85 protein-coding genes, 2 tRNA genes, 1 pseudogene and 1 riboswitch are annotated in these 99466 nt (G+C 40.6%); of the genes and pseudogenes, 39 read left to right on the top strand and 49 right to left on the bottom strand.

Going from position 1 to position 99466, the window contains the following annotated elements; all coding sequences use genetic code 11:
* Positions 1–111: 111 nt before the first annotated feature.
* On the bottom strand, positions 112–1305 hold the full coding sequence (locus BVH04_RS16980; RefSeq protein ID WP_086542669.1) for a 6-bladed beta-propeller: 1194 nt from the start codon (positions 1303–1305) through the stop codon (positions 112–114).
* 596 nt (positions 1306–1901) lie between these two features.
* Between BVH04_RS16980 and rlmN the strand changes: the two genes are divergently transcribed.
* Together rlmN and BVH04_RS16990 are read left to right on the top strand one after the other, a co-directional pair.
* The gene (gene rlmN / locus BVH04_RS16985) at positions 1902–2969 is read left to right on the top strand and encodes a 23S rRNA (adenine(2503)-C(2))-methyltransferase RlmN (protein ID WP_086542749.1); all 1068 of its coding nucleotides are present in this window, start codon (positions 1902–1904) and stop codon (positions 2967–2969) included.
* Positions 2970–3028: 59 nt separating this feature from the next.
* Positions 3029–3505 carry an outer membrane beta-barrel protein gene (locus BVH04_RS16990; protein WP_086542670.1) on the top strand — a complete coding sequence of 159 codons (477 nt, stop codon included), beginning with the start codon at positions 3029–3031 and terminating at the stop codon, positions 3503–3505.
* 170 nt (positions 3506–3675) lie between these two features.
* On the opposite strand, the gene BVH04_RS16995 is transcribed toward BVH04_RS16990, so the two are convergent.
* Genes BVH04_RS16995 through BVH04_RS17010 form a run of 4 tightly spaced genes read right to left on the bottom strand, consistent with a single transcriptional unit; the run spans position 3676 to position 7663 of the window.
* Complete coding sequence (locus tag BVH04_RS16995; protein ID WP_086542671.1) at positions 3676–4614, bottom strand: rhomboid family protein; 939 nt, start codon at positions 4612–4614, stop codon at positions 3676–3678.
* 2 nt (positions 4615–4616) lie between these two features.
* The gene (locus tag BVH04_RS17000; protein ID WP_086542672.1) at positions 4617–5408 is read right to left on the bottom strand and encodes a rhomboid family intramembrane serine protease; all 792 of its coding nucleotides are present in this window, start codon (positions 5406–5408) and stop codon (positions 4617–4619) included.
* Position 5409: 1 nt separating this feature from the next.
* A complete protein-coding gene (gene mutL, locus BVH04_RS17005) occupies positions 5410–7257 on the bottom strand; it encodes a DNA mismatch repair endonuclease MutL (protein ID WP_086542673.1) in 1848 nt (615 codons plus the stop codon).
* Positions 7250–7663: a hypothetical protein gene (locus BVH04_RS17010; RefSeq protein ID WP_086542674.1), complete on the bottom strand. Its 414-nt coding sequence runs from the start codon at positions 7661–7663 to the stop codon at positions 7250–7252. The genes mutL and BVH04_RS17010 overlap by 8 nt, the downstream gene beginning before the upstream one ends.
* Before the next feature lie 275 nt (positions 7664–7938).
* On the opposite strand from BVH04_RS17010, the gene BVH04_RS17015 reads away from it, so the two are divergent.
* The gene (locus tag BVH04_RS17015; protein WP_086542675.1) at positions 7939–10899 is read left to right on the top strand and encodes a glycoside hydrolase family 3 N-terminal domain-containing protein; all 2961 of its coding nucleotides are present in this window, start codon (positions 7939–7941) and stop codon (positions 10897–10899) included.
* A 6-nt stretch (positions 10900–10905) separates the two neighbouring features.
* On the opposite strand, the gene BVH04_RS17020 is transcribed toward BVH04_RS17015, so the two are convergent.
* Positions 10906–11856, bottom strand: a complete 951-nt coding sequence (locus tag BVH04_RS17020; RefSeq protein WP_086542676.1) for a pyridoxal-phosphate dependent enzyme — start codon at positions 11854–11856, stop codon at positions 10906–10908.
* A gap of 88 nt (positions 11857–11944) precedes the next feature.
* Here BVH04_RS17020 and BVH04_RS17025 point away from each other — a divergent pair, with 88 nt between their 5' ends.
* On the top strand, positions 11945–12613 hold the full coding sequence (locus tag BVH04_RS17025) for a peptidoglycan DD-metalloendopeptidase family protein (protein WP_086542677.1): 669 nt from the start codon (positions 11945–11947) through the stop codon (positions 12611–12613).
* 50 nt (positions 12614–12663) lie between these two features.
* Here BVH04_RS17025 and BVH04_RS17030 read toward each other — a convergent pair whose 3' ends face one another.
* Positions 12664–13434, bottom strand: coding sequence for a type III pantothenate kinase (locus BVH04_RS17030; protein WP_086542678.1), 771 nt, complete (start codon positions 13432–13434; stop codon positions 12664–12666).
* A gap of 62 nt (positions 13435–13496) precedes the next feature.
* On the opposite strand from BVH04_RS17030, the gene BVH04_RS17035 reads away from it, so the two are divergent.
* The 3 genes from BVH04_RS17035 to BVH04_RS17045 all read left to right on the top strand — a co-directional run bounded on the left by BVH04_RS17035 (position 13497) and on the right by BVH04_RS17045 (position 14990).
* The gene (locus tag BVH04_RS17035; RefSeq protein WP_086542679.1) at positions 13497–13973 is read left to right on the top strand and encodes a GNAT family N-acetyltransferase; all 477 of its coding nucleotides are present in this window, start codon (positions 13497–13499) and stop codon (positions 13971–13973) included.
* An 87-nt stretch (positions 13974–14060) separates the two neighbouring features.
* Positions 14061–14528 carry an MbcA/ParS/Xre antitoxin family protein gene (locus tag BVH04_RS17040; RefSeq protein ID WP_086542680.1) on the top strand — a complete coding sequence of 156 codons (468 nt, stop codon included), beginning with the start codon at positions 14061–14063 and terminating at the stop codon, positions 14526–14528.
* 3 nt (positions 14529–14531) lie between these two features.
* Positions 14532–14990 (top strand): RES family NAD+ phosphorylase, encoded by a 459-nt coding sequence (locus BVH04_RS17045; RefSeq protein ID WP_086542681.1) that lies wholly within the window; start codon positions 14532–14534, stop codon positions 14988–14990.
* A 103-nt stretch (positions 14991–15093) separates the two neighbouring features.
* Here the strand turns inward: BVH04_RS17045 and guaB are convergent, their stop codons facing one another.
* The 4 genes from guaB to BVH04_RS17065 all read right to left on the bottom strand — a co-directional run bounded on the left by guaB (position 15094) and on the right by BVH04_RS17065 (position 19486).
* Entirely contained in the window at positions 15094–16572 is a 1479-nt protein-coding gene (gene guaB, locus BVH04_RS17050) for an IMP dehydrogenase (protein WP_086542682.1), read from the bottom strand.
* A gap of 131 nt (positions 16573–16703) precedes the next feature.
* The gene (locus BVH04_RS17055; protein ID WP_086542683.1) at positions 16704–17819 is read right to left on the bottom strand and encodes a DUF4221 family protein; all 1116 of its coding nucleotides are present in this window, start codon (positions 17817–17819) and stop codon (positions 16704–16706) included.
* A gap of 53 nt (positions 17820–17872) precedes the next feature.
* Complete coding sequence (locus BVH04_RS17060; protein ID WP_086542684.1) at positions 17873–18106, bottom strand: hypothetical protein; 234 nt, start codon at positions 18104–18106, stop codon at positions 17873–17875.
* Between the two features lie 192 nt (positions 18107–18298).
* Complete coding sequence (locus tag BVH04_RS17065) at positions 18299–19486, bottom strand: methyltransferase domain-containing protein (protein ID WP_086542685.1); 1188 nt, start codon at positions 19484–19486, stop codon at positions 18299–18301.
* A 162-nt stretch (positions 19487–19648) separates the two neighbouring features.
* On the opposite strand from BVH04_RS17065, the gene prmC reads away from it, so the two are divergent.
* From prmC to BVH04_RS17085, 4 genes are all read left to right on the top strand, one after another.
* Positions 19649–20482 carry a peptide chain release factor N(5)-glutamine methyltransferase gene (prmC, locus tag BVH04_RS17070; RefSeq protein WP_086542686.1) on the top strand — a complete coding sequence of 278 codons (834 nt, stop codon included), beginning with the start codon at positions 19649–19651 and terminating at the stop codon, positions 20480–20482.
* A gap of 41 nt (positions 20483–20523) precedes the next feature.
* The gene (locus tag BVH04_RS17075; RefSeq protein WP_240510971.1) at positions 20524–20775 is read left to right on the top strand and encodes a helix-turn-helix domain-containing protein; all 252 of its coding nucleotides are present in this window, start codon (positions 20524–20526) and stop codon (positions 20773–20775) included.
* A gap of 123 nt (positions 20776–20898) precedes the next feature.
* The gene (locus BVH04_RS17080; RefSeq protein WP_086542687.1) at positions 20899–21183 is read left to right on the top strand and encodes a class I tRNA ligase family protein; all 285 of its coding nucleotides are present in this window, start codon (positions 20899–20901) and stop codon (positions 21181–21183) included.
* Positions 21180–21566: a magnesium citrate secondary transporter gene (locus tag BVH04_RS17085; RefSeq protein WP_086542688.1), complete on the top strand. Its 387-nt coding sequence runs from the start codon at positions 21180–21182 to the stop codon at positions 21564–21566. Before BVH04_RS17080 ends, BVH04_RS17085 begins: the two co-directional genes overlap by 4 nt.
* On the opposite strand, the gene BVH04_RS17090 is transcribed toward BVH04_RS17085, so the two are convergent.
* Both BVH04_RS17090 and BVH04_RS17095 read right to left on the bottom strand, forming a co-directional pair.
* Positions 21520–22134, bottom strand: a complete 615-nt coding sequence (locus BVH04_RS17090; protein WP_086542689.1) for a thiamine pyrophosphokinase — start codon at positions 22132–22134, stop codon at positions 21520–21522. The genes BVH04_RS17085 and BVH04_RS17090 overlap by 47 nt on opposite strands.
* Entirely contained in the window at positions 22134–23123 is a 990-nt protein-coding gene (locus BVH04_RS17095; RefSeq protein ID WP_086542690.1) for a dipeptidase, read from the bottom strand. Before BVH04_RS17095 ends, BVH04_RS17090 begins: the two co-directional genes overlap by 1 nt.
* 301 nt (positions 23124–23424) lie before the next feature.
* On the opposite strand from BVH04_RS17095, the gene BVH04_RS17100 reads away from it, so the two are divergent.
* The 3 genes from BVH04_RS17100 to BVH04_RS17110 all read left to right on the top strand — a co-directional run bounded on the left by BVH04_RS17100 (position 23425) and on the right by BVH04_RS17110 (position 26752).
* Positions 23425–23937, top strand: coding sequence for a 3-hydroxyanthranilate 3,4-dioxygenase (locus BVH04_RS17100; protein WP_086542691.1), 513 nt, complete (start codon positions 23425–23427; stop codon positions 23935–23937).
* A 159-nt stretch (positions 23938–24096) separates the two neighbouring features.
* Positions 24097–25374, top strand: coding sequence for a kynureninase (gene kynU, locus BVH04_RS17105; RefSeq protein WP_205635879.1), 1278 nt, complete (start codon positions 24097–24099; stop codon positions 25372–25374).
* Between the two features lie 25 nt (positions 25375–25399).
* Entirely contained in the window at positions 25400–26752 is a 1353-nt protein-coding gene (locus BVH04_RS17110) for an FAD-dependent oxidoreductase (RefSeq protein ID WP_086542750.1), read from the top strand.
* A gap of 205 nt (positions 26753–26957) precedes the next feature.
* On the opposite strand, the gene pheS is transcribed toward BVH04_RS17110, so the two are convergent.
* Entirely contained in the window at positions 26958–27986 is a 1029-nt protein-coding gene (pheS, locus tag BVH04_RS17115) for a phenylalanine--tRNA ligase subunit alpha (RefSeq protein ID WP_086542693.1), read from the bottom strand.
* Positions 27987–28197: 211 nt separating this feature from the next.
* On the opposite strand from pheS, the gene BVH04_RS17120 reads away from it, so the two are divergent.
* Positions 28198–28764, top strand: a complete 567-nt coding sequence (locus BVH04_RS17120) for a fasciclin domain-containing protein (RefSeq protein WP_086542694.1) — start codon at positions 28198–28200, stop codon at positions 28762–28764.
* A 274-nt stretch (positions 28765–29038) separates the two neighbouring features.
* Here BVH04_RS17120 and BVH04_RS17125 read toward each other — a convergent pair whose 3' ends face one another.
* From BVH04_RS17125 to ytxJ, 3 genes are all read right to left on the bottom strand, one after another.
* Positions 29039–30109, bottom strand: coding sequence for a BF3164 family lipoprotein (locus tag BVH04_RS17125; protein ID WP_086542695.1), 1071 nt, complete (start codon positions 30107–30109; stop codon positions 29039–29041).
* Between the two features lie 270 nt (positions 30110–30379).
* A complete protein-coding gene (locus BVH04_RS17130; protein ID WP_086542696.1) occupies positions 30380–33238 on the bottom strand; it encodes an outer membrane beta-barrel protein in 2859 nt (952 codons plus the stop codon).
* 126 nt (positions 33239–33364) lie between these two features.
* Positions 33365–33700 (bottom strand): bacillithiol system redox-active protein YtxJ, encoded by a 336-nt coding sequence (gene ytxJ / locus BVH04_RS17135; protein ID WP_086542697.1) that lies wholly within the window; start codon positions 33698–33700, stop codon positions 33365–33367.
* Between the two features lie 71 nt (positions 33701–33771).
* Between ytxJ and BVH04_RS17140 the strand changes: the two genes are divergently transcribed.
* Positions 33772–35175 carry a DUF4403 family protein gene (locus BVH04_RS17140; RefSeq protein WP_086542698.1) on the top strand — a complete coding sequence of 468 codons (1404 nt, stop codon included), beginning with the start codon at positions 33772–33774 and terminating at the stop codon, positions 35173–35175.
* A gap of 150 nt (positions 35176–35325) precedes the next feature.
* On the opposite strand, the gene BVH04_RS17145 is transcribed toward BVH04_RS17140, so the two are convergent.
* The 11 genes from BVH04_RS17145 to BVH04_RS17200 all read right to left on the bottom strand — a co-directional run bounded on the left by BVH04_RS17145 (position 35326) and on the right by BVH04_RS17200 (position 49354).
* Complete coding sequence (locus BVH04_RS17145) at positions 35326–35997, bottom strand: 3'-5' exonuclease (protein WP_086542699.1); 672 nt, start codon at positions 35995–35997, stop codon at positions 35326–35328.
* Positions 35994–37940, bottom strand: a complete 1947-nt coding sequence (locus tag BVH04_RS17150; protein WP_086542751.1) for a DUF294 nucleotidyltransferase-like domain-containing protein — start codon at positions 37938–37940, stop codon at positions 35994–35996. Before BVH04_RS17150 ends, BVH04_RS17145 begins: the two co-directional genes overlap by 4 nt.
* A gap of 63 nt (positions 37941–38003) precedes the next feature.
* Positions 38004–39896: an acetate--CoA ligase gene (acs, locus tag BVH04_RS17155; RefSeq protein WP_086542700.1), complete on the bottom strand. Its 1893-nt coding sequence runs from the start codon at positions 39894–39896 to the stop codon at positions 38004–38006.
* A 22-nt stretch (positions 39897–39918) separates the two neighbouring features.
* Positions 39919–40275: a response regulator transcription factor gene (locus BVH04_RS17160; RefSeq protein ID WP_086542701.1), complete on the bottom strand. Its 357-nt coding sequence runs from the start codon at positions 40273–40275 to the stop codon at positions 39919–39921.
* A complete protein-coding gene (locus BVH04_RS17165; protein WP_086542702.1) occupies positions 40272–43004 on the bottom strand; it encodes a sensor histidine kinase in 2733 nt (910 codons plus the stop codon). The genes BVH04_RS17160 and BVH04_RS17165 overlap by 4 nt, the downstream gene beginning before the upstream one ends.
* Before the next feature lie 287 nt (positions 43005–43291).
* The gene (locus BVH04_RS17175; protein WP_086542704.1) at positions 43292–44977 is read right to left on the bottom strand and encodes a sodium:solute symporter family protein; all 1686 of its coding nucleotides are present in this window, start codon (positions 44975–44977) and stop codon (positions 43292–43294) included.
* A gap of 24 nt (positions 44978–45001) precedes the next feature.
* Entirely contained in the window at positions 45002–45265 is a 264-nt protein-coding gene (locus BVH04_RS17180; protein WP_086542705.1) for a DUF4212 domain-containing protein, read from the bottom strand.
* 11 nt (positions 45266–45276) lie between these two features.
* Positions 45277–46701: a porin gene (locus BVH04_RS17185; protein WP_086542706.1), complete on the bottom strand. Its 1425-nt coding sequence runs from the start codon at positions 46699–46701 to the stop codon at positions 45277–45279.
* Positions 46702–46835: 134 nt separating this feature from the next.
* Positions 46836–47258 carry an IS1/IS1595 family N-terminal zinc-binding domain-containing protein gene (locus tag BVH04_RS17190; RefSeq protein WP_086542707.1) on the bottom strand — a complete coding sequence of 141 codons (423 nt, stop codon included), beginning with the start codon at positions 47256–47258 and terminating at the stop codon, positions 46836–46838.
* A 188-nt stretch (positions 47259–47446) separates the two neighbouring features.
* Positions 47447–48193 carry a ZIP family metal transporter gene (locus BVH04_RS17195; protein WP_086542708.1) on the bottom strand — a complete coding sequence of 249 codons (747 nt, stop codon included), beginning with the start codon at positions 48191–48193 and terminating at the stop codon, positions 47447–47449.
* Between the two features lie 90 nt (positions 48194–48283).
* Positions 48284–49354: an FAD:protein FMN transferase gene (locus BVH04_RS17200; RefSeq protein ID WP_086542709.1), complete on the bottom strand. Its 1071-nt coding sequence runs from the start codon at positions 49352–49354 to the stop codon at positions 48284–48286.
* 122 nt (positions 49355–49476) lie between these two features.
* Between BVH04_RS17200 and ruvB the strand changes: the two genes are divergently transcribed.
* Entirely contained in the window at positions 49477–50511 is a 1035-nt protein-coding gene (gene ruvB / locus BVH04_RS17205; protein ID WP_086542710.1) for a Holliday junction branch migration DNA helicase RuvB, read from the top strand.
* An 878-nt stretch (positions 50512–51389) separates the two neighbouring features.
* Here ruvB and BVH04_RS17215 read toward each other — a convergent pair.
* From BVH04_RS17215 to dapF, 5 genes are all read right to left on the bottom strand, one after another.
* A complete protein-coding gene (locus BVH04_RS17215; RefSeq protein ID WP_086542712.1) occupies positions 51390–52157 on the bottom strand; it encodes a S1/P1 nuclease in 768 nt (255 codons plus the stop codon).
* A gap of 63 nt (positions 52158–52220) precedes the next feature.
* The gene (locus BVH04_RS17220; protein ID WP_086542752.1) at positions 52221–53411 is read right to left on the bottom strand and encodes a M20 metallopeptidase family protein; all 1191 of its coding nucleotides are present in this window, start codon (positions 53409–53411) and stop codon (positions 52221–52223) included.
* Positions 53392–53937 (bottom strand): hypothetical protein, encoded by a 546-nt coding sequence (locus tag BVH04_RS17225; RefSeq protein WP_086542713.1) that lies wholly within the window; start codon positions 53935–53937, stop codon positions 53392–53394. Before BVH04_RS17225 ends, BVH04_RS17220 begins: the two co-directional genes overlap by 20 nt.
* A 7-nt stretch (positions 53938–53944) precedes the next feature.
* Positions 53945–57328 carry a preprotein translocase subunit SecA gene (gene secA, locus BVH04_RS17230; RefSeq protein ID WP_086542714.1) on the bottom strand — a complete coding sequence of 1128 codons (3384 nt, stop codon included), beginning with the start codon at positions 57326–57328 and terminating at the stop codon, positions 53945–53947.
* A 100-nt stretch (positions 57329–57428) separates the two neighbouring features.
* The gene (dapF, locus tag BVH04_RS17235) at positions 57429–58202 is read right to left on the bottom strand and encodes a diaminopimelate epimerase (protein WP_086542715.1); all 774 of its coding nucleotides are present in this window, start codon (positions 58200–58202) and stop codon (positions 57429–57431) included.
* A 369-nt stretch (positions 58203–58571) separates the two neighbouring features.
* Between dapF and BVH04_RS17240 the strand changes: the two genes are divergently transcribed.
* Positions 58572–59039 (top strand): pyrophosphohydrolase domain-containing protein, encoded by a 468-nt coding sequence (locus BVH04_RS17240; protein WP_086542716.1) that lies wholly within the window; start codon positions 58572–58574, stop codon positions 59037–59039.
* 1 nt (position 59040) lies between these two features.
* Here the strand turns inward: BVH04_RS17240 and BVH04_RS17245 are convergent, their stop codons facing one another.
* The 10 genes from BVH04_RS17245 to mutS form a co-directional block, all read right to left on the bottom strand.
* On the bottom strand, positions 59041–59892 hold the full coding sequence (locus BVH04_RS17245) for a mechanosensitive ion channel family protein (protein WP_086542717.1): 852 nt from the start codon (positions 59890–59892) through the stop codon (positions 59041–59043).
* A gap of 76 nt (positions 59893–59968) precedes the next feature.
* On the bottom strand, positions 59969–62500 hold the full coding sequence (locus tag BVH04_RS17250) for a hypothetical protein (protein WP_086542718.1): 2532 nt from the start codon (positions 62498–62500) through the stop codon (positions 59969–59971).
* 105 nt (positions 62501–62605) lie between these two features.
* A complete protein-coding gene (locus tag BVH04_RS17255; protein ID WP_086542719.1) occupies positions 62606–63352 on the bottom strand; it encodes a tetratricopeptide repeat protein in 747 nt (248 codons plus the stop codon).
* Between the two features lie 4 nt (positions 63353–63356).
* Positions 63357–63920, bottom strand: a complete 564-nt coding sequence (locus BVH04_RS17260; RefSeq protein ID WP_086542720.1) for an RNA polymerase sigma factor — start codon at positions 63918–63920, stop codon at positions 63357–63359.
* A 90-nt stretch (positions 63921–64010) separates the two neighbouring features.
* Entirely contained in the window at positions 64011–65207 is a 1197-nt protein-coding gene (locus BVH04_RS17265) for a serine hydrolase domain-containing protein (protein ID WP_240510972.1), read from the bottom strand.
* 56 nt (positions 65208–65263) lie between these two features.
* The gene (locus BVH04_RS17270) at positions 65264–68470 is read right to left on the bottom strand and encodes a CHAT domain-containing protein (protein WP_086542721.1); all 3207 of its coding nucleotides are present in this window, start codon (positions 68468–68470) and stop codon (positions 65264–65266) included.
* A 179-nt stretch (positions 68471–68649) separates the two neighbouring features.
* A tRNA-Leu gene (locus tag BVH04_RS17275) sits at positions 68650–68733 on the bottom strand.
* Positions 68734–68875: 142 nt separating this feature from the next.
* Positions 68876–68948 (bottom strand) — tRNA-Gly (locus tag BVH04_RS17280).
* Between the two features lie 140 nt (positions 68949–69088).
* Positions 69089–69886, bottom strand: a complete 798-nt coding sequence (locus tag BVH04_RS26495; protein ID WP_086542722.1) for a LuxR C-terminal-related transcriptional regulator — start codon at positions 69884–69886, stop codon at positions 69089–69091.
* Positions 69887–69939: 53 nt separating this feature from the next.
* Positions 69940–72543, bottom strand: a complete 2604-nt coding sequence (gene mutS / locus BVH04_RS17290; protein WP_086542723.1) for a DNA mismatch repair protein MutS — start codon at positions 72541–72543, stop codon at positions 69940–69942.
* Positions 72544–72632: 89 nt separating this feature from the next.
* Here mutS and BVH04_RS17295 point away from each other — a divergent pair, with 89 nt between their 5' ends.
* Positions 72633–73166 (top strand): RNA methyltransferase, encoded by a 534-nt coding sequence (locus BVH04_RS17295; protein WP_086542724.1) that lies wholly within the window; start codon positions 72633–72635, stop codon positions 73164–73166.
* Here BVH04_RS17295 and BVH04_RS17300 read toward each other — a convergent pair.
* The 6 genes from BVH04_RS17300 to BVH04_RS17325 form a co-directional block, all read right to left on the bottom strand.
* Positions 73163–73570 carry a hypothetical protein gene (locus BVH04_RS17300; protein ID WP_086542725.1) on the bottom strand — a complete coding sequence of 136 codons (408 nt, stop codon included), beginning with the start codon at positions 73568–73570 and terminating at the stop codon, positions 73163–73165. The genes BVH04_RS17295 and BVH04_RS17300 overlap by 4 nt on opposite strands.
* A 27-nt stretch (positions 73571–73597) precedes the next feature.
* Entirely contained in the window at positions 73598–74053 is a 456-nt protein-coding gene (locus tag BVH04_RS17305) for a PaaI family thioesterase (protein ID WP_086542726.1), read from the bottom strand.
* Between the two features lie 5 nt (positions 74054–74058).
* A complete protein-coding gene (locus BVH04_RS17310) occupies positions 74059–74652 on the bottom strand; it encodes a hypothetical protein (protein WP_086542727.1) in 594 nt (197 codons plus the stop codon).
* Positions 74653–74682: 30 nt separating this feature from the next.
* A complete protein-coding gene (locus BVH04_RS17315; RefSeq protein WP_086542728.1) occupies positions 74683–75441 on the bottom strand; it encodes an SDR family NAD(P)-dependent oxidoreductase in 759 nt (252 codons plus the stop codon).
* A gap of 63 nt (positions 75442–75504) precedes the next feature.
* Positions 75505–76038, bottom strand: coding sequence for a YfiT family bacillithiol transferase (locus tag BVH04_RS17320; RefSeq protein WP_086542729.1), 534 nt, complete (start codon positions 76036–76038; stop codon positions 75505–75507).
* A 5-nt stretch (positions 76039–76043) separates the two neighbouring features.
* Positions 76044–76736 (bottom strand): ComF family protein, encoded by a 693-nt coding sequence (locus BVH04_RS17325; RefSeq protein WP_086542730.1) that lies wholly within the window; start codon positions 76734–76736, stop codon positions 76044–76046.
* An 80-nt stretch (positions 76737–76816) separates the two neighbouring features.
* Between BVH04_RS17325 and BVH04_RS17330 the strand changes: the two are divergent.
* The 20 genes and pseudogenes from BVH04_RS17330 (at position 76817) to BVH04_RS17430 (ending at position 99429) form a co-directional block, all read left to right on the top strand.
* A pseudogene (locus BVH04_RS17330) lies at positions 76817–77131 on the top strand (carboxymuconolactone decarboxylase family protein).
* 27 nt (positions 77132–77158) lie between these two features.
* On the top strand, positions 77159–77521 hold the full coding sequence (locus BVH04_RS17335) for a hypothetical protein (RefSeq protein ID WP_086542731.1): 363 nt from the start codon (positions 77159–77161) through the stop codon (positions 77519–77521).
* Between the two features lie 3 nt (positions 77522–77524).
* On the top strand, positions 77525–78286 hold the full coding sequence (locus tag BVH04_RS17340; RefSeq protein ID WP_086542732.1) for an exodeoxyribonuclease III: 762 nt from the start codon (positions 77525–77527) through the stop codon (positions 78284–78286).
* 33 nt (positions 78287–78319) lie between these two features.
* Positions 78320–78721: an ATP-binding protein gene (locus BVH04_RS17345; RefSeq protein WP_086542754.1), complete on the top strand. Its 402-nt coding sequence runs from the start codon at positions 78320–78322 to the stop codon at positions 78719–78721.
* Positions 78722–78724: 3 nt separating this feature from the next.
* Positions 78725–79150: an rRNA maturation RNase YbeY gene (ybeY, locus tag BVH04_RS17350; protein ID WP_086542733.1), complete on the top strand. Its 426-nt coding sequence runs from the start codon at positions 78725–78727 to the stop codon at positions 79148–79150.
* An 81-nt stretch (positions 79151–79231) separates the two neighbouring features.
* Positions 79232–81097: a tRNA uridine-5-carboxymethylaminomethyl(34) synthesis enzyme MnmG gene (gene mnmG, locus BVH04_RS17355; protein ID WP_086542734.1), complete on the top strand. Its 1866-nt coding sequence runs from the start codon at positions 79232–79234 to the stop codon at positions 81095–81097.
* 1 nt (position 81098) lies between these two features.
* A complete protein-coding gene (locus BVH04_RS17360; RefSeq protein ID WP_086542735.1) occupies positions 81099–81998 on the top strand; it encodes a class I SAM-dependent methyltransferase in 900 nt (299 codons plus the stop codon).
* Between the two features lie 71 nt (positions 81999–82069).
* A complete protein-coding gene (locus BVH04_RS17365; RefSeq protein WP_086542736.1) occupies positions 82070–83668 on the top strand; it encodes an Ig-like domain-containing domain in 1599 nt (532 codons plus the stop codon).
* A 463-nt stretch (positions 83669–84131) separates the two neighbouring features.
* Positions 84132–85880 (top strand): AMP-dependent synthetase/ligase, encoded by a 1749-nt coding sequence (locus tag BVH04_RS17370; RefSeq protein WP_086542737.1) that lies wholly within the window; start codon positions 84132–84134, stop codon positions 85878–85880.
* Positions 85881–86229: 349 nt separating this feature from the next.
* Entirely contained in the window at positions 86230–86700 is a 471-nt protein-coding gene (locus BVH04_RS17375) for a MarR family winged helix-turn-helix transcriptional regulator (protein WP_086542755.1), read from the top strand.
* Positions 86701–86744: 44 nt separating this feature from the next.
* Entirely contained in the window at positions 86745–89150 is a 2406-nt protein-coding gene (locus BVH04_RS17380) for a 3-hydroxyacyl-CoA dehydrogenase/enoyl-CoA hydratase family protein (protein WP_086542738.1), read from the top strand.
* Between the two features lie 53 nt (positions 89151–89203).
* On the top strand, positions 89204–90379 hold the full coding sequence (locus BVH04_RS17385; protein WP_086542739.1) for a thiolase family protein: 1176 nt from the start codon (positions 89204–89206) through the stop codon (positions 90377–90379).
* Between the two features lie 142 nt (positions 90380–90521).
* Positions 90522–92309 carry an acyl-CoA dehydrogenase family protein gene (locus BVH04_RS17390; protein ID WP_086542740.1) on the top strand — a complete coding sequence of 596 codons (1788 nt, stop codon included), beginning with the start codon at positions 90522–90524 and terminating at the stop codon, positions 92307–92309.
* Positions 92310–92447: 138 nt separating this feature from the next.
* Positions 92448–93455, top strand: coding sequence for a DUF3500 domain-containing protein (locus BVH04_RS17395; protein WP_086542741.1), 1008 nt, complete (start codon positions 92448–92450; stop codon positions 93453–93455).
* Positions 93456–94240: 785 nt separating this feature from the next.
* Positions 94241–94696, top strand: coding sequence for a GyrI-like domain-containing protein (locus BVH04_RS17405; protein ID WP_086542743.1), 456 nt, complete (start codon positions 94241–94243; stop codon positions 94694–94696).
* Positions 94697–95195: 499 nt separating this feature from the next.
* Positions 95196–96503, top strand: coding sequence for an APC family permease (locus BVH04_RS17410; RefSeq protein ID WP_086542744.1), 1308 nt, complete (start codon positions 95196–95198; stop codon positions 96501–96503).
* A 61-nt stretch (positions 96504–96564) separates the two neighbouring features.
* Positions 96565–96663: riboswitch (TPP riboswitch) on the top strand.
* Between the two features lie 69 nt (positions 96664–96732).
* Positions 96733–97455: a class I SAM-dependent methyltransferase gene (locus tag BVH04_RS17415; RefSeq protein ID WP_086542745.1), complete on the top strand. Its 723-nt coding sequence runs from the start codon at positions 96733–96735 to the stop codon at positions 97453–97455.
* Entirely contained in the window at positions 97455–98510 is a 1056-nt protein-coding gene (locus BVH04_RS17420; protein WP_086542746.1) for an AIR synthase-related protein, read from the top strand. Before BVH04_RS17415 ends, BVH04_RS17420 begins: the two co-directional genes overlap by 1 nt.
* Positions 98507–99151 (top strand): thiamine phosphate synthase, encoded by a 645-nt coding sequence (locus tag BVH04_RS17425; RefSeq protein WP_169714455.1) that lies wholly within the window; start codon positions 98507–98509, stop codon positions 99149–99151. The genes BVH04_RS17420 and BVH04_RS17425 overlap by 4 nt, the downstream gene beginning before the upstream one ends.
* Positions 99148–99429, top strand: coding sequence for a Trm112 family protein (locus BVH04_RS17430; RefSeq protein WP_086542748.1), 282 nt, complete (start codon positions 99148–99150; stop codon positions 99427–99429). The genes BVH04_RS17425 and BVH04_RS17430 overlap by 4 nt, the downstream gene beginning before the upstream one ends.
* Positions 99430–99466: the final 37 nt, after the last annotated feature.

A 99466-nucleotide genomic window follows, 5' to 3' on the forward strand; every position in this document is an offset into this window, starting at 1 on the left:
CACTTTTTTGAGCCGTATTCTTTACTGAGACTTTTAGCAGATAGTTAAATCATGGGACAGAAGTAGAAAAAGTCATCGAAGACCTGTAGTGTTTATATGGCCTATTAATGTTTATCGCACTTTTAGTTTTAAGATATAAGGGTTTTCGTAGGTATCAAATTGATCTATGATGTTCTTAATCAGAAGATTTTCTAGCATAAATTGATCATAACTGGGGTTATCCTTCAATTTTTCCGCTTCAGATTTAATGCCATAAGGATCAACGCTGACATATAAAAACTCACCGTCAGAATCAATTGGCATGTTAATCAAAAATGAGGAAAGTTTACCAAATCCTGCACCGAACTCATCTTTCCAGTTTGTAATGATCTTAGTGGATTTATCTTTTATGCTGTACACCGCTGAGATCGGCTTCCCTTCATAAAAAAATCTAAAGAAAATTTTGTCCTCTGAAAAGTAGATGCTACCAAGAAGATCTATGTATCCATTTTTTTCTAATTCTTGACCAAACTCCATAATATCCTTGAAATCCTTGGAAAATAATTCAGAAGGAATCTTATTTGGACCAAAATCAAGTAGGTAGGTTGGGTTTAAATTATCATTTTCGATGGAATAGATCGTATCATTATAGGAATGAAAGAATAACATATCTTGATTGTAAGCAATAAAGTTATTTGGCTCGATTACATTAAGGTAATTTCTTTCATCGCCAAGTGGAAAGAACGTATTCAGTTTCTTATCATTTTGATTGTCAACCACCACTAGTCGTGCGCCCTCACCATCAAAAAATGTCCCCCCATAAATCCAGTAGTTGTTTTCTTGGGGATAAAAAGAGGAAGCTAATCTTAGAAATTTATTTTTCCATTCATTCTTAGGAACTCCATTTTTATCATAACGGATTATTTTGCCTTGATCAGAATCTAAAATCTCCACCAAAGACAAATATGGGTTCCAATGAATATCACTGAGTTTTTGGTATTCCAAAGGGCCATAGCCTTGGGATTGGATTACTTTTTCTAGATTCCCTTCCAGGTCAGCAATCAGCACTAGTTTAGAAGTTAATATCCAAAATTTATCTTCAATTATTTTAATATTTTTGATTCTTGCAATTGGAAAATTTTGTGAATTTTTGATTGGAATTACATCCACAACTTCAAAAATTTCTTGGAATGAGTAAGCTTTTTTACTTTCTACTTGAACTGATATCTTTTGAAGTAGTTGATCTGTAGTTTGACTTTTTTTTTCTACGCAAGAAAAAAGGATTGGTATAAATAAGAAGAAGAGGGTCTTTTTTGATGGTTTCATATTATTACGTTAATAAGTTGGAGAGGATTACCCTCTCCAACTATTTAGATTAGACAGGGCACTCTACACCAGTACAAGAGTTTAACGAATTAGTTGTTTCGAGGCAACAATACTCTCCTGTATCTATATTTCTAGCCATTGCATAGAATTTTTCGTTCTTGACAATTTCCATTTGGACATGTGTCTTCTGTCGCCATTACATTCTGAAGTCCAAAGAAGGCAAAGCTTAGAGCAAACACCCCAAGTCCTAAAATTATTTTTTTCATAATCGTTTAATTTATGGTTAAAATAAATTTACCCCTTGGCCAAGAGCGACAAATCAACTGATTCGCTAGTCGCAACATATTATTATTATTATTATTATTATTATCCAAATATCTGAAAGAATTAAATAGGTAATTGACTAAAAATTATCTTTTGTAGGCAATCAAAAGCGGCCACTTTCTGGATTTTGTAACTCTCTAGAAATTACTCCACAATGGTTTTCCCGAGTTCTAATCTCAAAACAGATTTTCTTGATTCTAAAATCTTGGCTGCCCTATCTTGATACTTACATCTACCTACTTGCTACTCCAGAAATTCTTACCTTTGTCTCTATGGAAGCAATTCAGAAAAAAGACATCCGTAAGCTATCTCTAGCGCAGTTGGAAGAATTCTTTTTGGCGCAAGGGGATAAGAAATTTCGTGCCAAGCAGGTATATGAATGGCTGTGGAATAAGTCTCTGAAGAACTTTGATGAGATGAGCAATATTTCGCTGAGTACACGGGAGATGCTTAAAACGTATTTTGAAATCAACCATATTCAGGTGGATCTGATGCAGCATTCCTCTGATGGCACCATCAAGAATGCGGTCAAGCTTTACGATAATATGGTCGTGGAGTCGGTTTTGATTCCCACCACGAAGCGGATTACGGCTTGTGTTTCTTCCCAAGTTGGCTGCAGTCTGAGCTGTAACTTTTGTGCCACGGGAAAACTGAAGCGCATGCGGAACCTGAATCCTGATGAGATTTACGACCAGGTGGTGGCCATCAAAGATGAAGCGGAAACTTACTTTCAGCGTCCGCTGACCAATATTGTTTTTATGGGCATGGGTGAGCCGCTGCTAAACTATGCGAATGTGCTGGAAGCAATCGACAAAATCACTTCCCCTGAAGGGCTTGGTATGGCGCCTAGGAGAATCACGGTTTCAACTGTTGGAGTCACCAAAATGATCCGAAAGCTAGCCGATGATCAAGTGCGCTTCAATCTGGCTGTTTCGCTCCACTCTGCGATCAACGAGACCCGCTCGCGCCTGATGCCTATCAATGACACCAATCCTGTGGAGGAATTGGCTGATTCGTTGAAGTACTGGTATGAAAAGACAAAGCGGATAGTCACGTACGAATATGTGATTTGGGATGGAATCAACGACGATGAGCGACATGCCAGCGCCTTGGCAAAATTCTGTAAAATCATCCCATCCAAAGTCAATCTCATACAATACAATCCTATCGACGAAGGAGATTTTCGTCAGGCAAAACAAGAAGCAGTGGATATGTACGTGAAGATTTTGGAATCTCAAGGCATCATTGCCAAAGTAAGAAAATCCCGTGGTCAGGACATCGATGCAGCCTGTGGCCAACTGGCCAATAAGAACGAAGTGGGTGAATTAACTGAGAATTAAGATTTGCTTTCTACCCTAAAGCCATTTAATTTCTTGTCGAATAGTAACAAACCCATTATATGAAAAAGGCTTTATTGATTTTTTGCGCCACTTTTATGCTCTCTTTTATCGCTTTGGCACAAACCCAAGAACAGGGAAATGCACGTTTTCATGGTTATGGAACCTACGGCCTGCAGTACCATAACTTCGGAGTGGGTGCAGGAATAGAATATTTCTTTGTGGACAAATTCGCCTTGATGCCAAGTTTTACCTTTGTTTTTCCGCAGGTGGGAAAAGAGAGTAATTTCAGCGCTGACTTACGCTATTATGTGTCAGAAGGGCCTTCTCAGTTATATTTCATGGCAGGGTATAGTCAAACTTGGGTAAATAGCCAACCTGACGGAGCTGGTACAAAAAGAAATCAAAATGGAGCGAATGTAGGAGTTGGAGCCTATATCCGATTAACTGATGCGATCGGGCTAAGTACAGAGTTCCGCTTCCAAAGTCCATATCCTAGAGAAGTTGGATTCAGAGTTGGGTTAGCGATTCCATTGTAATTGATAGTAGCAAGTATTAGGTAGCAAGTATCAAGACATTAGATTTTAGAAGCTAGAGCGTAGTTAAAAGTATAACTGATAGGCTATCTTCAGAATGAAACCCTTTGCACTTTCTTCGCGATCTTCGTGGCTAAATTACTTCGGTCTCCTGTCACCAGTCTTCCTGCTTCTTACTTTTTCGAAAACTCAAACAATTTCCGCTTCTCTTCTTTGTTCAACGCTTCGTAGCCACGATCAGCGATTTTGTCCAGGATCTTATCGATTTCCTCCTGAGTTGCATCGTCCGAACCAACAGCTTTAGGAGTGGATTTGGTGCCTTTATTGAAAGAAGAGAAGCCTCCACTATTGGATGTTTTGGCTTTGCGATAAGAGACTTTTACATTGCTTTTTCTCCCAGAAAAAAGATCTTCAAAGAAAATCCCTACTTTCTGGACAGGCATTCCCCAATCGGTTCCTTTGCGCAGCTGCACGATATACAAGTAGCCTAACAATGCGCCTCCTAAATGCGCCAATTCTCCGCCTGCATTTGCGCCGGCAGAGTTGGCAAAAGAAAGGATGACGTAGAATATCGCAATGTATTTGATCTTTACTGGACCAAGCAAAATCAAAGAGAATGTGGTGTTGGGTGAAAGTGTGGCTGCTCCCACTACAATAGCGAAGATTCCCGCACTTGCTCCTAGCATAAGGGAGGAGTTTAAAGTAGTATTAAAATAGGGAGAAAGATTATAAATCAATACATAAAAGAGTGCACCAGCAAGACCTCCCAGAATATAGAGGTTGGCTAGTTTTCGACTCCCCAAAAACTGATGTATCAGCTGTCCAAACCAATAGAGAAAAAGCATATTGAAGAGGATGTGAAATATCCCTTCGTGCAAAAACATATAGGTGAAAATACTCCAGGGCTGGGTAGCTAACCTAGGCAAATATGCTGGCATCATCAAGTATGAAAGAGCTGCGGTATACAAATCTCCCAATCCGCCAATGGTCATAAAAACCCGAAACACCAGCACTACGAAAAACACCAGAATATTAATGGCAATCAGCTTGTAAAGGCTATTGTCGCTGTGCTTAAAAGCGTTTCTCAGATTATCCCAAAAGTTACCGTACATAATTAATAAAAACTTTTTCTATCTTTTTTCCAGAAGTAAATCAAAACACCACCAATCACCAATCCGCTAAGATGGGCAAAGTGTGCTACGTTATCCAGCGGATTATTCACAAATACGTTATATATGGTGTAAAGACTGTAGAAAAGCACCATATATTTTGCCTTGATAGGAATCGGCGGGAAGAGTAAAAATAATTGCGTGTTGGGGAAAAGCATCGCAAATGCGATCAGAACCCCGAAAAGAGCACCTGATGCACCGACCATTGGAACATTCCCCTGAATATCCAAAATTGCATCCAGTGTTTGTTTGGCTTGACTGATTTTATTTGGATCATTAGGATTACGGCTGTAATCATCCACAAAATCAAATACTGAGCGCTGGAAAAACCCACGGTTCTCCAATACCAATTTATTAAAGGAATCTGGATCAGGATTGTTTTGGAACATCGCCACTTTTTCTTCCAGACTATTCATTCGGTAAGCAGTATATCCCGAGTAGAGAACTCCTGAACCTACACCACAAACCATCCATAGAATCAGCAATTTCTTTGGCCCCAAAAACTGCTCTAGCAATGGCCCAAAAATCAAAAGTCCAAACATATTGCCGAACAAATGCCAGAAGTCAGCATGCATAAACATGTAAGTCAGAAACTGAAACGGCTGGAAATAAGGGCTATGAATGTAATAAAGTGCAAACCACTGGTTTAGTTGCGGAAATATAAACTTGGCCACAATAAGCAGTCCCACATTGATTATTAGTAGATTTTTAACTACCGGTGTAATATTTCTAAACATGCTATTTGCCGAAGAAAGAATGAATACTGCTTAAATCTAATTTCACGAAGGTTTTGTTCCCTCCCATTCCATAATTCGGAGTTTGACAGGCAAAAAGCTGTCCTACCAGCGTTTCCATTTCTTGTGAATTCATTTTTTGTCCTTTTTTCAAAGACGATTTGCGAGCCAAAGAACGCGCTAAATTTTCTCTTGTGTCAAGTGAAAGCTCACTTTTAAAATGTTTGTATTGCTCCAGAAGTCCTTCGAAAAGCTCCTTTTCATTTTTGACTTGGATATCAGCAGGCACGCCCTGAATGAGCACTGTGTCTTTTCCAAACTCCGAGACCATAAAGCCCAAGCTGTGCAGCTCTGGCATGATATCCATCACCAAAGCAAAATCAGATGGGCCGAGATTGATCGTCGGCGGGAATAGACATTGCTGAGAAGTACCCTGGGCAAGCTTGAGCTGGCGCAAATACCGCTCGTACAATATCCGCTCATGTGCCGTCTGCTGATCGATGATCAGAAATCCTGCAGACATCTGGGCGACCACATAGCTCAACTCCACCTGAAAGGTAGCACCAGTGGATTCTGTTTCAGTTGGCCTGGGGATGAATTCGGTAGCTTCATCTGGATTTGCCCTACTTTCAAAAGTTAAAACCTCAGTCTCATCTGATGGTGTAGCTCGATTAATATTTCGGGTTCCTTGTTGGGTTCCTTCAAATAATTTTTCCCAGCCTGATGTGCTGGCCTGCTTGAATTCTGGGGTATTGAATGATTTGTAGCTGTATTCACGATCCACTTGCGCTTTTTTCTCAGGATCCTTATCCCATTTTTCATTGAAATTCACATCCAGACTAAAGTCTAACGATGGAACTACATGATGAGCTCCCAAAGCCTGCTTTACAGCCGATCGAATCACTGCATAGATCGTCCGCTCATCATCAAACTTGATTTCAGTTTTGGTAGGATGGACATTGATATCGATATGAGAGGGATCGATTTCGAGGAAAAGCACATAAAATGGATGCTGATCCGGCTGCAGTAATCCTTCGAAAGCAGAGCTTACCGCGTGATTCAGGTAACTGCTTTTGATAAAGCGATTGTTTACAAAGAAAAACTGCTCTCCACGGGTTTTTTTGGCATTTTCAGGTTTCCCTATGTAGCCTTTCACATTCACATGTGGAGTCAGTTCCTCACAGGGCACGAGTTGACCTTGATAGTTTTTTCCAAAAATCCCGACAATTCTGTGGCTAAGCTTGCCTGGTGTGAGGCTATAAACTTCCAGATCTTGCTGAAATAGAGTAAACCCGATTTCAGAATAAGAAAGTGCTACCCGCTGAAATTCATCCACAATGTGGCGCATTTCGACAGGATTGGACTTTAGGAAATTTCTACGGGCAGGTACATTAAAAAACAGGTTTTTCATGGAAACGGAGGTTCCTATATTACCTGCGAATGGCTCCTGCTTTTTCACTTCCGAGCCTTCGATTTGTATCAAAGTTCCCAGCTCAGATTCAGCTTGGCGAGTTTTCAATTCTACTTGAGCCACCGCAGCGATAGAAGCCAAAGCTTCCCCACGAAACCCGAAAGTCCGGATAGAGAAAAGGTCGGCTGAACTTCTAATTTTGGATGTGGCATGGCGCTCAAAACTCATTCGAGCATCAGTTGCCGACATGCCTTTACCATTGTCTATTACTTGGATAAGCTGTTTTCCTGATTCTTTTACCACCACTTGCACTTGGGTAGCGCCAGCATCCACCGCATTTTCGAGGAGTTCTTTCAGTGCAGAAGCAGGTCTTTGAACTACTTCTCCTGCTGCGATTTGATTGGCTATCGCGTCAGGAAGGAGTTGGATGATATCACTCATATTTCTTCTTGGGTTTTAGCCTGAAGAAAAAATAAATCGCTGCTAAAAAAGCCGCAACGTATGCCATGTATTCGAAGATCACTGAGCCTAAATAGATATAGCCAAATATTGACCCAAGAAGTAATAAAAAAATCAAAGTTCGGATCATGGCTGTAGAGGCAAACATATTTACTCCATCGCGCTCTTTTATTCCCTTGTGCTGCGCAAAAGAACCACGAATACCTGCTCCATAGGAACCAATGTCATGTGAAGTCCCATCACTTTTTTCTAAAAGCCCCTGAGCTTCCAAGTCCTTTTTGATCTGGGAGGTTCTTTGCTCGATTTCTTCTCTCACTGGATCATAATATCTAGGTTTGATATCAAATCGCATTGGAGCGGCGGTACGAAATATGGATGGGAATTTCATGACTTTGTAATTTTTAATGCGTGCTTCACGTTAGGTAAAAGCACAAAGACTGAATAAGTTCCAGCACAATAGACCAGACATCAAATTTATGACCTTTTTAACCTGATTTAGGGCAGAATGTTACCTTATCTTTCAGTATCTTCAACTATATGAGTTCCAAACTCCGTAGATGGAGTAGCCACGGGTCTCGGTGTGTTTGCAAAAGCCAAAGGGCAATCGAATCGGTCGATATACAAATTTATTTAGAAAGTTAAGGATTAAAAATTTACTCAAGCATGAGCAATAAGCTTTGGAGAGTTTTCGCAGTTGGTATTATAGGTCTTATTTTTTCCTCAGGGAAAATCGATGAATCATTAAAAATAGCGGATCCGCTTTCTACCACTGACTCAATGGCACAGCTCAATTGGGTGGACTCAGTATTTAGCAGCCTGACTTTTGATGAGCGTTTGGGTCAGCTTTTTATGGTGGCAGCGTATTCTAACAAGGATCAAAAGCACGTAGATGAAATCAGTAATCTTGTAAAAACAGAGAATCTTGGCGGTTTGATTTTCTTTCAAGGCGGCCCTGATAGACAGGCTCGCTTGACTAATTATTACCAAGCTCAATCCAAAACTCCTCTTTTCATAGCCATGGATGCTGAATGGGGCATAAGTATGCGCTTGGATTCTGTGCCTGATTTTCCAAAGGCGATGACTTTGGGAGCGGTGCAAGATGAAAAGTTGGTGTATGCCATGGGCAAAGAAATGGCTCGTCAGTTCAAGGAATTGGGCATGCATATCAATTTTGCTCCTGTAGTAGATGTGAATTCCAATCCTAAAAATCCGGTGATTGGATATAGAGCATTTGGAGGAGATAGAGAAGTGGTGACCACGCATGCCATTTCGTACATGAAGGGTCTTCAGGAAAATGGTGTGATTGCGAATGCAAAGCATTTTCCTGGCCATGGAGATACAGAAGCAGACAGTCATTACTCTTTGCCTGTGATCAAGAATCCAGAGCAGAGGATTTGGGATGTGGATTTGTATCCATATCAGGAGCTTTTCAAGGAAAATCTAATGTCAGTGATGGTAGCGCATTTAAACGTGCCCAGCTTGGATGATGCTAGAAATATTCCTACCAGCCTTTCCAAAAAAGTGGTGACAGACTTACTGCAAAATCGAATGAATTTTCAGGGCCTGATTTTTACAGATGCCCTTAACATGAAAGGCGTGGCGATAGCAAATTCCCCGGGAGAAGTGGATTTGAAAGCGTTATTGGCAGGGAATGATGTGCTTCTCTATTCTCAGGATGTGTCAAAAGCTAAAATGCTGATCAAGGCGGCAGTGGCGGATGGAAGGATATCTGAACAGGAAATAGATCGCAGGGTAAAGAAGATTCTACGTGCAAAATACTGGGCGGGGTTGAATGAGTACAGACCAATCAACACTTACAAACTGGTGGAAAGGCTCGATACCCCAGAGACCAAGACGATCATCGAGGAGCTTTATGCAGACGCGATCACCGTGGCAGTGAACAAAGGAAATCTCTTGCCATTCAAGAATCTGGATTTAAAAAGTTTTGCTAGTCTAAGCATAGGTGATGAGGGAAAAGATTTCAAAAAGTACTTGAGCAAATACACGAAGTTTGAGCACTTCAATATTGAGAAAGCAGCAAATGAGACGACTCACTACAATACCATGAAGCAACTTGAAGATTATGATGTTTTGGTAGTGGGCCTGATGGGGGTGACAAATAGTCCAAAAAGGAATTTCGGGGTATCGCCAAGTGACGTGCAGTTCATCAAAGATTTGGCAAAGCGACATAAGGTGGTGACTGTTCTTTTTGGAAATTCTTATGCAGCAGAACAATTAGATGGAATCGGAAATGTCGTTTTTGCCTACGAAAATAATCCTGTAACCCAAGAACTGGCACCGCAGATACTTTTTGGAGCGAGAGCTGCAAAAGGCATTTTGCCAGTCACTGTGAGTGGAGAGTTTTCGTATGGTGTAGGCGGATATATGGCTCCGGCAAATAGACTTTCTTATGGTACACCAGAAAGCGTCGGTCTGGATGGGAAGATCTTGGATAAAATCGATGCAGTAGCAGAAAAAGCGATCAAAATTCAGGCTACGCCTGGGGCAAATGTATTGGTCGTGAAAGACGGAAAGGTCGTTTTCGAAAGATCTTATGGGAGCTTAGAATACAAATCCAGTCCTGCTATGAATTCTGAAACTGTTTTTGATTTGGCATCAATTACGAAGGTTTTGGCAACTACCCAGGCTGTGATGTTTCTGGAGAGCCGGGGGGAATTGGATATGAAAAATTCTTTGCAAGATTATTTGCCAGAATTAAAAGGCACGAATAAAGGAAAAATGGAGCTTGCCGACGTGATGGCGCATGAAGCAGGACTAATTGCATTTATCCCTTATTATGCTAGAACAGTAGAAGCAGGTCAATGGCGAGGAGACTATTACAAGCCCATATCTTCGCCTGGCTTTACCAGACCTGTTTCCAACGACATGTATGGAATGAATGCACTTCGCGATAGTATCTGGCATTGGACAGTGGATTCGAAGATTACCCCAATTCCTAGAGGAGCCAATAAGCATTCATACGTATACTCGGATCTTACTATGTACTTGATGCAGGCAGTGGTAGAGCGGGTAGTGAATCAACCATTGGAATCCTTCTTGGATCAAAATTTCTACGCTCCTCTAGGGCTTAGTACATTGACCTTCAATCCGGCTTTGAAAATGCCTATTGACAATATAGCTCCTACTGAGAATGATATTACTTTTAGAAAAAGGCAAGTTCAGGGATATGTTCACGATCAAGGAGCAGCTATGTTTGGTGGAGTAGCGGGCCATGCAGGTCTCTTTGGCAAGGCAAATGACCTAGCGGTGATGATGCAAATGATGCTCAACGAAGGTAGCTATGGTGGAGTAAATCTAATTCGCCCAGAGACTGTGAAGAAATTTACCAAAAACCAATCCCGCCAAAGTCGCAGAGGATGGGGCTGGGATAAACCCAATACGGAAATTGGAAGTGGAGGGTCGGCAGGTGACTTGGCTCCAAAATCTACTTTTGGGCATACAGGATTTACTGGTACCTGCGTATGGGCAGATCCGGAGAATAATCTAATTTATATTTTTCTTTCAAATCGTGTCTATCCAGATGCTACGAATACGAAATTGCTAAAAGAAGGAATCCGAACCGATATCCATGATATTATCTATGAGGCGATGGGGAAGAAATAAGCTTCGTTAGAAAGGCAATTTCCCTAAATCCACATTTCCTCCTGAAAGAATAATTCCAACTTTTTTGCCTCTGAATCGATCTTGATTTGCCAGCAAAGCTGCTAAAGGAACTGCACAGGAAGGTTCGATCACAATTTTCATCCGCTCATAAATCAGACGCATCGCTTCAATGATCTGTGGGTCGGTAGCCAGCAAAATGTCAGAAACGTATTCCTTGATCAACTCGAAATTCAAAACTCCCAAGGAAGTTAATAAGCCATCTGCAATCGTGTTTGGGCCAGATTGCGGAATTATCTTTCCTGCATGAAAAGATTGGAATGCATCGTCCGCACCTTGTGGTTCAGCAGCGATTACTTCTATGTTTGAATTTAGGTAATGTGCTGCCAGGGCAGTGCCGCCAAGTAAGCCACCTCCACCCACAGGAGCCATAATAATGTCTAGGTTTTGTTGATCTTCAATAAGCTCCAGCGCGCAGGTTGCCTGGCCTTCGATCACATCCATAAAGTCATATGGAGGAATAAAAGTCGCCCCAGTTTTTGCTACGACTTCTTCCAAAGTCGTTTCTCTGGCTTTAAGATTGGGTTCGCATTCGATGATCTCTCCACCATAGCCTTTCACTGCTTTCTTTTTGATTTCGGGTGCATTGGACGGCATCACGATGTATGCAGGGATTCCAGCTACTCTTGCTGCTCTAGCCAATGCCGCTGCATGGTTACCACTGCTGTGAGTAGCTACTCCTTTTGATTTCTGTGTAGCGGTGAGTTTCATCACTGCATTTGCCGCCCCTCTTGCTTTGAATGCTCCTACTTTCTGGAAGTTTTCACATTTGAAAAAAATCTCACAGCCGGCGATTTCATTAATTGCTGAGGAAGTCAGAATAGGCGTGCGGTAAATAAAGGGTTGGATGCGATCGTGAGCAGCTTGAATGTCTACGAGAGAAGGGAAAGCGGTTTTCATGTGTTGAAATTAGTGAGAATATGAGAAAAGAGATTTAGAGATTTGAGAAAAATATCCGCCTCTTTGAGATGATTATTTATCTTCAGGCATGAATTGGAATATGACTGATTTTTTCCCGGTCATGGGTGAAAAGTTAAGTAGTGAGAATACCTTCAAAATGGATTTTAGTCCCACAAATCGAGATTTGGAGAGTTTGGATTTGGCAGATACGAACATATTTGATGCGTACGTGACTCAGCAGATTAAAAACTCTGGAAGTAAATATGGCATTGGAGGCTATCTGGAGCATCGGGCGATCTACAGGAGAAGTTTAGTCTTTGCGACAGCAGCCGCTGATTTCCGAAATATTCATCTCGGCATAGATATCTGGACGGATGCAGGAGCGCCAATCTTCGTTCCTTTGGATGGACGAATTCACAGCTTTCAGGATAATGCAGGATTTGGGAATTATGGTGCTACCATCATTTTGGAGCATGAGTTGGGAGAAAAAAAGCTCTACTCATTGTATGGACATCTTTTCTTGTCTGATTTAGAAGGAATAGAAATAGGACAAGAAGTAAGGTCTGGCGATTTGCTAGCTCATGTGGGTCCATTTCCAGAAAATGGTGATTGGCCTCCACATTTGCATTTTCAGTTGATGTGGGATTTGATGGGAAATTTTGGGGATTTTCCTGGTGTTTGCTCTAAAAGAGAAGTTGAGAAATACGTGGCCATCTGTCCAGACCCCAATTTGATGTTGCGAAGCGAAGTACTATAAATACTTCACAAAAAAGGTCAGGACTGGCTACCATGAATTTAAAATCTGGTTTAAAGATTGGCTTCAGTGATCAATCGCAATCCTTCCAGCGTCAGATTTCTGTCTATTTCATGAAAGACTTTTTCCAATGGAGTCAAAATTTCAGCTAATCCCCCAGTTGCAATGACCGTGAACTCCATTTTTGTTTCCAGCGAAATCGTCTCAATCATGCCTTTGACCAAACTTGTATAGCCATAAAGCACTCCTGCCTGAATCGCATGGATAGTGTCTTTTCCAATCGCAGATTGTGGAAGCTTTAGAGCCACGTCAGGAAGTTTGGAAGTGTTGGTAAATAGGGATGTAATGGCCGTTTTTAATCCCGGGACGATATTCACCCCTATGATTTCTCCTTTAGCATCCACCACAGTAAAAGTGAGTGCAGTACCGAAATCAACTACGATTAATTCTTTTCTGTACTTCGAATAACCCGCCATTACATTACACATCAGGTCTGATCCGATTTCATTGGGACGCAGGCTTTTTATAAGAAGTTTTTCGAAACTAGCGGGCGTGATAAGGTAGGGTAGGGTACCGAAGTAATTTTCGCAAAAATGAAGAATCTGCTCATTTATCTCAGGAACTACAGAGCTGAAACCGATTCGTTTGATTTCCGCGGGAATAATGCCGTGCTCTAAAAAATAGAGCGGGACTTTTTTGTGGAGTTGCGCCGCGAATTTGGAGGATTGAGTCTCAATACGAAAGTGATTCTTCCAGCTTTCATTCACTTCATCATACAGTGCAAAAACCACATTTGAATTTCCCGCATCTATTGCTAAAAACATTGTTTCTCAGATTTTATTAAATTAGCCTTTCCCAAAATTAAACGGTTTTATAAACTTTAGACATGTACACGCTAAGAGAAGGAAAAATAGAGGATCTTCCTCGGGTATTGGAATTGATAAACGAATTGGCGCTTTATGAGAAAGCCCCTGAGCAAGTGACGAATACACTTGCAATGATGGAAGCCGATGGATTTGGTGAAAATCCTGTTTTCGGGACATTTCTTTGTGTAAAAGATGAGACCTCAGAGATTGTAGGTCTTGCTATTTACTATTACCGCTATAGTACGTGGAAAGGAAGGAGAATTTACCTGGAAGACTTGGTGGTGACCCAATCCGAACGAGGAAATGGTGCAGGCAAATTGCTTTTTGATCGAATCATGAAGAAAGGACTGGAGGAAAATTGTACTGGTATGATGTGGCAAGTACTTGATTGGAACGAACCAGCAATCAACTTTTATAGAAAATACGGCGCAACCTTAGAAGCAGGATGGCTAAACGCACACTTACAAGACTATGAAATCAAACAGCTTCTTGATTAGGAGTCGATTAAAATATTGCAAATACAATATTTAGGTATTGTATTTGCAATAAATGTTTGTAAATTTAGGAGGGTTAAATGAATAGCTATGACACACACTTGGAAGATATCGTTTGGTGAGGCGGGAGCTGAGGCCATTCGCACAGGCAATGATTCTTATTATTTTTTTCAAGAAGTTATTTCTATGGTTAGTGAGCCCGCTGCTGTTTATGATGTTGCTGTTTCGTTTCAGGATACTGGTGAGATTTTTGATTTTTTGGAGTTTACTCAGCAGGACGTTTCGGAGATGCTAGAGGTAGATCCGAGTACATTGTCCCGCTGGCGCAAAGAGGACAGAAAGCTTACGAAGATGCTTTCAAAGAATATTTTGGAGATGGATCAGGTTATTGCCAAAGGCATTAGGATTTTTGGATCGGAGGAGTTGCTCTCGCTATGGCTTCAATCTGAGAATACATCCTTAGGTAATCAAAAGCCCTCTACGCTTATGAAGAATCCCTATGGTATTGATCGTGTGGATGAAGCGATGGAAGCTATGTCTTGGGGAGCTATTTTGTAGGTTGTGAGGTATTTTCGTCTAATTGAAAATCTTGAGGGAAGAAGTCCACTTGGCTTTGGTCTGGGAGCGGGAAGATGGAATCAATTCGGAACACCCATAATCTACGGGTGCAGTGTTTCTTCACTGAATTTTCTGGAGCTTCTGAGCATCAAAGGAGCCGTGGTCACACAAAGTAAGTGGAAACTGGTCGTACTTGAAATTAATGAGCTACTACCAGAATTAGATGCTTCACTATTGCCGACTGATTGGAAAAATAGACCTCATCCTCGATCGACTCAGGAGTTTGGGACTGCTTGGGCAAAAGGGATGATCTCTCCAGTTCTTAAAATCCCATCTTGTCGAATTCCTATCAGCAGCTATCCTAGTGAACATAATATATTGATTAATCCTCTACATCCTGATCTTCCAAATTCAGTAAAACTTGTGGAGGAGTGGGATGTGAGTTTCGAGGTTAATTCTTAGGATTTTAAAATTGAAAAAAATTCATTCTCTCGTAAACCAAAAAAGACAGGAAATCTCCGGTCTCTTTTGGTATTACTCAGTAGAATAAAAATCCTAGTTACTTTTATGATTTGATGCTATAATTTGGCGCTTCTCTAGTTACACTTACATCGTGTGGATGTGACTCTTTCGCGCCAGCAGCAGTGATTTTAACAAATTTACCATTTTTCTGAAGATCCGCGATCGTCTTAGTACCGCAATAACCCATTCCTGCTTGTAGTCCTCCGACAAGTTGGTATAGAACTTCGGAGACCAAACCTTTGAAAGGAACTCGACCTACAATTCCTTCTGGAACTAGCTTTTTAACATTTTCTTCCGCGTCTTGGAAATAGCGGTCTTTGGAACCGGACTCCATAGCTTCCAATGAACCCATACCTCTGTATGACTTGAATTTTCTTCCTTGGAAAATGATCATTTCACCTGGCGCCTCCTCCGTACCTGCAAGTAAGGATCCTATCATAATTGAGCTACCACCAGCAGCAATTGCTTTGACCAAGTCACCAGAATAGCGAACTCCACCATCTGCGATGACAGGTACACCACGACCTTTCAAAGCCTCTGCGCATTCATACACAGCAGATAATTGTGGGACACCTACTCCAGCAATGATTCGAGTTGTACAGATAGATCCTGGGCCTACACCGACTTTTACAGCATCTGCACCAGCATCTGCTAATGCTATAGCTGCTTCTGGTGTAGCAATATTTCCTACGATGACTTCCAGATCAGGGAATGCATCTTTGATTCTTCTACAAGTTTCGATTACCCCTTTGGAGTGTCCATGCGCAGTATCAATAGAAACTACATCGACACCTGCATTTTTCAATGCTTCTACTCGCTCCACAATATCCGCTGTCACACCCACTGCTGCACCTACACGAAGTCTTCCGTATTCATCTTTACAAGCGTTTGGCTTATCTTTTCTCTTGAGAATATCCTTGTAGGTGATCAAGCCAGATAGCTTGTATTCATCATCTACAATTGGAAGCTTTTCGATTTTGTATTCCTGTAGAATTTCCTCTGCCTGCTCCAATGAAACTCCTGATTTAGCTGTAATCAGATTGTTAATTGTCATGATCTCCCGAATAGGGCGATCCTGATCTTTGATAAAGCGAAGATCACGATTGGTGATGATGCCTTTCAAAATTTTATTTTCATCGATTACAGGAATCCCTCCAATGTTAAATTCACGCATGATTTGCTCGGCATCGCGAACTTTTGAATCTATGTGAAGCGTGATGGGGTCTAGTATCATTCCAGCCTGAGACCGCTTTACTTTGCGTACTTGCGCCGCCTGCTGCTCGATAGACATGTTCTTGTGAATAAATCCAAGACCGCCTTCTAAGGCAATAGCAATAGCCAATTCAGCTTCAGTCACCGTGTCCATAGCAGCGGAAACCAATGGAATGTTTAGCCTGATTTTCTTGGTGAGTTGGGTAGAAGTATTTGTGTCGCGTGGAAGGACTTCTGAATAACCTGGGACTAAAAGCACGTCGTCGTAAGTGAGCGCTTCGTAAAGGAATTTATCTGAATTTGTATTCATGGCAAATATTGGTATGTAGGAACCCTATTTGCACGTCAAAGTTAAAAACAAATTCTTATGCGAAACCAGTTAAGCACAAAAAAACATGCAATAGTTTTTAACTATGTTTTATTTCACTGGACAGATTTCCACTAATCAAAAGGCAAACCTCCTTCGAAAAAAGTGAATCGAACCTCAGATTCATTCTCTTGATTTGAACGGTGGAAATAGATTCCTTCTTTCGCAACCATTGGTTTGGCAAAGCAATCCGCAGGAATTTTGAAATGCCCCAAGAGTTCGAAGTCTTCGGAAATCACATTAATCCAGTGGTATCCTCTTCTAAAATTAATTCTTTCACCAGCTTCTGGAAAGCGCTCTTCCTTTTCTATCCGATAATAAAGCTTCCTGTAGGGATCCCATGTCAGATCCCAGAATTGAGCTGAAAACCTTATTGCTTTAACATTGTATTTCCCCTCCTCGAATGATGCAGGATTTATTTTTGTACTGATGAATTTACCTGGAATGCTTTTTTTCTTTTCTGTACCTGTCTTCGGATCATAAAGTATCAGCTCAGAAGTAAATGGAAATTGGATTAATACATTCTCTGATGAAGTGGTTATAAATGGGATGTTTAATCCTTGATACAGTTTAAGGTCGGATTGAAAAGCTTCGGTAAACTGAAATTCGTGATGATCCTCAAGTTCTAAGTCCTGATCCAGAAAGTAGATGCCAACTATAGTACTGGCTTTTGACAAATCGAAATAGGGCGACACCAACCTATTATCTATTATGGGTGTGAATGGTATATCATTTAAGATAGCAGTATATCCTCTTGATGAATTCGCGTAATTAACTCCATCAAAACTTAAAGTTCTTCCAAATGGAAACACTAAAGACTCAGAAAGGAAATTTGGATTTTCTTTGAAAGGAATCCTGTGTAGGCTAGTTGAAGATTTATAAAATAGGTGCTCTCCAATCTTAGATATTCCTCCGCCTATACCGAAGGGTATGGGATCTTGAGAAGGAAGTTCTATTTGAAATAGCGGAGTTTTCTCAGCTAAACTGAAAATATCGATCGAATGATTGTTGAAAAAGTATCCAATGAAATAGTCGTCGTCCAAAGTGTTGGCAAATTCATAAGTAGAGGAATAATTAGACTCAATAGGGATCACTAACTGCTCTAAGCTTGCAAATTCAGTAATAACCTCCTTTTTCTGCGAGCAAAAACATAATAAAATGAAGGAAAGAATTATAAATTTATTTTTCATAAAGAGAAAGATTAGTTGATATTAAAAATATCAACTAATCAGTAATATAATTATTAAGGAAGAACAGGAAGATCACAAGATTCAGGATAAATTATGTAAATCGGAGTTGAAGGGCCACCTCCATCACAAGCTTCTAAAACCGCATTAATAATCTCGAACTCTTCCTCAACATCACATACTAAATATGTGCCACCAAAACTTTCACAATCTGGTAATCTAGCATACACAGATTGAGAAACAAAGATTGCAGTCAACGCAATAACGGTAGAAATAAAGAATTTTTTCATGTTATCAAACTAAAAAATAATCACATGATTAAAGTTAAACTTTATTTGATCGGCTAGGGGGGGGATAGGTGGTTTTATTAAAATATATGCTTCTAATTTCTTTTAAACTTTACCTGTTTTAGAAGTTAATTCTCTAGTACAGCTGCCTTTTTCATAGGATCACGTTTTTAACTAATCCAATTTGGTGAAAATCTACTTCTTCTGTAGTCTAGCGATATAGAAACCATCAAAGCCACTTTCCTGCGCTAGCACTTTCTGATCTTCGATTAAGGTAAAGTCTTTTCCGGCTTCACTGGCAAGAAATATAGCGATTTGATCCTGATTTTCTGAGGGTAAAATACTGCAGGTAGCATAGACCATTTGTCCGCCTGGCTTCACCATAGAAGGGTAACTTTGGAGGATTTCCTGCTGCGTCTTTTGCACTTTGGCGATGGACTCTTCGGTGAGTTTCCACTTGGTGTCAGGGTTTCTGCGAAGAACTCCCAAACCAGAACAAGGAACGTCCAATAGTAACCTATCAGCCGTTTCCTTCATTCTTTTGATGGTCTTGGAACCTTCAATCACTTTGCGCTCAATGATAGAAACGCCATCCCGACGAGCTCTAAGTTTGGTCTGCTGAAGTTTCCATTCCTCCACATCCATGGATAAAACCTTCCCTTTGTTTTGCATCAAAGCGGCCAGGTGAAGGGACTTCCCTCCAGCACCAGCACATGCATCAATCACCCGCATTCCTGGCTCTACGGCCAGTGCCGCCGCAACTAATTGAGAAGAAGCATCCTGAACTTCAAACATTCCTTCTTTGAAAGCTGCGTTACGGAAAACGTTGGTTCGCTCATCCAAAATCAATGCATCTGGATAGCCTTTGATGATATGCGTATGGATATTATCCTCAGCCAATCTGTTTTTCAGCTGCTCACGGGTGATTTTCAGCGTATTTACTCGCAATACTACCTGTGCCTCCTGATTCAAACTGTGGATTTCAGCCTCCCATTTGTCTCCCAATTCTTTTTGACCTCTTTCAAAAAGCCAATCTGGAACAGACTCTAGCTTAGCAGGATCTTCAAGTTTCTCGTACTTTTCTTTGATTTTGTCAGGGTTGATTTTTGCAAATTCTTCCCAAGGAGGAAGGCTATTACCCTGCATCAGCCAATAAGTACCGAATAGATCGTAAGGCTCCTTGCTCGGGCTCAAAAAATTAATCAGACGCCACCAACGAACCATTTCATAGGTAGTCTCTGCGATAAATGAACGATCACGAGCTCCCCATTTCGGGTTTGATTTCAGTGTTCTTTCGATCACTTTATCAGCGTATTGTCCTTCTTCAAAAATTGCTGCAAGTGCGGTATGAACTCCGCGGATGGTATTGTTGTGTAGTTTCATGGGAAATAAATTCTGCACAAAGGTAGTTTTTCTTTCTGAGTCTGTCAGAATGAGATTTTAAAAGGCCCCATGAAACGTGGTTTGAGATTCTGAGCTGGGTTTCCAAAATAGAAATTTTGGTTTTGGTACCTTTACATTTTAAACCTCCATATCCATAGAACAATGCCAACCTTTCAAGAACTCCTTACTTCTTGGGCTTCCAAACTTACCGATTACGAAAGTCAAGAGGCTGAATCTTTGGTGAGCTGGCTGCTCGAGCATCATCTAGGATGGAAAAGAACTGATATTTTGAATAAAGCGGACGAAGCCTCTTTTCCTCAAAAGATTTTTGAAGACTTTGAGCGATTGAAAACGGGTGAGCCTATTCAGTACATTTTTGGAAAAGGCCCTTTTTACGGAAGAAATTTTTTCGTCTCTCCAGCCACTTTGATCCCAAGAAATGAAACCGAGGAATTGGTGCATCTTATAATTAATGAGAACAAAAGAGCTGGGTTGAAGATTCTGGACATTGGGACGGGGACGGGTTGTATTCCGATTTCCTTAGCGCTAGAGATGAATAGCCCTGAAGTTTATGGGATGGATATTTCTGAAGAAGCTTTGCGGATCGCCAAACAAAATGCAGATGAGCTTGATGCAAAAGTGATTTTCTCCAAATGTGATATTCTCACAGAGATCCCTGAAGTGGCTGAAATTGATATCTTGGTAAGTAATCCTCCATACATTCCAGAGCAGGAAAAATCGGGCATGCACAAAAATGTGTTGGATTTTGAACCTTCGTTGGCACTCTTCGTGAGTATTGATGATCCATTGATTTTTTATAGAAGGATCGCCGAAATAGGCAAGCAACTCTTGAAGCCAAACGGTAAGTTATATTTTGAAATCAATGAGAAATATGGAAATGCTGTGGCCAGCTTGATGCACTATCTGGGGTATGCAGATGTGAGAGTTCTGAAGGATTTGAATGAGAAAGAAAGAATGGTTGTTGGAAGAATTTAAATAAGACGCTAGACATAAGTATCAAGTAATTAAATTGTGCTATGATAAAAGTGATTCGGACAACTGAAATGTATCAAGACTATCTAGCTGGAATAGATGAAATTTTTGATGCTAAGAAAGGAACACAGGAAGGTGATGAGTTAGAATTGTTGGTAACTCTAGTCAGACTCTATGAACAAGAAAATTTTCATTTGCCCTTTCTAGATCCAATCGAAGCTATAAAAAATAGGATGGAGGATTTAAATCTCAAAAACAAAGATTGCTGGCAATATTTCAAAGATTTTGAAGGGTAAAAGAAGTCTGACCGTAGAGATGATTCGTGGATTAAGTGAAAAGCTTGGATTGCCAGTTGAGATTCTTGTAGGTAAATCAAATAAAGAGCCAGCCTAGAACTTTGAGAAGAAAGTATAAACAATATGAGTCAGAAAAAATGCCCAAACTGCGGAAAATGGTCAACTTGGACTAATAACTATGAGGATCGATGTGAGCATTGTGGTGAACCGTTGGCACCAATAGAACTCGACCGCAAAGCAAAAAAAGAAGAGGAAAAAGAAAAAAACGAGAAGGAATGGATGTTTTACATCAACCCTGAGGATAGTGGACTCAAAAAATTCTTTAAGAAATCAGGCAATCTTTTTTATACTGTCTTCATGGCTATCATGACTTTCATCATGTGGCTTATAGCTGCCTTGCCAGGATGATCGATATCGTCAAACACCCTATATTTATTATCACCTCAATGGCATTCTGGATCAATCAATATCTTGAAAAATCGCTTGGAATTTTCTTGCCATTATACCATGCTTATGGAGATGATCTGATGGCCATGCCAGTGGTTTTTGGGATTTGTCTACAGATGATGAGATGGATTCATCCTATGAAATCAGAACTTATTTTCAGCAAAAAGCAAGTTTTTATTGGTTTGATCTATTTTTCAATAGTATTTGAATTAGTGCTTCCAAAGCTTTCTGCGGCTCATACTGCAGATCCCCTAGATGTGCTATGCTATATGATCGGAGCTTGGGTATTCCATAGGTTTATGAACAAACCTGCTCTCCAATCCAAAAAATCTCCGGGGCTTTGATCTCTGTAATTCCCTCCGGCACTTCCACCATGGTCGCGTAGATAATAGGCAAGATCAATTCGCCATTTTGATTTTGGATTTGAACAGGCATACCTTCTTGTCCATGAATGTGGATATTGCTTTCTGCAAACCATTTTTTGAACACTCCCGATTTCACTGGGTAATATTTCCAATCACCATCTAAAATGGTAAGATCTAAAAGATCAAGTTTATCCTGTAGATCAAGTGCTTTCACATGGGAAAAGCCTACTAGATGCACAGCCTTATGATCACTGCCCAGTAGATAATCAATCCCCGTTTGCAAATATGTTTCCCCTGAAACCGTAATAAATTTCACAGGATATTGCTCTTCGAGTAGCTGTTGGTTTGATCGCTGAAAATCCTCAGAAGCAAGTATCGCATCTATTTTTATTCCCCAACTTAAAACCTGATCAAGCGCCTTTTCGCTTACAAGCACAGTTGGAACCCATTCTAAAAGAGGAGAAACTTGATCAAAACGAGTCTGGTCGGCGTCTAAAATCAATACTGCCGGCTCTTGCTGCTCTTTGACAAAGTGGTGAGACGACATTAGGTCTGGATTTTTCGGTAGAATTCCAGGGAATTTCTATAAGCCAACCCTTCCAAGTCAACGGGGCTTAATTTGTCTTCCATACTTTCTATTAGCGATGGATATTTCCCGGCATTTTCGACCAGAGGAAAATAGAAAGGAATGCGTGAAGGATCTCCAAAGTCTTTGGTATAAAAATAATCCGCTCCAAAACAGATGGCCTTTTCTCCTCCCAAATCAAAACCATGCAAAATATGCTCAAACAGCTTTTCTGGCACTTCTGGATCTAGGAAAGCTCTCAGGAAATTTACTCCAATAATTCCTCCACGGTGTATAATTTCCTTCGCAAACTCATCTGTAAGATTCCTTGGATGCTTCCATATTTCTCGGAAATTGGAATGACTTGCAATCACGGGGATGTCCAGCTTATTGCTGTCGATATGGTTCAAAATCCCTTCTGCAAGTAAATCCGAAGTGTGTGATAGATCAATTGGAATGCTTTTGCCAGCCATATAGTCCAGCAATTTTTTTCCATCGTCTTTCAAGCCAATTCCCTTGGTGTAATTTCCGCCGCCAAAGCGATTTTCGGTGTGATGTGTGAGACTTATGTAAGCGAGAGATTTTACTTTTTCTAGAATAAAATCAAATTGGCGGTAGATCGCTTCCCAATCCGAATGTTCATTACCAATGCCAGCAGCATTTTCAACAGACGCCATGATTCCGACACGATTTTGTCTGTCCCAATTCTGTAAAAAATCTGAATCTATGAAAGCCAAGTCAATGGTATATTTCTGATGAAGTTCCTCAAAAATCACAGCTTGTCTAGCTGCCAGTTCCATGCTTTGAGGCTTCACGTCTGTGTAAATCGCCAAAATTTGCATGCGTACACCTCCGGAAATCAGCCAGGGAACGGCACAGGCAATGTCATCTTTTGCAAAGGGATCGGCACCAGGTATTTTTGCCAGATAGGATAGCAAGTCACAGTGCATGTCGATAATCGGGAATTTCATCTGAATATAATTTGTCTTATAACGGCCATATGGAATCTCGCAGGGCTATAATAATCCCAGTGTGTGACAGTTGAATCATGCTCGATTTCATCTGTTTATATTTTTTTTTCTAAGGTCAGATGGAATCTCGCAGAATTTATGTTGCCTCTTTGTGTGACACTTGAGTCATGCTCGATTTCATCGTTTTTTGGGGCTAAGGCAAAGTAAGCCAAAAAAGCGTACGTTTTTTAATACTTTTAGGTAGGATTGCAGTTAGTTAATCTTAGGATAGATTTTCAATTTCACCAGAATAATAAGCAATATGGCCTTAGCTCAACCTTTCAATTTCAAAAAATGGATAGACGAAAATAGACATCTACTCAAGCCGCCAATAGGAAACCAGCAGGTATATAAAGGAAATGATGATTTCATCGTAATGGTGGTCGGCGGGCCAAATTCTCGAAAAGATTATCATTCGAATGAAGGAGAAGAGTTTTTCTATCAGTTGGAAGGTGATATCGTGCTCAAAGTAATTGAAGACGACAAGCCAAAAGACATTGCTATCCGAGAAGGTGAAATTTTCCTATTGCCAGCCAAGGTGCCCCATTCTCCTCGTCGTCCTGCCAATACGATTGGATTGGTAATAGAGCGCTACAGAAGAGATGGAGAGATGGACGGATTTATCTGGCACTGTGAAAATTGCGGGGAAAAGCTTTACGAGGAATTCGCCGAAGTGACTGATATCGTCAATCAATTACCTCCGATTATGGAGAGATTTTGGAGCAACCCAGAAAACACTACTTGTAAAAATTGCGGAACAGTAATGGAGAAATAGAGTTATGATAATGATGCTATAGGTTATCCGCATTCGATACCCATTGTTTGATGTCCGAAGTCGGATGACCGGTGCTACCTAAGCGATATCAGTAACCACAACTTATGATGCTTTTGCCTGTTAAAAGTTAGAAGTTTAAATACCCCAACTATTTCAAAAATGAACTACGAATATTCAGTCCAATTCGCACGGGAGATGGATGAGAATGATTCTCTGACCCACTTTCGGGATCGTTTCCTTTTCCCCAAAGTAAATGGAAAAGATGCGATTTATTTCTGTGGAAACTCTCTGGGCTTACAACCCAAATCAGTGAAGGATTATATAGCAAAGGAATTGTCAAACTGGGCAGAAATGGCAGTAGATGGTCATTTCCATGGAGAGGACGCATGGATGTTTGTGAAGCAAAAGTCTAAGCCAGCTCTGGCTGAGATCGTAGGCGCACACGAGCATGAAGTGGTCGCTATGAATAATCTATCAGTGAATCTTCATCTCTTAATGGTTTCTTTTTATCAGCCTACTAAGGATCGGTATAAGATCATCGTTGAGGCCGGGGCTTTTCCCTCAGATCAATACATGCTGGAAAGTCAGGTGAAGTTTCATGGGCTAGATCCTGCAGAAGTAATAGTGGAACTTATGCCACTAGAAGGGGAGCATACGCTTCGTACCGAGGATATTTTGGCAGAAATAAAAAAGCAGGGAGATTCACTTGCTATGGTCAATATGGCCGGTCTGCAATACTATACTGGGCAGGTTTTTGATATGAAAGCTATCACGGCGGCAGCACATGAAGTGGGTGCTTATGCTGGGTTTGACTTGGCACATGCTGCGGGAAATGCCCCGTTGAGTTTGCATGATTGGGATGTTGATTTCGCAACTTGGTGCAGTTATAAGTATATGAATTCAGGCCCTGGGAATGTTTCTGGGGTATTTATCCATGAGCGCTTTGCAGAGCGAGCGGACTTGAATCGCTTTGCTGGTTGGTGGGGACATGATCAGGAACAGCGCTTTAAAATGGAAAAAGGCTTTGTGCCAATGCATGGCGCTGACGGCTGGCAATTGTCCAATTCAGATATCCTTGGATTGGCAGTTCACCAGGCTTCTTTGGATATTTTTCAAGAAGCAGGAATCACAAGTTTGAGACAGAAATCTGAGCAACTCACAGGATATTTAGCTTATCTAATTGAGGAAATCGGTGGAAAATCGGGGGTTTTGGAAATTATTACTCCTAAAAATCCTGCGGAAAGGGGCTGTCAGTTATCTTTACACATTCATCGCGGAGGCAAGGATGTATTCGATGAATGGTATAAACAAGGAGTCGTGGGCGACTGGCGCAATCCGAATGTGATCCGTCTGGCACCTACACCGCTCTACAACAGCTTCCAAGACGTGTTCCGATTTGCACAGATTTTGGAACAATCTCTGAAGAAATTCGCTTAAAGAAAGCGTGGATAAAACAATCCAAATGGAAAAAAATCAAGTGACCGTATTAGGAGCCGGATTAATAGGTTCTCTAATGGCTATATATCTTAAGCGTCAGGGCTTAGCAGTAGAAGTCTATGATAAGAGACCTGATAAGCGCAAGTCTACCTTTGATGAGGGCAAAAGATCCATCAACATGGCGCTTAGTCATCGCGGATGGAAGGCGCTGGAAGAAGTTGGACTAACGGAAAAAGTGATGCCTTTGGCTATTCCTATGTATGGCCGAAGGGTTCACGATGAGCATGGGGGCACTACTTTTATTTCCTACGGAAAAGAGAATCAGGCTATTTATTCCCTTTCCAGAGGAAAATTTAATCAGTTACTTGTAGAAGAAGGAGAACGCTTGGGCATCAAATTCAATTTTGATCACAAGTGTACTGATGTAGATTTCCGCAATCAGGAGATCAATTTTCAGACGCCAGAGGGCGAAAAGAAAGTCATTGCGCCTGTTTTATTTGGATCTGACGGAGCTTATTCCTCACTTAGATTGGCGATGCAAAAGCAAATCCGATTCAATTATAAGCAGGAATACATCACGCATGAATACAAGGAGCTGACCATCCCGGCAACTGCAGATGGTAAGTTTGCAATGGATCCAAATGCATTGCATATCTGGCCAAGAGGCAAGTTTATGCTGATCGCACTTCCAAATCCTGATAAAACATTTACTTGTACACTATTTTTGCCCCACAGCGGATCCAAAATTTGCTTTGATAAAATCAATGATGAGAAAGATCTTGTGATTTTATTCTCTAACTATTTTGATGATGCATACCAATTGATGCCAGATCTGAAGACTGAGTTTTTTGCTAATCCAACTTCAGCTTTGATCAATGTGGAATGTTTTCCATGGGTACAGGGCACGAGTTTGCTGATGGGAGACGCCAGTCATGCAATGGTTCCCTTTTATGGGCAAGGCATGAACTGCGGATTTGAAGATTGCTCGATTTTAAATGGCTTGATTGATAAGTTCGGGACAAATTCCTGGGATTTGGTCTTTGAAAAATTCCAGAAAAAGAGAAAAATAGATACCGATGCGATCTGTCAATTGGCGATGGAGAATTTTGAAGAAATGAGAGATTCTGTGGCCGATCCTAAGTTTGTCCTTCGCAAGAAAATCGAAGCAAAACTTTACGAATTGTATCCAAATGATTGGATTCCATTGTATTCTATGGTGACGTTTACGGATATGAGGTATTCGGAAGCTTATACTCAAGGAAAGCTTCAACAAGCAATCATGGATCGTGTAATGGCTGATCCGCTGATCACTGAAAACTGGAATAAACTGGATTACGAGGATATTATCTATAAAATGGAAACAGCAAAAGCGGTTTGATGCTTTTTTAAACCGCAAAGGACTCGAAGATTTTACAGAGAAGGAACAGATAAAATTTACGCTGTTCCCCTTCTGGAGAAGCAGGACAACAAAAAACTCCACTTGCCCCCTCCGCGCATCCCGATAATTATCGGAACTCTGTGACCTCTGCGGTAAAAAAAATACATTCACAAAAAAGGCGCTGAGTTCTCAACGCCATTGCTTTTTATAAAACTGTCCTAAACTGCCTCAGGAATCTCACATCATTTTCAGTGAATAACCTCAAATCTTTGATCTGATATTTCAGCATCGCGATTCGCTCGATACCCATTCCGAAGGCAAAGCCTGTATATTTTTTAGAATCAATTCCACAGTTCTCCAATACATTTGGATCCACCATTCCTGATCCGCCGATCTCTACCCAGCCACTGCCTTTACAGACATTGCAGCCTTTGCCTCCACAGATCAGACATGTGATATCGATCTCAGCACTTGGCTCGGTAAATGGGAAATAAGATGGCCTAAATCGTACTTTGGTTTCTTTGCCAAACATCTCTTTCGCAAAGTGATAAAGCGTATTCTTTAAATCAGCAAAGCCTACATTCTCGTCAACATACAGCCCTTCCACTTGGTGGAAAATGCAATGTGCTCTCGCAGAGATTGCTTCATTCCTATAAACTCTGCCTGGAGAAAGCGTACGAATCGGAGGTTTTTGATTTTCCATCACTCGTACCTGCACAGAGGAAGTATGCGTTCTGAGTGCGATATCAGGGTTTTTCTCAATGAAAAATGTATCCTGCATCTCACGAGCAGGGTGATTTTCAGGGAAATTCAGCGCGGTGAAGTTATGCCAATCATCTTCGATTTCAGGTCCCTCGGAAAGGTTGAAACCAATCCTCTCGAAGATCTCAATGATACGCTGACGAGTAGCTGTCAGAGGATGAATCCCTCCAAGACTTTGATTGGAAGGAGGTAGAGTCAGATCAATATCTACAGATTTAGACTTCTTGTTAGCTTGATTTACTTTTTCGATCAGCTCTTGGAACTTCGCTTCAGCAAGCTGCTTTACACCATTTACCAGCTGACCATAGGATTTTTTCTCCTCATTGGGGATTTTCCCCATGCCGGCAAAAAGCTCCCCCACCACACTTCTCTTGGAGATATACTCCATTCTGTAGGCTTCCAATTCCTCTGGGCTGTTGGCATCTGCTGCTGCAATAGCTGCTGTAATCGATTCGATTTTCTCCTGATACATCACTTACTAGTTAATCAAGCCACAAAGCTAATGCTTTTGGGGTTTTTTGGATATAAAAGGCAAAGGGAATGCAATAAAGTACTCAGTGAAAAGCTTGCTTAATGATCAAGAATAGAAATCTTTTTTGAAGGGCACTAAATCCACTGAAATAGAAGTGCTCGTATCTCATCCCAAATAAAGAAACCAAAAAAATCATCAAACTAACAAGATCATGAAAATTCAAAATTTCTTCAAAGTGGCTTTCGCAGCATTTATTTTTCTTTCTGCAAACATGGCCTTTGCTCAAATGGAAAAAACAAAAATGGTAGGTGGCGCAGAGATGTATCCTTCTAAAAATATCATCGAAAATGCAGTGAATTCTGCCGATCACACGACGTTGGTTGCCGCTGTAAAAGCTGCTGGATTGGTGGAAACTCTTCAGGGAGCTGGACCATTTACAGTATTTGCTCCAGATAATATGGCCTTTGATAAACTTCCAGCTGGAACAGTAGAAACACTTTTGAAGCCTGAAAACAAAGCACAACTACAGGCGGTACTGACTTATCACGTTGTAGCTGGTAAAATGGGATCCAAAGAAATCGCTGCTGCAATCAAAAAAGGAGATGGTAAAGCTGTTCTTACGACAGTTCAGGGTGGCAAACTAACTGCTTGGATGAAAGGTACAGATCTTTATATCTCTGACGAAAATGGTGGAGAATCAAAGGTAACAATTGCGGATGTATGGCAATCAAATGGTGTGATCCACTCAGTAGATACGGTGGTTCTTCCTAAAATGTAAAGTTGCTTGTTACCCGATTGCCAAGCCGGCTCCTGATGGAGTCGGCTTTTTTGCTTGCTTTTTCTTTAACCGCAGAGCTGACAGAGTTTTTCGCGGAGGGCGCTAAACTTTTGTTAGCCTGCTTCTCCACAAGCTGGCCCATTTGATTCAATTCTCATGACTTGGATCGATGACATTGCAGTCTCATGACTGCCTTTAAGACTCTCAACTTCCTACAATTTACATGTATCGATATCTCCTCCCAGATTTACTTAAATCCCCGTTTGCGGTTTTTTCACAAAAGCTCCCCAGGAATCTGAAATAATGCAATCCCCGGATCTTCATCGGTAGTGAGTCCGTAGATTTCGTTGGTCTGTTCATTAATTACAATTTGAATAATTGATCTATCCAATTTTAGATTCCAAAGTGGTTTTCCTTTGTGGTCAAAAACTAATATTTCTTCGGCAACTATTCCAGTTTGATTATACTCTATCTGACTACGCCCGGCGTAAAGAGCAAATATGTATTTTGAAGAAATAGCTACATCCCTATATCTATACTTCGTGTCTGGTCTAAAAAATATAGATGGGCCCGAAGTCTCGTGAATATCAAAAAGTGGCAATTCTAAATTTGGACCACTTAATGTGATAAATTCCTTCTCATTATAGTCAAATATTGTAATGAGATCTCGGTACAAGCTTGATTTGACAAAAATTCCGGTATTAGGATTTCCGTCCAACCAGCCAGTGCTCATTTCCGAAACCTGCTTCAATTCGAGATCTGGCCTCTCAGGAATTTTTTCCCATTCTCCATACTTGCCTATTAATTCTCCTTCTCGATTGAACTCCAATAGTTTCTCCAGACCATCCCAAGGCGATGCGAGGTAAGTACTGTCGGAACCTATCTCCACAAAATGAATCATTGCCATTGGTTCAGACAATTTCCAGTCTTTCACTCCCAGAAGAGTACTGTCTGTTGTTGAAAATTGAACTAGCTTTCTCCGATTCATATTGTAAATCCAAAATGTGTCTGGATCGGGCGAAAACAAAAACTGGGCTGCATCAGTAATTTCGAGTGGCCCTTGTCCGTGCTTACCTTTTGGTTTGTCATAAGTCCAGTTGGAAGTATTGACCAAATGCATGCGTGGGTGTTCTTCAGGTACACGCCAAGCTTCAGAGATTAGAATTTTGTCATGGGAAAGCCCAATACCAGATGGGTTTATTATTTCCTCAAAAAAGTGCTTTTCTGAGCTGATCGAAATCTCTTTGAAATCCTCCTTTTTTATGATTCGTTGGCTTTCTACTTCAACTTCTTTTTCACAAGAAACTAGTACAAAAAGTAATATGAATAGAATGAATTTGTTCATAGCTAAAAGTCAATGTGTTCATGGTCGAGTTAAACTACTAATTCAATTTATGTTGTCAAAGCTATTTTTTATATGTAGGCATATTCGCCTTTTCAACTAGCCTAATCAATTTATCTAGGAGGAGCTTAATCGTTTAGCTGTGCAATATGCGCTAAACTCAGTGTCCTTCGCGGTCAATTTTCCCCTCACAAAAAACCGACTGAAATCATCCAGTCGGTTTCAAGATCTTTTAATCTCGTAACTCTTAATTCAAATTTCGTAAGTCAGTTTCTACCAAGTTCTGCCACCACTTGGTCTGCCACGCTCCCAAGGGTTATTAGAAGGCTCTGGCTGCTTGAAGTTACCTAAGATATAAGTGAATGTCAGCATGCCATAGCGAGTCAAAACATTGGTATAAACATCTGATACGGATACATCTGAGATGGTACGTAAGATACTGTTATTCTGCTTGAGCAAATCGAAGATGACTAATTTCATCTCGGCTTTGTTATTTTTCGCGAATCTATATCCAGCCTCGATATTCCAAAGCCAAACCGACTGATCAAATCCTTCGGAAAGTCCACGGTAAAGGTTATTGTTGATCGTATTTCCCATGAATAGCTTTCCACCATTTGGCGAGTAATACAAGCGTAGGTTTGATTCTTGGATGTAATAATTGTTGTTTAGATTCTCTTGCAAGCTTGAATTAACAATGGTATAAGTACCGGTAGTACTTATGGTAAAGTCAAAATCCTTGCTGATGTTGGAAGTAAAAGTGATTCCCTGACCAAGATTAATGTTGTCATTGATATTTTTCTCACCATTGATTATCCCAGGAGTTCGGTTGAATCCTACTCTAGTATTTAGGTTGATATTGGTTTTGATTCCCTTGATAGGTGCGCCGTAGGTAAAGAAAAAGCGGCTGCTGAAGTTCCCATTCAAGTTGACTGGCTGACTAATCTGTCCTCCCGGACGCAGCAATATCTCATTATTAATCAGGGTATCCTGAGAGGCGATGAAGGTACTGCTTCCAATATAATTGTTCGTGGTTGAGATATTTACAAACATGAACATACTGCGGTTATTCTTCACGTCGAATTTACCAATGTTAGCAAATATGTTGTTCTGAAAACTCTGAGCCAACGTAGGGTTACCTACACTCAAACTAAGTGGATTTTGATTATTTACCACATTCTGAAGCTGACTTACAGAAGGCTCATCAGTGCTTGTTCTATATCTTATACGGAAGTTTATTCCAGTTTCTCTATTTCTGAAGCTGACATTTGCGCTAGGCAAGATGTTATTGAAATCACGAGTGAAGACGCCTTCTGTAGGAAAGAAAGCCTCATTATCCATTTTAGCATATTGGTAATCAAGATTGAAATTCAAATTCCATCCTTGATTGGTGTATGCATAGCCCGTTCGTAGTCTATGTGTGATGAACTTGTTATTAAACTCATTACTCAGGGCTGTATCCAGAACAGCAATGCTTTCATCGTTGAGCACTCTGGTCTTTTGATTTGAATCTGTCTTGTTATTACCAACCTGATAGCCGATAGTAGCTATTGATTTTTCGTTTAGTGGCTCTGTTAAAGTTGCATTTACTCGATAGTTGAAGCCTTGAGAGAGTAAATACGTGTCCTGTAGTGTAGTGTCAATTTGATCTCTTCGATAATCTATACTTGCTGCCAACAGTTCAGAGGTCTGGTCTCTATTGTTCCAAGAAGTATTTATATCCGTAGAAAAAGTCCTTCCTTTCTTATCAAACTTATAGCGGTATGTCAGGTTGTTTCCGATATTATAAGAACTAGTCTCAGCATTTGTGATAGAGCGAAGTGAGGAAAGAGAATCCGTATTATTTGCCAAAGTCAAGGCATCTCTATCGCTGAACGTTTTATTTGTTTGGAATGAAATACTTGGGGTAATAATTAAAGAATTTTTTTCATTCAGATCAGCTTCGATTCGTGCATTTGCTCTGTGATTGAAATTTTCCAGTGAATTGATCAGGTTTTCTTGATAATTCTGGGTGGTACTTTCATTAATTACAGTTTGGCGATTGGTGATTTGTCTAAGGTTATTCTGCGTATTATTGAAAAAATAACTTCCTGTAAAATTGACTTTGGAGCCCCACTTGTCGCTGTAGTTAAGTCCCATCGCATTGGTAGTAATAGTTCCTATATCATTTCCTCCATAGAAGTTGTTATTGCCGCCACCAAATCCTCCACGACCTCTTCCACCACCGCCACCGCCCGATGCGTTTGCATTCACTCCTGCAAGATCATCGCTTGAGAAGTTTTGTTGATTGATATTGTTGAACAGTCCAAGTATAGACATTCGCCTGTCTCCGCTAAACAAATTTAAACTTCCTCCAGCATTATATCTATCGTCCGTTCCGTAGCCAGCATATGCTCTACCGAACTGACCATTTTTACTGTCAGCTCTCAAAATAATATTGATAGTCTTTGTATAGGTCCCATCATCAAAGCCGGTCAATCTACTTTGATCAGATTTTTGATCAAGGACTTCTACACGATCTATGGCATTGGCAGGAAGATTTCTCAGAGCGATATTTGGGTCAGAACCAAAAAATTCACGTCCATCTACCAAGATCTTTTGTACTGCTTCTCCCTGTGCTTCGACTTGTCCATTTGTAATGGTGATTCCCGGTAGTTTCCTTACCAGATCTTCAGCCATACCATTTTCCTTGGTTTTGAATGCACTGGCATTGAATGAAGTAGTATCACCTCTCATTTCTCCCAATGGACTTTGACCTTCTATCACTACCTCTCCTAGCACTTGTGAGTCTTCTACAAGTGTCAATACTCCCAGATCAATTGGATCTCTGAATGAATGCGTCTTGGTGATTGTTTGATAACCTATAAATTTGATTTCGATTTTTACAGAAGGAATGTTTGGTCTTACAATTTCAAATTGTCCTTTACCATCTGTCACAGTTCCAGACAAAAGTGAATCTGTCACTGTTTTGATTAGCACATTTGCACCGACCATTGGTGTTTTCGCAGTTCCGTCCATGACGGTTCCTGTGAATTTTCTTTCCGGACGATCTTGACCCGTAGGCCGCTGTCCGAAAGCTGAAGTGCCAATTAATAGGCTAAAAATCAGGATAATAAAAGAGTAGTTTTTCTTCATGTGGCTGCAATTTTCTACTACTTTGACCAGTAGATTAGGCCAAAGGTTTAGTCTGCATCTGAATAAAAACAAGAATGGATATTGGGACGGATAAATGGCGCAAAAACCATTTAAATATCAGAACAACTATATTTTCCCCATGAGATCTGCATAGGAGATCTCAAAGTGGCTGTTATCATACACAACCTCACCGTTCTTTATCAGCAATAATTGCGGTGACTCATGAGGGATTCGGAATTCTTTAGCCACCAAATCTGACAAATCACGGCTTGCTATCAAATCCAAAAAATAAGGCGTCACTTTCTCGGCATCCGAGTCTTTCCATTTGCGAAGTAATCGATCTAAAGACATACTGCTGATCGAACATCTGGAACTATGCTTGAAAATAAAGACGGGCTTCTCTTCGCTTAGTGCTTTGATTTCCTGTATTTGGCCGGGTTGAGTGAGTTTATTCCAATTCATTTCTTACGTTTTATATTTTTGGGGCAATAGTTGTAGAAGAAAGATCACCCATTGAAAACCAAACTTCATTTATGAAAATACAGTTCCACCGGCGATTTATAAACTTTCCGATACCTATCGTTTTAATAGGTCTTGTCTTATTTTCCTGCAAAAGTATAAACCCTGCTGTCAATCCAGGGAGAAGCACTCCACCGCCCATTGCTACAACTGATGTGAATGTGCCTTTAAAAATCCCTAAAGAAACATTGAGTAAACTCCTGAATGGTCAGATCCCAACCCTACTACTTCAGGAAAAAGGACTGGATATGGGCAGTGGAATTACAGGTGATTTTCAACTGATGAGAAATGGAAAAATCAGTTGGACAGCGCTGGATAGTCAGCGAATTCAGCTGACTGTACCTATAAATGTCGTGGGGGAAGTAGGCTTAAAGCCTAAAGGGCTGGGAAGTTTATTTCAATCCAAATTGCCTTTGAACGAGGATTTTGCGCCTGTCTTTGTGATAGACCCAGTCATCAATCCAGATTGGAGTTTAGGCGCCGAAAGTTTTGAATTGATGGATTTGGGGGGAAATCTAGCGGTGGAAGTACTGGGAATGCAAGTGGATCTGAGTGGTCTGTTGAGCAAAGAATTAAGGAAATGGGGAAATGAAAATCTAACAGGAGGAAAAGAGATTGCAAGTTTAAAAACCATGGTAGATCTCGCTTGGGCGCAAGTTGGCAAACCTTTTTCTATTGAGTGGTTGGGAGGGAATACCGCATTTTCCATCCAGCCACAGCAATTGAAAATCAAAGAGTTCTTTGATGATGATCAGAATTACAATCTCTGGCTTGGCATGAATGGAAAGATTAATTCTCACCCTGCAGAGGCTGCACCTTCACGGGCTTTCCCGCTTCCAGGACTCAGTCAAAATGATAATTCTAAGAATGAATTAGAGATTACCATCCCTTTATCAGTAAGCTATGCTAAGCTTGACGAGCTTTTAAAGCAGAATTTGGAGGGGAAGGCATTTCGCGTGGACAAGAAAACTACCCTGATTCCATCCAATATCAAGACCCAAGCTTTTGGGGATTTATTGGCTATAAATATGGATTTCACTGCTGAACAGACTAATGGTAAAACTCTTAGCGGAACTCTATTTGTAGTGGGCCAGCCGGAATATAATGCTGCTACTCAAAGCCTGGTTTTCGAGGATATTAATTTCAAAATGGAAAGTGGAAACTTCGGGGCACAGACAGGAGTTGGTCTGAAAAAACGCAAAATTATCCGCAGTATTGAAAGAAGGGCAGTACTCCCCATTGGAGATTTAATCGACGAAAGCATGGGAAGCATTCAGAATCGATTAGGGCTTTCGACTCCAATAGCCAATTTGAAAATCCAAAACTTGGAAATTATTCCTGCCGGCTTCCATCCTTTGAAAAATGAATTGCTAATCCAATTCAAAGCAGCTGGCAGTGTAGGGGTGGAATGGAAGTAATTGAGCAATTTTTTGGTCGGTTCCCGTCAAGTTTATAAGAATAATTACTTCATCTTTTTGACAAGATTCAAGGCATAAACCTTGAAAATAGTTGTTATACTAACTCTATGTGAAGTAGTGGTTTCATTTATTATTTGACAGTAAAACTCCTTAACGAATCAACTGCCCGAAGTTTTCAATTCCTCTGGCTTGAGCCTTTTTTAAAAGTTTCAATAAAAGCTGTGCAGTCAGAAATGCATCTCCGGCTGCAGTATGACGATCTTCTGTTGGGATCAGGTATCGATGACAAAGGGCGTCTAATCCATAATCCTCCGGTTTGACTTGGCTTTGATCCGCATGAGGTCCCAGTTCTAGCCGGATTGCAAAAGACATGGTATCTATCATGGGATTCGGTAGCTTCTCCAAGCCAAAAGGCCTACAAGCCTTTTGCATCATTTCTGAATCAAAGCCAATGTGTTGAGCTACCAAAATTGAATTCCCGAAGTATTCTAAGCTTTGCTCCGCAAAATCCCGAATCTGAATTTGATTCTCGCGTTCGATCAATCCGTGGATTGCGGCGGTTTTTTTCCCGGATTTTGAAGAATTAGGATAGAGCTCCAATACTGTTTCGATCAAAATTCGTTGATCCCGGATTTTTACTGCTCCTAATGAAAGGATATAATCGTCTTTTATCGAAAGCCCTGTAGTCTCCGTATCAAAGACGGTAAATTCAAGTTGGTCAAGACTCCGGATAGCCGGGATTTGCTTTTGATTCTTGAGAAGAAAAGCTTCCACAAAATCAGCTTTTTTCACTTTTTTTTGACCAAAATTCCACCAGCTCATGATGGAAAATAGTCTAATTGAAAGCGGACTTTTACGATAGTTTGAAGTTCGTTGATCGGCGAAAAGGTGTTTTTCAGCAATTGCCGCTCTAATTTCCCGAGACTTTCAGGCTGAATAAATCGTCCACTAGATTGATTTTTGAGCCCTTCCAATGCACGGGTACGCATTAGGATTTCATAAGCTTTTGCCGCCTGCTTAAAAAGAGCCTCGTAATTTGGCTCCAACTCTGCCAGACGATCAAATCGCTTAAAGGTATTATTCACCCCAATCACCCCATGACTTAGCACCAGAAGTCTCGCCAAGTCAGCCAAAGGCATCATCGCTCTTGATTTGATATCAAATTCATTTTTGTGCTCGCCTGACTTTTCCACTACAAAATCCTTGAAAAACCCAAGTGGCGGAGGATTCATTAACGCATTTTTTGCCAGAAAATTCAAGAAGATTTTCTTTTTCTGAATCTCCTCGTAGATATGTAAACTCAGCGTTTCGCCCAATCCAAGATTTCCAGCCACAGCTCTGAAATCAAAGAAAATGGTGGAGCTCAAGATTGCCTCTTCAGTCGGTCTGATGATCCATTCGGTGAAAAAACTTTTCCATTTGCTCATGGGCTGCACCCATTTCGGATTACTTGCCATGATATCTCCAGGGCAGGAGGCAAAGCCGCAGGCAAGGAGTACTTCGACCATTGCCGTTCCAAGCTTTAGAAAGTATGCATGGGCCTCTTCGTCCAAAGCTTCTGGCACGTCTTCGTAGACCAAGGCATTGTCTTGGTCAGTACGAAGAAGTTGTTCCTCTCGACCTTCAGATCCTAGTGAAAGGAAACAATACGGAATTTTCCGAAGTACCTCATCCTCATTTGCCAATGAATTTTCTGCGATTCGGAGCGCTTGCTTGATGATGATATCATTGACTTCGGTCATCACCGATGCCACAAAATCCATGGTCAGTTCATTTTCAAGATAGTAGCGGAGCATTTGCTCTGCCTGATCCCGGATAAGTCTCATTTCTTTCAGATCCAGCGTATTCATCAGGCCGTGAATCAATACGGCAGGGCTATTTCCCATTGAGAGCAGCACGTCATGATCAGAGATAATCCCGCAAACCGGGCTTTGGTCAGTTCCATCTTCGGTCAGGACTAAATGATGCAAGCGATTCTTAATCATGGTTAGATACAGATCTGAAAAAGAAGTATCCTTTCTTCGGGTCAAAATAGGTGCGCTCATGATTTTGGAAGCTGCTGTCTCCAGTGAAATTCCTTTTGAAACTACTTTGTTGCGAAGGTCCTTATCGGTAATTATCCCAAGTGGTTTCAAATCCGATCTGCATACGACGATACTGCCGACATGCTTCTCGCTCATAAGTTCGGCAGCCTCTTGGATCGTATGTTCTGGGCTACAAATCAATACTTTTTCCGAAAATTTAATTTCTGATTGATCCGAAAAAATCATCAGCGAATGATCGCGGGATTCATTCTTAAATGCTCCACGGGCTTTTTGCCCAGTAGAAAGATCCTGTCTTATCACGACTTGGCCTGAAGCAAAGCCTGCCGCAAAATACAGGGCAACTCTACTATTTTGCTCCAGAACTTCTTCAAAGACAGAAACAGGAATCGCATAGACAAGACTGTTTTCCTGCACTTTTGCAGAGAGTACATAGGGCCGCTTTCCCAATAAGGCTAAAACTCCAAAGACATCACCTTCATCGCATTCATCTCGAATTTCCTCTTGATTTTGGATGGATTCCGTCAGAATAATTACCCCTTCTTTTAGAATATAAAAATGGGTTTCGGCAGCTTGTCCTTGTCTAAAAAGGATCTCGCCCTTTTCCAAATAGCGGATTTCCACGGAGCCAGCCACTTTTTCCAAAACTTCTTTTGAAAGAAAAGAAAAAGGAGGAAACCGCTTGAGAAATTCTGCTACCCGGTGGACGATAACATTCATGATAAGTATCAATTATAAAGTGAGAAGTCTAAAATTTTTTAGATTTCTCACTTTTGCTTTCTGATTTTACTTCCTGCCTTCGATAATTTTCTCCACCACCTCTGGATCGAGCAAGGTACTGGTGTCTCCCATGCTGTCAAGACTCCCTTCGGCTACTTTCCGCAGGATTCTACGCATGATCTTACCTGAGCGGGTTTTTGGAAGCCCGGCTACGATTTGAATTTTGTCTGGCTTGGCTATCGGGCCAATCATCTTAGAAACCATCTCTTTGATCTCATTGACAAGATTATCCTCGGTTCGGTTGGTCATATCGCAGATCACATAGGCATAGATTCCCTGACCTTTAACTTCATGCGGATAGCCTACTACAGCCGATTCGATGACCAACGGATGTTCGTTGATCGCATTTTCAACTTCGGCGGTTCCCATTCGGTGACCTGAGACATTCATCACATCATCCACTCGACCGAGGATTCGGTAGTAGCCGTCATGATCTCGCTTGACCCCGTCTCCGGTGAAATACATGCCAGGATAGGTAGAGAAATAAGTTTGCTTGCAGCGCTCATGATCGCCATAAGTCGTTCGAACCATGGAAGGCCAAGGGAATTTGATGCAGAGATTTCCTTCTACTGAGTTTCCGGTCAGTTCATTTCCTTCAGGATCTACGATGCAAAGTTGAATCCCCGGAAGTGGAAGCGTAGCAAAAGCTGGTTTGGTAGGTGTGATTCCTGCAATTGGTGAAATCAAAATTCCACCAGTTTCGGTTTGCCACCAAGTATCAACGATTGGACATTTGTTTTTACCAATGTGCGTATGATACCAATGCCAAGCCTCCTCATTAATCGGTTCACCGACAGAGCCGAGCACTTTTAACGAACTCAAATCATAGCCCTCGATTGGTTCGGTTCCATAAGCTTGTAATGCTCGGATGGCCGTTGGGGCGGTGTAAAAGATGTTTACTTTATGTTTTTCGCAGACTGCCCAGAATCTTCCGGCATCAGGGTAGGTTGGAACCCCCTCAAACATTAAAGTTGTAGCTCCTGCCAGTAATGGCCCGTAAACAATATAGGAGTGACCGGTAATCCAACCGATATCAGCAGTACACCAATAGACATCGCCTGGCGAATACTGAAATACATTCTCAAAGGAATATTGGGTATAAACCATATAGCCGCCGGTAGTATGAACCACGCCTTTTGGCTTGCCTGTCGAACCTGAAGTATAGAGAATGAAGAGCATGTCTTCACTGTCCATTTCTTCGGCTACATTTTGATCAGACTCGCCAGCAATTACTTCATGCCACCAATGGTCTCGCCCAGATTTCATGGTTACCTCCTGATTGGTTCGCTGGTACACAATCACAGTTTCAACGGAACTCTTTTCCAAGGCTTCATCAACTAGGGATTTCACACCGATTGTCTTGTTTCCACGGAAATTCCCATCCGATGTTAAGACCGCTTTTGCACCGCAGTCAGTGATCCGATCTGCCAATGCGTTACTAGAAAATCCTGCAAATACGACCGAGTGTATTGCCCCGATTCGGGCACAGGCCAGCATTGCGATAGCGGCTTCCGGAATCATCGGCATATAGATGATGACTTTGTCACCTTTGCCAATTCCCTTAGATTTCAATGCATTCGTAAAGCGATTCACTTCATGAAAAAGCTCTCGATAGGTAAGCGTTCTCCCAGCTTCATTAGGATCATTAGCCTCCCAAATGATCGCTGGTCGATCGCCAATAGTATAAAGATGACGCTCAAAAATATTTTCAGTGATATTCAGCTTTCCATCCACAAACCACTTCACATCCGGATCTTTAAAATTCCACTTTAAAACATTTTTCCAGCGTTTTCGCCAGTGAAATGAATCGGCTATTCTCGCCCAAAACTCTTCGGGCTGCGTGACACTCTTTTGGTATTCGTAAAGATATCCGCTCAGGGTATGAATTCGATCACTCATGGGTTTTGTGTTTTATTGTTATTCAGTTTAATAATTTTTTTACTTCAGCGACTATTTCTTTGGTAGAAAAAGGCTTTGTTAGATATTTATCAGCCCCAAGGGCTAATCCTTTTTGGAGGTCCTTTTCTTTACTTTTTGCAGAAAGAAAGACCACTTTGGTTTTTAGGTAGTTTTCCTTGACAAAGGCACAAACCTCATAGCCATCGACTTTTGGCATCATGATATCCAAAATAATCAAATCAGGAATCTCATCTCGTATAAGCGCCATAGCTTCCTCACCATCTCGTGCGATAAGCACTTGGTATCCCTCCTTCTTGAAGAGAAAGTCCAAGGAAAGTAAAATATTAGGTTCATCATCTACAAGGAGGATTTTATTCATGATCTTAAAGGGTGGGGGGTTAATGCTTCTTGCTGCAGAGGAATACAAATTTGAAAAACTGTTTTTCCAGGCTCGGTACTTACATCTATTGTTCCTGAATGATATTCCATGATTTTCTTAGAAATAGCCAAGCCCAGACCTGTTCCAATTGGTTTTTTTTGAGTCTGATTTTTTGCCTGGAAAAACTTTTCAAATAGATATGGAAGATCTTCCTCTGGAATCCCAACTCCATCATCCGCAACTGCTATGGACAGCATTTGATCCTCTTCAACTGCAATGAGTTGGACGGAGGATTTGGCAAATTTTGAGGCATTGCTTAGCAAATTGAGCAAAACTTGCTTGATCCGATCCTGATCCACAAGTAAATAAAGTTTTTCAAATCTGCAATCGATTTGAAAGTCAAGACTTTTTTCCAGAAACACCTTTTCCATACTTTCTGCGCTTTCTAAAATCAAGTTTTTCAAGTCTGTTTTTTCCCAATTTAAGGTTTGTCTCCCGGAATCAAATCGCTCTAAATCCAAGACTTGGTCAATTAGTCGCGTCATCCGGCCTGTTTCGTCTATGATAATCTGGAGAAATCGTCTTTTCTCGTCTTCATTTAGATTTTCATCTTGAAGAATTTCTGAAAATGCCCTAATCGATGTGATGGGAGTTTTCATTTCATGCGTCACAGTAGAGATAAATTCGTCTTTCAGCATGTCGTTTAGTTTTAAGGCCTTATTAACTTCACTCAGTTTTTCAGAAGCTTTTTTCAGAGCTTTGGTTTTTGATTTTAGCTCTAGATTCAGACTTTTAATTCCCTGCGTTTCTTTCAAAATATTGAGCACTTCGTCCATACTGATCTCTTCTTCCTTCACTACTGAGGCTACTAATATTCTTGCTGAGGCTACGCCGATCACTCCGGAAAGGATTCGCTGTGCAAAGCTGACAAACTCGGGATCTGCCATTCCCTCATTTTGAAATGGTTTCCCATAGTTCAATTTGAAATCACTGAGTGATTTGGTAGATTTTTCTTCCCCGAGAAAAGTATTGAGTAGACTCTGTAGCGCAGAAAATTGGGCCTGACCTTTCCAGAAAATGTTGGTGTCCAGTTTTTGGTCATACTTGAATATATCCACAAAAAGCACTGCTTGATTCAGTTCTTTTGAGCTTTGCTTCGCAAAAAAAGAAATGGCTACAAAGCATAAAATATTAGCAAAAAGACTAAAAAACAATGCGTGAGAAACGATGCTCATCCCTTCCATTCCAAAGAGGCTATTTGGCCTTAGCCAAGAATAGCCAAATAATCCGTCAGTTAAGATTTCCTTAGGCACCAATCCGATACTTGCGAAAGTGGGTAAAATCAAGGTAAATCCCCAAATCCCCATTCCAAGGATAAGTCCTACTGTTGCTCCCGATTTGGAGGCTTTTTTCCAAAAAATTCCACCGATAATCGACGGGCTCAATTGTGCGATTGCGACAAAGGAAATTAGACCAGTTGAGACCAAAGAGCTACCCGTGTCTAGAATTCTGAAATAAAAATAGGAAAGTAGAATGATCGCCAGAATTGTAAGGCGTCTTCCCCAGATTAAAATACCTGGGAGATTAGATTGAAATCGCTTCGAAAAATTACCATTAGCTACCAAAATCGGCATCAGCAAATTATTACTGACCATAGTACTGAGTGAGATAGTAGAGACGATAATCATACTGGTGGCAGCAGCAAACCCACCTAAATATCCTAAAACAGCCAATCCTTCTTGTCCAAATTTCAAAGGGATTGCCAAAACAAAGGTATCGGCAAGCACAGGCTGATTTTGGAAAATCATCAGTCCAGAAAGAGCGATCGGTAATACAAATACATTGATCAACACTAAATAGAGCGGGAACAGCCACATGGCGGTGTCAAGATGCTTTTCGGAAGTGTTTTCGATGATTCCCATCTGAAACTGACGGGGTAAAAACATCACCGCCATCATGGAAAGTAAACCCATCCAGAACCAATCGGAGACTCCATTTTCTCCTGACAGCACGAAAAGATGGGACAGATCAGCTACTTTGGCCTGAGCAAAAATATCCGTGAGCCCATCAAAAAGGAAAAAACTAACGAATATTCCAATTGCCAAAAAAGCAAAAAGCTTTACGATCGATTCAAAGACCACAGCAATCACTAATCCCTCGTGTCTGGCAGTGGCCTCAATCGCTCGTGTGCCAAAGAAAATCGTGAAAAGTGCAAGGCCTAATGCAAGGTAAAATCCAGAATCACTAAAAACGGAGAATGAACCAGCAGCCAAGGGAGTCTCAGTCAGCTGCATAATATCTAACGAATTGGAAATTCCTTTGATCTGAATAGAGATGTAAGGTAAAATCCCGAAAAGGCAGAAAATCGTAACCAAAGCACCTAAATTGGCGGATTTGCCATAGCGTGAACTGATGAAATCTGCGATGGAAGAGATGTTCATTGCCTTTGAGATGCGAATGATTTTCCGCATCACCAGCCACCACAGTGGAGCAACCAGGCAAGGACCTACATATATCGCCAAAAAGTCGAGGCCATTTTCTGCCGCTCTGCCTACCGAGCCATAAAATGTCCAAGCAGTACAATAAACGGCCAATGATAAGGCATACACCCAAGGATGATTCGCCCATTTTTTTAATGGCGAGCCTTTCCGCTCTGTGTACCAGGCAATAGCAAATAGGAGGATTAAATATCCAAAAGTGACCGATATGATGACCTCCCGGCTAAGCATCCGTTTCGTTTTTCGATTTTTTGATTACGAATCGTGACAGGAGGATCATTCCAAAAAGAAATAGGAAAATATAAAAGTAGAGTACAGGAATATCCAAGATCATCAAATCCTTGTTGTACAGCATTAGGAAAGGATAATTCAAAAGAAAAAATCCCAGCAGAAATACTCCCCATAGACGTTGACTTTTCAAGGTGTTTTCGATTTTAGATCCAATTGAATTTACCAGTTTTGAAATATAAAAGAAGGAAATCTCAGGTCTATAATTCTGAGATTCCCTTCTTTTGAAATCAATGCTCGTTAGCAGCGCCTGCGCCACGAGGAATTCGAATTTCCTGAATCATATCCTGTACTTCCTGAGGAGGAGCAGGAGTCATTTTAGAAACCGCTACGCAGACTATGAAATTTAGAAACATGCCTATGGAACCGATTCCTTCGGGAGAGATTCCAAACCACCAATTATCAGCTGAATTCAATTCTGGGCTAATAAATTTAAAGAATATGATATAGCTGAGCGTAAATACTAAGCCAGAGATCATTCCTGCAATCGCTCCTTCTTTATTGATACGACTGGAGAAAATTCCCATTATGATTACTGGAAAGAAAGATGCGGCTGCCAAGCCAAAGGCAAAGGCAACGACTTCGGCCACAAAGCCCGGAGGATTGATTCCGAAATAACCTGCGATTACCACTGCACCTGCTGCTGCAATTCGGGCAATCCTAAGTTCATTTTTCTCCGACATATTTGGATTGAAGGTGCGGAAAAGGTCACGTGAAACAGATGTAGAAATCACCAAAAGTAATCCTGCTGCGGTAGAAAGAGCCGCGGCCATTGCTCCAGCGGCTACTAGTCCAACCACCCAGTTTGGAAGTTGAGCGATCTCAGGTGATGCCAATACCATGATATCCTTATCTATAGTTAATTCATTTTTGCTTTTATCAGCTACGTACTGGACTATACCGTCTCCATTTTTATCCTCAACCTTGATCAGATTTGTCTTTTCCCAAGTATTGACCCAAGTAGGTAAATTGTCGATTCTCTTTTCGCTAACTGTGTCTATTGCATTATAAATTCCAAATGCCGCCACTGCAGGGGCTGTGGTATAAAGGATAGAAATGAAAACTAGCGCGTAGCCTGCAGACAAGCGGGCATCTTTCACTCGTGGCACGGTGAAAAAGCGGACAATCACGTGGGGCAATCCTGCCGTTCCAACCATCAAAGCCAGAGTTATCATAAAAATATCCGCCATCCCTTTTCGCCCATCTGTATAAGCGGCAAATCCAAGCTCAGTCAGCACTCCGTCTAATTTGTCCAATAAATAAGTGCCGTCTGCCACCGTGCTTCCCAATCCCAATTGTGGAATCGGATTCCCAGTCAGCTGCATGGATACGAAGATGGCCGGAACCATAAAAGCAAAGATTAAAACGCAATATTGAGCTACTTGTGTGTAGGTAATACCTTTCATTCCTCCCAAAACAGCATAGAAAAACACGATACACATCCCGAAGACAACTCCCCATTCGATAGGAATTTCCAAGTAGCGCGAGAACACAATTCCTACACCGCGCATCTGCCCGGCAACATAGGTAAAGGAGATAAACAAGGCGCAGATAACTGCTACCACTCGGGCCTTATTGGAATAATAGCGATCGCCAACGAAATCAGGCACTGTGAATTTCCCAAATTTCCGAAGATAAGGAGCAAGCAGAAGTGCCAAAAGCACATAGCCCCCGGTCCAACCCATCAGGTAGACAGAGCCGTCATAGCCTGAAAACGAGATAATCCCTGCCATAGAGATAAATGATGCTGCTGACATCCAGTCCGCGGCCGTAGCCATACCGTTAGCAAGAGGAGACACTCCACCACCTGCGGTATAAAATTCTTTGGTGGAGCCTGCTCGCGTGTAGATCGCGATGCCGATGTATAGGGCAAATGAAACGCCCACCAGTATGTAAGTCCAGGTTAAAATTTCCATAATTTTTTGCTTTTTTAGGTGAGCTTATTCTTCGTTTACATCAAATTCTTTGTCCAACTTGTTCATTCTGACCACATAGATGAAAATCAGAATGACGAAGACGAAGATGGATCCTTGTTGGGCAAACCAGAATCCGAGTTTGTACCCCCCTATTTGGATTGTGTTGAGTGGTTCAACCAGGAGGATTCCGAAACCGAAGGAAACGGTAAACCAGATGATCAGTAATACGAAGAGCGTCTGGAGATTTTTCTTCCAGTAGGCTTTCATTTTTGGGTCTTGTTTAGGCATGGTGCTTTGGATTAGAGAAATATTTGTGTTTGTAAGACGAATTCCCCGGCAGAGCCGGACTTTTTATAGTTTTCAAAGAGTGGTCGCTGACTGTATTGAAAAGTGATTTTGGCTTGATGACCATTCATGTAGTAATTCATTCCAAGATCATATTGCCAGCTGCTATCATCAAAGTATTCAAAGTTTTTGTGAGTCAGCGCTGCAAATGGCTGAAGCCGACCTTTATCTTTCAATAAAGAGCTTGGTAATAGAAAGCCATGTAAAGTATAGAATATTGTACCGGTCCCGATGGTCGGTTGTAAGTTTCCATTTCCATTCTGTGTAGTTCCCGGACCAAACCCCACATTCATGATTCCGATATTTCTTAAATAATTGGGACCAAAATCATAGGAGTAGAGAACTGCATAAGAAGTGATTGCTGTACCGGTAGCTTTATTTAGAGGGATATCCAAAAACGCATCCAGTCCAAATAATTTCATATCGTGCGTCTGCATAGATCCATCAGCAAGTTTGGAACTAGTGGAGCCAGCATGATGGTACCAGCCTGCCCCGAGGTTGAAAATCTTTTTGGTTCCGAGGTAGCTTCCTACGAAATATGGAAGCTTATTATTTTCCGTTTCTAAGAATTGGAATGCGGCATAACCTTGTGTAGCCCAATTATCGGTCGGAGTATTTGCTGCTATTGGTCTTTGAGTGGCTTCATCATATCTCCCTTCGCTACCTACAGCAAATGGCTTATTAAGTGCTAATCGATAATTGATTTTCCCGATAGTGCCTTTGGTATACATCCCCATTTGTCGGGCAAATTGATCGGTAAGTTCAATGTTTGGCCAATTGAAAATCGGCGCATCAATTGCCATGAAATTCAATGTGGAATGACTGGTAAATCTTGAGATTCCATTCCAATAGTGAAGTCCCGCTCCGGCATACAGCCAGTCTGTGATCTTGTATTCAGTCCAGATATCGTGAAAAAATAGTTGAGGCTTTTTTGCAGAGGTACCCGTTGCACTTCCCAAACCAGTTTCTGGATCCACAATTACTGGTAGATTTCCAGCATTTCCTGAAGCTCCTCCTGCTGGTGCTCCACCATTTACAAATGTCTGATTGTTGATTCCAAAATGGGCAAGGATGAGAAATTTTGGAGAAACTTCCGCCACAGCGAGTATTCTTGCGCGACGGATACCAATATCTGCAGTAGCTTTTTTCGCCATCCCATCGATTCCCATTGTGCCGGGATTGTTTTGCGTGACGCTTGCCCATATTTGATTCCATATGATGAAGCGCACATATTTGCTTCCGTCAGCTGAAAGATTTAGCGTCAGTGGCTTGTAGGAATGATCGATTGGTGGTTTATCTGTCACCGGGCCTTGGGCATAGACTTGTTGACATAGCAATGCCAAAAAGACTATTGTCAGAAAATGGGTTTTTAAATTCATGATCTTGGGTTTATTGCTAGTTCACATTAAAGTCGGGCCCTGACGATAACTTCGATCAAGTTGGAGGCTTTCTGGAAATAATAAAAAAACAAGCTATACTTTTGTTAAAAAAATATAGCTATAAAAATAATTGATTACCTGTCCTTAAATCGTTCCCATTTGATGACCATAAATTTATCTCCCAATTCTGTGATAATCATCCCCGAACCTGCGATTTGGGCTTTTGAGGACATAAATTTCACAAGTTCCTCGTGACTAAAAATTTTGTAGGTTGGGCGGTAGTCTTGATTTTCAGGAGCTTTTATTCCATACTGCCTAACCCAATTCATCACCGATACATGGCTCACACCTAGGATTCTTTCGATCTCTCGAAGCGAGATCCCCTCTAGGTAAAGCTGCAATGCTTTAATTACATAGTACTTATCAATCACTTTACCCAGTTTAGCTACGGAGAAGTGATAATTGCATTCCTTGCATTTATAGCGTTGTCTGCCTGATATTATTCCGCTTTTAGTGATTTTATCACTAGAACATTTTGGGCATTTGATTTCTTGCATGCTAAAAATAATTATTGGCTATAGCTATTTAGCGTAAATATATCATTTTAGCAATAAATATTTAATGTTTCGTCTAAACCCTTTTGATGAAATATTATTCTGAAAAAAATAAAAATAAAATATGACGGAAGTCAGTTTTTTCAATGTCTCAGCTTCAAGGTACTGTTAGCTTCAAAAAAATAAGAGCTTCAAATGAAATACTCCGAAGCTATCGCCAAACCTGCGGCAAAAAAGCTCACCAATAATTTATTCCAATGAAAAGTGTGGTGTGGACTGCTTTCGAAAAATATGGTAGTCGATATGTGTAGAAAACCTCCAACGACCAACCCATAAAGCATTCCGATTCCTTCTTTCTGTAGAATACCATTTTCAAATAAAAACGAACTTGAGAACATTCCCAAGGGTGAGGCCAAAGCGAAAATTGTAAGGAGAATCAGGGTCCATTTTTTTGAAAGAGAGTTGCTCAAGACTGCAGCGAGTGCAAAAGCTGCGGGTCCTTTGTGCATGACTATGCCGATCAAGACAGATTTACTTCCATGGACATGAGCAACAGACTCTGCTCCGATCAAGGTGTCATGAGAGAGTAAAGTGCCTTCCAGAAATGCATGAATAAATAATCCAAGCATCACCGTAATTACACCGCTATTACTCTCACCATGAAGGTGATGGATGTGTCCATGCTCAATTCCGCTTGAAAGAAACTCTAGTATTTGTTGGAGTAAAAAGCCTATTAGTATGAAAAGACCAATTTCACCTCCATCAAATCCACTGTTGAATAATTCAGGTAATAAATGCAAAACAGTGATCGAAAAGAGATAGGATCCAGCAAAAACGAGTACAAGTCTGAAATATTTCTCTCTGAAATTCGGTGCAAAAAAAACCAATGATCCTGCGATCATGGCTGTGAGAAAAAGAAGCAAAAATTTGAATTCCATCGGCCTAGGTTACTTCCCTTTTTTCTAGTGAAAAGGTGAAAGCTATAACTCAGGCAAAGGTAATAAAATTCAATAGTGTTGCATTTAAAATTAATTCTCTTGAGGGAAAGATAAGAATGGCTTCAAACTTTCACTCGCAAAAGTCTTAAATCCACCCATTCCATCATCGTAGATCAAAAAGACTTCAATTTCACTAAGTGCTGAATCCAGGGCGATGGCCTTATCTTTTCCCATCACCATTAGAGCGGTGGCGTAAGCATCTGCCGTCATACAATTTGCCGCTAGAACTGTAGCACTGAGCAACGTGTGATCTACAGGATAACCTGTGGCAGGATTAATAGTATGAGAAATTTTTACTGAGTCGCGCACATAGAAGTTGCGGTAGTTTCCAGAAGTAGCCATTGCTCGATCTTGAAGTGCAATAATGCTGATCAGGTCAGAAGCATTGGCAGATTCCTCCGGTCGATTCACTCCAACTTTCCAAAGCTCACCTTTTTCATTCACCCCATTAGCCACCAGCTCTCCACCTATTTCCACCAAGTAATTCGAGATCCCTCTATTTTTCAAAAAATCAGCAACCACATCAGACCCGTAGCCTTTTGCAATAGCAGAAAAATCCAGATAGATACCCGCTACTTTCTTGCGAAGCTGCTTCTGGTCAAATTCAATTTTGGAAAAGCCGACCGTCGTCAGAAGGTTTTTGATGTCCACGCTGTCCTTGAGCTCAGGTCCGCCCGGGCCAAAACCCCATATATTTACCAGTGGCCCCACCGTCGGATCGAAAGCTCCGTCAGTATTTTCATAGACTTTTTTGGAAGCTTCCAGCACAGGCAATAAATAGGGCAATTTGAAGTCCAAAGTATCCCCTTGATTGAACCTGCTCAATTCTGAATCAGGGATGTATGTAGAAAGACTTTGATTGAAAACAACCAAAAGAGAATCAATAGAAGTTTGAAAGTCACGGCTTTCCTCATCCAGATAGGTGAGGTTGTAAGTTGTACCCATAGTTTTGCCCGAAAGAGTCATTTTACCGGCAACAGGAACTGTAGATGCCGTCAATTCTGTCTTGGTCTTGTCACGATTACGCCAAGAGTAAACTAGCATGATGGCGGTAAGGAGTACTATAGAATATATAATGTTTTTTCGGGCGTTTTGGCGCATGATCTTGGGAATTTGAGGGCGAATTTACGGCTTATTTTCCAGTTTTGAGGGAAAGGCAAGGTTTCAAAAATGCGGAGGAAGGCATTCGTATTTTTCTATATTTGTGAGCGTACGGATAAACTATGAGAGAAGATTATTTAAGTGGGGAGGACGAAAGTCTAAGCCCAAAGGACAAGGATTTCGAAAAAGCTTTAAGACCCCTAAGTTTTGAGGATTTTACCGGTCAGTTCAAAATCGTGGAGAATTTGCGCGTGTTTGTGCTGGCAGCAAAGCGTAGGAACGAACCTTTGGATCATGTGCTTCTGCATGGACCTCCAGGCTTAGGAAAAACTACACTGAGTTATATTATTGCTAACGAGCTCCAAGCAGGCATCAAAATCACCTCTGGGCCAGTCCTTGACAAACCCTCAGATCTGGCAGGTTTGCTGACGAATTTGGATGAAGGTGATGTGCTTTTTATAGATGAGATTCATAGACTTAATCCTATCGTGGAAGAGTACTTATACTCGGCAATGGAGGATTTCAGGATAGATATAATGCTGGATTCTGGGCCAAATGCACGATCCGTTCAGATTTCTCTAAGTCCATTTACGTTAATAGGCGCCACTACTCGATCAGGTTTATTGACATCTCCCCTCCGTGCGAGATTTGGCATCAATTCTAGATTGGAATATTATGACGCGAAATTATTAACGGATATCGTAACTCGTTCAGCTGGTATTTTGCAGACACCAATTGATGAAGTGGCTGCTTACGAGATCGCTAGAAGGAGCCGAGGAACGCCAAGAATCGCGAACATGCTTCTTCGCCGAACCCGTGACTTCGCGGAAGTAAAAGGAGATGGAACGATTACTTTGGAAATTTCCAAAATCGCATTAGACGCGCTCGATGTGGATGTGAATGGATTGGATGAAATGGACAACAGAATCCTGCTGACCATAATCGAAAAGTTTAATGGCGGACCCGTTGGTTTGAGCACCATCGCGACGGCATGTAGCGAGGAGGCGGAGACTATAGAGGAAGTTTACGAACCGTTTCTGATCCAGGAAGGCTATTTGAAAAGAACCTCTCGCGGTCGTATGGCAACGGAGTTGGCTTATAAGCATTTGAAAATAAAACCTGCCCAGGGGATGGGCGGGTTGTTTGAGGGGATGTAAAAAACTAAACTGGTATTTTTTACATTTAGGATAGGTAAGTATTTTGAGCGGACTTAATTCTATAATGCATATATCTATGTCCGAATCGGGTCTTAAAATTCAGATAGAGAAATATTGTAGGAAATCCATAAGCTATTAGATTTAGAATCTGAGCTGGACTCCGTGTACGAGCTTTCTCCCAAACAAAAAATAGCGATTGAAAAAGGGTAAAAAGAGATGTAGCAGAAGGAAGGCTGTATTCATCAAAAGATGCTGAAAAATGCTTCGTGGGTGGCTAGACAAATAGGTTGGGTTCTATCATCAATTGAAGATAGATTTCATATCTATAATTTTTGGAAAGATCACAACGGCTCTGATATCTATAGCGAGAAGCTAAAAAATTTTTTTGCTGATGCTGCCAATTTGGTTGCCGTGTTTCCACACATTGGAAGACAAAGAATGAAGGGGTCAGAGTAAAAATAGTGAAGGGCTATTTACTTATTTATTCACATGCTGAAAGGAAATCAAGGTTTTAAGAGTGTGGGACTCTAGGTAAAACCCTGCTAAATTGAGGCTTTAAAAGTGATTTTCAAGATATTCTTCAGAATAAGAATAAAATTTCAAATTATTTATTTCAGATTTCAAATCATTTCTTCGTCCCCTAAAAATCCGTTTTTTACAGCTTTTTGCAAATCTTCAAGTATGATATGAACCTGCAATTTCTTAGAAATATTCTCGGTGTTTCTTTGAAGATATATATGAGTTTTCGCCAAACTTTACTCTACCACTTAATAGAAATAAACAGGATTTAGTAGCGTGAAAAGTCTTCTCCTTAACTAGCATAAAAAAATGCCGTTGGTCATCCATAGTCCAACGGCATTATCTGAAGATTTTATTTCTTATCCGTAAATTTCTTCCAAAATTTGGGCTAATCGCACGCTAGCGGCTATCAATCTTTCTTCTAAAAGTGGGGTATTATCATAGCCATAAGAATAAGATAATTTTTTACTTTCTGGAAAGTTATAGACGGCTGGTCTTGCTGCGACAGCCTCTGCAAGCCAAGTATCCATAGTACCCGCTCGATATCCGGCGATCAAGTCTTTATTTAATCGTCGGGATAGCTCATCTCCAATTTCAGTGTAGCTCATTGATTTGCCATCAATGATTCCACTATCCCAAACGGCATGTAGGTTTGTTGATCTTCCAAAATATTCGAGCTTCACGTCGTTTCCTCCTCTATCCTCTCCGTTGCCTACGTGAAGCGGTTGATGAATGTCCTCCACCATGTGGATGAGCATTTTTAGCATTTCAGCTTCTTTCTTTGGATCAAGATTTCCAGCCTTAAGCTCGCTTTTAATTCGATTGATTTCGGCATACACGTTTCCACCTTTCTCCTGAATAGACTCATTGTATTCACCTTGTATGCTGGTCATGTAATGCCAGGAATTGGCATAATCAAATGCACTGTCTGACCTGATCTCGTCCATCCATGTACCACTTCTACCAAGAGACATCGGGGAAAGTACCTTTTCGACTTTTTTACGAACGGATCTTTTCATTTGCTTTTCTGCCATATAGCCAATCAAATAGTGCCCTAGCTGACCCCAAGCGAAGGTTTGGGTAACCAATAGAAAAACAAAAACTGAAGTAGCAATGATTTTTTTCATTGTATAATTAGTTGGGAAAATGGAAAGTTACTGCAAAAAGTATGATGGAAAGTTATCTTAAGTTTAAGCTTTACCGAGTTCGGAAACGGCCAAGAATGCCATCAAACCTGCTCCAACTTCCAAAGCATCCTCATCGATATCAAAAGTAGGTGTATGCACACCAGAAGTAATTCCCCTGGATTCATTTCTTGTGCCTAATCTGTAGAAACAACCATCCACTTCCTGTGAATAGAAAGCGAAATCCTCTGCTGCCATCCAAATATCCAAATCGAGTACATTCTCCTCACCTAGATATGCGATAGCTGCCTGATGAGATCTGTGTGTCAGCTCTGGATCATTTTTCAAAAAAGGATACCCTTTTTTAATTTCAAAATCCACTTCTCCGCCCATTCCTTCTACAATTCCTTTTGCGATTGATAGCATCTTCACATGAGCTTTGGCTCTCCAATCTTCATCAAGCGTACGGAAGGTACCTTGGATCTTTACTTCGTTTGGGATCACATTGGTAGCGCCCAATGCCTCCACTCTACCGAAAGAAAGAACGGATGGAATCTTCGGACTAGCTGCTCTACTCACCACTTGCTGCAATGCTACAATCATATGAGATGCGATCAAGACGGGGTCAATCAAAGTCTCAGGCATGGCCGCATGACCTCCTTTACCTTTCACTGTCACGTAGATTTCATCAGCACTGGCCATGTAGATCCCAGGTCTGAAACCTACTTTTCCCACCTCAATGAAAGGCATCACATGCTGACCAATAATTCCGTCTGGACGTGGATTTTCAAGTACTTTATCCGCAATCATCAAAGAAGCTCCACCGGGTGCTACTTCCTCCCCGGGCTGAAAAATCAGCTTGATTGTTCCCTCAAAGTCATCTTTTATTTCATTAAGAATTTTGGCAGCACCAAGTAGAGATGCAGTATGCGCATCATGCCCACAGGCATGCATGACACCTGGGTTTTGGGATTTGTAAGAAACGTCATTAGCCTCAATTATGGGCAATGCGTCCATATCTGCACGTAGTGCAACTACTCTTTTACCTGGATTTTTTCCCTCAATCAAAGCAGCCCATCCTGTGTCTGCTTTCGATTCAATGTTTGTAATTCCTATTTCTAGGAGCTTTTCCTTTACAAACTTTGAAGTATTGTATTCTTGAAAGGAAAGTTCGGGATTAGCATGAAGCCGGCGACGATTTGCAATTATTTCTTCTTTGTAGGCCTTAGCCAGAGATTTAATTTTGTCCTTCAGCATCTTGTTGATTGAGTTCATTTAGCGTCTTGAATTCTTCTCGCTGAAAGCGATCTTGAATTATCCTCGCTGTTGGAAATTGTGATTTTACTTCTGAGAAGCTTTTTTGCGCCTCTATTTTGTGTGCGAACTTACCAACCTTCACGAGATATCTCGGCTGTTGGTATTGCATTTCAGGAACTAGATCGGGGAAATTCATAACTAAATCATCACGGGTTTTGAAGGCCTTATTTCGATCAATTCCCGAATAAACTAGGACTGAGTACCCACTAAAATAGGGCTCGGACTTATTCTTACTGATCAAACTAGCCTGAACTTGATCCAATTGACCATCAATCGATTCTGTAGATTCAGAGGAGCCAATTGATGATTTAGAAGTCATCTGTGCACGGTAATCTGGATATACAGGAAGTGAAGAGCTCAAATTTTCCTGGTAATTCGCATAGCTTGACGAAGAACTCGAGGTCTTCCGAGTGGTTTTGCAACTTGCTAAAATCAGTACCAATCCTAAAATCCAGAATATTCTCATGCTTCCTTTAATTATCAATGATTACACATTTTCCTTCCTGCACATCCTGTTCCACACTTTTGTATTTCACATCAGACTTGGTAGTTCCATTGGTATATTGTACTGAAACCTTGTCATTTCTTCCGAAAGCTTTGTCAGATTTTCTAGGAGCTACCACCTGTGGAGCTGGTCTTCCAGCATTGGAAGCAGCTACTGCTGCAGCACGGTTAGCGCCTGGATTTAGTGTACTTCCAGCATCAGCTTTGGAAGCTTGTACTTCCGATTCGGCTACTCGTTGAGGGGCAGCAGCATGTACCTGATTTGGATCTTGCTTAGGCAAATCAGCTCTACTTAAGAACGTTGTCATGTCTTCATTCAGCTTTCCTATAAAGCGCTTGAACATTTCGAAAGACTCAAACTTGTAGATCAATAGAGGATCTTTTTGCTCATAAACGGCATTTTGCACTGACTGCTTCAAGTCATCCATATCTCTAAGATGCTCTTTCCAGTTTTGATCAACGATGGCAAGTGACACATTTTTCTCAATCGCCCTCACTAACTCCCTACCTTCTGTATTCACTGTGGATTCAAGATTCACTACCACACCGATTTGCTTGATTCCATCAGAAATAGGCACCATGATGTCTTTCACAGTAGCTCCTCTTTCTTCCTGGACACGCTTGAAAATCGGAAGCGCAGTGTTCATCATCACTTCACTTTTCTTTTGGTAGGTTTCAAAAGCAAGGGTGTAAAGCTCTTGGGTCAATTGACCTGCATCTTTAGATTTTAGATCATTCTCATTTACACGATGATCCACTCCAAGTGTAGTGAACACATTCATTCTGAAATCCTCAGGATCGGAGTTGGACTTGCCAATATCTACCAAGCCTTCGCAGACATCGTATAGTATGTTCAAAATATCCAATTCCAGCCTATCCCCTTTCAGTGCATTTCTTCTTCTCTTATAAACTACTTCACGCTGTGAGTTCATCACATCGTCATACTCTAGTAATCTCTTTCTTGTACCAAAGTTATTTTCCTCCACCTTGCGCTGCGCACGCTCAATAGATTTAGAAATCATGCTATGCTGGATCACTTCGCCTTCTTCCAGACCCATTCTATCCATCAGTTTTGCGATACGCTCAGAACCGAAAAGACGCATCAAGCTGTCTTCCAACGAAACGAAGAACTGGGAAGATCCCACATCACCTTGACGACCAGATCTACCTCGAAGCTGTCTATCGACACGACGTGATTCATGACGCTCTGTACCGATAATTGCCAAACCTCCAGCTTTTTTTGCCTCAGGAGATAATTTTATATCTGTACCACGACCAGCCATGTTCGTTGCAATAGTTACTGTGCCAGCTTGACCGGCTATAGCAACTACATCTGCTTCTCTGGCGTGTTGCTTTGCGTTCAATACCTGATGAGGTATTTTCTTCAACGTCAACATCCTACTGAGTACTTCAGAGATTTCCACCGAAGTAGTACCCACCAAAACAGGTCTTCCTGCTGCGACTAGCTCATTGATCTCGTCACCAACTGCGTTGAATTTCTCACGCACGGTTTTATAAACCTTATCGTCACGGTCAGCTCTGATAATCGCCCTATTGGTAGGTATTACTACCACATCGAGTTTGTAAATTTCCCAGAATTCACCTGCTTCAGTCTCCGCTGTACCAGTCATGCCCGCTAGCTTGTGATACATTCTAAAGTAGTTCTGAAGGGTAATGGTAGCGTAAGTCTGCGTGGCATCTTCCACCTTTACATTTTCCTTCGCCTCTATCGCCTGGTGCAATCCGTCAGAATAACGACGACCTTCCATCACACGTCCTGTCTGCTCGTCTACAATCTTAACTTTGCCATCCACCAAGATGTACTCAGTGTCCCGCTCAAACATACAATATGCTTTGAGCAATTGGTTTACTGTGTGAATTCGTTGAGCTTTGACGCTATAATCTTTGATAGCTTCCTCTTTACGTACAAGCTTATCAGTATCGGAAATTCCTTCTTCTTTCTCCAAATCGGCGATTAGTATTCCGATATCCGGTAGAATGAAAAACTCAGCATTTTCGTTCTTTGTAGTCATCGTCTCGATACCACGATCCGTCAAATCAACTACGTTTGTTTTTTCATCTATAGTAAATAATAGCGGCTCATCTGCTTCCGGCATTTGGCGCTTGTTGTCCTGCAAATAATGGTTCTCTGTCTTTTGAAGAATCACTCGAATTCCAGGTTCAGAAAGGTATTTGATCAAAGGCTTATACTTCGGTATTCCACGGAAAGCTCGGAATAGGGACAAACCACCTTCTTTATCATTGCCATCAGCAATCATTTTCTTGGCAGAGCTCAAGAAACCCTGAACCAACTTTCGCTGCTCATCTACTAGGGTAGAAACACGAGGCTTCATATCATCAAACTCATGCACATCGCCTTTTGGCACTGGCCCGGAGATAATCAATGGTGTTCTTGCATCATCAATCAACACAGAATCGACCTCATCAATCATTGCGTAATGATGCTTGCCCTGAACTAGATCACCCGCCTCACGAGCCATATTGTCTCTTAGGTAATCGAAGCCAAACTCGTTATTCGTACCGTACACGATATCCGATCTGTAGGCTTTCTTTCGTCCAGCTGAGTTGGGAGTAAATTTATCAATACAGTCCACGCTTAGTCCGTGAAATTCAAAAAGTGGTGCATTCCATTCGGAGTCACGCTTTGCCAAGTAATCATTCACTGTTACAATATGAACGCCACGTCCAGCAAGTGCATTGAGGTAAGCAGGCAGGGTAGAGACCAATGTTTTACCTTCACCAGTAGCCATTTCCGCAATATTTCCTCTATGGAGAACCATACCACCAATCAGTTGTACATCGTAGTGGATCATATCCCACACGACTTCGGTACCCGCGGCCATCCACCTGTTATGCCAGATCGCATCATCGCCTTGGATCTCAATGTTTGGCTTATTTGCGGAGAGCTCACGATCACGGTCAGATGCCTTCACCACTAGCTTTCCGTTTTCTTTGAAACGTCTTGCAGTTTCTTTCATCACAGCGAAAGCCTTAGGCAAGACTTTTTCCAAAATGACTTCCAAAGCTTCATTTCGATCTTTTTCGATCTGATCAATTTGATTGAAAAGCTGATCTTTTTCGTGAATAGCTTTTGCAGGCAACTCATCTACCTTCGATCTTATCGCAATAATCTTATCATCGAATTCCTTAAGATGAGTATTGATTTCAGTCCTGATTTCTTCAGTTTTAGCTCGCAATTGATCATCGCTGAGGCTCTTTAATCCAGAAAAAACCTCATTGATCTGTGTGACGATCGGAAGAAGTACTTTGATATCTCTATCGGACTTGGTTCCAAATACTTTTGCAAGTCCTTTTGCTATAATATCTAACATGCTAGCTTATTGTGATTCTCTATTAGGGCTTCAAAATTAAGCCCTTTTTGTTATAATTGATAATAAAACCAGTTGATCGGAGAAGTACTCCAATAGTAGGTCAAACACTTATTTCTCCGGCAAAGACCTGCTCTGCAGGCCCAATCAACCAGACTTCTTTGAAGACTCCGTTGTCGGAAGACTTAAATTTTACAGATAATTGGCCACCAAGGGTCTTGATTTTAATCGTAGCGGCTGGCTGATCTTTGCCAAAGACAATTGCCGCAGCCGTCACTCCAGTCCCACAAGAGAGCGTCTCATTCTCCACACCCCTTTCGTAGGTACGAACGAAGATCTCATCGCCGCTCATTTTTTCAACGAAATTAACATTGGTGCCAGCAGGAGTATACATTCGGTCATATCTAACCTTTATTCCTTCTTCAACAACAGGGTATTTCTCCACGTCCTGCACAAAGCGAATGTGATGAGGTGAACCGGTATTGACAAAAGAATCAGGTCCTTTTTCGTCTATTCCTGCTACATCACCCATCAGCAATTGCACCAATCCATCTTTCAAGATAGCCTCATGCGCTCCGTCAATGGCCAGGAAATTCGTCTTTTCATCCAGAATCCCCAGAAAAGCTGAAAAGGCAACTGCGCATCTCGCACCGTTGCCACACATACTCTGACTGCCATCGGCATTGAAATAGATCATCTCAAAATCAAAATCCGCATGATTTCGGATTAAAATCAACCCATCAGCGCCAACTCCAAACTTTCGGTCGCACAGTTTACTGATTAGTTTCAGATCAGAACTATCAAACTTCTGGGCACGATCATCGATCATGACGAAGTCATTGCCGGTACCTTGATATTTGTAAAATGAAATTTCCATGGAAAATTATTGTGGTCATTGGGACAAAAACCCATCCAAGCCAATGTCGAGATGCAAACTTAAGCATCTTGTCACAAATACAGACTTATTGTCTGATTCTCAATTTCAAATCGGTCAGATAATATTACCTTTCAACCCTTTTTAGAAGAATTTCAATCCAACTTATCCAAATATCTCTCCTACTTAACTCTGGTCAATGGCTCAATTGAAATATAGAACAATCCCTTGTTAGTCGTTTGGATTTCAAAAGAACCACTTTAGCTGATCGATTTTCTGCAGTTTCCATGAAATCTTATTCGGATTCAATCCTGAAAAAAGCCGGTTTTTTCGGTCTTTTTTAGTTATTTCAGCCTTTCAACTATTCAAAAAATGCAAGATCCGAAATCACTTACCTCAGTTGCTCAATTTCATCAGACCTTCAAACATCCTGTTTTGCCTTCTCCGTTTATCCCTGAGAAAGTAAGATGCGATTTGCGTGTCTCGCTTTTGGCTGAGGAGCTGAAAGAACTGGAAGAAGCTATCGCTAAGAACGACTTGGTCGAAGTGGCTGATGCACTTTGTGATTTGCAATACGTACTTTCTGGAGCGATTCTCGAATTTGGCTTGGGAGAAAAATTCAAAGTACTATTTGACGAAGTGCAGCGCTCCAATATGAGCAAAGCCTGCAAAACTGAAGATGAAGCCAAAGCAACCGTAGTGCATTACAATGCAAAAGGCACCGACTGCTTCTATGAAAAAGAAGGTGATTTGTATTTGGTTTTCAGAGAAGGCGATAGAAAAACCCTGAAGTCAGTGGCCTATTCACCAGCTGATTTGGCAGGAATTTTAGGTAAGTAAATTAAGAAGTCTTTAAGCTATCACCCTTATGCGTTTTGAGCTCAATGATTTTGGCTGGCAGATTGAAGCCGGCCTTTTCAAGTGCAGTCAAGACGCTGAGGATCGCTGTGCTCTTAATATCCAGGTCGCCAATTGTATTGTCTAGGGTATCTACCCAAAAGTTGATCTCGATATTTAGGGTGCTTTCTGCCAATTCATTTACTCGTACTGTCACTTTTTTCTTTTCTTCGAGAATCCCGGGGATCCCACGAAGGGCAGAATCTATTACTCCCATAGCGCCAAGATAATCCGATCCATAATCTAAGCCCACCATAAAATCGTACCTCAAATATCCATCGATCGTAAAATTCACCAAGGGGTTTTTGATCAGTAGGGAATTGGGTAAAAAGACATCTTTGCCGTCTAAGGTTTTGATCTGAGTATCCCGGAGATTCAAACTAAGCACTTGACCTCGAATACCACCTATATCTATAATGTCTCCTATTTTAAATGGTCTTTTGAACGCCAAGAGAATCCCTGCCAAGAAATTTTCACCAATGTCCTTAAGAGCAAATCCGATGATAAAGGCAGATATTCCGGCACCGGCAAGCATTCCTGATACGATGCCTGTGAGTCCTATAATTCGGAGAACGATCATAATCCCCATTATTACCACCAATGAGGCAAATATCCCGGCCAAAAAGTTAGCTAGGAGATCATCATCCATTTTTCTGGTAAGTCTTTTCTCTAAAAAGATTTTGGACTTGCGGGAGAGAAAAATAAATAATAGTAAAGTACCCAAGGCAATACCAAAGAGAATAACCCAGTGCTGAACGGAAGGCCAATCTATACTGAAATTTTGAAGATCAATCATGCCGCTCAAAATACAAAAAATAGCACCGAGTGTTTGCCCGATGCTATGTAAAAGTTTGCGCTTAGATCTTGAACAACTATTTCAATGTAATGACAACATTGGCCTGCCCACCATAAGCTAGAGAGCCTGCTATCCATCCTGGTATTGCATCCGGACAAACACCACTGCACCAAGTAGCCCCTAAGGTATAATAATAACTATTTTCATAGATATAATATCTTTTGTCACCAAGCGGCCATCCATAGACACTCGGTGGATATCCTCCATTCGCCCAAGAGACAGTCCTGTTTTCGTTGGGATTCCTAAAAGCCCCCTTGAATCCATATGTAGTGACCGTATAGGTTTTCGCATCCTCATGAACTGGAACAATCACTAACGAATGAACTCCATTGGAATATGCTCCTGGTAAGTATTCTACTAAATACTCTTTTGCGGTCACAGGCATATTGAGTATGATTTTCTTAGGATCATTGTTGACATTCACTTTCCCTATTACCTCTTCGCGTAATATCCAGTCGCCTGATCCAGGCACTCTGAAATAAATACTGGCTTTGATATTTTCTACCCCTTCTTTGATTTCTCCGTCAAGTGCTTGGTAATTTATCGCATTTCCTCGGGTCGTGGCAATCGTATTTTTTCCATCAAACATGCCGAATTTTCCTTCTGTAGACCATTCCACTTTATATTCTAATGCACTCGTGCTGACGATATCATTGACATTGTCTCCTCGCTCAAGGTAAAGTCGTACAGATTGCTTCTGCTTTCCGCTGAGCGTGATGCCATTTGGCTTCATCGCAACTTTCTGTTTTTTCACGTTGATAGTTGCTGTAGCATCACCTATTAAAGTCAAATCGACTCCTTTTTTGATATATATTTCTACTGTGACAGTCTCGTAATTGTTCTCTCCAAGATCAGCCGCATTAACTTCACTTCTAAAGTTGACACTGGCAGAGGTTGTTTCGATTTTAGGTCCTTTGATTCCTCCTGTGGCTGTGATTATTCCATATTTTCCCGTGGTAGACCATTTGTACAAGAAGGATTGACCCTCAGAAAGTTGTGTTTTGGTTTCTGCTTTCAAGGGCAAGTTGGCAAATGGAACCGTTGTCTCTTTTGCAGGATTAATTTTCACGTCCGTTCGACGGGCTTTTGCTGTGAACTCGACGATTCGGTCTGATATGATCAGCTCAGTGGTCAGTTTTCCCATATCCAACAGTTTTACGCACATTTCCACTGCCTTGATTACTTTCAGGTATTTGGCAACAGCAGCAGTATTTTTGTAATCACGATCCAAATCAATCCAAGTAGGCTTGTCCAAATTTTTATATTTGTTTACAACTATTTCAATAAACTGCTCTTGAAGTTCTTTACCTTGATTATCCACCACTATAAATTTCAAGAAATCTTCAATCGCTTTTTTAAAGTCTCCGCTTATAACCAAATCCAGAATTAAAGGCGTTTGCGAAATGGTGGCTTCAAAAGCATCAAAAGCCAAATTGTCTTCTTCTGCTCCTTTGATCTCAGAAATTATTTCAGAAAGAATTGGAAGAACAAAATCTACATAAAACTGCTTAAGCATCAACTTCTGCCAGGCTGCATTTTCTTCTGTGGTCATGCTGAGAGAACTAGAAGGTCTAAAGGCTGTGCCTACTACCCGCACCTTGTAAATCGCCTCATCTTCATTTTCTCCTAAAGCCAAAGGAATAGGCCCTGATTCCTTTCTCGCATATTCGATTCCATTTCCCGAAAGCTGATCCACGATGGTACCCAGCGTGCTGCTAAAGCCTTTCGTTCCCTCCACATCATTGGTAGATGTAGCTGCTTGACCGGGGCCAATAGTAGGTATAAGGACTACTTCGTCTTTTGATCCTTTTGCTTTATAGGCGGTTTTGTAGATAAATGCTTTTCCAATTCGTCGATAATGATTGGCAATCTTGATATTCACTGCGTCATTTTCAAAGATTTGTATGCCACTTTGAAACCCGTTAGGATCCACATTGATCTGTCTGGCTCGCATGTCCAAGACTTCTCCCTCCTTAGTATACTCACTAAGTAAAGTCGATAAATCCTGCTGGAACTTTAGATTTTCGACATAGAGCTTATCGCTGGTGATTCCTGCTGCTACTTTGGCCTTGAATTCCTCATAACCTGGAAGGGCTACAGACGGACTTAAAAACTCATTGACTACTTGCTCGGGCATATAAAAAACTCCAGAGCCTAGGTAGAATAGCGCTTGAGCTGTGGTCTCGGCGTTTAGATTTTTATTCTCTGCACTCAATACTCCCATTAGAATCAGATTATTTGCCTCATCAAATAAGAATCCTAACCGAACCACACTATCAGGCAACACCGCTTTGGACTTTCCAGTGGCATCTACTGGGAAAGTCATGAGTCCCGTAGAAAGTGTTGATTTTGACAAGTCAACATTCACTCCAGTGGGCAGGACTACATTGATATCTACAGTTTGGGCTAGGATGATAGTGCCACCGCCGCCGGCACTTGGGTTTCCTGGATCTGGAGTTGGAGTAGTGGGATCTTCTGGATCGCTACAAGCGAAAGCCAGGATTGAAAAAAGGATGAAAATCCATTTGGAGAATTGTGCATTTTTCATTGTAAAAGTCGTTTATACTACTCCATCGAAAACCTTAGAAAAGGTCATCGAAAACCTCAAAAAATCTCACCACCTAAAAAATGTACCCGACTCTCCCAATACGATTTATTCGTCCATTTCCTGCAATTGGAAAATCAATTCTTTTGCCTCTGCTCTATCTGAAGCTTTCAAGTAGGGAATTGCTGCTTCATATTTAACTTCTTTAATCAAAATCAATCCCGAATACCAATTGGCATCTTGGGTAAACTGGCTACCATCGCCTTTAATTACCTGCTCCAGCAATAGCTTAGCCTCTTCCATTTCTCCAATCTGCAAATAATCCATGGCCACAAAATACAAGAGGGTGTCATTTTGGGGTGATTGGTCCAGAAGAGGCTTCCAAAATTCCAAAGATTTAGCATATTCCCCCGACTTATAATCCACCATACCGCGATCAAATTCATAATCTTCCGAGTCAGACATCATCGAGGTCAATCCTGGGTCTTTGGAATAGTAAGCTGTAAAAAGTCGATCCGAACTGGAATCAAACCATCCTGACCAAAATGCCATCCCGGCAGTGATCACTATAAAAAGAGAAGCTGCCGCAGTCCAAACCCAAGTAGAGTTCAAGAATCGCTGCGAGGTTTTCGGAGCTGGCATATCCTTATGATAAGCTTCCATGCGAGACTTCATTGCTGCTCGCTCTATGCCTACTCTCAGAATCTCCACCTGTTGTAGTTTTTCTTGCCAAAGTGAATCTTCATTTAACCTTTTCTCAAAAGCCAACAAATCATCACTGGATAGCTTACCGTCAAGGTAATCTTCCATGGCGCTATATTCTTCTGGGTATATATTTACTTGTTCGTTCAGCATGTTATTAATTCTGTAAGACAAACTTCCGGAGCTTTTCCATACAACGATATTTGTTGTTTTTGACTGTCTGGGGCGTCCATCCAAACTTTGTGGCAATTTCATCCATGTTCTTTTTCAAGAAATAGAAGCTCTTCAGGATTTCTTGGCAGTCATCACCCAGCTTTCCAAAAGACTGTTCTACCAGTTCATATTTATCCTCCAAACTTTCCTCTAATGGCTCAGATGATTGATTCAAGAAAAAGGAATCTTCATGCTTTTGATCCCTTTTGAATCGAGCAGACCGAACCCAATCCAGCCATTTATTCTTAGCAACTTGAAAGAGGTATCCTTGAATTGCTGTCTGATTAGTGGGAATAAAGGCTCCCTTTTTGACATTTTGCCAAAGTGCCAAAAAGGCTTCTTGAAAGATATCTTTCGCCTCATCATCATTCCCATGATTTGCCCGCACAAACTTTCTCACCTTAGGAAAACCATCTTCATAGATTTGCCGGAGTATGACTTCATCATTTTGACAAATCGCATGCGTGATTTCATTTTGGGAAAATGTCTTAAAAATATCTCTTGGCATAGCTCGTTAAAAGCCAAAAAGATACAATTAATTGCATTTCACCTCAAGCATATTTAGCAATAAGATTCAAAGTATGTTGTTAATAATTTGCTAAAACTGATCGATGTCTTGATATATGTTTAGGTTTTTCGTTAAAATATCAATGAGTAAGTTCTCATGTGCCGTCGCAAAATTGTTATAATTATTCCCTGTGTAGTCAGCATTCCCATTGAATATCAAAGAAATTGCCATTCCATTATTGTGAATCATATAAGATGACCGCGTTCCGGGAAGTGCTCCATAGAAACTACGGACGTCGCCCCAGCTAAGAATTCCAATTCCAAATTGTGGATTAGGTATTGATCCTTTAATAAACTGGCTATAGCTACCCCCATTTAAGATGTCTGGCCGACTTGGCTTACCATCTATTGCAAGTGCAAATTTCAGCAAATCTTCTGCGCTAATGACGATACCGGCATCTCCATCTCTTCGCTCTATATTAAAGTTATATTCGTACCCTTTGGTGCCTCCCAATCCATAATAAGTAACCTCATTAGATTGCTTTCCCGCTAGACCATTCTTTACCATTACCGCACTTTTTATCCCTAACTCATCCAAAAAATTATCCTTCATAAAATTATAAAATGACTTGCCTGAAACTTTTTCTATGATTCTTGCCGCTACAAAATAATTCGTGTTGATATACCAATACTGTGTACCTGGCTCGAAAGTGAGCGTTGCATTGTCCAACATCCAATCAAAAAACACCTTATTAGATACTTCCTGCTTATAATCAATTGCATCTCTATTTCCATTGACCACCCAGCCTCCAGTGGTCATATGCAGTAGATTCTGTACCGTCACTTTTTTTACACGATCTGAATAAGGTTTGGTGCCGTATTCATTCCCTAAAATCCCATCCTCTCCAAAAACTTTATCCTCTAATCTAATTTTACCATCCTGTACTAGTTTCACGATAGATAACCCCGTGAATGTTTTTGAAACACTCGCTACGCGCAGTCGATGTGAATTGGTCATTTTTTCTTGCGATGCTACATCCGCTAAGCCATAAGCCTTTTTATAAACTAGTTTCCCGTTCTTAGAAATGGCCAAAACCGCCCCTGGTATTGAATTAGAGCTTAGAAAAGTCTCAATTTTCCCGTCAATCACAGCTAGGTCTTCCTGCTTGTCTGTAGGCTTACGCATATCCAACTGATCGTCTTCTTTGTCAATACAGGATGTAAATGCAGCTAGCAATAGTATCGTAGCATAGAAAAATTGAAATTTATTTGTCAAAATAGTTTTCATAATCAATGATGTTAAAGTTGAACTCAACATAGCATCGATAAAAAATGAAAATGTCATCAAGAAAAGAATACTTTTTTCTTCTTGCGATAAAAAAGGGCAAAGACAGCCAGTAGGACCAAAAGTCCCAAACCAAAAAGCCATTTGAGATCTCTAGCGGGTTGCAACGCAATAGGACTGGAATCTCCCATTGTGATCAGCCCTGCCCAAAATTCCGGTGAAAGTGATCGCCCTTGCGCTAAAGACAGGTAGTCTAGTTTCGCCAGCCTCAGCGCTTCATCCTTCGCCATCCCCTGAGCCAGATATTCGTAAAAACGCGAGGCAATTTTAGAGCTAGCCTCTTCGTCTATCTTCCAAAGCCCGATCAGCAGACTCTTACTCCCCGCATAATTAAATGCATGTGCCAGAGAAATCATTCCTTCACCTGGCTGATAGCTGGGCTTTCCTGTTTCGCAAGCCATCAGCACCGCCAATTCTGAGCTGAGATCCATTTGATAGATGTCTTTTGCAAAAAGGGAGTTCTCTTCATTTTCAGCAGTTTTTGCAAAAATGAGTCTTGAAAATTCCGGACTGAGATTGTCCGACTCGGCATGCGTCCCGATATGCAAAATCCGGTGTTTACCTGCTTCCTCTGCAAAATGCCCCAGCGTAGAAGCTTTTTGGGAATATACTTTTCCTCCCAGTAGGTTTTTGAGCTGGTCGACCAACCTGTCTGTAAATGGCTGAGGAATCAATCTCAAATAAGAACGGTCAATCTGGAGACTGTCCTTGACCGTGGATAGATAATCTTCCTTCATTTCATCAAAAAAACCAGGAGCAAAAGCCACAAAATTAGATTTGTAGGACTGTGGCTGCCCTGAATAGCTAAACAGAAGTGTGCTATAGTGATAGGAAATGCTATTTTTTGCTAAAAGCGAATTCTTCCTGAGCTGACTGTAATCTGAAATCAATCCGGGTGTAAGGATCTCAAAACTAAGGTTGAAAAGTCCGCCATCTGGAATAATTAATACTCGCTGAGTTTTTATCTGGGCCGCCAAAGGTGTCCAAAGTCCTTTATACAGTTCGTTTAGATTGGAGAAAGTCTTTGTCTTATTGTTCCACTCTTGTTGATAAATGGCCAGTACTTTGGTCACTTTATGATAATCCAGCTGAAAAAAGTGCAGCTTTTTAGTCTCTTTAGAAAGCACTAATGCGACCAATTCCTCTCCAACTAGCATATACCTCACCACCGTAGCTTCTGCCGGTAGTCTTTCCCAGATATCAATGTAAGTATGATCAAGCGTGGCGTATCTAAACTGGTAATATTCCGGATAGCTCATTCTGGCTTTTTGAAGGAATTTCTCCCAATCTGAGATGGCCTTGAGATAGCCTTCTATTCCGCCAGACTCATGCGCAATAGCTCCGCGAAGTCTAGATTTTAGGTCATTTTCTTCTGCAAAAAAAGTTGCCGGGATCGAGCCAAATCTTGTAATATCAACCTGATCAAGTCTAGTTCTTACTTTCTGATAAAGTGCGGATTCGTGAAGAATCAATAACCTAGCGAGGAACTCTTGCTGAGGTGATTTCCTATAGAGCTCCAGATAGAGTTGCTCCAAGAAACCGAAGTAAGCGGCATTTTCAGTGATCAACAGTGCCTTATCCTCCTCAGAATCTAGAAAAGTTTTTCTTCGCTCGATCACTTTCAGTCCATCTTCCAGTTCATTTACTATATCTTTTAGTTCATTTAAGGGATGGTCTGATGTGGCCAAAAACCTAGATTTGGTACCCAATAAAATCGCCTGAGGCTTATACCTTTCATTTTGTAATGAATCCAAGAGCGTAGAAGTATTGCTAAACTGATGGTCCAATGTATTCAAAGCCACGCGACTCCACTTGGAAGCCTCATCATATTTGCCGACTGTCAAATAAATTTCGCCTATATTCAATTCCTGCTCGAAAGCTATTAGATTACTTTTTCCTAAGTTACTTTTCACATACGTATATGCTTCCAGAGCTATTCGGATTGCTTCTTTTTCCTCATTTTTTTCAGCCAAAAAAGTAGAGAAATCTTTTAGAAAGCCCAGATAAACAAGGTCAAACTCATCTCCAAATATCTTTTTGAATAAATCATGCGCCATACGATAATGATTCTCTGCTAGTTCTTCGTTTCCAAACCAATTTTCAATCCTAGCCAAAGAATACCAACCATCTGCCTCATAGTCTAGGAAGCTTCCTTCGGTGTTTTGCAGTCCTTGAAGGCCGTTGAGAATTATATTTTTTGCTTTTTCAGGTTCAGATTGGTCAAAGTATAATTGTCCCAGAATGATCTCCGAAAGCCTGATATCTTTACTTTCTTCACTCAACTCTGCCTTTTTGCCATGATATGAAAATTCCATCAGGCTTTGTGCCTTTCGATAATTCCCTAAACCCTTATAGGCACCGCCAAGATTGTCCAAAGCTTGAAAGTAAAATTCTCTTGCACTCAGTCGGAGTGAAGGATCTTTTTCTACTTCCACATAGGCCACAAGCTTTTCGATGGTCATATTCATGGAAGCAATGGCCTCAGAAGTTTTCCCTTGACCAGACAGTACTCCAGCTAGGTTGTTATAAACTAGGGCAGGACGATAAAATGAATTTCGGGGAGTAGACTCCGTCTTTTCCAGAGCATGAATACATTTCACGTAATAATATTCAGCAGAATCTAGCCTGGAAGCGAAATAAGCCATACTCCCCAGATAGCTGTTGATCCGGTAAATGGATTCTGGGTCGGGATCGTTTTCAAGAAGTTTTTGAGCTTCAGCCAGATGCCTTTTAGCAGCAGGAATATCCATTCGATTTACTCCATAGGCTCCCAAGTTGACTTGCAACATCCCTAATTCCTGATTAGAAACATTGGGTTGTTTTTTTGCATAATCATAAGCTTTGACCTGGGCACGGTATGCTTTTTCTAGCAATCCAAGATACTCATACCAAGAAGCGGCCGCCCTCCAAAGGTCTTTATGTTGCTCGGGGGAAGTGAGGGTTTTATCCCAATTCACTATTTGAGAATCCACCTTAAGTATGGCGGATTTTTTATCATATATTCCCAACTGGATTCTGCCATACACTTCTAGATAATCAGGCAATTTGCCCGTTTCCCCATTTCCGGCTAGGTGCTGAAATAGTTGATGGATTCTCTTGTCTGCCTCAGCCGCCTGATCAGCTTCCACCAAGCTATCCAGCTCGACTTCTGACTGGGCAGCTACAGCAAAAGACCAAAATAATAAAATGCAAAAAAGGTATCGCATAGGACTGGAATCCAAGAATTAAACCTACTGAAATTATTAATAAATTCTGCTGAAAAATAACCTAGATAAAAGATAGGCTTTTCAAGTTAAGGATATATCGAAAAAATGGTAAAAGGTCATCTGGGGGAAAGAAAGAATCTCATAAACACAAAAAGCCCCGTATTTCTACGAGGCTTATGTACCAGGAGCGGGAATCGAACCCGCACGACCTTACGGTCACAAGATTTTAAGTCTTGCGTGTCTACCTATTCCACCATCCCGGCTTAATCTATATCCTGAAATATAGATTTTGTCTTTCATGGCTACATCCCGAGAATTATCGGGGAAAACCATCCAGCTTCACTTGGTCGTTACCAAGCTACAAATGCCCTATAACAAGAAAGCCCTTGAATCAAGGGCTTTTTGAGCGGGAGACGAGATTCGAACTCGCGACCCCGACCTTGGCAAGGTCGTGCTCTACCAGCTGAGCTACTCTCGCTTTTGTGTTAACTGGAACGTGATCCAGTTGAATTGTGGATGCAAAGGTAAGAGTCGAAGAGAAAATCACAAGCATTTCTTTGTAATTTTTTTCATGCTTTCTGTCATTAACTCCTCTTGTCGTTGATTTTCAAGACAATATCAAAACGGATATGTTGATAATATTTTTACCATTTCTCCCACATTCCTAGCTTTGAGCTTTTTTAGGATATTTTTCCGATGCGTTGCTACTGTGTTCACAGAAATATTCAATTCTTCCGCAATTTCCTTGGACTCTTTCCCCTCCAAAATCAACGTTACAATCTCTTTCTCTTTTTTTGTCAGCGTTACGACCCTGCTATTTGGAGAGTTTTTACTTACAAATATCCTTTTCCCATCCTCTTTTTGGTACGAGTAATTCCAATCATATCCATTAGTTTTTGGCTGGGTATGAAGCTGCATAATAATGTGAAGATCCATTGCAAAATTGCCTGCGGAATCTATCAAATATGGTTTTGCTTTTCCAAGCACCCAGGTGATATTATCGGTTTTTCGATGAACCCACCTCGTGGTATACGAAAATTCGAATGTATGCTTCTCCTCAATAGAGAGTTGATGAAAACTGTCGAAAACTATTTTTTGAAATCTAAAAAGCTCAGATCTATCCTCTGGATGAAGCATGGCAAAGGAAGTTTCCATTCCTTTGGATCGAAACATAGAGGCAGGATATCCTGTCAATTCCTCTACATTTCCTGTGTAAAATGACAAACTTAGGTTTCTATAGTCAAAGCAAGCAATAGTCAGTCCTTCGCGCATACCAATATTATGGCTCAATTGCTCCAGTTCCTCCATCTTTCTCTCTTCCTCAGGATGTTCTTTGAATTCCTGCTCTCTCCACTCCTGAAAAAATTGAGTGTACTTATTCTGCTTCCGTAAATCCCTCAACAATACCTTATCCATAAAAAATTGTTTTTAGTAGAAAAACCAATTTAATACACAAACCTAATTCTTTATTATTCAATTTTCTTTTTGATTTCATGTAATTTCAAAAGTGCCTCTATTGGCGAAATAGCATTGATATCAATTCCTTCAAGCAGATCTTTTGCCTCTCGGAACTTAGGATCCATCTCGAACATACTTAGCTGATAGTTATTTTTTGGAATAGATTTGATATTCTGTTTTTGCTCGGCCACCGCTTTGTCTTTCTCCAAATGTGACATAATCTCAGCAGCTCTGAGTACAATTGGATTGGGCATCCCAGCCATTTGGGCCACATGGATCCCAAAGCTATGCTCACTTCCACCTGGCTTTAGCTTTCGCATGAATATTACTTTATTTCCAACTTCCTTCACCGATACATTGAAATTCTTGATTTTTGGAAAATCAGAAGCCAATTGATTTAACTCATGGTAGTGGGTGGCAAAAAGGGTCTTTGCACGGCAAGTTGGATGGTTATGTAAGTATTCCACGATAGACCAAGCAATGGATATCCCATCGTAAGTGGACGTTCCCCGACCAATTTCATCCATCAGCACCAAGCTACGATCAGACAAATTATTCAGAATACTCGCAGTCTCGGTCATTTCCACCATGAATGTAGATTCGCCTTTGGAAAGATTATCGGAAGCTCCTACCCGTGTGAAAACCTTATCGATAATGCCAATTCTAGCAAAGGATGCGGGCACAAAGCTTCCCATTTGTGCCATAAGGACGGTAAGTGCCGTTTGACGTAACAGCGCTGACTTACCGGCCATATTGGGGCCAGTGATGATCATGATCTGCTGAGAATCGTGATCCAGATAAATATCATTCGGTACGTAATTCTCTCCCGGAGGTAGCTGCTTTTCAATCACAGGATGCCGCCCATCTTTGATTTCAAGAGTTTCGGTCTGCGAGATCTTTGGTCTACAATAGCCATTGGAAAGCGCCACCTGAGCAAAAGAAAGCAGTACATCCAAAGTGCCCAGAACTCTGGCGTTTTGCTGGATTTGCGTCACATACTGAGCCGTCTCCTGCACAAGCGCCAGAAAAAATCGTTGCTCAATCGCAATCATTTTGTCTTCAGCATTCAGGATTTTGTCCTCATAGTCTTTCAGCTCAGGCGTGATGTATCGCTCAGCGTTGACGAGCGTTTGCTTTCTGATCCACTCAGCTGGCACCTTGTCTTTATGCGAATGGGTAACTTCCAGATAGTATCCGAAGACTTTGTTGAATGCTATTTTTAGCGAAGAAATTCCTGTTTTTTGAACTTCCCGCTGTTGGATTTGCACTAGGAAATCTTTCCCTTTATTCGCTAAACCACGGTATTCATCCAGCTCTGCATCTACTCCATCCTTGATAATGCCTCCTTGGTGCGTGAGCATAGGAGCGTCTTCTTTCAGCTCATTTTCGATTTTCTCAAGTAAAAACTCACAAGGATGCAGCTGATCAGAAAGCCGCTTCAATGTGAGATTCTTCTGATTCTTGAGAAGCTCCTTGATTGGTTGAATGTTTATCAGTGCGCGTTTGATCTGGTTGATCTCACGGGGATTTGCTCTGCCTACCACTACTTTGGAAATCAATCGCTCCAAATCTCCGATATGCTTCAATGGATCGACCATCTCTTCTATCAGCGCTTCATTTTGGTAGAAAAAGTCCACCACATTCAGTCTTTCTTCGATTGTCGATTTCTCCTTCAGCGGAAGCACCATCCACTTTTTCATCATCCTCGAACCCATGGGAGTTACGGTCTGATCCAAGATATTGATCAAAGGTATTCCACCTTCGTGTTGTGGAAATACCAACTCGAGATTTCGAATCGTGAATTTGTCCAACCACACATATTTCTCCTCCGCAATCCTCGAAATGGCAGAAATATGCTGAATTTCTTTGTGCTCTGTCTCTTCCAAATAATACAAAATTGCGCCAGCAGCTACAATCCCCGATTCAATCTCTTCTATTCCGAACCCCTTGAGATTTGCAGTGCCAAAATGTGCTTTGAGTTTTTCGTAAGTGAAATCATATTGATATACCCAATCCTCGCAGTGAAAAGTGATGAAGTCATTCTTTAACAGGTCAGCTGCAGATTTTTTAGCAGCCTTAGCGAATATAATTTCTGCTGGTGAAAAGCTCTGGATAAGCTTTTCGAGGTAGGATGCAGATCCTTCCGCACACATAAATTCGCCTGTAGAAAGATCTAAGAAGGCAATGCCATGCTTATCTTTTCCAAAAGCAATGGAAGCTAAATAGTTGTTTTTCTTAGTGTCCAAGACCTGATCGTTAAAAGAAAGACCTGGCGTCACTAATTCTGTCACTCCACGCTTTACGATGCCTTTGACAGACTTTGGATCTTCCAGTTGATCGCAGATCGCCACGCGGTTTCCAGCACGCACCAATTTTGGCAAATAAGTATCCAAGGAATGGTGCGGAAATCCGGCTAGCTCAATATAAGTAGCTGATCCATTGGCTCTTTTCGTCAAAACTATATCAAGAATTTTACTGGCACGGACTGCATCTTCGCCGAAGGTCTCATAGAAATCCCCAACCCGAAAAAGCAGTAACGCACCAGGATGCTTGGCTTTGATGGCATTGTATTGCTTCATTAAGGGCGTTTCTTGGCCGTCTTTAGACTTACTCATGGGGTATGCTTACTTTTATACGAAATTTCGAAAACTCACTGGGGGAATAAAGTCGAAAATAAGCCATTCACAAAGCAGAACAAAAAAGGATGAAAAAATTAAGCATGGAAGAGCTCGAAAGAGTATCTGTGGAGAAATTTAAAGAAATGGATAAATCGCCCATAGTGCTTGTTCTAGACAATGTCAGAAGCTTAAATAACGTCGGTTCGTCCTTTAGAACAGGAGACGCTTTTGGCGTAGAAAAAATCTACCTCTGCGGAATCACCGGCACGCCTCCGCATCGCGATATTCAGAAAACTGCTTTGGGTGCAACCGAATCTGTGGAATGGGAATATTGCCTGAATACCATGCTAGCTATGGAAAAATTGAAAGCGGAAGGCTACCAAATATGTGCTTTGGAGCAGGTAGATCGCTCTGTCATGCTGAATGATTTCACTCCCGAGAAAGGCAAAAAGTACGCTTTGGTCTTCGGAAATGAAGTTTTCGGAGTGGAAGAAGAAGTGCTCAATGCCTGTGATGCGGTGTTGGAAATTCCGCAGCTTGGCACCAAGCACTCGTTGAATATTTCTGTTTCCCTGGGTATAGCGGTTTGGGACTTGATGGTGAAAATGAAGCAGTTTTAATTTTTATTGAAGCGGTATCTGATTCCAGTAGAACCCCTGAGGTAACTAAATTCGCTTACTATTCCAGCCAGTTCCATTTGAAAACCAAAATTCTTGTTTTCAAATGGATAAATGTTCAACCCCGCTGGAATCACTACACCAGAATAATAATTCGCCCTTCCTCCCAATCCTCCATAGAACTGATAGGTTTCATTTTGGACAAAAAGATAATTCACAACCAGTTCTAGTCCGGTATATTGAAAACTATTGTCCACATCAACCCTAAATTCTGGGAGCCATCTTTCTCCTAACTGCTTGTTTACAGCTACAAAAGGGCGACTACTGATGTGGAAAGCTGTAGTCCATTGCGCTTGGGCGAGTGTTGCCGTTCCTAAGAAAGTAAATAGAAGTAATAGTTTTTTCATTTGTATGAAATTAAGTTGTTTAAAATTTTAAAATCCAAGTTCGCTTAGCTTTACATGTGTTTTGATCATGTTAGAACTGGCCTTTGCCACCAGTTTACCTGAGCTTTTAGTGATTACGGCGTCCCAATGATTTAAGTTTGATCCAGCGCGAACTAATTTTGCAGCAACTTCTAATTTCTCTCCAATCTTTGCTCCTGACAAAAAATCCACATTAAGATTGATACTGGTCATCAAGAATTCCGAGCCAGCTGCGAAATTGCCCATGCCGATCACATCATCTATCATCAGTGATGCAACTCCTCCATGTAGGGTTCTCGCTGGATTACACATTTCAGCAGTAACAATGTATGATACCTTTATGAAGTCCTTTTCAATTTCCAAAAGCGTCCCTTCCAGCCAGTTCCCAGCCTTTGAAGGCATTGTATCGAGTTTTTGACCAATTAACTTTTTGAATTGCTCTAAGTTTTGGTTTAGTTTTTCCATAAGGATTATTCTTGTTCGTTGACCAATCTGTTATAGTCTTCCAATATAGTTTTTAAGGCTTCCTTTTCTTTCGGCTTTGACCAAATAGTGACCCAAGTGGAATCAACTTTGATCTTAAAATTGGCTTCTTCTTCCATCCAGGGCTCAAGTTGTCTGACATAACCAAGAAGCTCAGAATTATTTCCGTTTTCAAATTGAAATACCTGCTCTTTTTCTGCTGTTGAAGCTTTTATTTCCAGTGGCCAATCCAAATTCACAGGTTCCAGATAGAGGTAAGCCTCATCTTTAGGGTTATTGAGAATAATCATCAAATCCAGCAGTGGCTCAGTTTCCGAAATAGCTCTCTTCCCATGGCGAAAAAGAATCATCCCTGCATCTGAACGTGCTTCTCTATCATACTTTATAGCCCTAACATTTAAAAAATATAGTCGACTGGAAGAACTCATATGGAAAGTCAGATCCTTGTCAGAGTTATTTGCACGCTTTGTATCGAAAAAGGAAAGAAGTAAAACCAATCCAATTGAAACAAGGCCAAAAATCTTAAGAATTTTTATTAGGTCTGGCGATAAAACATCATTGGAATTTTGCCTTTGAGGCATATGATTTTTGCTTAAAGATTCAAGTTAGGCTCAATGTACATACGAACCTGCATTGATATCGATGCTCGCTCCAGTAGCATGATCTGCTAAGCCGGAACAAAGTAATGTCACCATAGGAGCTATATCTTCTGGCTTAGTCAGCTCAGTCAATGCAATGTCATTAAGCGCAAATGCCTCTCCGTATTCAGACAGGATCTCTTCAGCCATATCCGTTCTGGTAAAACCAGGCGCTATCAAAAATGCTTTAATTCCCTGCTTTCCATAATGCCTTGCTATGGATCTAGTCAAACTGACAATTGCACCTTTGGAAGCCGCATAGGCAATGTAGTCTGTGGTATCTCCGCGAAAAGCCGCTCTGGAGGAGATATTCACGATTCTCCCATTTTGGTTGATCAATGCATGTTCTACAAATTCTTTACACAGAATCCCCAGTGCTGTGGCATTTACTTGAAGCGTTTCTTGCCAAATCTTAACCCATTCATGTGTAGGAAGATCATCTGGCGCGGATCTGGCTATTCCAGCATTATTAACCAACCCTGAAATTGGCCCATATTTTTCAACCAATTTTGGAATGAATCCAATGATTTCGTTTACGTCAGACAGATCGCAAGACTCGACATAAGATGGATTTGATAATTCAGCTCGGAGATTTTCAGCCTCAGAAGCATTCTTATTAAAATGAATAATCACTTCAGCCCCTGACTCCGAAAGCTGCTTTGCGATAGCCCTACCAATGCCCCGAGATGCACCTGTGACTATGATTCTTTGATTTTTGAGGGAAATATTCATGTATAAAATTACTGGCTAAACTCAATTAATCCTCATGATTTCAGATAGAAAGAATGTATTACCTTACCAGTTTTCACGAATTATCAAATGCTGAATGTGTGCCAAATGATGCATAGAATGCCATTGATACATGAGTGTCACCTCAGATAAAGGAACAGAAGATTGAGATTCTGGGTGGAAATAGGTTTTTTCAAAGTCCTCAGAACTCATCGAATCCAAGATAATCGCCCATTTCGCATGAATGCCCCTGATGAGAGGGATTGATTCTGAACTAGGCGAAGAATAGTCGGCAAGCTGCGCCCAAGCAGCTTCATCATAAGGCTTGATAGTAGGATTATCCTCCGTAAGCGCCAATTTGAAGCGCATCAGTGCATTCATATGACTATCGGATAAGTGATGGATCAATTGCTTTACAGTCCATCCTTCAGGACGGTAAGGAGTATTTAACTGCTCCTCGGAAAATGCATGGATTGTTTCTTCCAAATACTTTGGAAATGCACGAAGATAAGCTACAGCCTCCTTTAGATTTTTGTCAAAAATATGCTCTGGCATCTGAAACTTGCCAATCGGGTACTTCAATAATTCTATATCAATCATAATAGCTATCCTCCTGCTGCAATAGTTACCAAATCTACATTTTTTGCATGATTTGCCAAAAGTACATTGGCACATGCACACAAAGTAGCCCCAGTAGTCATCACATCATCTACTACAAGAATTGACTTGCCGGCAATTGAAGAATTAGGGGAACTTTGAAACACCTCGTCCATATTGTCCATCCGTTGTAGACGGGATTTTTGGGTTTGTGTTTCTGTGAACTTTCCACGAACCAATCCATTTTCAAGCTTAACTGACAAAGCCTCACTTAGCCCAAGGCCAAAATGTTCGCTTTGATTATAACCTCTGCGGCTTTGCTTGAGCGGATGGAGTGGCACAGGCACAATGAGATCCCAGCACTTTTCAAATCCATGTTCGTAAAGAATTTTACCATATAACAAACCTAATTCCTTAGCCAATTGAGGCTTATTCCTATACTTCAGCTGATGCAGAAGCTTTTGACTATTGCCACCCTTGGTAAATTTCAAATAAGCCATCACCATGCCCAGGGTACTCAATCCTCTCACTTTGTCGCACAAATCATTATCAATTGGCCTCAAATGGTAACTCGTTACAGGGAGAGTGCCTTTACAGATCAAACAAAGGTTTTCCTCCTGATCATAAAGAGACCTACCGCAAAGAAGACAATTGCGAGGAAATACTAAATCCAAAAAATCTTTTACAAAAAATAAACGCATTGTGAAAAAGGCTTGTTCATATCTGCCAAGGGCAAATAGTGGTATATTTGCTACTTGATTCTTCCTATACAGTTAAGTTAATGAATCTCAAAGAAGAATTCAACGAGTACCGAAGTCAGATAAGTGATAATATTTTGGCTCAAGACAATAAAGTGACCAAGCGTATATTTGATCTTGATACCTATGCTAATGGAAACATAGATATCACATCCAAGGAAATGATAGGATTGGCTTGCTCCATGGGATTGAGATTCGATGAATATGTAAAGCATCATTTAGGAAAATGTCATGAGACAGGTTAGTCTAAGGAACAGGTCTTTGAAGTTTTTTCTATTGCTACTTTGATAGGAGGGACAATAGTAATTCCGCATTTAAGAAGAGCGGTAGAATATTGAGAAACAATTAATAATCAATAGCTTATAATGTTTAAACGCGATCTAGAACTAGAAAAACGTTGGTCAAAACTATTAGTAGGCCTAAAAGAAACCATTGGTAAAAAACCCGCGGACTTAAATGGCGTACTCTTTCTTATTGGTGTTCAAGAACTTGGACAAGGCAATAAGATATTTAGCAAAGAGCAGAAACAGGATCTAATGCATATCGCTGTTTGTAAAGTGTTGAGTTACGATGGATTTTATGAACTTGATCATGTAGATCAAGAAGGATGGCCTCATTGGAAACTAATTAAGGAGCTTCCACATTTTGATTTATTAGATCAAGAGAAGCTTTTGAAGATTCAAGTATTGGAATATTTTGAAAAGGAGTACGAAATAGTAATTGAATAGCTTGTGAAAATAGTATCGTATAATGTGAATGGCATTCGTGCTGCAATGAATAAAGGTTTTATAGATTGGCTGAAGCTTGTAAATCCAGATGTTATTGGTTTACAGGAGGTTAAAGCAAATCTGGACCAAATAGATGCTACTATTTTCGAAGATCTAGGGTACGAAATATACTGGTATCCAGCTTTTAAAAAAGGGTATAGCGGTGTAGCTATTTTGACAAAATTGAAACCAAAATCTGTAAAACATGGTATGGATTATTCAAAATACGACGATGAAGGAAGACTACTTCAAGTTGATTTTGATGACTTCTCATTCTTAAACGCTTATTTTCCGTCTGGTACCACTGGTGATATTCGTCAAACATTTAAGTATGAATTCCTTGACGATATATACGGATACACGCAGGATTTAAGAAAAACTACTCCTAACTTTATCCTGAGTGGAGATTATAATATTTGTCATAAAGCAATAGATATCCATAATCCTATATCAAATAAGAATACCTCTGGCTTCTTACCTGAAGAAAGAGCTTGGATGGACAAATTTACAGAATCGGGTTTTGTGGATAGTTTCAGAAAATTTAACGATAAGCCACACAATTACACTTGGTGGAGTTATAGAGCCAACTCTAGAACAAAGAATTTAGGTTGGAGAATTGATTACCACATGGCGACATTTCCAATGGAAGAACGTCTAAAAAGCTCAATCATCTTAGCAGATGCAAAACACTCCGATCATTGTCCAATTCTTATAGAAGTCGAATAATTAAGTAGATAATATTCATTGAATATAATTATGATGAAAAACATAAAAATTTCTATTCCTTCTCTAATTGAGAACATAAAAATAATTGAGAGTTTCATCGACAATGCTCGTGAAAAATTCAAAATCAATGATGATATCTATGGTAATATTATGATTTCTGTAACTGAGTGCATTAGTAATGCAATCATACACGGAAATCAGGGTGATAAAAATAAACTCGTTCATTTAGAATTAGCTCTCGACAAAGAAATGCTATTATTCACCATTCAAGATGAAGGAGCGGGATTTGACCATAATGAACTAAAAGACCCTACAGCACCTGAAAACATTGAGAAAACTGGTGGCAGAGGAATATTCCTCATCAAGCATCTATCAGATGATGTAAAATTTGAAGAAAACGGCACTAAAACAGTTTTATCATTTTACATGAATTAAGGCATGCCTATTAATTTCTTTGCTGAAGAAGTATCATTTACCCTAAAAGAAAAGCGAAAAAGAAAAGCTTGGCTTAAGGAGATTGCTGAAAGAGAAAACCATAAGATTTTAGATCTTAATTACATCTTTTGCTCAGATGAGTATTTATACAACATCAATGTAGAATACCTAGATCACGACACTTTCACAGATATTATCACTTTCGATAATTCTGAAGAGAATGGAGAAATAGCCGGAGATATATTTGTAAGTATAGAAAGAGTAAAAGAGAATTCTCAAATTCTAAAAATTAAAGAAGAACGAGAGATAAGTAGAGTTATCAGTCACGGTTTGTTTCACTTGCTAGGATACATGGACAAGACAGAAGCGGAAGTAAATTTAATGAGAAGCAAAGAGGAATTTGCAATCAATTTATTCGAAAAGATTTGAAAGTTTCACGTGAAACAGTTCTTTTCGTCAGGGAATGAAAAGTGAACGTTTCACGTGAAACAGTATAATAAAATGAATACAATGTTTCCAATATATGATGTCATAGTAGTAGGGGCAGGGCATGCAGGATGCGAAGCAGCACATGCGGCGGCAAAGATGGGCTCTAAAGTACTGCTGTGTACAATGAACATGAATACAATTGCTCAAATGTCATGTAATCCAGCAATGGGAGGAGTGGCCAAAGGGCAAATAGTTAGAGAAATAGATGCTTTAGGAGGAATGTCAGGTATTATATCTGACAAATCTATGATCCAGTTTAGGATGCTAAACAGATCAAAAGGGCCAGCAATGTGGTCACCCCGATCTCAGAACGACCGCATGAAATTTGCAGAAGAATGGAGGTTAACCTTAGAACAGACACCAAATGTGGATTTTTGGCAGGAAATGATCACCGGCCTATTGGTGAAAAATGGAGAATTAAGAGGTGTAAAAAGTAGCATAGGCCTAGAAATACTAGCCAAAAGTGTCGTTTTGACCAATGGAACATTCCTGAATGGGTTAATACACATTGGTGAAAAGCAATTCGGTGGTGGTAGAACAGGAGAGGCCGCTGCAAAAGGAATTACTGAACAATTAGTGTCGCTTGGCTTCGAATCAGGTCGAATGAAAACAGGCACTCCGCCAAGAGTAGATGGTAGAAGTTTGGACTACTCAAAAATGGAAGTTCAACATGGAGATGAAAATCCTGAAAAATTCAGCTATTCTGATATAACAAGCTCATTAAAAGAACAAAGAAATTGCTGGATTACTTACACAAATAAAGATGTTCATTCTACCCTAGAAGAAGGATTTGATAGATCCCCGATGTTCAATGGGAGAATTAAAGGTCTTGGTCCACGTTATTGCCCATCAATAGAAGATAAGATTAATCGATTTGCGGAGAGGGATAGACATCAAATCTTCGTAGAGCCAGAAGGATGGAATACTGTAGAAATGTATATTAATGGCTTCTCAACATCACTTCCTGAAGATGTACAATTTAAAGCTCTAAGAAAAATTGCCGGATTTGAGAATGCAAAGATGTTTCGGCCTGGCTATGCGATAGAATACGACTTTTTCCCCCCAACTCAATTGAAACTCACTCTAGAGACACAATTGATAGAAAATCTTTATTTCGCAGGACAAATAAACGGAACTACTGGATATGAGGAAGCTGCATCACAAGGATTGGTGGCGGGCATCAATGCAAGTCTCAAAGTTCAGCAGAAAGACCCTTTCCTGCTGAAAAGATCAGATGCATATATAGGCGTATTAATAGACGATCTCATAAATAAAGGCACGGATGAACCTTATAGAATGTTTACGTCAAGAGCCGAGTTTAGACTTCTGCTCCGTCAGGATAATGCTGACCTAAGATTGACACAAAAAGGTTATGACATAGGTTTAGCATCTGATAACCGCTTGGATAAAATGAATACAAAAAAAGAGCAAACCGCTAAACTTATCAATGATCTCAAACAAAAGAAATTTTCCCCAGAAAGTATAAATGACGGATTGGAAGAATCTGGTACAGCTAAAATAAGTGAAAAAATATCTGCTGAAAAGCTATTGAAACGTCCGCAAATTGGTCTTCAGAATTTGAGAACTTTCAATTCTGAAATCGGTGAATACTTATCCAAATATTCGAATGATGTTTTAGAACAAGCAGAAATACAAATAAAATATGATAGCTATATAGAGAAAGAACAACAGATGGTCGAAAAGTTAAGTAGTATGGAAAACTTTAAGATTCCAATGAAATTTGACTACATAGCCATTCCTGCACTTTCCTCTGAAGGAAAACAAAAACTGACGAAGATAAGACCTGAGACAATGGGTCAGGCTTCAAGAATAAGTGGAGTGACTCCAGCAGACTTGTCTATAATCACCGTTTACCTAGGAAGATAAAATGGTAGAAAGACTTACAAAATGTCCACTTTGTAAGAGTGGACATTTTCTTAATTATCAAGAAATAAAAGATTATGCAGTAAGCCAGGAGTCATTTATTATTTGCAACTGCACTAATTGTGGACTGAAGTTTACTAATCCCAGACCAACAGAAGAAGATATTTCCCCATACTATGATTTCCCAGAATATTTCTCCCATGAGGACAAAACGAAAAACCTAACTCAATTTATCTATCACAGAGTTCGAAAATATGCAATTTCACGAAAGATAAAATACTTAACTAGTCTAAAGCCTCTCAAAGGAAAATATCTTGATTACGGCTGTGGTACTGCTGAGTTACTAACCAAAGCAAGTGAAAATGGGTGGAAGGTGACAGGGATAGAACCTAATGAAAAAGCTAGAAATCTAGCTAATTCAAAATTAGAAGGAAAAGTCTATGAGTCAATTAATAAATTACCTAAAGGAAGTTCATTTGATATTATAACACTTTATCATGTTGTGGAGCATATCCATTCGCTTAGAAAAACGCTAAAAACACTCATAAAACACTTAAAATCAGATGGTTATATATTAATTGCTATTCCAAACCCTGATAGTCATGATGCTTTAAAGTATGGCAAGCATTGGGCAGGATGGGATATACCAAGGCATCTCTACCACTTCAATCATCTAGCAATTGAGCACTTCGGAGAGATCTTTGATTTACAACTTATCAAAAAGTTACCAATGAGTTTTGACAGCTATTATGTCTCCTTATTATCTGAAAGCTACAAGGACCAAAAGCAATCATTGGTCAAAAAATATTCTAAGGCAATTATCTCAGGAACAAAGTCTAATAAGGAAGCAGCAAAAACTGCAGGAAATTATTCTAGTAACTTATTCGTTTTCAAAAAGAAGTGAAACACAAAAACCCAATAATACTTTTAGTTATAAGCTTACTGGCGTTTTCATGTGCCAAACAAAGTGCACCAATGGGTGGACCTAGAGATGAAGAGCCTCCAAAGGTATTAAATATGACTCCCAACGATCAAAGTCTGAATACTAAACCAGAGGAAATCACCTTAATTTTTGACGAGTATATCAAACTGGATAATGCCAACAAGAACATACTGATCACTCCAAGAATAAACAAGGATGAGGTAATCATCACAGCTATTAAAAACACCCTGATAATTGAGCTTAATCAGGATCTTGAAGACAGCACCACCTACGTTTTCAACTTTCAAAAGTCAATTCAAGATCTCTCCGAAGGAAATCCAGCAGAAAATCTAAAATTAGTTTTTTCAACAGGTGTAAGCATCGACAGTCTTACCTTCTCAGGCTCGGTCAATTCCTATTTCCCTGGTAAAAATGACAAACTAGAAGATGCCATAGTAGGTTTATATCCAATCGATGATACCACGAATGTGTTCATGGCGCCCCCATATTATTTGACACAAGTCGATACATTGGGAAAATTCAACATTTCCAATATCAAAGCAGGAAAATACTTCGCTTACGCCTGGCAAGATGATAACAATAGCCTAAAGGCTGAATATAAATCAGAAGCATTCGATTTCATAAAAGACACCATTAGCATCAACCAAAACATAGACGGCATCCAATTCAATCTATCAAAAGGTGATCAAAACCCAATCAGATTACTGAGATCTTCACCTTCAGGATCAAATTATACGATTGTACTAAATAAAACGCCCCTTGAAATCTCTTTAAAAAACGAAAAACTGGGCAACGAGATATTCTATACGCTAGGAGATAAAAGAATAAATCTATATTCAGAAGAACCTATTAGAGATAGCTTGGCATTCAATGTAAATTTGAGAGATTCAGTAGGGTATCGAGTTGATTCACTTATTTGGGCAAAATTTGAAGAGTCAGACAGAAAAGCTGAAAAACTAACCGTCACTCCGAATTCTGGCAAGAGCTTTTATCAAAATCTTTCTATAGAGTTGACCTTTAACAAACCTCTAAAGAATATTAATTACGACTCATTATATCTGTATTACGATACAGCTTCCATAATTCCAATTAACCCAGATATGCTAAACTTCAAGGACTCTTTAAGAAGGGATATACTCCAAATTAGCCTCAGCATACCAGATTCCATACCCTATGAAGCGTTCACATTAAAGGCAGCTGATTCTACTTTCATGGATATAGGAGGCCAATACAATGAGGTAGCGCTCTCTGCTAATTATAAAAAGTTGAAAAGAGAAACGCTCGCAGATGCGATCACAGGATCCATAGAAGGAGCAGAAGGTCCATTCATTGTCCAACTTCTGGATAGTAAAGACGAATTAAAAAGAGAATACTATTTCGACACAGGAAATAAATTTGCATTCAACTTAATAGAAGCAGGAAACTATCAAATCAGAATAATAGAGGACGCAAACGGAAACCGTCGCTGGGATCCTGCCAATTATGCAGAAAGGCGATATGCAGAAAGAACCTTTTACTACATCGATCCAGAGACAGGTAATAAAAATATATCTATAAGAGGTGGCTGGACTTTAGAAGATCTTGTGGTCACACCCACACCAAAAACAGGCATAAAACCAACCCAAAATTAGAAGTGCATAAGTACCATTGTAACTGTGGATAGTAGTGTACTACTTAGTGATAACTGCGCACTTATACACGTACCCATAGCTGGCTTTTTCGCCAAGTTACTATTTTGGGGAAAAGCCAACAGTTATCCACCAATTGACATCATTCTATGCACAGCCTTTTTACCAACAATGAATACCTAGCTCATAATCCACAAAAAATAACCTAATATTTTACCCTCATCATTTACAAGAACTTACGTGTGGACAACAAGAGGATAACCCGTGGGAAACTCAAAGGTTACTAAAGCATAAACGTTGAGAAGAATAATTAGCTGTCTTTTCCACAAATCCACAGTCCTAATAACCTTAGTAAATAAATTTTTTAAAAATCTATTTTACAATTATTATAATAAGAGAGCGTGGATAACTCTTTGTAATGGACTCACATTTTGTTAATATTATACCACACCCAAAATGATGAACTATGGAGCCTACCAGACTTTTTGATTTGATTCCCTATCAGATCGCAACTTATGATAAAGAAATAGCGCTCTCCAAAAAGGAAAATGGACAGTGGAAATCTTTTTCCTCTAGAGATGTCAAAAAGATCATAGACGATTTGAGTTTAGCTTTCCTTAAAACTGGAGTCAAACCAGGCGAAAAAATTGCAATCATTTCAACCAACTGTCCTGAGTGGAATTTTATTGATTTAGCCTTGCAGCAGGTTGGCGCTATTTCAGTTCCTATGTATCCCACTATCACGTCTGCTGACTATGAGTACATTTTTGAGCATGCAGAAGTGAAAATGATTTTTGTGGGTGATGAAGATATCTATGAAAAAGCTAAAGCTGCTGCGGGGGATCGATTGATCTACAGTTTTGAAAAATTGGAAGGTGCTATCTTCTGGGAGGACTTATTATCCATAGGCGTTAATGAAGATATTGTGAGTTTGGAAAATGCTAAGGAGAAAATAAATCCTGATGATTTGTTTACCATAATATATACTTCTGGTACTACTGGTAGGCCAAAAGGGGTGATGCTTTCCCATACGAATGTTCTTTCAAATGTAATAGCAATTGCGACCATTATGACACCTCCACAAGGTTCATCCAGAGTGCTGAGTTTTCTTCCTCTTTGTCACATTTACGAGCGCACTGGTTCATTCTGTTTTATGTATTTGGGATTCTCTATTTATTATGCAGAAAGCATAGAGACTTTGGGAGAAAATATGAAGGAGATCAAACCTCATGCTTTTAATACCGTGCCACGTCTTTTGGAGAAAATTTATGATAAAATAGTTGCCAAAGGATATGAGCTTACCGGAATTAAGAAAGGACTTTTCTTTTGGGCGTTAAACCTAGGCTTAGAATATGATCCTGGAAAGGAAATGGGAGCTTGGTATAATTTTCAGTTGAAAATGGCGAACAAACTTATCTTCAGTAAATGGAGAGAAGCGCTGGGTGGAGAAGTGATGCAGATTAATTCAGGGGCTTCAGCCTTGCAACCTAGATTGGCTAGAGTTTTTTGGGCTGCAGGGATTAAAGTCTGTGAGGGATATGGTCTTACGGAGACTTCCCCGGTAGTCTCAGCCTCTGTATGTACTCGTGAAGAGATGAGAATAGGGTGGGTAGGAAAAATAGTGCAAGAAGTGAAAGTCAAAATCGCAGAAGACGGAGAAATCCTCGTCAAAGGGCCAAGTATCATGCAAGGATACTACCGACAGCCTGAAATGACTGCAGAGGTACTTAAGAATGGCTGGTTTCACACCGGAGACATTGGAGAGCTAGACGGAGAATTCTTAAAGATTACAGATCGAAAGAAGGAAATGTTTAAAACTTCAGGGGGAAAATACATTGCACCACAGCTGATGGAGAATAAATTCAAAGAATCAACTTTGATTGATCAGCTGATTATATTAGGGGAAAATAGAAATTATCCTTCTGCGCTAATCGTTCCAAGTTTTGAAGGCTTAAAAGATTATTGTAAGCACAAGGGGATTCCCTATACAACAGATAAGGAGATGATCCAAAAGCCAGAGACAATTGAAAAGTATGATAGAGAGCTAGAGCAGCTGAACAAGTACTTTGGAAAATGGGAGCAAATCAAGCGTTTCAAACTTTTGCCAGAACCCTGGGGAATTGAATCTGGAGAATTGACTCCGACAATGAAATTGAAACGCAAGGTAATCCATCAGAAATTTGAGAAAGAAATAGAGAAACTCTATAAGGATTGATGTAAGGTTATTATCAAAAATTCATAGTTTTTAATGAGTGTTCACTTTGTTGCACGTTCCGGAAAGGGGATTTTAGGAAGCAAATCAGTATTAAATTTGGTGACGTGCAGGATTGCGGATACTCATTTAATTTTTTAACATCAGTAGATATTTCTTAGAATTATACATTTTATTTCGTTTTGTTCTGATTTATAAACGAAAAATCGTTTACACTTAGATTTTATGCTTCAAATTATGTCTTTTGCCAGATAGTATTTGTGATGCATGCATAACTTTTTTCAAATATAGTATGCATGCATACATTATTTTTCTTAACTTGGGAATTATAAAATTGAATCATTCTGTAGAGATGAAGAGAGAAGAAACAGTTGATTATCACATAAAAAGTGTTTGGCATGCCATCTCAAGAATGTACAATCAGCAAGCATCAGAAGAAGGATTTACAACTGCTATCGGTTTTGTGTTGATCAATATCAATTCGAAAGAAGGCACGCCTGCGACTAAGATTGCTCCACAGATTGGCTTGGAGACTAGAAGTCTAACTCGCATGCTGAAGACAATGGAGGAAAAAGGACTGATTTTCAAAAAGCCAGATTTGGTAGATAAGCGATCGGTGCGGATTTACCTTACCGAAGAAGGTAAGAGAAAAAAAGCAATTTCAGTAAATACGATCAGGGAATTTAATGAACAAGTACGTGAAGTAGTCAGTGAAGAAGATTTAAATGGCTTTTTTAGCGTATTTGAGAAGATACAGTTTGTCATAGATCAAGTACAAACTGATAAGGGAGTAGATATAAATAAACCAATATTTGAATTATAAACTAATAACCACCATCCGGTTAATAACACCAAAAGCCCAAAAATATGAACAGAACCATTAAAAAAGTTGCCGTTTTAGGTTCGGGAGTTATGGGATCCAGAATTGCCTGTCATTTCGCCAATATCGGCGTACAGGTACTTTTATTGGATATAGTACCTTTTGAACTCACAGAGCAGGAAAAGAAAAAAGGACTGACGAAGGAAAATCCTATTGTTAGAAACCGAATAGTAACTGATGCTTTGCAAAGTACACTGAAGTCAAATCCTTCAGCTATATATGATAAAGCATTTGCCTCTAGAATTACCACAGGAAATTTTGATGATGACCTACCAAAGATCAAAGATTACGATTGGGTGATTGAGGTAATTGTTGAGCGATTGGACATCAAACAATCTCTTTTTGAGAAAGTAGAAAAGTACCGAAAACCAGGAACCTTGATTACCTCGAATACTTCGGGAATTCCTATGCATATGATGTGTGAAGGAAGATCTGATGATTTTCAGGAGAATTTTTTAGGAACACACTTTTTCAACCCACCACGATATCTGAGGCTTTTGGAGATCATTCCTGGACCAAAAACGAACCCGGAAATCGTAGACTTTATGATGGAATACGGGGATAAATTCCTTGGAAAAGAAACCGTACTTTGTAAAGATACCCCAGCATTTATTGCCAATAGAATAGGTGTCTATGCGATTATTTCTGCGATGCATACCATCGAAAAAATGGGCTTTGGAGTATCTGAGGTGGATAAATTAACGGGGACCCTCATTGGCCGGGCAAAATCAGCCACTTTCAGAACAATGGATGTAGTCGGTTTGGATACGACTGTAAATGTTGCAAACAACCTTTACAAAGCTTTACCAAACGATGAGTCAAGGGAGAAATTCAAGCTTCCGAAAATTGTAGAAGTTCTTTATAACAATAAGTGGTTTGGAGATAAAACAGGCCAAGGTTACTTCAAGATGATCCGTCATGAGGATGGCACTAAGGAGCTGAAGGAAATTGACTTCGAAACTTTCGAATATAAAGATGTGGAGAAGCCAAAATTCAAAGCGTTAGAAGCTGCTAAGGAATTTGAGGATCTGAGAAAGAGAATCAAGTTTTTGGTGAATTTTGACGATCGTGCCGGAGAGTTTTACCGTGCGTCTTTTTATGATCTGTTCAGATATTGTTCAAATAGAATCCCTGAGATTTCCGACGAATTGTATAGAATAGATCAGGCGGTTTCTGCTGGTTTCGGTTGGGAACTTGGGCCTTTCGAGACATGGGATGTTCTCGGTGTCAAAGAGACTGTGGACAAAATGGAAGCAGCTGGTGAGAAGCCCGCAGCTTGGATTTATGACATGCTCGATGCAGGAAATGTGTCATTTTACAAAGTAGAAAATGGAAAAAAACACTATTACGACATTCCAAGCAAGTCGTACCTAGAAATTCCTGGCCTGGATGATTTCATTATTTTGGATACACTGAAATCGGCTGGAAAGAAAATCTGGAACAATGCTGGAGCATCTGTATATGATATAGGCGATGATGTCATTGGATTGGAGTTTCATACCAAAATGAATTCTATGGGCGCTGAAGTAATCGAAGGGATTAATACCGCAATCGGCATGGCTGAGAAGTCCCACAAAGGACTAGTGATCGGAAATGAAGGAGCGAATTTCTCTGCAGGAGCAAATTTGGCGATGCTGTTTATGTTCGCAGGGGATCAGGATTATGATGAGATCAATTTGATGATTGCTCAGTTCCAGAATACAATGATGCGAGCTCGTCTTTCATCTGTTCCAGTAGTAGTAGCTCCGCACAATATGGCTTTGGGTGGAGGATGTGAACTTTCGCTTCACTCTGATCACGTTCAGGCTCATGCGGAATTGTACATGGGATTGGTAGAAGTTGGCGTTGGTTTGATTCCTGCTGGCGGCGGTACCAAGGAGATGACCTTGAGATTTTCGAATAGGCTGATTGCAGGAGATGTAGAATTGAATCAGCTGCAGGAATACTTTATGAATATCGCCATGGCGAAAGTTTCCACTTCAGCTGAAGAAGCTAGAAATCTGGGTTATTTGAGAAAATCAGATGGAATCACGCTGAATAGAAAGCGTCAGTTGGCAGAGGCTAAGACTAAAGTGCTTTCCATGCACGAGGCAGGATACACGCAGCCAATTGAGCAGACAAATATTAAGGTATTGGGTAAAGAGTCGCTAGCACTATTCGATGCAGGTGTGACAGGAATGCAATATGGTGCCTATATCTCGGATCATGATGCTAAGATTGCGAGAAAACTAGCTTGGGTAATGTCTGGAGGTGATCTGTCTTCTCCGACAGAAGTTTCGGAGAGATACTTATTGGACTTGGAGCGAGAAGCATTCTTGAGTCTAACTGGTGAAAAGAAAACGCTGGAGAGAATCCACAGTATTTTATTCAAGGGCAAACCGTTGCGCAATTGATGACCAAAGTACAATGTACCAAGTAACTCAATAACCTAAAAACACAACAATCAATGGAAGCATATATAGTAAATGGATATAGATCGGCGGTAGGGAAAGCCAAAAAAGGAGGCTTTAGATTTTACCGTCCGGATGATCTCGCTGCAGATGTAATCAAGCATTTGGTAGCAAATACACCAGGTTTGGAAACCAAAATGGTGGACGACCTGATCGTAGGAAATGCAGTGCCTGAGGCAGAACAAGGAATGCAAATGGGGAGAATGATTTCCCTACTTGCTTTGGGAGTAGAAAACCCAGGCTTTATAGTCAATCGTTATTGCGGATCGGGGATCGAAGCTATTGCTTTGGCAGTAGGAAAAATAAAAGCCGGAATGGCGGATTGTATCATCGCTGGAGGGACAGAATCTATGTCTCTAGTTCCTATGATGGGATACAAAACAGTTTTGAATTATAAGATAGCGACCGAGCACCCTTCCTATTACATCAGTATGGGATTGACTGCTGAAGAATTGGCAAAGGAATACAGCATCACTCGGGAAGATTCAGATGCTTTTTCTGTCAAATCTCACGAGAAAGCACTAGCAGCCATTGCAGCTGGAAAATTCAAAGATGAGATTGTTCCTGTAGAAGTGGAAGAGACTTATCTCGATGAAAAAGGCAAAAAGAAAACCCGAAAATATGTAGTCGATACGGATGAGGGACCTCGCCAAGGAACTACGATGGAGGTGTTGTCTGGATTGAAACCAGCTTTTAAGAACGGGGGTCAAGTGACGGCAGGTAATTCTTCCCAAACTTCCGACGGAGCAGCTTTCGTAGTAGTAATGTCTGAGCGAATGGTGAAAGAATTAAATATTGAGCCTATTGCCAGAATGATGTCTTATAGCGCTGCTGGGGTTGATCCGAGAATTATGGGAATAGGCCCAAAGATAGCAGTTCCAAAAGCTCTGAAACAAGCAGGGTTAAGCCTGAATGATGTTGATTTGATCGAGTTGAATGAAGCTTTTGCTGCACAAGGTTTATCAGTAATTAAGGCGCTAGACCTCAATCCTGAGATTGTGAATGTAAACGGTGGAGCTGTAGCTCTTGGTCACCCATTGGGATGTACCGGAGCAAAACTTTCCATTCAGATATTCAATGAGCTTCGCCGCCAGAATAAAAAGTACGGACTAGTTACTGCTTGTGTCGGCGGTGGTCAGGGCGTTGCTGGGGTTTACGAATTGCTTAAATAGGAATTCCTATAAACTTCATCATTTGAAATTCAGAGTTAGACATTCGACATTCTGAAATTCAAAGATTTTCAATATCGAATGAAGAATTAAGAATTAGGAATTAAGAATAATGAAAAAAATAAGCTGATAATAACAATAGAATATGGCTACAAAATCCACCCAAGGGGGAGAATTCCTCATTAAAGAAACTGATGCGCAAGACATCTTTATAGCAGAAGAATTTACTGAAGAACAACTAATGATGGCTCAGGCCTGTCAGGACTTTATCGATACTGAGATCACACCACACTTGCAGGAAATCGATAGCATGAAAGACCCTGATCTAGTTCCTCGCATTTTCAAAAAAGCTGGAGATCTAGGCCTTTTGGGAATCTCTGTCCCAGAAGAATACGGGGGAATGGGAATGAGTTTCAATACATCCATGCTGATCGCCGATATCATCGGTTCAGCAGGATCTTTCTCTACTACCTATGGAGCACATACGGGTATTGGTACACTTCCAATCTTGTATTACGGAACAGAGGAGCAGAAGATAAAATATCTTCCCAAGCTCGCAACAGGTGAATGGGCGGCTTGTTATTGCCTCACTGAGCCAGATGCGGGATCGGATGCCAATAGTGGTAAGACCAAAGCTACACTTTCTGAAGATGGTAAAATGTACCTTCTCAATGGACAGAAAATGTGGATCTCAAATGCAGGTTTCGCTGACTTATTCATCGTTTTTGCCAAAATCGAAGATGATAAAAACCTGACTGCATTCATCGTAGAGAAGTCTTTTGGCGGAATCACAATGAACGAAGAGGAGAAAAAGATGGGAATCAAAGGCTCATCTACTCGTCAAGTTTTCTTTAACGATTGTCCTGTCCCAGTTGAGAATATGCTTTCTGATCGTCAGAACGGATTCAAAATCGCTGTGAATATCTTAAACATCGGCAGAGTAAAGCTCGGCTCAGGAGTATTGGGAGGAGTTCGGACAGTTACCACTCATTCTATTAAATATTCTACAGAGCGAAAACAATTTGGGGTTAGTATCAATTCATTTGGTGCGATCAAAGCCAAGCTCGCTGAGATGGCTACCAAAGCCTACGTTTCTGAATCGCTTTGTTACCGTGCTGGTCAAGATATTGAGAATAAAATCAATGCACTTGAAGCCGAAGGAATGGAGGCAAATGAGGCCAAACTGAAAGGCGTAGAAGCGTTTGCTATTGAGTGTGCTATCGCAAAAGTGCAATGCTCTGAAGTGTTGGATTATGTGGTAGATCAAGGAGTTCAGATCTATGGTGGTATGGGTTACTCAGCCGATGCACCGATGGAGCGGGCTTACCGTGATGCCAGAATATCCAGAATTTATGAAGGAACGAATGAGATCAACCGCATGCTGATGGTAGGAATGCTTCTTAAGCGTGCGATGAAAGGAGAAATTAATTTTTTCGATCCTGCGATGGCTGTTTCTAAAGAACTTATTTCCGTGCCGTCATTTGAGACGATTGACACTTCTGAGCTTTTTGCAGCTGAAAAAGAAGTGCTCATAAAGCTGAAGAAAGTATTCCTTATGGTGGGTGGCAAAGCCGCAATGACTCTTCAGGACAAAATCGAAGATGAGCAGGAAATCATGATGAATCTAGCTGATGTGATGATTGAGATCTATGCGAGTGAATCTGCTATTCTTCGTACCGAAAAGCTGGTGTCAATCAGAGGAGAAGAAGCCTGCAAGAATCAAATCGCAATGTCACAGATCTATCTTTCTGAGGCAGTTGACAAAATCAATACAGCAGCAAAAGAAGCGATTGGTAGTTTCACTAAAGGCGATGAGCAAAAAGTAATGCTGATGGGATTGAAGAGATTCACCAAATCAGAACTTTACAACACCAAAGAATTGAGGAGACAAATTGCTGATTATATGATTGATCAAGGGAAATACCCATTTTAACATTGGGATAAATTGAGTACCAAAGCCTCCGAAATGAAAGAGTTCGGAGGCTTTTTTATGGGAAAAAGTGTAACTTATTTCTCACATAAAATATTGAATATCAAGATCTGAGAACTAAGATTTAAAAACCCTAAAGAAATGAAAAAAGTCTATACCTTGATTGTGCTTGCATTACTTGGCCTTGTGGTAGCCACGCAGCTTCTGAAACCTGAACCAATCATAGAGTTATTGAACTCGTTCAATCCCGAGCAAAAGGCGAAAGCCATGTTTGCCATGAATGATCCCAAGAAAGAGGATTGGCATTTTTTCCCCAGCACCATGTTTGAGCGAGAGGGAGTCCCTATTAAAGAAATGAATTCTAAACAAAGAGCGCTTGTTCATTCGGTTTTGAAATCTTTTCTCTCCAAATCTGGCTATGAGAAAACGCTTGAAATAATGGAGTTGGAAAATGTGCTTAGAAGTTTTGGTCAAGATTCAGTCATGCGAGACTCTGAGAAGTACTTTATATCCTTTTATGGTAGCCCAATGACGGATGACATTTGGTCCATGTCATTTGAAGGGCATCATATTTCTTTGAATTTTACAATCAATGGTGATGAAATAGTTGCCTCTCCCAGATTTTTTGGAGCAAATCCTGCCATGATTCCTGAAGGGCCTAGAAAAGGTGATCGAACGTTGGCGAAAGAAGAAGATCTTGGGTTTGGTCTGATCAATTCAATGGATTCCCAGCAGCAGGAAAAAGCGATTTTTCAGCAGGAATCTTTCAAAGATATAGTATCGCTAAACTTGCCTGAGATCAGGCCAATGAAACCGGTGGGAATTCGGTACTCGGAACTGAATCCAGACCAGCAAAAACTCCTTATGCGGCTAATTGATCAGTATTTATCCAACATACCAAGTAAAATTGCTGACGCTAGGAGGGAAAAATTAATGGCAGAAGATTTATCAGATCTCTATTTTGGATGGGTAGGGGCAAAATCTCTGGGAGCGGCTCATTATTACCGAATTCAAGCGAAAACATTCTTGATCGAGTTTGATAATTCTCAAAACAATGCCAATCATATTCATACCGTTTGGAGGGATTTTGATGGTGATTTTGGAAGAGACTTGATTAAGGAGCACTATGCGCAGTCTCATACACATTAATTTTTGGTATAAGGCATTGGAGCAATATTAGAAAATCAATAGGTGATTATACGGAATCTTGCCAGTAGAAAATTTATAGGATCGAAAATCCAAAGACACATTAAATTCTGGTTTACTCCGGTCTTCGGTCATCGGCCTGCCTCGCCTTGGCGGGTCTCCTAACCCGTTGACCAAAGAAAACATACAGAAATCAATATATCTTGTTTAATGGTTAAGCAGCAGAATTCCCTTTAAAAGCTTATCATATTTTTCGTTTGATATACTAGATTTTAAGATTCACGCTAGATTAACCTCAGAAAGAAGAGATGCTTTTTCAGCACATTTTCTTGCGGAGAACTAAACGGTGGAAATGTTTTTGAAAGAAGTTAAATATCCATTTTAACATTTGAGTACCAAAGCCTCCGAAATGAAAGAGTTCGGAGGCTTTTGTGCTTTTAACCGCAGTGGCCACAGAGGTTTGCGCAGAGGGCACAATTGTTAATCTTTATAATCAAAACAGAGCCGAAAGCCTGTTATAACAAAGCCCAGCTCAGTAGGGCTGGGTAATTATGGTTAGACAGCAACTTCGGCTCTGAAAGAGCGAAATATAATTTTATTGGAAAGCCCAATTCACTATTTTTTTTGAACACAAAGCCCGCAAATAACGCACAAAGAGCAGGGTTGGTTTGAAGCACATTAAATTTAAAAATTGATTCCATATATCTATCCAAATTACCCTAAAGAGGCTTTTTTGCCTAACTTATGTCCCTTTAGAGAATCATATTTTAACAAAAAACAAGCACACAATGCAGACTATTGAGCCTTTTAAAATTATTGGAATTTCTGTCAGAACTTCAAATACATCTGGAAAAGCTGCTGAAGACTTAGATGTACTTTGGGGAAGATTTTTTGAGGAGCAAATTGGAGGAAAAATAACTGGAAAAGTAAGTGAAGATATTTACGCGATCTACACAGATTACGAGTCTGACTACACGGGAAAATATACCTGTATGATTGGTTATCAGGTGGATAGAGTGGATAATTTACCGGATGGCCTTATTGCCAGAGAGTTTGCTGGTGGAAAGCATTTTAAGTTTACAGCTAAGGGTAAAATGTCTGAGGCAGTTGTACAAACCTGGCAGGAAATCTGGGCTCAAGATGCGGAGTTGGACAGAAAATATACAGCGGATTTTGAAGTTTATAGAGCTAACTCACAGCAGGGAGACAATTCGGAGGTTGATATTTTTATAGCAGTGAATTAGTTTAGGAATATAAGATTTGTGACTAGCTGAAGGGCATAAAAATAGTTACAGGACTGGTTTGGGAGTTGGAGAATTCCCACTATCTTGACGGGAATCAGTTACAACATTTTACCAATGAAACTATGGCTAAGCAACCGGAAGGTAAACCTAAGAACGATAAGTCTGCGGCTACCAAAACTCTGAAAGAAAAGCGAGCTGATAAAGCCGCGAAAAAGGAAAGTAAGAAAAACAATTGATCAATTAGCAGGAGTCAAAAGCTCCTGCTTTTTTTGTGAAATTCATTTTTATCCGCAGTGATCACGGAGATTTTCGCAGAGGGTCTTACTATTGAAAATTTAATGAAAGTCTTGTGGCTCAAAATGGGAGATATCATACTTCTTTAGAATCTGTACTTAAGAATCATCTTCGTTAAATCTTTGCGAAATTCTTTGCGCTCATCGCGACTTTGCAGAAGAATAAATATTTTAACTTGAATCTCTTGAACCAATTTGTCTAATCTATGCCAAATGAGCAGAGTGATCAAGTGAGTTTAAAAGAAGCAATCTCAATTGGTATAGGTGGAATGGTCGGTGGCGGAATTTTTGCCGTGCTTGGTTTGGCTGTTTCATTGTCCAAAGGAGGAACACCAGTTGCTTTTTTGATTGCGGGTCTCTTGGCCTTAGTCACTTCTTATAGCTATGTGAAATTGTCCTTGGCATTTCCTGATCGAGGAGGCACAGTCAAATTCATCAATGAGGGCTTTGGAAATACTATTTTCAGTGGAGGAATCAATAATCTGCTGTGGATAAGTTATATCATCATGCTTTCCCTTTACGCTTCTGCTTTCGGCTCCTATGCTCCAAATCTTTACGAAATCACAGCTAGCAAAAATCTAGATTTTCATCTATATGCCAGTGCGGTTATCGTTTTTGCAACAGCTATAAATTATTACAGTATCAAGGTAGTCGGAGCTATTGAATCCTATGCAGTCATCATCAAGCTGATTATCCTACTGGGCTTTGTGGGTGTTGGTGCGTATGGATTGATAGGGAATGAAAATCTGGCTCAGTTTTCCTTTCCAAACTGGGAAAGTCCAGTTAAGCTTTTGACTGGAGGGATGGTGATTTTTGTTGCCTATGAAGGGTTTGAATTGATAGCCAATGCAGCACCAGATATCAAAGATCCGGAGAAAAATATCCCAAAGGCCTACTACTATTCAGTCATTTTCGTGATAATCCTCTATATCATTATAGCAATTGTAACAGTGGGTTCTTTACCATTTGGGGAAATAGCAAAAGCTGAGGACTATGTCTTGGCGGAGGCGGCGAAGCCTATGCTAGGACAAATCGGATTTACAATAATTACGATCGCGGCTCTGATTTCGACTTTTTCAGCCATCAATGCTTCACTTTATGGAGGAAGTCGCGTGAGTTATGAAATCGCGAAAGATGATGAACTGCCTCATGCGTTGACCAACCAATTTTGGAATCATCCCGTCGGGCTTATGATTACGGCGGTCTTAACTCTTTTTATAACGAATACACTTGATTTGGAGAGCATTTCTATTGCGGGCAGTATTGGATTTTTGTTGATTTTTTCTACTGTAAATTTGGTAGCATACAAGCGCTCAGCTGATGTGAAAAGCAAAAAATCAATCACGCTTTTGGGTGTGATACTGTGCGGAATCGCAACCCTCGTGTTGACTGTGCAGCAGTTTAATACTAATATGCTTGGGGTGCTGATCGCACTTGGCATCATAGCTACCTGCTTTTTGGTAGAGTGGATTTATAAGAGAAAAGAAAAGAATAATCTTCAATCTGATAGCTAAAATTATTCTTACATGCACTGGGGAATTGGTTTTTTGTCCACAGTTTTTAGTCTATATTTGAAACTATTGCACGGGGTGCCTTCCTTTTGTTAAGGCTGAGAAAATACCCGAATTACCTGATTTGGATCATGCCAACGTAGGGATGCTTAAGCTGGAAAACGCCTTTGTTTTCTCTTGGTTGCCTGACCGCAGGAAATGCAGTTAACATTTTTGCAACCTTAAATTCCCTATGGAACTCGAGAAAAAGAATTTTGAATTACTACCCGATGCGCATAAAAACTGGCAAAATCGCCCTGAATGGTTTTTCAATCGTGCCCATACAGACACCTATGAACTTTGGTATGAAGGAAGATACAAACGTGCCGAAGTCTGGCAAAAGAAAGTCATGGAGCAGTTGGTATCTAAAGACAAAAGAATCAAAACGCTTTTGGAATTCGGCTGTGGAACTACCCGGTTTACACGCTGGTGGAAGGAGATCGGTATTAAAGCAACTGGTGGAGATATTTCTCCACTAATGCTTTCCCAGGCTATTCATTTGTTTGATGGAGACTTGGTTATGGCAGATTCCCATCACATGCCATTCAAGGATCGTACGTTCGATTCCTTGGCGTTCATCACCACGTTTGAATACTACAAAGATCCGGTAAAAGTAATCCGAGAATCTGCCCGAGTAGCCAAATACGGGATAGCAATGGGTATGATGAATCGGAACTCTCCAAAAGTATTGAGACGCAGGGTACAGCAGCTTTTTGGTAAGAATCCATTTTATGTTACCGCAACTTTCTATACTCCAGCCATGCTAATCGCTATCATCGATGAAGCGCTTCAAGGCCGGGAATACACTATAGAATGGTCGTGTACGGGCTTACCAAAATGGTTTCCGGTCCAGCAATGGAGCGTGCCTTATGGTGATTTTTTTGGATTGTATGTCAAACTGAATGATGTACGATAATGGCTGACCAACTCGGAAAAATCAACTCCCAAGGATATCAGGATTTGCTTGCAGGAAGATTAGGTTCTTCGCGAAAAGAGGTGAAGCAAGGTCCGGCATTCGGTGTGGATGTTTCTATCACGTCACTGCCGGGAGGCTTGGCTTTAGCGGCAACCAGCGATCCACTTTCCCTGATTCCTTCTATGGGATTGCAGGAATCGGCCTGGCTCAGCTTACATCTGATGGCAAATGACATGGCCACGACTGGCTTTGCTCCGCAATATGGGCAGTTTGTTCTGAATCTGCCAGACACGCTTTCAAAGGCAGATTTCAGTACTTATTGGGGATATATCGACCAATTTTGTAAGGAAATCGGCTTAGCAATTACAGGAGGTCATACTGGCTTTGTGCAGGGACAAAATTCCACTTTTGCAGGTGGAGGTACTTTGATGACTATCGCTCCTGAGACGGAAATGATTTGCTCTACTGGCGCTCAAATTGGCGATGCTATTATGGTGACCAAATCATGCGGACTGACTGCCACAGCGATTTTGGGAATGAGTTTTCCAGAAACAATCACACAGAAACTAGGTGCAGAAGTTTATCGAGCATCTTGCGAGCAGTTTTACCAGACTTCATCACTTCTAGATGCACTTTGTGCTGCTGGCATAGAAAGCAAATTCTCTGAGATTCATGCAATGCATGATGTGACAGAAGGCGGTGTTTTGGGAGCAATATATGAATTGGCGATTGCTTCTGATAAAGGAGCTTTAATCCAAGATGAATTGCTTCCGGTAGGAAATATTGCTGCTGCCATTGCAGGATTGTTTGGCCTCGATCCCCGCTATTGTGTGGGTGCTGGATCCATGATCATCGTATGTGATCCTGAAAAATCTGACGATGTAATCAAAAGGCTGGATATAAAAGATATTCTCTGCACTGAGGTGGGAAGAATAACTGAAAAAGAGGTTGGGGTGCAAATTCAAAAGTCTGGGTTAATGTCTCCCCTAGCCTATCAGGAAACGGATCCTTATTGGATGGCTTATTACAATGCTTTAAATGCAGGATGGAAATGAATCTACGGGGTAAAATAAGTCAGGGGATTTATCTGGTGATCGATCCTTCTATGGAAGAAAATCAGCTTTTAGAAACTCTTGAAAAAGCTATTTCCGCTAACCCTTGTGCGCTACAGATTTGGGATAATTTCAAGTCTCAAGCTCAAGCTTTCAACCTGATATATAAAATTAAATCAATCTGTATAGGAACTGGAATTCCTATTCTAATCAATAATCATCCTGAATGGGCAGAATTATTTAGACTGGACGGTGTGCATTTTGATGAGCTGTCAGCTGAAAATTCATCATCAATTCCAAAGATAAAGAAGCAGGGAAAAATCATTGGAGTTACAATAAACAATGACTTCGAATTGATTCAAAGTGCCATTTTAGCAGGTGTTGACTATCTCTCTTTTTGCTCCATGTTTACTTCTTCCACATCGAATAGTTGTGAATTGGTGAATTTTGAAATAATCAAAAGGACTAGGAAACTCACTAAAATTCCAATTTTCCTGGCAGGTGGAATTTCTCCTGAAAACATCTCCCAACTTCGATCTCTAAATTTTGATGGCGTTGCTATCGTTTCAGGCGTCTTGAGTGCTGCTAATCCTAGCCAAGCCATTTCCACCTACCAGCACTTACTAAAAAACTTAAAAAAATGAAATTGGAAACTATAAATAAACTCTGCTGTCCCTTTGACAAGCAAGACTTGATTTTGAAAATCATCCTGAAAGATGAGCAGGATAACATCCATGAGGGATGGCTCAACTGTCCTTCCTGCACTAGAATCTATCCCATTATCAGAGGCATACCCATCATGAACCCAGATGAATACAGGGAAGCTCATCTTGAACAATCCGTTCTAAAGAGATGGCAAAATCAACTGGATGGCAAAGAAATTATGAACTTTAGGTTGATAGATAGCCCATCTATTCCTTAAATAAAAAATGTGATTATACGGCATCTTGCCACTAGAA

Source organism: Algoriphagus antarcticus (assembly GCF_002150685.1).
GTDB lineage: Bacteria > Bacteroidota > Bacteroidia > Cytophagales > Cyclobacteriaceae > Algoriphagus > Algoriphagus antarcticus.

Coding starts and splice junctions, on each gene's coding strand:
- BVH04_RS16980 (WP_086542669.1), bottom strand. CDS start 1,305: ATGAAACCATCAAAAAAGACCCTCTTCTTCTTATTTATACCAATCCTT.
- rlmN (WP_086542749.1), top strand. CDS start 1,902: ATGGAAGCAATTCAGAAAAAAGACATCCGTAAGCTATCTCTAGCGCAG.
- BVH04_RS16990 (WP_086542670.1), top strand. CDS start 3,029: ATGAAAAAGGCTTTATTGATTTTTTGCGCCACTTTTATGCTCTCTTTT.
- BVH04_RS16995 (WP_086542671.1), bottom strand. CDS start 4,614: ATGTACGGTAACTTTTGGGATAATCTGAGAAACGCTTTTAAGCACAGC.
- BVH04_RS17000 (WP_086542672.1), bottom strand. CDS start 5,408: ATGTTTAGAAATATTACACCGGTAGTTAAAAATCTACTAATAATCAAT.
- mutL (WP_086542673.1), bottom strand. CDS start 7,257: ATGAGTGATATCATCCAACTCCTTCCTGACGCGATAGCCAATCAAATC.
- BVH04_RS17010 (WP_086542674.1), bottom strand. CDS start 7,663: ATGAAATTCCCATCCATATTTCGTACCGCCGCTCCAATGCGATTTGAT.
- BVH04_RS17015 (WP_086542675.1), top strand. CDS start 7,939: ATGAGCAATAAGCTTTGGAGAGTTTTCGCAGTTGGTATTATAGGTCTT.
- BVH04_RS17020 (WP_086542676.1), bottom strand. CDS start 11,856: ATGAAAACCGCTTTCCCTTCTCTCGTAGACATTCAAGCTGCTCACGAT.
- BVH04_RS17025 (WP_086542677.1), top strand. CDS start 11,945: ATGAATTGGAATATGACTGATTTTTTCCCGGTCATGGGTGAAAAGTTA.
- BVH04_RS17030 (WP_086542678.1), bottom strand. CDS start 13,434: ATGTTTTTAGCAATAGATGCGGGAAATTCAAATGTGGTTTTTGCACTG.
- BVH04_RS17035 (WP_086542679.1), top strand. CDS start 13,497: ATGTACACGCTAAGAGAAGGAAAAATAGAGGATCTTCCTCGGGTATTG.
- BVH04_RS17040 (WP_086542680.1), top strand. CDS start 14,061: ATGACACACACTTGGAAGATATCGTTTGGTGAGGCGGGAGCTGAGGCC.
- guaB (WP_086542682.1), bottom strand. CDS start 16,572: ATGAATACAAATTCAGATAAATTCCTTTACGAAGCGCTCACTTACGAC.
- BVH04_RS17055 (WP_086542683.1), bottom strand. CDS start 17,819: ATGAAAAATAAATTTATAATTCTTTCCTTCATTTTATTATGTTTTTGC.
- BVH04_RS17060 (WP_086542684.1), bottom strand. CDS start 18,106: ATGAAAAAATTCTTTATTTCTACCGTTATTGCGTTGACTGCAATCTTT.
- BVH04_RS17065 (WP_086542685.1), bottom strand. CDS start 19,486: ATGAAACTACACAACAATACCATCCGCGGAGTTCATACCGCACTTGCA.
- prmC (WP_086542686.1), top strand. CDS start 19,649: ATGCCAACCTTTCAAGAACTCCTTACTTCTTGGGCTTCCAAACTTACC.
- BVH04_RS17075 (WP_240510971.1), top strand. CDS start 20,524: ATGATAAAAGTGATTCGGACAACTGAAATGTATCAAGACTATCTAGCT.
- BVH04_RS17080 (WP_086542687.1), top strand. CDS start 20,899: ATGAGTCAGAAAAAATGCCCAAACTGCGGAAAATGGTCAACTTGGACT.
- BVH04_RS17085 (WP_086542688.1), top strand. CDS start 21,180: ATGATCGATATCGTCAAACACCCTATATTTATTATCACCTCAATGGCA.
- BVH04_RS17090 (WP_086542689.1), bottom strand. CDS start 22,134: ATGTCGTCTCACCACTTTGTCAAAGAGCAGCAAGAGCCGGCAGTATTG.
- BVH04_RS17095 (WP_086542690.1), bottom strand. CDS start 23,123: ATGAAATTCCCGATTATCGACATGCACTGTGACTTGCTATCCTATCTG.
- BVH04_RS17100 (WP_086542691.1), top strand. CDS start 23,425: ATGGCCTTAGCTCAACCTTTCAATTTCAAAAAATGGATAGACGAAAAT.
- kynU (WP_205635879.1), top strand. CDS start 24,097: ATGAACTACGAATATTCAGTCCAATTCGCACGGGAGATGGATGAGAAT.
- BVH04_RS17110 (WP_086542750.1), top strand. CDS start 25,400: ATGGAAAAAAATCAAGTGACCGTATTAGGAGCCGGATTAATAGGTTCT.
- pheS (WP_086542693.1), bottom strand. CDS start 27,986: ATGTATCAGGAGAAAATCGAATCGATTACAGCAGCTATTGCAGCAGCA.
- BVH04_RS17120 (WP_086542694.1), top strand. CDS start 28,198: ATGAAAATTCAAAATTTCTTCAAAGTGGCTTTCGCAGCATTTATTTTT.
- BVH04_RS17125 (WP_086542695.1), bottom strand. CDS start 30,109: ATGAACAAATTCATTCTATTCATATTACTTTTTGTACTAGTTTCTTGT.
- BVH04_RS17130 (WP_086542696.1), bottom strand. CDS start 33,238: ATGAAGAAAAACTACTCTTTTATTATCCTGATTTTTAGCCTATTAATT.
- ytxJ (WP_086542697.1), bottom strand. CDS start 33,700: ATGAATTGGAATAAACTCACTCAACCCGGCCAAATACAGGAAATCAAA.
- BVH04_RS17140 (WP_086542698.1), top strand. CDS start 33,772: ATGAAAATACAGTTCCACCGGCGATTTATAAACTTTCCGATACCTATC.
- BVH04_RS17145 (WP_086542699.1), bottom strand. CDS start 35,997: ATGAGCTGGTGGAATTTTGGTCAAAAAAAAGTGAAAAAAGCTGATTTT.
- acs (WP_086542700.1), bottom strand. CDS start 39,896: ATGAGTGATCGAATTCATACCCTGAGCGGATATCTTTACGAATACCAA.
- BVH04_RS17160 (WP_086542701.1), bottom strand. CDS start 40,275: ATGAATAAAATCCTCCTTGTAGATGATGAACCTAATATTTTACTTTCC.
- BVH04_RS17165 (WP_086542702.1), bottom strand. CDS start 43,004: ATGCTTAGCCGGGAGGTCATCATATCGGTCACTTTTGGATATTTAATC.
- BVH04_RS17175 (WP_086542704.1), bottom strand. CDS start 44,977: ATGGAAATTTTAACCTGGACTTACATACTGGTGGGCGTTTCATTTGCC.
- BVH04_RS17180 (WP_086542705.1), bottom strand. CDS start 45,265: ATGCCTAAACAAGACCCAAAAATGAAAGCCTACTGGAAGAAAAATCTC.
- BVH04_RS17185 (WP_086542706.1), bottom strand. CDS start 46,701: ATGAATTTAAAAACCCATTTTCTGACAATAGTCTTTTTGGCATTGCTA.
- BVH04_RS17190 (WP_086542707.1), bottom strand. CDS start 47,258: ATGCAAGAAATCAAATGCCCAAAATGTTCTAGTGATAAAATCACTAAA.
- BVH04_RS17195 (WP_086542708.1), bottom strand. CDS start 48,193: ATGGAATTCAAATTTTTGCTTCTTTTTCTCACAGCCATGATCGCAGGA.
- BVH04_RS17200 (WP_086542709.1), bottom strand. CDS start 49,354: ATGCGCCAAAACGCCCGAAAAAACATTATATATTCTATAGTACTCCTT.
- ruvB (WP_086542710.1), top strand. CDS start 49,477: ATGAGAGAAGATTATTTAAGTGGGGAGGACGAAAGTCTAAGCCCAAAG.
- BVH04_RS17215 (WP_086542712.1), bottom strand. CDS start 52,157: ATGAAAAAAATCATTGCTACTTCAGTTTTTGTTTTTCTATTGGTTACC.
- BVH04_RS17220 (WP_086542752.1), bottom strand. CDS start 53,411: ATGCTGAAGGACAAAATTAAATCTCTGGCTAAGGCCTACAAAGAAGAA.
- BVH04_RS17225 (WP_086542713.1), bottom strand. CDS start 53,937: ATGAGAATATTCTGGATTTTAGGATTGGTACTGATTTTAGCAAGTTGC.
- secA (WP_086542714.1), bottom strand. CDS start 57,328: ATGTTAGATATTATAGCAAAAGGACTTGCAAAAGTATTTGGAACCAAG.
- dapF (WP_086542715.1), bottom strand. CDS start 58,202: ATGGAAATTTCATTTTACAAATATCAAGGTACCGGCAATGACTTCGTC.
- BVH04_RS17240 (WP_086542716.1), top strand. CDS start 58,572: ATGCAAGATCCGAAATCACTTACCTCAGTTGCTCAATTTCATCAGACC.
- BVH04_RS17245 (WP_086542717.1), bottom strand. CDS start 59,892: ATGATTGATCTTCAAAATTTCAGTATAGATTGGCCTTCCGTTCAGCAC.
- BVH04_RS17250 (WP_086542718.1), bottom strand. CDS start 62,500: ATGAAAAATGCACAATTCTCCAAATGGATTTTCATCCTTTTTTCAATC.
- BVH04_RS17255 (WP_086542719.1), bottom strand. CDS start 63,352: ATGCTGAACGAACAAGTAAATATATACCCAGAAGAATATAGCGCCATG.
- BVH04_RS17260 (WP_086542720.1), bottom strand. CDS start 63,920: ATGCCAAGAGATATTTTTAAGACATTTTCCCAAAATGAAATCACGCAT.
- BVH04_RS17265 (WP_240510972.1), bottom strand. CDS start 65,207: ATGAAAACTATTTTGACAAATAAATTTCAATTTTTCTATGCTACGATA.
- BVH04_RS17270 (WP_086542721.1), bottom strand. CDS start 68,470: ATGCGATACCTTTTTTGCATTTTATTATTTTGGTCTTTTGCTGTAGCT.
- BVH04_RS26495 (WP_086542722.1), bottom strand. CDS start 69,886: ATGGATAAGGTATTGTTGAGGGATTTACGGAAGCAGAATAAGTACACT.
- mutS (WP_086542723.1), bottom strand. CDS start 72,543: ATGAGTAAGTCTAAAGACGGCCAAGAAACGCCCTTAATGAAGCAATAC.
- BVH04_RS17295 (WP_086542724.1), top strand. CDS start 72,633: ATGAAAAAATTAAGCATGGAAGAGCTCGAAAGAGTATCTGTGGAGAAA.
- BVH04_RS17300 (WP_086542725.1), bottom strand. CDS start 73,570: ATGAAAAAACTATTACTTCTATTTACTTTCTTAGGAACGGCAACACTC.
- BVH04_RS17305 (WP_086542726.1), bottom strand. CDS start 74,053: ATGGAAAAACTAAACCAAAACTTAGAGCAATTCAAAAAGTTAATTGGT.
- BVH04_RS17310 (WP_086542727.1), bottom strand. CDS start 74,652: ATGCCTCAAAGGCAAAATTCCAATGATGTTTTATCGCCAGACCTAATA.
- BVH04_RS17315 (WP_086542728.1), bottom strand. CDS start 75,441: ATGAATATTTCCCTCAAAAATCAAAGAATCATAGTCACAGGTGCATCT.
- BVH04_RS17320 (WP_086542729.1), bottom strand. CDS start 76,038: ATGATTGATATAGAATTATTGAAGTACCCGATTGGCAAGTTTCAGATG.
- BVH04_RS17325 (WP_086542730.1), bottom strand. CDS start 76,736: ATGCGTTTATTTTTTGTAAAAGATTTTTTGGATTTAGTATTTCCTCGC.
- BVH04_RS17335 (WP_086542731.1), top strand. CDS start 77,159: ATGTTTAAACGCGATCTAGAACTAGAAAAACGTTGGTCAAAACTATTA.
- BVH04_RS17345 (WP_086542754.1), top strand. CDS start 78,320: ATGAAAAACATAAAAATTTCTATTCCTTCTCTAATTGAGAACATAAAA.
- ybeY (WP_086542733.1), top strand. CDS start 78,725: ATGCCTATTAATTTCTTTGCTGAAGAAGTATCATTTACCCTAAAAGAA.
- mnmG (WP_086542734.1), top strand. CDS start 79,232: ATGTTTCCAATATATGATGTCATAGTAGTAGGGGCAGGGCATGCAGGA.
- BVH04_RS17360 (WP_086542735.1), top strand. CDS start 81,099: ATGGTAGAAAGACTTACAAAATGTCCACTTTGTAAGAGTGGACATTTT.
- BVH04_RS17365 (WP_086542736.1), top strand. CDS start 82,070: ATGGGTGGACCTAGAGATGAAGAGCCTCCAAAGGTATTAAATATGACT.
- BVH04_RS17370 (WP_086542737.1), top strand. CDS start 84,132: ATGGAGCCTACCAGACTTTTTGATTTGATTCCCTATCAGATCGCAACT.
- BVH04_RS17375 (WP_086542755.1), top strand. CDS start 86,230: ATGAAGAGAGAAGAAACAGTTGATTATCACATAAAAAGTGTTTGGCAT.
- BVH04_RS17380 (WP_086542738.1), top strand. CDS start 86,745: ATGAACAGAACCATTAAAAAAGTTGCCGTTTTAGGTTCGGGAGTTATG.
- BVH04_RS17385 (WP_086542739.1), top strand. CDS start 89,204: ATGGAAGCATATATAGTAAATGGATATAGATCGGCGGTAGGGAAAGCC.
- BVH04_RS17390 (WP_086542740.1), top strand. CDS start 90,522: ATGGCTACAAAATCCACCCAAGGGGGAGAATTCCTCATTAAAGAAACT.
- BVH04_RS17395 (WP_086542741.1), top strand. CDS start 92,448: ATGAAAAAAGTCTATACCTTGATTGTGCTTGCATTACTTGGCCTTGTG.
- BVH04_RS17405 (WP_086542743.1), top strand. CDS start 94,241: ATGCAGACTATTGAGCCTTTTAAAATTATTGGAATTTCTGTCAGAACT.
- BVH04_RS17410 (WP_086542744.1), top strand. CDS start 95,196: ATGCCAAATGAGCAGAGTGATCAAGTGAGTTTAAAAGAAGCAATCTCA.
- BVH04_RS17415 (WP_086542745.1), top strand. CDS start 96,733: ATGGAACTCGAGAAAAAGAATTTTGAATTACTACCCGATGCGCATAAA.
- BVH04_RS17420 (WP_086542746.1), top strand. CDS start 97,455: ATGGCTGACCAACTCGGAAAAATCAACTCCCAAGGATATCAGGATTTG.
- BVH04_RS17425 (WP_169714455.1), top strand. CDS start 98,507: ATGAATCTACGGGGTAAAATAAGTCAGGGGATTTATCTGGTGATCGAT.
- BVH04_RS17430 (WP_086542748.1), top strand. CDS start 99,148: ATGAAATTGGAAACTATAAATAAACTCTGCTGTCCCTTTGACAAGCAA.